This is a genomic window from Paenibacillus sp. J31R109 (genome assembly GCF_059692055.1).
Window position 1 is genome coordinate 115343 of sequence record NZ_JCAUAR010000009.1, and the last position, 115343, is coordinate 230685.

General features: G+C 48.1%; 102 protein-coding genes and 1 riboswitch (2 of these 103 running past the window's edge). Of the genes, 32 read left to right on the top strand and 70 right to left on the bottom strand.

Annotated features, from left to right (window positions below; all coding sequences use genetic code 11):
• The 8 genes from AC58QT_RS21895 to AC58QT_RS21930 form a co-directional block, all read right to left on the bottom strand.
• Positions 1–977: the 5' portion of a response regulator gene (locus tag AC58QT_RS21895; RefSeq protein ID WP_497410899.1), read on the bottom strand. 2095 nt of this gene lie to the left of the window's left edge; only the first 977 of its 3072 coding nucleotides appear in the window; its start codon is at positions 975–977; its stop codon lies beyond the left edge, outside the window.
• 132 nt (positions 978–1109) lie between these two features.
• On the bottom strand, positions 1110–3137 hold the full coding sequence (locus AC58QT_RS21900) for a methyl-accepting chemotaxis protein (RefSeq protein ID WP_497410900.1): 2028 nt from the start codon (positions 3135–3137) through the stop codon (positions 1110–1112).
• A gap of 287 nt (positions 3138–3424) precedes the next feature.
• On the bottom strand, positions 3425–4408 hold the full coding sequence (locus AC58QT_RS21905) for an ABC transporter permease (protein ID WP_497410901.1): 984 nt from the start codon (positions 4406–4408) through the stop codon (positions 3425–3427).
• A 1-nt stretch (position 4409) separates the two neighbouring features.
• Positions 4410–5489 carry an ABC transporter permease gene (locus AC58QT_RS21910; RefSeq protein ID WP_497287207.1) on the bottom strand — a complete coding sequence of 360 codons (1080 nt, stop codon included), beginning with the start codon at positions 5487–5489 and terminating at the stop codon, positions 4410–4412.
• Positions 5482–7023: an ABC transporter ATP-binding protein gene (locus tag AC58QT_RS21915; RefSeq protein WP_497410902.1), complete on the bottom strand. Its 1542-nt coding sequence runs from the start codon at positions 7021–7023 to the stop codon at positions 5482–5484. Before AC58QT_RS21915 ends, AC58QT_RS21910 begins: the two co-directional genes overlap by 8 nt.
• A gap of 132 nt (positions 7024–7155) precedes the next feature.
• Positions 7156–8205: a BMP family lipoprotein gene (locus tag AC58QT_RS21920; protein ID WP_497287209.1), complete on the bottom strand. Its 1050-nt coding sequence runs from the start codon at positions 8203–8205 to the stop codon at positions 7156–7158.
• Positions 8206–8505: 300 nt separating this feature from the next.
• Entirely contained in the window at positions 8506–9762 is a 1257-nt protein-coding gene (gene ilvA, locus AC58QT_RS21925; RefSeq protein ID WP_497410995.1) for a threonine ammonia-lyase IlvA, read from the bottom strand.
• A gap of 198 nt (positions 9763–9960) precedes the next feature.
• A complete protein-coding gene (locus AC58QT_RS21930; protein WP_497410903.1) occupies positions 9961–11463 on the bottom strand; it encodes an MDR family MFS transporter in 1503 nt (500 codons plus the stop codon).
• Between the two features lie 206 nt (positions 11464–11669).
• On the opposite strand from AC58QT_RS21930, the gene AC58QT_RS21935 reads away from it, so the two are divergent.
• A complete protein-coding gene (locus tag AC58QT_RS21935) occupies positions 11670–12281 on the top strand; it encodes a TetR/AcrR family transcriptional regulator (RefSeq protein ID WP_497410904.1) in 612 nt (203 codons plus the stop codon).
• An 85-nt stretch (positions 12282–12366) separates the two neighbouring features.
• On the opposite strand, the gene AC58QT_RS21940 is transcribed toward AC58QT_RS21935, so the two are convergent.
• Positions 12367–14736, bottom strand: a complete 2370-nt coding sequence (locus tag AC58QT_RS21940; RefSeq protein ID WP_497410905.1) for an S-layer homology domain-containing protein — start codon at positions 14734–14736, stop codon at positions 12367–12369.
• Between the two features lie 221 nt (positions 14737–14957).
• A complete protein-coding gene (gene rluF, locus AC58QT_RS21945) occupies positions 14958–15671 on the bottom strand; it encodes a 23S rRNA pseudouridine(2604) synthase RluF (RefSeq protein WP_497410906.1) in 714 nt (237 codons plus the stop codon).
• Positions 15672–15891: 220 nt separating this feature from the next.
• Between rluF and AC58QT_RS21950 the strand changes: the two genes are divergently transcribed.
• Together AC58QT_RS21950 and AC58QT_RS21955 are read left to right on the top strand one after the other, a co-directional pair.
• Positions 15892–16206 carry a hypothetical protein gene (locus AC58QT_RS21950; RefSeq protein ID WP_497410907.1) on the top strand — a complete coding sequence of 105 codons (315 nt, stop codon included), beginning with the start codon at positions 15892–15894 and terminating at the stop codon, positions 16204–16206.
• A gap of 118 nt (positions 16207–16324) precedes the next feature.
• Positions 16325–16945, top strand: coding sequence for an NAD(P)-dependent oxidoreductase (locus AC58QT_RS21955; RefSeq protein ID WP_497410908.1), 621 nt, complete (start codon positions 16325–16327; stop codon positions 16943–16945).
• A gap of 279 nt (positions 16946–17224) precedes the next feature.
• Here AC58QT_RS21955 and AC58QT_RS21960 read toward each other — a convergent pair whose 3' ends face one another.
• The 4 genes from AC58QT_RS21960 to AC58QT_RS21975 form a co-directional block, all read right to left on the bottom strand.
• Complete coding sequence (locus AC58QT_RS21960) at positions 17225–17533, bottom strand: hypothetical protein (RefSeq protein WP_310500095.1); 309 nt, start codon at positions 17531–17533, stop codon at positions 17225–17227.
• Between the two features lie 131 nt (positions 17534–17664).
• Positions 17665–19752, bottom strand: coding sequence for an ABC transporter ATP-binding protein (locus AC58QT_RS21965; protein WP_497410909.1), 2088 nt, complete (start codon positions 19750–19752; stop codon positions 17665–17667).
• Positions 19753–19798: 46 nt separating this feature from the next.
• Positions 19799–21544, bottom strand: coding sequence for an ABC transporter ATP-binding protein (locus AC58QT_RS21970; RefSeq protein ID WP_497410910.1), 1746 nt, complete (start codon positions 21542–21544; stop codon positions 19799–19801).
• Positions 21545–21697: 153 nt separating this feature from the next.
• Positions 21698–21823: a hypothetical protein gene (locus AC58QT_RS21975; RefSeq protein ID WP_497410911.1), complete on the bottom strand. Its 126-nt coding sequence runs from the start codon at positions 21821–21823 to the stop codon at positions 21698–21700.
• A 272-nt stretch (positions 21824–22095) separates the two neighbouring features.
• Between AC58QT_RS21975 and AC58QT_RS21980 the strand changes: the two genes are divergently transcribed.
• A complete protein-coding gene (locus tag AC58QT_RS21980) occupies positions 22096–22269 on the top strand; it encodes a hypothetical protein (RefSeq protein ID WP_310500091.1) in 174 nt (57 codons plus the stop codon).
• Positions 22270–22341: 72 nt separating this feature from the next.
• On the opposite strand, the gene AC58QT_RS21985 is transcribed toward AC58QT_RS21980, so the two are convergent.
• The 6 genes from AC58QT_RS21985 to AC58QT_RS22010 all read right to left on the bottom strand — a co-directional run bounded on the left by AC58QT_RS21985 (position 22342) and on the right by AC58QT_RS22010 (position 27773).
• Positions 22342–24537 carry a histidine kinase dimerization/phospho-acceptor domain-containing protein gene (locus AC58QT_RS21985; RefSeq protein WP_497410912.1) on the bottom strand — a complete coding sequence of 732 codons (2196 nt, stop codon included), beginning with the start codon at positions 24535–24537 and terminating at the stop codon, positions 22342–22344.
• A complete protein-coding gene (locus AC58QT_RS21990) occupies positions 24515–25219 on the bottom strand; it encodes a response regulator transcription factor (protein ID WP_497410913.1) in 705 nt (234 codons plus the stop codon). The genes AC58QT_RS21985 and AC58QT_RS21990 overlap by 23 nt, the downstream gene beginning before the upstream one ends.
• Before the next feature lie 280 nt (positions 25220–25499).
• On the bottom strand, positions 25500–25754 hold the full coding sequence (locus tag AC58QT_RS21995) for a DUF3813 family protein (protein ID WP_057311006.1): 255 nt from the start codon (positions 25752–25754) through the stop codon (positions 25500–25502).
• 105 nt (positions 25755–25859) lie between these two features.
• Entirely contained in the window at positions 25860–26399 is a 540-nt protein-coding gene (locus tag AC58QT_RS22000; protein WP_497410914.1) for a DUF2231 domain-containing protein, read from the bottom strand.
• Positions 26400–26513: 114 nt separating this feature from the next.
• Complete coding sequence (locus AC58QT_RS22005) at positions 26514–27353, bottom strand: M56 family metallopeptidase (RefSeq protein ID WP_497410915.1); 840 nt, start codon at positions 27351–27353, stop codon at positions 26514–26516.
• A 3-nt stretch (positions 27354–27356) separates the two neighbouring features.
• Positions 27357–27773: a BlaI/MecI/CopY family transcriptional regulator gene (locus AC58QT_RS22010; RefSeq protein WP_497410916.1), complete on the bottom strand. Its 417-nt coding sequence runs from the start codon at positions 27771–27773 to the stop codon at positions 27357–27359.
• A gap of 164 nt (positions 27774–27937) precedes the next feature.
• Here AC58QT_RS22010 and AC58QT_RS22015 point away from each other — a divergent pair, with 164 nt between their 5' ends.
• Together AC58QT_RS22015 and AC58QT_RS22020 are read left to right on the top strand one after the other, a co-directional pair.
• Positions 27938–28747: a pirin family protein gene (locus tag AC58QT_RS22015; RefSeq protein WP_497410917.1), complete on the top strand. Its 810-nt coding sequence runs from the start codon at positions 27938–27940 to the stop codon at positions 28745–28747.
• Positions 28748–29104: 357 nt separating this feature from the next.
• The gene (locus tag AC58QT_RS22020; protein ID WP_497410918.1) at positions 29105–29923 is read left to right on the top strand and encodes a (2Fe-2S)-binding protein; all 819 of its coding nucleotides are present in this window, start codon (positions 29105–29107) and stop codon (positions 29921–29923) included.
• Positions 29924–29982: 59 nt separating this feature from the next.
• On the opposite strand, the gene AC58QT_RS22025 is transcribed toward AC58QT_RS22020, so the two are convergent.
• The 5 genes from AC58QT_RS22025 to AC58QT_RS22045 form a co-directional block, all read right to left on the bottom strand.
• Entirely contained in the window at positions 29983–32508 is a 2526-nt protein-coding gene (locus AC58QT_RS22025) for a trypsin-like peptidase domain-containing protein (protein ID WP_497410919.1), read from the bottom strand.
• A 95-nt stretch (positions 32509–32603) separates the two neighbouring features.
• Positions 32604–33419, bottom strand: coding sequence for a formate dehydrogenase accessory sulfurtransferase FdhD (gene fdhD / locus AC58QT_RS22030; protein ID WP_497410920.1), 816 nt, complete (start codon positions 33417–33419; stop codon positions 32604–32606).
• Between the two features lie 4 nt (positions 33420–33423).
• On the bottom strand, positions 33424–35781 hold the full coding sequence (locus tag AC58QT_RS22035; RefSeq protein WP_497410921.1) for an FdhF/YdeP family oxidoreductase: 2358 nt from the start codon (positions 35779–35781) through the stop codon (positions 33424–33426).
• A gap of 568 nt (positions 35782–36349) precedes the next feature.
• Positions 36350–36718, bottom strand: coding sequence for a Na-translocating system protein MpsC family protein (locus tag AC58QT_RS22040; protein ID WP_310500079.1), 369 nt, complete (start codon positions 36716–36718; stop codon positions 36350–36352).
• 287 nt (positions 36719–37005) lie between these two features.
• The gene (locus tag AC58QT_RS22045; RefSeq protein WP_497410922.1) at positions 37006–37839 is read right to left on the bottom strand and encodes a DUF72 domain-containing protein; all 834 of its coding nucleotides are present in this window, start codon (positions 37837–37839) and stop codon (positions 37006–37008) included.
• A gap of 184 nt (positions 37840–38023) precedes the next feature.
• Between AC58QT_RS22045 and AC58QT_RS22050 the strand changes: the two genes are divergently transcribed.
• Positions 38024–39304, top strand: coding sequence for an ArsB/NhaD family transporter (locus tag AC58QT_RS22050; RefSeq protein WP_497410923.1), 1281 nt, complete (start codon positions 38024–38026; stop codon positions 39302–39304).
• 55 nt (positions 39305–39359) lie between these two features.
• Here the strand turns inward: AC58QT_RS22050 and AC58QT_RS22055 are convergent, their stop codons facing one another.
• The 4 genes from AC58QT_RS22055 to AC58QT_RS22070 form a co-directional block, all read right to left on the bottom strand.
• Positions 39360–40394: a potassium channel family protein gene (locus AC58QT_RS22055; protein WP_497410924.1), complete on the bottom strand. Its 1035-nt coding sequence runs from the start codon at positions 40392–40394 to the stop codon at positions 39360–39362.
• A 173-nt stretch (positions 40395–40567) separates the two neighbouring features.
• Entirely contained in the window at positions 40568–41236 is a 669-nt protein-coding gene (locus tag AC58QT_RS22060) for a hypothetical protein (protein ID WP_497410925.1), read from the bottom strand.
• 64 nt (positions 41237–41300) lie between these two features.
• Complete coding sequence (locus AC58QT_RS22065) at positions 41301–42719, bottom strand: sensor histidine kinase (protein WP_497410926.1); 1419 nt, start codon at positions 42717–42719, stop codon at positions 41301–41303.
• A complete protein-coding gene (locus tag AC58QT_RS22070; protein WP_497410927.1) occupies positions 42713–43417 on the bottom strand; it encodes a response regulator transcription factor in 705 nt (234 codons plus the stop codon). Before AC58QT_RS22070 ends, AC58QT_RS22065 begins: the two co-directional genes overlap by 7 nt.
• A 175-nt stretch (positions 43418–43592) precedes the next feature.
• On the opposite strand from AC58QT_RS22070, the gene AC58QT_RS22075 reads away from it, so the two are divergent.
• Positions 43593–43946 carry a hypothetical protein gene (locus AC58QT_RS22075; RefSeq protein ID WP_497410928.1) on the top strand — a complete coding sequence of 118 codons (354 nt, stop codon included), beginning with the start codon at positions 43593–43595 and terminating at the stop codon, positions 43944–43946.
• Between the two features lie 459 nt (positions 43947–44405).
• Here AC58QT_RS22075 and AC58QT_RS22080 read toward each other — a convergent pair whose 3' ends face one another.
• On the bottom strand, positions 44406–46079 hold the full coding sequence (locus tag AC58QT_RS22080; RefSeq protein WP_497410929.1) for a glutamine--tRNA ligase/YqeY domain fusion protein: 1674 nt from the start codon (positions 46077–46079) through the stop codon (positions 44406–44408).
• Positions 46080–46163: 84 nt separating this feature from the next.
• Here AC58QT_RS22080 and AC58QT_RS22085 point away from each other — a divergent pair, with 84 nt between their 5' ends.
• Positions 46164–47393 (top strand): aminopeptidase, encoded by a 1230-nt coding sequence (locus AC58QT_RS22085; protein ID WP_310500070.1) that lies wholly within the window; start codon positions 46164–46166, stop codon positions 47391–47393.
• Between the two features lie 87 nt (positions 47394–47480).
• Here the strand turns inward: AC58QT_RS22085 and AC58QT_RS22090 are convergent, their stop codons facing one another.
• Positions 47481–48335 carry a YybI family spore inner coat protein gene (locus tag AC58QT_RS22090; protein WP_497410930.1) on the bottom strand — a complete coding sequence of 285 codons (855 nt, stop codon included), beginning with the start codon at positions 48333–48335 and terminating at the stop codon, positions 47481–47483.
• Positions 48336–48409: 74 nt separating this feature from the next.
• Positions 48410–49855, bottom strand: a complete 1446-nt coding sequence (locus AC58QT_RS22095; RefSeq protein WP_497410931.1) for an amidase family protein — start codon at positions 49853–49855, stop codon at positions 48410–48412.
• A 143-nt stretch (positions 49856–49998) separates the two neighbouring features.
• Between AC58QT_RS22095 and AC58QT_RS22100 the strand changes: the two genes are divergently transcribed.
• Both AC58QT_RS22100 and AC58QT_RS22105 read left to right on the top strand, forming a co-directional pair.
• Positions 49999–50940, top strand: a complete 942-nt coding sequence (locus AC58QT_RS22100; protein WP_497410932.1) for a helix-turn-helix transcriptional regulator — start codon at positions 49999–50001, stop codon at positions 50938–50940.
• A 69-nt stretch (positions 50941–51009) separates the two neighbouring features.
• Entirely contained in the window at positions 51010–51510 is a 501-nt protein-coding gene (locus tag AC58QT_RS22105; RefSeq protein WP_497410933.1) for a DinB family protein, read from the top strand.
• An 81-nt stretch (positions 51511–51591) separates the two neighbouring features.
• Here the strand turns inward: AC58QT_RS22105 and rpiA are convergent, their stop codons facing one another.
• Positions 51592–52263 (bottom strand): ribose-5-phosphate isomerase RpiA, encoded by a 672-nt coding sequence (gene rpiA / locus AC58QT_RS22110; protein ID WP_497410934.1) that lies wholly within the window; start codon positions 52261–52263, stop codon positions 51592–51594.
• A 148-nt stretch (positions 52264–52411) separates the two neighbouring features.
• Here rpiA and AC58QT_RS22115 point away from each other — a divergent pair, with 148 nt between their 5' ends.
• Complete coding sequence (locus AC58QT_RS22115; protein WP_497410935.1) at positions 52412–53263, top strand: SDR family oxidoreductase; 852 nt, start codon at positions 52412–52414, stop codon at positions 53261–53263.
• A 68-nt stretch (positions 53264–53331) separates the two neighbouring features.
• Positions 53332–54066: a DUF421 domain-containing protein gene (locus AC58QT_RS22120; protein WP_497410936.1), complete on the top strand. Its 735-nt coding sequence runs from the start codon at positions 53332–53334 to the stop codon at positions 54064–54066.
• Between the two features lie 160 nt (positions 54067–54226).
• Here the strand turns inward: AC58QT_RS22120 and AC58QT_RS22125 are convergent, their stop codons facing one another.
• The 4 genes from AC58QT_RS22125 to AC58QT_RS22140 all read right to left on the bottom strand — a co-directional run bounded on the left by AC58QT_RS22125 (position 54227) and on the right by AC58QT_RS22140 (position 57280).
• The gene (locus AC58QT_RS22125; protein WP_310500063.1) at positions 54227–54814 is read right to left on the bottom strand and encodes a TVP38/TMEM64 family protein; all 588 of its coding nucleotides are present in this window, start codon (positions 54812–54814) and stop codon (positions 54227–54229) included.
• A 145-nt stretch (positions 54815–54959) separates the two neighbouring features.
• Positions 54960–55613, bottom strand: coding sequence for a glycosyltransferase (locus AC58QT_RS22130; RefSeq protein WP_497410937.1), 654 nt, complete (start codon positions 55611–55613; stop codon positions 54960–54962).
• Positions 55614–55715: 102 nt separating this feature from the next.
• Entirely contained in the window at positions 55716–56342 is a 627-nt protein-coding gene (locus tag AC58QT_RS22135) for a LysE family translocator (protein WP_497410938.1), read from the bottom strand.
• A 23-nt stretch (positions 56343–56365) separates the two neighbouring features.
• Entirely contained in the window at positions 56366–57280 is a 915-nt protein-coding gene (locus AC58QT_RS22140) for an ornithine carbamoyltransferase (protein ID WP_497410939.1), read from the bottom strand.
• Positions 57281–57512: 232 nt separating this feature from the next.
• Here AC58QT_RS22140 and dgoD point away from each other — a divergent pair, with 232 nt between their 5' ends.
• Positions 57513–58661 (top strand): galactonate dehydratase, encoded by a 1149-nt coding sequence (gene dgoD / locus AC58QT_RS22145; RefSeq protein ID WP_310500059.1) that lies wholly within the window; start codon positions 57513–57515, stop codon positions 58659–58661.
• Positions 58662–58891: 230 nt separating this feature from the next.
• Here dgoD and AC58QT_RS22150 read toward each other — a convergent pair whose 3' ends face one another.
• The 6 genes from AC58QT_RS22150 to AC58QT_RS22175 form a co-directional block, all read right to left on the bottom strand.
• Positions 58892–59293 (bottom strand): type II toxin-antitoxin system RelE family toxin, encoded by a 402-nt coding sequence (locus AC58QT_RS22150; RefSeq protein ID WP_497410940.1) that lies wholly within the window; start codon positions 59291–59293, stop codon positions 58892–58894.
• Positions 59286–59576 carry a type II toxin-antitoxin system Phd/YefM family antitoxin gene (locus tag AC58QT_RS22155; protein ID WP_497410941.1) on the bottom strand — a complete coding sequence of 97 codons (291 nt, stop codon included), beginning with the start codon at positions 59574–59576 and terminating at the stop codon, positions 59286–59288. Before AC58QT_RS22155 ends, AC58QT_RS22150 begins: the two co-directional genes overlap by 8 nt.
• A 123-nt stretch (positions 59577–59699) precedes the next feature.
• Positions 59700–61469: a glycerol-3-phosphate dehydrogenase/oxidase gene (locus AC58QT_RS22160; RefSeq protein ID WP_497410942.1), complete on the bottom strand. Its 1770-nt coding sequence runs from the start codon at positions 61467–61469 to the stop codon at positions 59700–59702.
• Positions 61470–61607: 138 nt separating this feature from the next.
• A complete protein-coding gene (gene glpK, locus AC58QT_RS22165) occupies positions 61608–63116 on the bottom strand; it encodes a glycerol kinase GlpK (protein WP_497410943.1) in 1509 nt (502 codons plus the stop codon).
• On the bottom strand, positions 63113–63694 hold the full coding sequence (locus AC58QT_RS22170) for a glycerol-3-phosphate responsive antiterminator (protein WP_497410944.1): 582 nt from the start codon (positions 63692–63694) through the stop codon (positions 63113–63115). The genes glpK and AC58QT_RS22170 overlap by 4 nt, the downstream gene beginning before the upstream one ends.
• Before the next feature lie 205 nt (positions 63695–63899).
• Positions 63900–65903 (bottom strand): GTP-binding protein, encoded by a 2004-nt coding sequence (locus AC58QT_RS22175; RefSeq protein WP_497410945.1) that lies wholly within the window; start codon positions 65901–65903, stop codon positions 63900–63902.
• Between the two features lie 154 nt (positions 65904–66057).
• Between AC58QT_RS22175 and AC58QT_RS22180 the strand changes: the two genes are divergently transcribed.
• Positions 66058–66744 carry a DNA-3-methyladenine glycosylase family protein gene (locus tag AC58QT_RS22180; RefSeq protein WP_497410946.1) on the top strand — a complete coding sequence of 229 codons (687 nt, stop codon included), beginning with the start codon at positions 66058–66060 and terminating at the stop codon, positions 66742–66744.
• Positions 66745–66919: 175 nt separating this feature from the next.
• Here the strand turns inward: AC58QT_RS22180 and AC58QT_RS22185 are convergent, their stop codons facing one another.
• Positions 66920–67489: a TetR/AcrR family transcriptional regulator gene (locus tag AC58QT_RS22185; RefSeq protein WP_497410947.1), complete on the bottom strand. Its 570-nt coding sequence runs from the start codon at positions 67487–67489 to the stop codon at positions 66920–66922.
• Positions 67490–67510: 21 nt separating this feature from the next.
• Positions 67511–68236: an MBL fold metallo-hydrolase gene (locus tag AC58QT_RS22190; protein ID WP_497410948.1), complete on the bottom strand. Its 726-nt coding sequence runs from the start codon at positions 68234–68236 to the stop codon at positions 67511–67513.
• A 185-nt stretch (positions 68237–68421) separates the two neighbouring features.
• Here AC58QT_RS22190 and AC58QT_RS22195 point away from each other — a divergent pair, with 185 nt between their 5' ends.
• From AC58QT_RS22195 to AC58QT_RS22210, 4 genes are all read left to right on the top strand, one after another.
• Positions 68422–69498 carry a M42 family metallopeptidase gene (locus tag AC58QT_RS22195; protein WP_497410949.1) on the top strand — a complete coding sequence of 359 codons (1077 nt, stop codon included), beginning with the start codon at positions 68422–68424 and terminating at the stop codon, positions 69496–69498.
• Positions 69499–69541: 43 nt separating this feature from the next.
• On the top strand, positions 69542–70213 hold the full coding sequence (locus AC58QT_RS22200; RefSeq protein ID WP_497410950.1) for a DUF1961 family protein: 672 nt from the start codon (positions 69542–69544) through the stop codon (positions 70211–70213).
• A 223-nt stretch (positions 70214–70436) separates the two neighbouring features.
• Positions 70437–70880 carry a GNAT family N-acetyltransferase gene (locus AC58QT_RS22205; RefSeq protein ID WP_497410951.1) on the top strand — a complete coding sequence of 148 codons (444 nt, stop codon included), beginning with the start codon at positions 70437–70439 and terminating at the stop codon, positions 70878–70880.
• A 45-nt stretch (positions 70881–70925) separates the two neighbouring features.
• The gene (locus tag AC58QT_RS22210) at positions 70926–71297 is read left to right on the top strand and encodes a DUF2500 domain-containing protein (protein WP_497410952.1); all 372 of its coding nucleotides are present in this window, start codon (positions 70926–70928) and stop codon (positions 71295–71297) included.
• A 551-nt stretch (positions 71298–71848) separates the two neighbouring features.
• Here AC58QT_RS22210 and AC58QT_RS22215 read toward each other — a convergent pair.
• Together AC58QT_RS22215 and AC58QT_RS22220 are read right to left on the bottom strand one after the other, a co-directional pair.
• Positions 71849–72991, bottom strand: coding sequence for a HAMP domain-containing sensor histidine kinase (locus AC58QT_RS22215; protein ID WP_497410953.1), 1143 nt, complete (start codon positions 72989–72991; stop codon positions 71849–71851).
• Positions 72988–73662 carry a response regulator transcription factor gene (locus AC58QT_RS22220; protein WP_310500046.1) on the bottom strand — a complete coding sequence of 225 codons (675 nt, stop codon included), beginning with the start codon at positions 73660–73662 and terminating at the stop codon, positions 72988–72990. Before AC58QT_RS22220 ends, AC58QT_RS22215 begins: the two co-directional genes overlap by 4 nt.
• A gap of 257 nt (positions 73663–73919) precedes the next feature.
• On the opposite strand from AC58QT_RS22220, the gene AC58QT_RS22225 reads away from it, so the two are divergent.
• Positions 73920–74405 (top strand): hypothetical protein, encoded by a 486-nt coding sequence (locus AC58QT_RS22225; RefSeq protein ID WP_497410954.1) that lies wholly within the window; start codon positions 73920–73922, stop codon positions 74403–74405.
• A 10-nt stretch (positions 74406–74415) separates the two neighbouring features.
• On the opposite strand, the gene AC58QT_RS22230 is transcribed toward AC58QT_RS22225, so the two are convergent.
• A complete protein-coding gene (locus tag AC58QT_RS22230) occupies positions 74416–74955 on the bottom strand; it encodes a PadR family transcriptional regulator (protein WP_497410955.1) in 540 nt (179 codons plus the stop codon).
• Between the two features lie 116 nt (positions 74956–75071).
• Between AC58QT_RS22230 and AC58QT_RS22235 the strand changes: the two genes are divergently transcribed.
• Positions 75072–76559, top strand: coding sequence for an MDR family MFS transporter (locus AC58QT_RS22235; protein WP_497410956.1), 1488 nt, complete (start codon positions 75072–75074; stop codon positions 76557–76559).
• Positions 76560–76616: 57 nt separating this feature from the next.
• On the opposite strand, the gene AC58QT_RS22240 is transcribed toward AC58QT_RS22235, so the two are convergent.
• Positions 76617–77600 (bottom strand): Gfo/Idh/MocA family protein, encoded by a 984-nt coding sequence (locus AC58QT_RS22240; protein ID WP_497410996.1) that lies wholly within the window; start codon positions 77598–77600, stop codon positions 76617–76619.
• Between the two features lie 156 nt (positions 77601–77756).
• Between AC58QT_RS22240 and AC58QT_RS22245 the strand changes: the two genes are divergently transcribed.
• A complete protein-coding gene (locus AC58QT_RS22245; RefSeq protein ID WP_497410957.1) occupies positions 77757–78368 on the top strand; it encodes an FMN-binding negative transcriptional regulator in 612 nt (203 codons plus the stop codon).
• Between the two features lie 258 nt (positions 78369–78626).
• On the opposite strand, the gene AC58QT_RS22250 is transcribed toward AC58QT_RS22245, so the two are convergent.
• Genes AC58QT_RS22250 through AC58QT_RS22275 form a run of 6 tightly spaced genes read right to left on the bottom strand, consistent with a single transcriptional unit; the run spans position 78627 to position 84668 of the window.
• Positions 78627–79265, bottom strand: a complete 639-nt coding sequence (locus AC58QT_RS22250; protein WP_497410958.1) for a ThuA domain-containing protein — start codon at positions 79263–79265, stop codon at positions 78627–78629.
• 22 nt (positions 79266–79287) lie between these two features.
• Positions 79288–80007, bottom strand: a complete 720-nt coding sequence (locus tag AC58QT_RS22255; protein WP_497410959.1) for an SDR family NAD(P)-dependent oxidoreductase — start codon at positions 80005–80007, stop codon at positions 79288–79290.
• Between the two features lie 22 nt (positions 80008–80029).
• A complete protein-coding gene (locus AC58QT_RS22260) occupies positions 80030–81229 on the bottom strand; it encodes an MFS transporter (RefSeq protein ID WP_497410960.1) in 1200 nt (399 codons plus the stop codon).
• Positions 81230–81250: 21 nt separating this feature from the next.
• Positions 81251–82114 carry a carbohydrate ABC transporter permease gene (locus AC58QT_RS22265; RefSeq protein WP_310500038.1) on the bottom strand — a complete coding sequence of 288 codons (864 nt, stop codon included), beginning with the start codon at positions 82112–82114 and terminating at the stop codon, positions 81251–81253.
• Between the two features lie 13 nt (positions 82115–82127).
• The gene (locus AC58QT_RS22270) at positions 82128–83093 is read right to left on the bottom strand and encodes an ABC transporter permease (RefSeq protein ID WP_497410961.1); all 966 of its coding nucleotides are present in this window, start codon (positions 83091–83093) and stop codon (positions 82128–82130) included.
• A 48-nt stretch (positions 83094–83141) separates the two neighbouring features.
• Entirely contained in the window at positions 83142–84668 is a 1527-nt protein-coding gene (locus AC58QT_RS22275; RefSeq protein ID WP_497410962.1) for an extracellular solute-binding protein, read from the bottom strand.
• 328 nt (positions 84669–84996) lie between these two features.
• On the opposite strand from AC58QT_RS22275, the gene AC58QT_RS22280 reads away from it, so the two are divergent.
• Entirely contained in the window at positions 84997–87279 is a 2283-nt protein-coding gene (locus AC58QT_RS22280) for a helix-turn-helix domain-containing protein (protein WP_497410963.1), read from the top strand.
• A 28-nt stretch (positions 87280–87307) separates the two neighbouring features.
• Here AC58QT_RS22280 and AC58QT_RS22285 read toward each other — a convergent pair whose 3' ends face one another.
• The gene (locus tag AC58QT_RS22285) at positions 87308–89095 is read right to left on the bottom strand and encodes an ABC transporter ATP-binding protein (protein ID WP_497410964.1); all 1788 of its coding nucleotides are present in this window, start codon (positions 89093–89095) and stop codon (positions 87308–87310) included.
• A gap of 184 nt (positions 89096–89279) precedes the next feature.
• On the bottom strand, positions 89280–90332 hold the full coding sequence (locus tag AC58QT_RS22290) for a GGDEF domain-containing protein (RefSeq protein ID WP_497410965.1): 1053 nt from the start codon (positions 90330–90332) through the stop codon (positions 89280–89282).
• Positions 90333–90525: 193 nt separating this feature from the next.
• Here AC58QT_RS22290 and AC58QT_RS22295 point away from each other — a divergent pair, with 193 nt between their 5' ends.
• From AC58QT_RS22295 to AC58QT_RS22320, 6 genes are all read left to right on the top strand, one after another.
• On the top strand, positions 90526–92784 hold the full coding sequence (locus AC58QT_RS22295) for a helix-turn-helix domain-containing protein (protein WP_497410966.1): 2259 nt from the start codon (positions 90526–90528) through the stop codon (positions 92782–92784).
• 239 nt (positions 92785–93023) lie between these two features.
• Positions 93024–93980, top strand: a complete 957-nt coding sequence (locus AC58QT_RS22300) for an ABC transporter permease (RefSeq protein WP_497410967.1) — start codon at positions 93024–93026, stop codon at positions 93978–93980.
• Positions 93981–93997: 17 nt separating this feature from the next.
• On the top strand, positions 93998–94876 hold the full coding sequence (locus AC58QT_RS22305) for a carbohydrate ABC transporter permease (RefSeq protein WP_497410968.1): 879 nt from the start codon (positions 93998–94000) through the stop codon (positions 94874–94876).
• A 71-nt stretch (positions 94877–94947) separates the two neighbouring features.
• Complete coding sequence (locus AC58QT_RS22310; RefSeq protein ID WP_497410969.1) at positions 94948–96480, top strand: extracellular solute-binding protein; 1533 nt, start codon at positions 94948–94950, stop codon at positions 96478–96480.
• A gap of 55 nt (positions 96481–96535) precedes the next feature.
• On the top strand, positions 96536–97261 hold the full coding sequence (locus AC58QT_RS22315; protein ID WP_497410970.1) for an SDR family NAD(P)-dependent oxidoreductase: 726 nt from the start codon (positions 96536–96538) through the stop codon (positions 97259–97261).
• Between the two features lie 190 nt (positions 97262–97451).
• On the top strand, positions 97452–98615 hold the full coding sequence (locus AC58QT_RS22320; RefSeq protein WP_497410971.1) for an iron-containing alcohol dehydrogenase: 1164 nt from the start codon (positions 97452–97454) through the stop codon (positions 98613–98615).
• 65 nt (positions 98616–98680) lie between these two features.
• Here AC58QT_RS22320 and AC58QT_RS22325 read toward each other — a convergent pair whose 3' ends face one another.
• The 4 genes from AC58QT_RS22325 to AC58QT_RS22340 form a co-directional block, all read right to left on the bottom strand.
• Positions 98681–101008 carry an ATP-dependent DNA helicase gene (locus tag AC58QT_RS22325; RefSeq protein ID WP_497410972.1) on the bottom strand — a complete coding sequence of 776 codons (2328 nt, stop codon included), beginning with the start codon at positions 101006–101008 and terminating at the stop codon, positions 98681–98683.
• Between the two features lie 78 nt (positions 101009–101086).
• Positions 101087–102496, bottom strand: coding sequence for a M23 family metallopeptidase (locus AC58QT_RS22330; RefSeq protein WP_497410973.1), 1410 nt, complete (start codon positions 102494–102496; stop codon positions 101087–101089).
• Between the two features lie 126 nt (positions 102497–102622).
• A complete protein-coding gene (locus tag AC58QT_RS22335; RefSeq protein ID WP_028555205.1) occupies positions 102623–102850 on the bottom strand; it encodes a cold-shock protein in 228 nt (75 codons plus the stop codon).
• A 90-nt stretch (positions 102851–102940) separates the two neighbouring features.
• Positions 102941–103141, bottom strand: coding sequence for a cold-shock protein (locus AC58QT_RS22340; RefSeq protein WP_056622333.1), 201 nt, complete (start codon positions 103139–103141; stop codon positions 102941–102943).
• Between the two features lie 307 nt (positions 103142–103448).
• Here AC58QT_RS22340 and AC58QT_RS22345 point away from each other — a divergent pair, with 307 nt between their 5' ends.
• The 3 genes from AC58QT_RS22345 to AC58QT_RS22355 all read left to right on the top strand — a co-directional run bounded on the left by AC58QT_RS22345 (position 103449) and on the right by AC58QT_RS22355 (position 108045).
• Positions 103449–105560 carry a multicopper oxidase family protein gene (locus AC58QT_RS22345; RefSeq protein WP_497410974.1) on the top strand — a complete coding sequence of 704 codons (2112 nt, stop codon included), beginning with the start codon at positions 103449–103451 and terminating at the stop codon, positions 105558–105560.
• 624 nt (positions 105561–106184) lie between these two features.
• Complete coding sequence (locus AC58QT_RS22350; protein WP_497410975.1) at positions 106185–106301, top strand: multicopper oxidase domain-containing protein; 117 nt, start codon at positions 106185–106187, stop codon at positions 106299–106301.
• 236 nt (positions 106302–106537) lie between these two features.
• Positions 106538–106637: riboswitch (purine riboswitch) on the top strand.
• Positions 106638–106710: 73 nt separating this feature from the next.
• Positions 106711–108045 (top strand): 5'-deoxyadenosine deaminase, encoded by a 1335-nt coding sequence (locus AC58QT_RS22355; RefSeq protein ID WP_497410976.1) that lies wholly within the window; start codon positions 106711–106713, stop codon positions 108043–108045.
• 311 nt (positions 108046–108356) lie between these two features.
• Here the strand turns inward: AC58QT_RS22355 and AC58QT_RS22360 are convergent, their stop codons facing one another.
• The 9 genes from AC58QT_RS22360 to AC58QT_RS22400 form a co-directional block, all read right to left on the bottom strand.
• Positions 108357–108557 carry a cold-shock protein gene (locus tag AC58QT_RS22360; protein WP_028555213.1) on the bottom strand — a complete coding sequence of 67 codons (201 nt, stop codon included), beginning with the start codon at positions 108555–108557 and terminating at the stop codon, positions 108357–108359.
• Positions 108558–108726: 169 nt separating this feature from the next.
• Positions 108727–108945, bottom strand: coding sequence for a helix-turn-helix domain-containing protein (locus AC58QT_RS22365; RefSeq protein ID WP_497364851.1), 219 nt, complete (start codon positions 108943–108945; stop codon positions 108727–108729).
• A gap of 12 nt (positions 108946–108957) precedes the next feature.
• Positions 108958–109356, bottom strand: a complete 399-nt coding sequence (locus tag AC58QT_RS22370; RefSeq protein WP_497410977.1) for a pyrophosphohydrolase domain-containing protein — start codon at positions 109354–109356, stop codon at positions 108958–108960.
• Between the two features lie 80 nt (positions 109357–109436).
• On the bottom strand, positions 109437–109979 hold the full coding sequence (locus AC58QT_RS22375) for a C40 family peptidase (protein ID WP_497410978.1): 543 nt from the start codon (positions 109977–109979) through the stop codon (positions 109437–109439).
• 157 nt (positions 109980–110136) lie between these two features.
• Positions 110137–111333: a response regulator gene (locus AC58QT_RS22380; protein WP_497410979.1), complete on the bottom strand. Its 1197-nt coding sequence runs from the start codon at positions 111331–111333 to the stop codon at positions 110137–110139.
• A 6-nt stretch (positions 111334–111339) separates the two neighbouring features.
• Positions 111340–113178, bottom strand: coding sequence for a sensor histidine kinase (locus AC58QT_RS22385; RefSeq protein WP_497410980.1), 1839 nt, complete (start codon positions 113176–113178; stop codon positions 111340–111342).
• Between the two features lie 81 nt (positions 113179–113259).
• Positions 113260–114141 (bottom strand): carbohydrate ABC transporter permease, encoded by an 882-nt coding sequence (locus tag AC58QT_RS22390; RefSeq protein WP_310500017.1) that lies wholly within the window; start codon positions 114139–114141, stop codon positions 113260–113262.
• Between the two features lie 17 nt (positions 114142–114158).
• The gene (locus AC58QT_RS22395; protein ID WP_310500016.1) at positions 114159–115049 is read right to left on the bottom strand and encodes a carbohydrate ABC transporter permease; all 891 of its coding nucleotides are present in this window, start codon (positions 115047–115049) and stop codon (positions 114159–114161) included.
• Between the two features lie 110 nt (positions 115050–115159).
• Positions 115160–115343 carry the 3' end of an extracellular solute-binding protein gene (locus AC58QT_RS22400; protein WP_397341012.1) on the bottom strand. The gene runs 1157 nt beyond the window's last position, so only the last 184 of its 1341 coding nucleotides appear in the window; its start codon lies off the right edge, out of view; it ends in the stop codon at positions 115160–115162.

Consider the following 115343-nt stretch of genomic DNA (forward strand, 5'->3'; position numbering starts at 1 on the left):
CCAATTTCACCAGTCTCTTTCCAAATCAAGTTATTATTCCATCCAAGAAGACGCTCTTCTCCTGAGCTAATGGTGATCGCTAACTCGTAGTAATCCCGCGCCGGTACACCGTCCATGATGCTTTGATAATATCGCTTCCGCTCTTCCCATTGATGCTTGGGTACACAAATCTCAAACCAATTCTTACCAATGATATCAGCTTCTTCATAGCCCAACATGGCGCAGCCTTTTCTATTCAACAGTTCAATCTTGCAGTCTCGGTCCAGCACCACAATCATGACATCGACGAGATCGAGATAGCTTTGGGCTTTCTCTTTCTCTTTCATCAGCCTCTGCTCGCCTTTCCTTCGCACCTCTCGTGTCTGCAACGAAAGAGCCATCCCGATCGCAATTGCTACCAGTGTAAAAATACTCGCCATCCAAAGAACCAATTCGCGCTGATTCGAGGTTCGATCTACATCCCGCTGTGTTCCCGTCAAATTATACGTGATCCACTGCTGCAAACTGGCATCTGCTTGCTCTCTATTCGGTGTAAGCTTGTCCAACAAGCTTTTTCCCCTGGCAAAATCACCAGATTGAACGGCATCGATGATAAGTTGACCTTTTTGCAAATAGTCTAAGGCCTTATCACCGACTTCCTTGTAAATTCGTCTCTCATCCTCAGAATTAATGAAAGAACTATAGTTAAGATATTTCTCATCAAACTGTCTCTTGGCTTCCATATAGGAGGTAATCACCGTGAGGAGTACATCTTTGTCGGTTTCAAGCAACAACTTATGCAAAAGAATTCTTTCCTGTGTGATGATGTCCTGCATCTCTACAATTCTCGCAATACTCGGCATCCAATTCGTCTTAACATGATCAATCGTCCCCTTCAGAGCAAACATCTGATAGAAGTTCGTTCCTATAACGGCTATTAGCACAGCAATGATGATGATAAAAGTCCATATCGACCTTATCCACGTAACCGCTTTCATCAATATTCACCCCTCATCACCGATTATAGCATAATGATCTCCTTTCTAGTTGAAAAAGGCCAATCAGAATTTCCTGATTGACCCTCTAATTACCTAACATTCATTACCTATTACTGTTCAAAAGGTATACGATTAGCGCGTTTTAAACCGCGAAAGTGATTCTTGCAATTCCTGCGCCATATGACTTAAATCTTCTGCAGAAGCAGATATTTCTTCCATAGCCGCCAGCTGTTTCTCGGAGCCTTGCGAGATGCCTTGACCATGCTCGTGGGAAGCTTTCGTCATCGAGACAATTTCACTCATGGATGCGGATACTTCTTCGGTTCCAGCCGACATTTCCTGCGAAGCTGCAGACACCTCTTGGATTTGGTCCGAGATTTCTTGGAACGCAACGGTCACACGATTAAAGACTTGACCCGCTTCATCAATCAACTCGGATCCTTTCTCTACATCCTTCACACCACTGTTCATCGCTTGTACCGCTCGCGTTGTCGATGATTGGACTTCGCGAATCAGCTCTGAAATATCTTTCGCCGACGAGGATGACTGCTCAGCGAGCTTCTTCACTTCATTTGCAACGACGGCAAAGCCGCGCCCCTGCTCTCCGGCACGAGCGGCCTCGATCGACGCATTCAGCGATAAGAGCTGCGTTTGATTGGCAATCTCGGTGATGACCGAGACGATTTCTCCAATTTTTTGCGAATAGGCTTCAAGCACTCTCATATCTTCTGCCGATTTGCCAACGGAGTCATTAATGAACTTCATTTGTTCAACAGCCTGATGAATGGCAACGCGCCCTTGCTGTACTTCCATCATGGATGTATGCGAAGCTTCTGTCACAACCGCCGAAGATTCCGCAATCCGCTGAACGCCTACTGCCATTTCGCCCATCGCGATCGACGTTTGCTCGGCCCCCATCAGTTGACCTTCACTCGCATTGAACACCTCTTGCATCGACTCTACGATACGATTGGAAATACCGACCGACTCTGCTGCTGCAGCGGTTAGCTCTTCCGAAGAGGCGCCTAGTTGCTCCGCGGTTAAACTGGCTTTGCCTACGATCTCCGAGAACGAGTCTAGCATCTGATTCATATTCGTGCCAAGTTGGCCTAGTTCATCACTGCGTTTGATTGTCAGACGTGGCGTCAGATCACCTTGTGCCATCTTCTTCACAGCTTCTGTAATCGCTAGAATCGGTTTCGTGGTCGCTGTAGAGACTAGCAAGGCAATGGCAGCTACAACAATCGTTGTGATCACACCCAGCCAAATGGATACTTCCTTCGCCGTTTTTACCGCACCATAGACTTCGGAATCTACCACATTGGTGACCAAGCGCCAACCTGTGGATGGGATCGTATCGAAGCTGATTCCTCGGGCAATGCCATCATCACCTTTGAAGCTAAAGGTTCCACTCTTTTCTTTCAACACCGTTTCTTGCAATTTCGCTACTTCCGACTTTGGAAGCACATCTGCAATGTTTTTTCCTGCATGCTCTTTACCCGGATAGGTTAAAAGTCCACCACTCGGCGACATTAAGTAGCCGTACCCTGTAGCTCCAATTTGTATCGTATTGGTGTACACATTCAGGTTCCCTGTAGTCAGAGGTGTGAACATCCCTCCAATGAAATTCTGCTTATCATCCAGCATCGGGACAAATAGAACTACGATGTTATTCCCTGTTGCCTTACTGACGATGAGATCCGTGCTCACCGGCTTTTTCGTTTCTTTAGCTTGTTTGATGTAATCACGATCGGATACAGGAATTTTCTGTCCGGCCGAGGTCAGCGCGATTTCATCTTTGTTCACATAAACGTATTGTTCGACATCTTTGTTAGCTTGTTCGAATTTGAGTAGAATTTTTACAATTTCCTTTTCATTCCCACTCTTAATCTCTTCATATTTCATCATTTCTTTCAGAATAGCGATTTGACGCTCAATTGAATAGTCGATAGCCGTCACATTTGCCTTCAGGATACTCTCTTCCTTGGAGTGAACTTCATCTTTCACCACACTCTTCAAATAGTAGGATGAAAAGACGGTACTAAATAACATCGGTACCAACGCGATAACTAGAAACAAAATCGTCATTCTTGTTCTGAACGAAGTAAAAGAGAGAGACTTTATCCACTCTTTTACATTCATTCCTTTTTGCATTTTCATTTTCTCTTACTCCTCCTACATGCTAGTTGCTTTTTTCTATTTGTTTACACCAAATACTGACTATTTAAGAAATTCAGACTCATTTCGACATTTTCCTTCAAAAAGCGACATTAGCAGATCTGCCAGCAGGGGTGGGGTTCGTGGGGCGGAGGTTGGCGGGGCAAGCATTCGGGTAGGCGGGGTGATGTTCAAGTGTTCAAGAGAGAACTGCTCATCAACCTGCTCTTATAGACAAAAAAACACCACCACAGGATCACTCCCATGATGGTGCTCTTTAATTCATCGATCTATCTCTTACCCGGATCGTACGGCTCACCAAGTGCTGACGGTGCTTTCGCACGGCCCACGGCCCCCGCCAATACAAGGATTGTTAGTACGTAAGGCAACATGTAAAGGAATTCCTGCGGAATGTCTTTGGAGAAATCGAACAATCGCATAAAATTGTTGAGCGCTTGCGCCATTCCGAAGAATACCGCGGCGCCCAGCGCGCCAAATGGATGCCATTTGCCGAAAATCATCGCCGCCATGGCAATAAAGCCTTGACCCGAGATCGTGTTATGCGAGAACGCGCTTGTAGTCGTTAAGGTAATCGTTGCTCCGCCAAGTCCCGCTAGAAGACCACTGATCAAAACAGCGAAATAACGGATGCGTTTCACTTTAATCCCAACAGTATCAGCGGCACTCGGATGCTCACCAACAGCTCGTAGGCGCAGACCGAATGGCGTTTTGAACAACACATACCAAGTTACGAAAACTAGAATTAACGCAATATACGTCGTTGGATACGCCGTAAAGAATGCATAGCCGACATATGGAATCTTGGATAGCAGCGGAATTTCCCATTTGGAGAATACATCATTCAAGGTTTCAGTTTGACCCGCACCATCGAACAATACTTTCACCAAGTACAACGTGACGCCAGCTGCCAAGAAGTTGATAACCACGCCGCTGATCACTTGATTCGCTTTGAACGAAATCGTCGCAACCGCATGGATTAAGGCGAAGATCAGTGCGAATAGGAATGCACACAAGAGTCCAATCCAGGGAGACCAGATACCCATGTTCGCCTCTTCCGCATAGTAAGTGCCTACCGCTGACGCGAATGCACCGGAAACCATCAGACCCTCGATACCGATATTAACGATACCCGATCGCTCTGAGTAAATACCGCCCAAAGCTCCGAAGATAAGCGCTGTGGAATACACCAGCGTTGTATTAATAAGTTCACTGAATTTCGTGAAGAACGCATTAAGCATACTGAGCAGGTCCATATTACGAAGCCCTCTCTTTCTTGCGTTTGCCGTAGAACGGGATCAGCACCCATTTGACTATACCTTGGGTAGCTACAAAGAATATCACCGATCCGATGACAATACGGATAATTTCTGGTGGTACATCCGCACCAAAGCTCATCCCCGCAGAACCGTATGATAAGCCACCGAACAGGATAGCACCAAGCACGACACCTATCGGATTATTGGCTCCGAGCAAGGATACCGCGATACCATCGAACCCATACCCTGTCGTACCTGCCGCAACCACTTGATAATGGAAGACACCGAGAACCTCGAACACACCAGCAAGTCCAGCAAATACCCCGGAGATAAACATCGCTTTGATGATGTTCTTATTCACGTTCATGCCCGCATACTTAGCAGCATCGATATTATGCCCTACAGCACGCAGCTCGTAACCTTGCTTCGTTTTCCACAGAATTAAGTAGAAGACAACCGCTGCCAGAATGGCAATCAGTGTTCCCCAGTGGAGCCTCGCGTGGTTCATCGCATCTGACAACCAACCGATGCTTAGAGACGCAGAGTCTTGAATCATATAGGAACGTTGTTGCTTCGGCTCAAGAAGGAAGGTGTTCACGATATAGTTGGATAGGAACAACGAGATCCAGTTCAACATGATCGTGGTGATGACTTCGTTTACGCCGCGTTTCGCTTTCAAATAACCGGCAATAGCGCCCCAAAGTCCGCCGATCAATGCCCCAACAATGACCGCTAGGGGAGCATGGATGATCCATGGCAGACCATGTAGCTTGACGCCAATAAAGGTAGCCCCCGTCATCCCCATCACGAACTGCCCTTCCGCACCAATATTGAACAATCCTGTACGGAAGGCGAAAGCGACGGATAAACCCGTAAGAATCAAGGGCGTAATTGCCCGTATCGACTCACCGATATCATATGGACTTCCTAAAATACGTGAGAACAATGCCCCATACGCAGCAATCGGATTATAACCACCAGCCAGCATGACAAGCGCTCCGAATAGCAGCCCCAGCACAATCGCCACAAGGGGGTTGACCGCTGACTCACTTGTAAATATGCGAACCACTTTATTCATGAGGGGCTCCTTTCTGAGCAGACTTGCTGCCTGCCATCAGCAGACCGATCTCCTGATCGTTCGTATCCTGCGGCATCACTTCGCCCACAATCTGTCCTTCGTAGATAACCGCAATACGGTCGGAAACATTCATGATTTCATCCAGCTCAAAAGAAATCAACAGAACGGCCTTACCTTTGTTCCGCTGCTCAATCAGCATCCGATGAACGAATTCAATCGCACCCACATCCAAACCACGCGTCGGCTGCGCCGCGATCAACAGGTTCGGATTCTTATGTATTTCCCTCGCAATAATCGCCTTTTGTTGATTACCGCCGGACAAGGAGCGCGCCTTGTTATAAATACTCGGTGTGCGCACGTCAAATTGCTTAATCAGCGCTTCCGCATGCTTATCAATGGCATCATAGCTCAGGAAACCGCCTTTGTTATACGCAGGATGGAAATACGTTTCAAGCACCATATTTTCACTCATTGTAAAATCAAGTACGAGCCCGTGTTTATGACGATCCTCCGGAATATGCGATAGCCCGGCTTCTGAAATCTCACGCGGTGTCTGATTTGTAATATCGCTGCCCATGAGCAGCACTTTGCCGCCATCTACAGCACGCAAGCCCGTCAATGCCTCGATCAGTTCACTCTGACCGTTGCCATCTACACCTGCGATACCCAGAATTTCGCCAGCTTTCACTTCAAAATTAAGCCCTTTGAGCGAAGCTAATCCTTGCTGATTGCGCACCATCAAATCTTGAACCTGGAGAACAGGCTCACCCAGTTTCGCAGCTTCCTTACTCACTTTAAAGGAGACGTCGCGCCCGACCATTTTCTCGGCTAGAATTTGTGGATTCGCTTGGGAGCGTGCCAAAGAATCAATCACTTTACCGCGACGAATAATCGTCACCGTATCGGCAATCTCCATAATTTCTTTCAACTTATGTGTAATGAGAATAATGGACTTGCCCTCTTTCACAAGGTTACGCATAATGACCATCAATTCACTAATTTCTTGCGGCGTTAGTACAGCTGTAGGCTCATCAAAAATTAAAATATCGGCGCCGCGATACAGCGTTTTCAATATCTCGACACGCTGCTGCATACCGACTGAAATGTCTTCAACTTTGGCTTTTGGATCCACACGTAAACCATATTGCTCAGATAGCTTGCGCACTTTATCTTGTGCTGTTCGTATATCCACATTCATACCACGTTTGGGTTCCATCCCCAAAATGATATTTTCAGTTACTGTAAACGGTTGTACCAATTTAAAATGTTGATGGACCATCCCGATGCCGAGCTCGATCGCTCGATTCGGACTGTCGATATAAACCTCATTACCTTGTACAAAAATACTACCTTCATCCGGCTGATATAGACCGAACACAATATTCATTAGTGTTGATTTTCCAGCACCATTTTCGCCAAGCAAGGCATGAATTTCGCCTTTTTTAAGCTTCAAGCTGATAGCATCATTAGCAACAATGCCTGGAAATCGTTTCGTTATGCCACGAAGTTCAACAACTGGGACTGCTTCACTCATCAGATCACCCTAAGGATCAATTTTTTATTATTCCATGCCCATTAAAACTAAAGAACAAGGCTAGTTAGTATAACTAGCCTTGTTTGTACAGAAGCAAACCTATCGTTCTTACCAATAACGTCAGTTTGACGCTTATGGTTTTTCAGGAACTTTGATTTCGCCGCTAATAATTTTGGCTTTGTACTCGTCAACTTTTTTCAAGATGTCAGCGGAAACGTTCTTCTTGGATGTTTCAGGAAGGCCAACACCATCATCTTTCAGACCCAAAGTAACAACTTTACCACCTTGGAATTTGCCTGCAACTACGTCTTTGGATACACGAAGTACCGCAGAGTCAACACGTTTCAACATGGATGTTAGTGTAACTTCATCACCAAACTCTAGGGATTGGTCTTTATCTACACCGATAACCCATACTTTTTTACCGTTTTTCGCGCGATCTTTCGCTTCGTTGAACACACCGTTACCAGTGGATCCAGCCGCGTGGAAAATGATATCAGCGCCGTCGTTGTAGATCGTTGCTGCAGCTGCTTTACCAAGATCAGGCTTGTCGAAAGCACCTGTGTAGTTGATTTGAATTTTAGCATCTGGTTTTACTGCTTTAACGCCAGCTACGAAACCAGCTTCAAAACGTTTGATAACCGGGATGTCGATACCGCCAACGAAACCGATTTTGTTTGTTTTAGTTGTAAGACCTGCTACCACACCAACAAGGTAAGAACCTTCTTGCTCGGAGAAAGTAACGGATTCAACGTTCGGAGCTTCTACTACGTTATCAATAATCGCAAGTTTCGCGTTCGGGTTTTGCGTTGCTACTGTTTTAACAGCGTCACCCATCAAGAAACCAATACCCCAAGTCAGGTTGTAACCATCTTTAACGAATTGATTCAAGTTAGGCGTATAGTCAGCGTCACTTTTACTTTCAAGGTTCTTCACGTTTGCGCTAGTTTGTTTCTTAAGTAGATTCAAGCCTTCCCAAGCGCTTTGGTTAAAGGATTTGTCGTTTACGCCACCGATATCTGTAACCATGCCGATTTTGAAGTCTTTACCTGTGTTGTCACTCGCTACTGCACTTGCTGCTGGTGATGCGGATGAACCTGTCTCTTCTTTTTTGGCACAACCGGAAATCACTAGTGCAGAAACCGTTACAGTCATCAGAACTGTTGAAAAAATCTTCTTCATCGATTTTACCCCCATCGTATCATCATTTAATTGAAACTATGAAGCCCACATTCTAGGGTGACCAGTTCCAGTTAAATTATGTAAGTTGACTTCAAATTAAGTGTATCATTTCGATTCCTAACAGAAAAGCGAATCTCGCAATGATTACATATAATTCGTCATGTCACACAAGTTAACATCTTCGTTTTGTTTTCCCCGACAATATAGGTTACAAGCCCCAATTATTGATTATACAACCAGTGGTTAATAAAATCTAGATTGCTCTATGTTAATTTTATGACACTCTCGTGTCATAAAATATTAGATCAGTAAGTTGAAGAGTTTTGGATCCTTATTGATCTCGATATAGCCATAATCCTTGCTGGAAAGACGCTCAATAAGTCCCTCGTAATCGTCTTTATTCTTCAGCTCGATCCCTACCAATGCAGGCGCATCGTCCCGATTATTCTTCTTCGTATACTCGAAACGTGTGATATCATCCGAAGGTCCTAGTACTTCCTCTAAAAATTCACGAAGTGCTCCTGCACGTTGTGGGAAATTCAAGATGAAGTAATGCTTTAATCCTTCGTATACGAGGGATCTCTCTTTAATTTGCTGCATCCGGTCAATATCATTGTTTCCGCCGCTGATAATACACACGACATTCTTACCGCGGATTTGTTCGCGATAAGCATCCAGCGCTGCCACTGGAAGCGCTCCGGCTGGCTCAATAACAATCGCGTTGCTATTGTAGAGCTCTAGAATGGTTGTACATTCTTTGCCAGAAGGAATGATGACGATGTCTTCTAACTTTTCTTTACAAATGTCAAAAGTCATCTCGCCTACCTGCGCGACGGCTGCACCATCAACAAACTTCTCAATGGATGATAGTTTTACGACGCTCCCCTGCTTCAGTGCTTCCGTCATGCTCGCTGCACCTTCAGGTTCTGCACCGATAATGCGCGTGCGAGGGGACACGCTCTTCACATACGTCGCAACTCCAGCAGCTAGTCCACCTCCACCGATCGTTGCAAAGATGAAATCCGGTGTTTCCGGCATTTGATTCATAATCTCTAGGCCAACCGTCCCTTGCCCAGCTATCGTACGTACATCATCAAACGGATGGATGAACACCTTATTCTCTTTCAGACAGTATGCTTTCGCCTGGGTCGAAGAATCATCGAAGGAGTCGCCAACAAGGATGACTTCCACAAACGAGCCGCCAAACAGCTTCACTTGGGAAATCTTCTGACGCGGTGTCGTCGTTGGCATGAAGATCTTGCCCTCGATGCCCAACTGCTTACAAGAATAAGCTACGCCTTGCGCATGATTGCCTGCACTCGCGCACACAACCCCCGCTGCACGTTCCTCTTCGGTTAAGCTCTGGATCACATTGTAAGCTCCGCGAATCTTGAACGAACGCACGATTTGCATATCTTCACGTTTAAGGTACACGTTACATTCATACTGGCTAGAGAGCAGCTCATTGCGTTGCAGCGGCGATGGTTCGATCACCTTGCTGAGCACATGATTGGCTCTAATAATATCTTCCAAACCTACTTTACCAGAAACAACCATCTTCTCGAACACCCTTTCTTTGTTGAAGCTTCCATTAAGTTTTAACATGTATTGTAACATATGTGATGCGTTCTGTACGTAAATATCGCAGAGAGTACGACCTGCTTTCACGTTCGTGATATGCCTCACGAATAAAAGCCGCCCCTCGCAGTCAAATGACCTTGAGGAACGGCTCTTTTATACGTCCAACCCTAGTGATTAATGACCGACCATCATTGGAATTTCAGCCGCATTACCGGACTCGCCTTCAATTTTCTTAGGCTTCTGCAGCATCAAACCAAGCAGACCGCCAACAATAGCGATACCTAGCAAAATGAGGAACGTATGTCCGAAAGCAGAAGCGTATAAGCCTACATCCGGTTGTTGTTTGCCTGACTCTACCATCAAATCTTTAAATTTCGTACTGAAGATTGTCATCAAGATCGCAATAGCGAAGGACATCATAACTTGCTGTGCCGCGTTCGTCAAAGACGTTACACGACCAACCAAGTTCTGCGGTGCCGATTGAATCAAGTGATTGTTCAGCGGCATCATGAAGAGTCCCATACCCGCTCCTAGAAGCGTAAGCGGCAGCATCACTGTGCCTACACCAGAATCACCCGAAATATTGGAAAGCAACAAGGCCGAAATCGTTGTAAGAACCATCCCCGCGATAACGAGCGGACGAGCACCGAAACGGTCGGACAGCTTACCGCCGATTGGCATGAACAACCCGGAAGCCAAGGCTTGCGGAAGCATGATCAATCCCGTTTTCAACGGGCTGTACCCATGTGCTTGCTGTAAGAAAAGGGGTACAAGGAACATCGTACCGAACATCGCAATTTGTGAAATCCACTGCACGACAATTCCTTTCGTAAAGTTGCCAGAACGGAATACGCGAAGCTCCAATAGCGGATTCTTCTGTTTCAATTCAACAATAATGAATAGGATTAGTGCAATGACACCAACGCCAGAACCGATCAGCGTATCTGCATCTGTCCAAGTGGATTTCCCCGTAATCGGATCAATACCACCGTTGGAAACACCATAGACAAGTGCCGCGAAAGCTAAAGGCCCTAACAACATACCCAATAAATCTAGAGAAGCAACGCTTTGACGCTGCATATTTGGCAATGTACGAATACCTAAAATAATACCAATAACACCAATCGGCAAATTAATCAGGAAAATCCACTGCCAGCTGTGATACTCAACTAACCAACCTGCAACGACAGGACCAAGTGCTGGACCCAGTAGGATCGGAATCCCCATCATCCCCATCACAGTCCCTACTTTACCTGGAGGAGATAGACGATAAATGAACGCCATCGCAATCGGCACTACGACACCGCCGCCTAGTCCTTGAATGATACGGTAAGTAATAAGCATTTCAACCGAGTTCGCCAGTGCACATAGACCAGAGCCTATTGTGAAAAGACCTACGGAAATTAGGAAGATTTTCTTAGCGCCAAAACGATCCGATAACCAACCTGCCAACGGGATAACCGCGGCTTGTGCCAGTGCGTAACCAATAACCGTCCACTGAACGAGTGATAAGTTGAGCAAATTGAATTCTTCTTGCAGCTTAGGAAGAGCAACGTTTACTGCTGTTCCGTCCAAGATAACCATAAAGATACCTACGACAATCGCTAACAGCGGCCCCAAAATGCTGCGCATTGAAAAAGGAGCTTCTGTTTCTTTCGATGTTGCTTGTGAAGACATGTAATCCCTCCATCCGATTAATTTCTCTCTCTTTGTCTGTCGTTGACCGTATATCAACTACACGTTACAATAGTGACAGTTATGAAATTCGTGGTGTCTTTTCTTGTAAACGGACAGATGTCCGTTTACAGTAATGATGCTACCCAACTTTGCTTTGTTTGTCAATACGAACAACTTAACATTTACTCCTACGAGGTGGTTACAGAATGTCCATTCGTCACGAACGCAAGGACGCCATGGAAAATCGCCAATTAATTCTACAAACGGCCAATCAACTCTTTCATGAGCACGGTGTTCAATCAGTTAGCATGCATCAAATCGCCAAAACAGCTGGCATCGGACAAGCAACGTTATACCGCAGGTATGCCCACAAAGGAGACCTCTGCTTTGATGTCCTCCAGCATTATGGCAGACAGTTCATTCAAGAGATTACAGCGTATTTGGACAAACACAAACAAGCCGCTCCTATAGATCGACTCTCTGGTATCTTAGGATTTTGGATTGATGCCATTGAAACGAATGCGGAACTCATTGTTGAAATGTCATCCAAAATGAATTTCAACTGTGATGATAATCAATCTAATTTCTTCTTATCTCCTATGTATCGTACCATTCGTGACCAATTATCCGAGCTTATCCAAGAAACAATTGAGGCCGATCCTGAGCAGCATCCAGAGCCTGATCTAGCCGCACATACCATCATCTGTTCGATCTCACCTATCGGCTACTTCCATATCAAAAATGAGAAGAACTATACGAAAGAACATATGAAGGAGCACTATCGCCGATTGTGTGTCTTATTTTTCAAAAAAGCCTAGCGTGCCTCTTTCTATAAAAAAGAACAAAGACCTCTCCAAGTTATTTGCGAGAGGTCTTTTTGTTAGCAATATTTCGGTTTAAAGATTAATAGTAATACCGCGGCTTCTCCTGCAGTTCGGATCTCTTTTGCAAGAAACGGTAGAACGCCGTGGCTGCCTGTGCTTTCGTCACTTCTGCCTGTGGTGCAAAGTTACCATCGTTAAGCGACATAATGTTCAGTCCAACAACGATAGCCGCATCGCCTAAGTTCGTCAGCTTATCAGCATCTGCGAATTGATTGTTAAAGACACCATCGAACTTCGTCAGACTGTGATACCCCAGCGCTTTGACGATCAATTGCGCCATTGCTTCACGATCCATCGTAGCTTCCGGATTGAACTCTTTACCTACGTCAAGCAGCCCGCGATCAACCGCATTTTCAACATAGGCAAAATATTTAGAGCCATTGCTCACATCAGCAAAGGAAGCCGCGCGTTCTGCGCCATAATAGATGCCGCCGTTGCCGCCATTCATGGCGATGACAAGCATTTTGACCAACTCACCGCGCTTGATCGTTTGATCTGGATTTACTTTACCGTCCTTCACATCCAAGGCTTGATAATCAAGCATGAGTTGAAGTTCATTTTGCGCCCAGTGCTTATCAATGTCACTTACAACAACCTTATCCAAGGAAATAACCTCGCCAGATTGCGCACTGCGCCATTGACCGGATGCCGCATCTAGAAGGAAACCGCCATCGCGATTCGGATTTTTAGAAATAAGAGAATAAACGAGCTTCGCTTTCGATTCTCCTTTGCCATTCGCAGCCGCAGACATAGGAATCTCCCCAGCAGCCATCATTACGCGGTATTTCTCAATCGGCATAGGGCCATAGAATCCGTTACCTTCCAATACATAGCCAAGCTTCACATCGAACTGTGACAACCATAGCTCCTTCGCTTTGTCGATCGAAATAACCTCAGGCTTTTGAGTAGGATACGCCACATCGCTTAGGTTGACATAGTAGCTCGAGATGCTTCCCGTTACACGGTCGATGCTTACGCGTACCTCTTCATTACCCACAGTAACGCCGTCAATGACACGTTTGTAGCTAACTTCCCAAGTACGCATCTGCTTCAACGTTTCTTCGGAGTACTCTTTTTGAACGCTCAGCACAAGCTGATCTGTAGAGGCTGGAAGCTGCGCTTTGACGAAATCTGTACTTTTCGCAATCGCATCATCCAAGGAAACTTTCCCCTCGATCGGTTTGTCGGTTTCACTGCTATAAGGCACATAGAAGTTAAAATTAATGATAGCCCCTGTTTTACTATTCACGGTTGCCCAAACATTATTTCCTGCAATCATTTTCCCACTAGCTGTCGCATCCGTCGTTGACTTGTTCCAGCTCATATTCCAGCTAGAGGTCGTCTCACCTGTTTCAGGATTCTTCGATTCATTATAATTGGCTTCTTGCAGCTTGAAGTCAGCGGATAGGTTAAACGTCGATACTACTTTCTTAACCGCTTCTTCTTTCGTCAAATTCAAATTAGCCGGCGGATTCGCTCCCAGTGGCTTATCGGTTAGAGGCTTATTGCCGCCGCTTAAGCTAGGAGTTGGATTCCATACTTCCCCTGTTGCCGCATCCAAAGCAAAGCCGTTCATCAAGTACGCAATAATCGGAATTCTTTTCCCTTGCGTGTTATATGGGATTTGATATTGCAAGGACAGTTCCGTCTTTGCACGGAATTGTTCAATTGCCTTCTCCTTCGTAATCGGTGTACTTGTTGTATCAAAAGTTACCTTATCATCCCAGTTGTACCCATAGCCCGTAATTTGACCGTCACCATTGACGTTGACATTGAGACCATTAGCTGAGAAAGGAACTCCACCTACAGATCGATCATAGCGGATATTATATTGATAATTACCGTCAAGTGGTGTGCGGAAGGCTTTTTCTACAGAGTCATCGTAGATAAGCTCCTTTTGCTTCGTAGGATTTACTTTCGCCACGAAGGCTGCTGCCAAATCTTTCGCACCTTGAAAATCCACCTTAGGCGGGTACGTCGGCTTATGATCAGGATCATTGTCATTCAGGGAATAGGAAGTTAACGTTCCGTCTAAAGCATTAATCGAAATATTGGCGGAGCCATAGAAGCGTTCTTTCACCTTTTTCGAATAGCTGACATTCCATGTAGGAATATTTTGGCCATTCATGCCATAATACGCATTTAAACTGATCGATTGGAAGGTATAGTCAGCAGGCAGTGTTATGTAAGCTTTCGCGTGTTCTAGTGCTTGTTCTTTGGTTATTTTGGCTTCGAGTACCGAGGTATCGATTTGGCCTGGGAAAGCTGGGGATGTCATGGCGTTCGTTACTGCAGCAGTGGCATTATCCGCCCACACCCCAGTCGGGGCAACTGTCAACAGCAGCGTCGATGCCAGTACCATCGTGCTTGCTTGTTTTAATAATTTCAATGTCATCTTCCTCCTTAAGTGTTCTCCATACAACATGTGGATTCACATACCGAGCAGCTGCTTGGACGTGTCCTATTGCTATATATAACTTGACGGTGAATTTTGGAAAAAGGTTGCGTAAGCGCTACATAATTTTTTAATAATATAAAAAACACATGCTCGAACATCCGATAGACGAATGATCCTGCATGTGTTTGTAAGTACGGCTTTTCGGCATCAAATTACCGTTCGGATTTCGCATTTTCATGACTCAGTGTCTGCATTAAATCCTTCAACTCGCCTTGTGTCAAATCTCGCCATTTGCCTACTTTCAAATTTTCCAAATGTATATGCATAATACGAACACGCTGGAGACGCACTACCCGGTATCCGAATGCTTCGCACATTCTACGAATTTGACGATTCAGACCTTGCGTAAGAATGATGCGAAAAACACGTTCATTCACTTGTACAATTTCACAAGGTTTCGTCATCGTTCCCAAAATACGCACACCGCTTGCCATTCCCCGCAGAAACATCTGCGTGATTGGGCGATTAACCGTGACAATATATTCTTTGTCATGATTGTTCTCTGCACGGAGGATCTGATTCACGATATCCCCGTTATTCGTCAACAGGATGAGCCCTTCCGAGTCCTTGTCCAATCTGCCGATAGGAAAAATGCGCTCCGAATGCCCCACGAAATCCACGATATTCCCTTGAATATGCGCTTCCGTTGTGCTGGTAATCCCTACAGGTTTGTTGAGGGCAATGTAGACATGCTCCTTCTTCTCTCCGATCGCTCGACCATCTACCTTCACTTCATCGCCTGGTCCCACTACACTACCCAATCCAGCGATTTCGCCATTGATCGTCACACGCCGTGCTTCGACCCACTTGTCAGCCTCACGTCTGGAACACACGCCGGTTTCACTAATAAACTTATTAATTCTCATGCCCGCGAAATTCCCTTCTATGCCGTCTTCATTTGAATTCAATACCTTCTATTATGCTGGATTCAATGCGTCGGTTCAAGTCGCTGCGGCAAACCGTCTGAGGCACGCACCTATTAGTCCGTAATCTCTTTACTACAAATTGATATGAATGAACTGGTAGATTCATCCACGCAGAATCTATTAATCTAGCATTTATTAGAAATAGAAGGAGGGATGACCAATGAGTTCAAAAAAAGCAAGAATCGTGAAAGCTTTCTCCACACCCAAACAAGCGAATCGTAAAACGGATTTAGGCGACGGCTTCCAACGTTTCTTTTTTAATCGTACTATTTCACCGAACACTTATTTTACATTCACATTCAGAGGCGGAGCTTACAAACCTGTAAGCGGTGGATTCTTCATTTCCAATCAAAACTCCTTGCCCGCTTATGCAACAAGTTTCTACAACCAAACCGACACCGTTTATGTTATCACGGTTTACAACCCTACTATTTTCACACGTGCGATCTCATTTACATTCGTAGCTAAGCTGTAATTGAAGTTAGAGAAGGCAAACAACCCCCTCGCACCTATAAAGGTTGCTGGGGGTTTCTACATCCTACACTTTGTTTGTTATACTGTGGGGAAAGATTACATACCGAAGGAGCACAAAGATGCACTTTTTACTATTAGGCGCAACGGGCCGCGTTGGGCGGCGCATACTCGACCAAGCTTTGCAGGATGGCCATAAAGTCACCGCCATCGTACGCAATACCGAGAAAGTCACGCTGCGCCCTGATCGACTCACCTTGCTGCAAGGTGATGCTTGTTCCGCAGCGGATCTAGAGCGTGCTATGCCCGGCGTGGACATCGTCGTGAGCTGCTTGGGCACCGACGGCAGCACGGTGCTGACCGAGGCGACGCCCCTGCTCATCGGGGCGATGAAGGCCGCCGGCGTAAGCCGCGTGGTTACCGTCGGCACAGCAGGCATCCTGCAGAGCCGGGAGCACCCGGGGCTGCTGCGGTTTGAAGCGCCGGATACACGGCGCTCCTCGACCCGCGCGGCCGAGGAGCACCGCCAGGCGTGGGCGCTGCTCGCAGCGTCGGGTCTACGTTGGACTGTCGTGTGTCCAACGTATTTGCCCGACGGCGAGGCGCAAGGTCAGTTCCGCGCGGAGCGCGACTTTTTGCCGGACGGCGGCACGTCCATCACCGTCGGCGACACCGCGGCGTTCACCTACCGCGTCGCGGTGGATGGCGCGTACGTCGGGTGCCGCGTGGGGTTGGCGTATTAGTCTGACGACGCTGGACGGCATGAGCATTAGCAAATAGCGTTATGCGATAACGCTATTCCGCTCTATTGAACGAGCGATTGCACAATAACATTATGACATAACGCTAACTTGCTTCAACGTCGAAGTTTCCGGTGTATTTCCTCACATTAGCGTTATCGCATCACTTTATTACCATTGAAAATGAGAAAAATCCCGAGATAAGATGATGCGATCACCTTAATCTCGGGATTTTTCTACCTCGGGGAACCACGCCATTCGGCGCCATCCAATTTTCCACTACTAATTGTTGCGTCTCTTAGCTAGCTCTCTCATATTAAGACCTGACACCACAATACCGCCAAATCGGAAAAGGTAACCGAGAACCGGGATCAGACTTAGGAACGCCAAAGCAATGTTGATGATCGTTTTCAACGTAGTTCCATTACCTGTAAGAATCGCAAATACGAGATTCACAAAAACCAACGGAATGACCCACGCACATGACCATGCATATACAAATGGGATTAAACCAAGTACATACCCCACGGCAATCGCTACTTCGGATAGCAGTTGCAATAGGTTTAACAAACGAATTGTATCTGAACGCATAAAATTTCCCCTCCACTTCACATAAGCATCCATTTGCACCTATTGTAGCATATTGGAAAGTCGGAGTCGTTAGCCTTTCGTCGAGATTCATCCTCGACTAGCGACCTAGTCTTTGCGCCCAGTTGTTCTGCCTACAGCTTGCTTGTCGAAGCAGCCGCCTCCGCTGCAGCCGCAATTTCCGGATGCCCCGCTTGCAGCTGGTACATCTGGTAGTACCGCCCGAGGAGCGCCATGAGCTCCTCATGCGTCCCACGCTCGACGATCTCGCCGTGATCGAGCACAAGAATCAAGTCGGCGCTGCGAATCGTCGACAGTCTATGGGCAATGATGAAGGTGGTCCGCCCCTTCTTCAATACATCGAGCGCGGCCTGAATGATGGCCTCGGTCTCGGTGTCGATCGAGGCCGTCGCCTCATCGAGGATCAAGATCGCCGGGTCGAACGCCAGCGCCCGGGCAAACGAGATCAGCTGCCGCTGCCCAGCAGACAGCGTGCTGCCCTTCTCGATGACCGGCTCATCGAGGCCATGCGGCAGCGCACCTAGCATTTCCGCGGCGCCGACTTCGCGCAGCGCCGCCTCCACCCGTTCCCGGGTGATGGACGGATCGTCCAAGGACACATTGGACGCAATCGTCCCTGTGAACAGGAACGGATCCTGCAGCACGATGCCCATGTGCTGACGAAGCTGCTGCTTCGATAGCTCGCGAATATCACGGCCATCCACCGTGATACGACCTTCGCTAACCTCATAGAAACGGAATAGCAGGTTCAAGATTGAGCTTTTGCCTGAACCAGTGTGCCCAACTAAGGCTACGGTCTGCCCTTGCTCCGCGGAGAAGGAGATGTCTTTCAACACATCCTCACCTTCTTTGTAAGCGAAGCGAACGTGTTCGAAGCTCACGTGGCCTTTGTAGCGATCTGCTTTTTCAGCCACAACATCGATGCCTTGTTCGTCTAGCAGCTCAAATACACGGTCAGCCGACACGAGCGCACGCTCCAAATTCGGCAGCTGATTCACGATACCTACCATCGGATGGAACATTCGGTTGAGGTAATCGACGAAAGCGTAGAGCACACCAACGGTAATCAGCGCATTCAGCGAACTGCCGCCAACGTACCAGATCAAACCGAAGAAGAACAAGTTCCGCACCACGTTCATCAAGTTATGAGAGGTCAAGGAGTTCAGACTGAGCAGTTTATTTTGATACCTCGTATACTCCTCATTCAGCACTTCAAATTCTGCGGTCGTTTCCTTTTGTCGGCGAAAAGCACGAATGATGGTCATCCCTTGAATCGCCTCGTTGATCATGCCGTTAATTGCGCTAATGCGCTCCCGAATTTCGTGATTAATGGAGGACGCGTATTTGCGATAGACGATAATCCATACTACCAGCAGTGGAATAATCGGCAATGTGAAGAGAGCCAAACGGTAGTCTAATATGAAAATAGCAGCGATAATACCGACGATGTAAATCGTACCTGTAAAAAAGTTCGCCAATACCTGCACATACAAATCCCGAACGGATTCGGTGTCATTGGTGATGCGTGAGACAATTTTGCCCGCTGGCTGATTATCAAAATAATTAATCGGCAACCGCTGAATTTGCGCGAACACGTCCCTGCGCATGCGCTGAATAATGCGGTTCGCCGCAGATTGCAGTAAAAACTTCTGTCCATACGTAAATCCGGCACCAATGAAAATTAGGATCACATAGAACCCAGCGAGCGTCATCAGATTGGCCCATTGCGGCTTGTAAAAGTTGTATAATTCCTGCGCACTCAGACGCTTGACCGTGTATTCGGCTTGCTTCCCGTCTTGCGTGACTTGCAGCTTCCCATCATCTGTGAGCTTACGCACACCATCCCAAGGAAGAGCCTGATCTAACCAGACGAACTTGCCTCCCACTTGTAAAATACGAACCTCTCTCCCCTTCGGCTCGCCTTCCGCGTAGTTGTCACCCCGCTTAAAGAATGTTTGATCATAAGCCACTGCCTTATCGCTCATCGCCTTCGACTGTGTCTCATACCACGGCTTCTCGATGCCCAGGATGTGCGTGTCGATCATATGCTTGGCAATAAACGGTCCCGCCAGCTCAGTTGCAACCGCTAAGGATAAAAAAACTAAGGCAATTAGCAAGGTTTGCTTAAATTGCGATGCATATTGAAATAACCGTTTGCCAGTTTGTTTCGTTGATTTCGTTTGTTGTTGCGTGTTCTTCATCAGGAGTCTCACCTTCTTTTCTTTATGTCTCAACTGACAACTGCCCTTATCCAACCGTCTGTTCTTCCAGCTGTTGCCGATCATACTGCTCTTTATACCAACCGCCAAGTGCAAGCAGCTGCTCATGCGTGCCTTCTTCGATGATGTAGCCCTCATCCAGCACAACAATCCAGTCAGCATGCTGTACAGCGGAGAGTCGATGCGTGGTGATTAGGGTTGTTTTGCCTGCGCGTTCGGAGCGAATGCCGCGAATGATCTCGGCTTCCGTCTTCGCATCCACCGCAGAGAGCGCGTCGTCGAGCAGGAGAATCTCCGGATCGACAAACAGCGCACGCGCAATAGATACGCGCTGTTTCTGACCGCCGGATAAAGCAACGCCTTTTTCCCCGACGAGTGTCTGCAGACCTTCCGGCAGGAACTCGACGTCCTTGCGGAAGGCAGCGAGATCAAGCGCACGCGTCAACTCGTCTTCCGTGCCTTGCGCCTTGCCGAACATGATGTTTTCGCGCACGGATTTGGAGAAGAGAATTGGCTCTTGCGGCACATATCCAATCCAGCCATGCAGCGTATCGATAGCAATCTGCTCAATTGGCGTATCTGTGATCGTAATGGCGCCTTGACCAATCGGATACTCGCGAAGCAGCTGCTTCAGCAGCGTAGTTTTGCCGCTGCCTGTACGGCCGACAATGCCGAGCGTCTGCCCGCGTTCTAAACGGAACGTCATATTGACCAAATTATCAATAGAAGAGGACGGGTAACGGAACGTTACCTTTTCAAAATGGATCGAATCCGGCTTCAGCTGCGTCGCAGCGTTCGGCACTTCTTTGACATCTGGCTTGTAACCAAGCGTTTCGTTGACACGATCTAGGGATGCGTTTCCGCGTTGCATAATGTTCATGAGCTCCCCAATCGCGAACATCGGCCAGATCAGCATACCCAGGAAGGTATTGAAGGACACTAGTTCTCCAAGCGTAAGCTCACTATGAAAAACAAGATAGCCTCCGTAACAGAGCCCAATGAGGTAAGAAATACCTACAAGAATTTTGACCGTCGGTTCAAAAAGAGCGTCAATAACCGCTACGGCGATATTTTTCCGATAGACGTCGTCCGTCATCGTCGCGAAATTGTGTTCACTTGCCTTCTCCTGCACAAAAGCCCGGATGACCCGGACACCTGCAATGGTTTCCAGCACACGGTCGTTCATTTGCCCAAAAGCATCCTGTGCAAGAATAAATCGTTCATGAATGCGACCGCCATAAATCGTAATCGCAACGGCCATAATCGGCAGCGGTAGAATCGAGGCGAGGGTCAGCTTCCAGCTAATGAAGAAGCCCATCATACTAAGGATGGTTAACATGAACAGCGTGGAATCCACGAAGGTTAAGATACCGAACCCCGCTGTCGTCGACACCGCTTGCAGATCGTTCGTGGCTCTCGCCATGAGGTCTCCCGTGCGGTTACGCTCATAAAACGTCGGTGTCATCTTCAGCAGCTGCCGCATGAATCGCGAGCGAAGCACGCGTTCCAACACGAAGGCACCGCCGAACAACTGGTACAGCCATACGTAAGACAGCCCGTAGCCAGCAATGATCAGCACGCCCCAAAAGGCGAGCAATTGAACCATTTTGGACCCCGTCAATGTCCCCATGTGTATCCCATCAATCGCATAACCGATCAGCTTCGGCGGCATGACATCAATAATTCCTACAATGATGAGCAACCCAATGGCGAGGCTATAGCGTTTCCAGTTCATTTTGAAAAACCAAGCTAATTTCTTTAAAACGGTAAACATGTATACATTCACTCCTCTCAAATGGTGCATAGACACCTAAAGACGCAAAAAGACATACCGCACGCAGCGATATGCCTTCTATGAAACACATGGGGCGCTCGTTACGAACTTGTCGTAACCCGCGCTTCACAACTTAACGTATGGGAAGGGGTGCTAGCAGCCGAAGATGCGCATACAATCGCAGTCGCTCGGGCTAACCAGCGGGTTACCATCTATGAAATTAGGTTGGACGAATGTCCGTTTATGATGTGTGTGTACGACAAAAACCATAAAATCCATAGTGAACCCCCCTTTTTCGTTGTATGAATTGGGCACATTAGATGCCTGTTAACTTTTCCAAATGCTGTCTATTCGATCCTTACACGGTGATCTTACCATCCCTCTTCCGAACGTGTCAATCGGATAAAAAGACTAAAATGCAACTCTCCCAGCCCGACATTTCCGATGTCCATACTCGTGATGAGAAGGCTTTCAAATGTCACACATGTTTCAAATTCGTCGTGCATATGGATAGATTAAGAGTTCATCGCGCCTCAAAGGAGTGAATGCACATGGTCGATCAAGTGTTTGCATTGATGGGATGGATTGTGGGATTCGGAGCGATCATAGGCGGTGTTATTGCGGCTACAGCTAGGTTTGTCTCGAAGGACTCAACCGCGTATGACATGGTTTTTTTGTGGGACAACCGGTATACGTTAGAAGAGTTGGAGCTAGAATTGAAATAAAAGAGAGAGGGTTTCCCTTAAGCCATATGGCGGGGGCCCTCTCTCTTTCCTCTCTAGGATTTAGATTTAGATTTACTCCTGCGGCGCTGCCAGCATCTCACGTTTCTCAAATTCGGCAATTACCTTGAATTGGTCGCCGTCAATGTCAATCGTGAGCGTGCCGCCTTGCAGCTCAACGATGCTCTTCGCAATGGCGAGGCCGAGGCCGGAGCCTTCCGTTCCGCGAGATTGATCACCGCGTTTGAAGCGTTCGAACAACTCCTCTACGTCATAATTAAGCTCATGGAGCGAGATATTCTGAATGACGAGGATGACGCGCTCTATATTTTCCGTCAACGTGACGTAAACCCTTGTTCCCGGCAGGGCGTACTTCAAGGCGTTGCCGATGAGGTTCTCGAAGACGCGCCATGTTTTTTTGCCATCCAGCAGCGCATACATATGCGGGCTCTGCACGTTTACGCGGAAAGTCAGTGTGGACGCCTCGATTTTGTCGCTGAACTCCGCTAGTGCCTGTGTCAGCAGGGCGGAGACGTCGACTTTTTCCCAGTAAAGCTCCGTAGCTCCGCTTGCCATCTTCGATGCCTCGAAGAGATCTTCGATGAGCACCTTGAGCCGCTGCGTTTTCCGATCGAGCACCTCTAAGTAATGGGTGGATTGCTCGGCGGACAAGCCTTCCTTTTTCAACAAATCAACATAACTAATAATTGAAGTTAGCGGTGTTTTCAAATCGTGTGACACATTCGTAATCAGCTCTGTTTTGAGACGATCACTGACACGTGTTTTTTCGAGCGAAAGCTGTAAACCGTACTTCAAATTGTTAATGTTCATCGCCATCCGGGACAGCTGGCCTTTCCCTTTGGCAGGGAGGGTCACATCAAAGTTGCCTTGCGACATTTGTTCCACGCCTCTAATAATGGCACGAAGCTGCTTGATCTTCCGCATCATGTAAGGCAGCACCACAAGCAGGAACAAGATGTACCAGACGAACGTAAAGACGATAACAACCTCTTCACCGCCAGAAGCAACTATGCACACGGGCAGGAAGCCCATGATCCCAAGGATTGCCATAAAGACAATCAGTTTGAAGATCAAGCCGCGTCCCTCCAACGTATCTTTCACCGTTTGCCAGAACGAAGCGGTTAAGGAGCTGCTCCACTGCTGGGCGAGATATTCCGGATGTCGAAGCAATGCGACTGCACCGCGAAAGCCGCTGCACACAATGACAAGTAACGCCGATGCAATAAGGACGATGGTTATTTGATACATGCTGATATAGGTCGACGACCAGTAATAGAGCTCACATTCCATCAGGATACCGAATAATGCTGCAGTCGCGATGAAGGTGGTCCAAGCCCGAACATCGAGCGGGAAATGTTTCCTTATCTCCGTTTGGATATTCATCAGAGATATCTCACCGGTCTGATATGTGCGCGCCGTATACGTTAGCCCGATGGTAAGTGCCGCAATCACGATGAACAAGTAGACCGTTGCTTGCGCTTGATTCTTCATGGATTCATAAGAGAGATAATCTGCTTGAATAATGCCTGAGCCTTGCGATGGATTTAAGATGTAATACGTAGCTTTAATCTGATCAACATTCATTTGGTACGAAAATCGATTCGGTTCATCTATTTTGGGCAAATCCAGGGTATAAATAAATGCCTGCTGATCCCGTAACTTTTGCAAAGCTTCAGGTGCAATGTTGCTGTAGGTTTCACCGGTTTTCAAATTCTTCACGACATAGTACAGAGATTTGAGACGATTATCCAGACTGGTCTTGGCTGCAGAGAATTGCTTTTGCTTAGCTGCGATTGCCGCCTTCAACTTGAGTTGTAAGGTCGCATCCAATTCCTTATTCAACTCCGCAAGCTTCGCATCTCTTTCAGCTTCAAGTCGATCGACGTCAGCATTAGTTTCATGATTGCGAGCCGTTTCGATACGCTGGCTGTACTTCTCCTGCAAATTGTTGATGCGATCTTGTACTGTTTTTTCCGCTTCACGCTTCACATTATAGTACTCATTGTTGCCGAGCTGCTCTTCTGGTGTTTTGTCATTAAAATGCGGAGCCTCCAGATAATACAACTGAATGTTCTCATAGATGGCATTTATTTCCCTGCTGAAAGCTCCACTTTTGAAATAAGCATCCTCACCGAAGTACACGCTATTCTTATAAACATTTGTTGCCGCGAATAGTGTCAACGTCCACATGACAAAAACACCTACAAGCAACGCTAGGGAGAGCGATTTACTTCTCCATTTTGTAGCCAACACCCCACACCACCTTCAAATATTTAGGATCTTTTGGATTGATTTCAATTTTCTCGCGAATTCTGCGCACATGCACAGCCACGGTATTCTCAGCATTAAAGGCAGGATCCTTCCACACCTTTTCGTAAATATCGTCAATGGAAAACACGCGTCCCTTATTCACCATCAACAGTTCCAAGATTTTGAACTCCGTTGGTGTCATACGCACTTCCTCACCATCAACAGTGACTTCCTTCGTGACTGGATTGAGCACAAGGCCGCGGACGCTTAATGCTTCGTTTGCCGTCTTTTCCATCGCATTCATGGGTCCGAGCGTTGTGTAGCGTCTTAACTGCGACTTCACCCTAGCGATCAGTTCCAGCGGATTGAACGGCTTCGTCAGATAATCGTCAGCACCCACATTCAAGCCCATAATTTTATCCATATCCTCTGTTTTGGCGGAAAGCATCAGGATCGGGACATTGCAGCTCTCTCTAATCTTGAATGTCGCCTGAATCCCGTCCATCTTCGGCATCATGATATCGAGGATGATTAGATGGAATTCCTTTACTTCCAGCAAAAGCAGGGCTTCCAGACCGTTGTTTGCTTTGCTGACTTCCATCCCTTCGCCTCTCAAATAAATCTCAATCGCTTCCTGAATGTCGCTATCATCATCGACGACCAGCACTTGGTATTTCGTCACGTCCACGCACCCTTTTTCTTCATCTCACTTCAACCCACCGTACTAGCCTAATAATAATAGACACTATTTACAAAATAGTTAGCATAATTCTTACGAAATTATGAAGACAAGACTGACAAGTTGCTCGTCTCTTTAGTGTAGCACGGAAGTGCCTATTTCATCATGAGGTCATCTGTAGTGGCAAAAAGCGTAGGAATACGTAAAAAAGCCGTCTCCGGCGTAGTTGTGATCTACGGGATACGGCTTTTTCAATCCCCACATGGGATCGTGTATTACTAGGTTATTCCAAACTCGTCAGCCTTGCCTTATCCTCTTCCAAGGATTCAATAGCCTGCTGTACTGCAGGACTATCTGATTGGTCAAATGCCTGATCTACTGAATTCTTCGCCTTGGCAATAGCATTCTGTGCCTCTTCCGTCGTTTGAGCAGTAGGGTGAGATAGTGCATGATTTACCGCTTGGTGAACGTTATCGACGGAATTTTGTGCAGATGAGATCGGATTTTGTGATTGTAAGCTTGAGTCAACCTTGGTCATAGCGTGGTCGATACCTCCTGAAAAGGATATGTAATACCTTTGCTAGGATGAGGTAAGTGCGGCTATTTTATTCGCAGGCTGATCAGCGCGGATATCCCTTCCGTATTATTTGGCTGGTGCAGGAGCATTCTGGCCCCCCTGCTGTTGTTGCCTTTGGCCTTGGCCACCTTGACCTCCCTGAGGGCCACCGTTGCCACCAGGCCCACCGCCGCCAGGTCCGCCCTGCATCATCATGCCAGGACCGCCTTGCATATCGCGATGCACCATTTTGCCTCCAAGATGACCTGTGTAACTCACCAGAATCACAACCACCAGCGAGGCAACGAGGAAGATCGGATTGCGTCCGAGCTCGAGCTTTTTCCAAATGAGCAAACCAATGCGCACAGCAGCCAGCACTATCGCCGCGAACATCGTTAGCTCCGCATAGAATTCATGCGAGCCAACCAGCGTATTCCGCGATTCGGGTCCCGTCAAAACACCGGCAATGGCGCCGAGTGCCCCTACAACCAGGCATAGCATACCAGCTGAGTGCCAGTCCTTCTTTTTAGTAATGAGAGCCGCCACATCAAAAACAAAGCTAAAAATTAAAAGCGCAATCGGAACGTGAGTAAATATAAAATGTAGATTCTTCATTATGTAGTCCATGCTATTCTCTCCTTCATATGGCGGAAAATAGTTACACTACAAATTGTAGTGTTGAATACGCAGATTGTCAATTCTTTTCAGATGAGCCTCCATTGGTATGCAAAAAGGGCTTATTTAGATAAGCCCCATAACGAGTACAAATATGAGTGCAGACATGGCCAAACGAACCAGCGGCCAGCGCAAGGTCACTTGCTTCTGTGGATCCAAAATATGCTGAATGCGCACATTCATCGACGTCTCTGCAAACGATGCATGCGATAGCGGGAAGCGCGGCTTCTTTGTTTGCTTGAGCAACTTCAGCAGCGCACTGCCTAAGTCAGTGGCTTGCTCCATCCGTTCAATCGCGTACTTGTCCGCACGCAATTCAATCATCATTGGATATTTATGAGCAATCCACCCGAAAATAGGGATATATCGCATCGACTTCGAGATCAGCGCTAGCAGAAAAATAGCCGCAGGGTCCCGGTGTTGTACATGGCACTTCTCATGCTCAATAACCGCGCGAAGCTCATTCGGCTCCAGCATGTCCATAAGTCCCGTTGAGACGAGAACACGTGGCTTCCATAACCCAATCGTCATCGCTAACGGGGCTTTATAGTTAACGATTTGGAGTTGCTGCGGTGCGAGTTCGAATTTGGCGGCATTTTCTGCAGAGAGCGCTGCGTCGTAATACTTCTTCACGAGCTTATTCGCCTTCACAACATCATAGCCATGCTTGACGGCAAGCCAAACCATCGTTCCCATCGTGTACAGGATGAGCCCATTCACTAAGGTCATTGGCACAGGACCAGGCACGTGCAGATAGTGAAAAAGAATCAGACACAAATCAAATAGATTGCGTGAAGGCCTCCAATGAAACATATGCCCAAGGAGGAAGGCAACCATCTGCCACACAATCGTGCCTCCAATGATCAGCGCAGCCGCGTACAGCCATTTGAACCGTGATTCCGTCATCGTTCATCGATCCTTTTTCAGAAGTAGAATGTGCTGTTCCAGCTGGTCTAGCAGCTCTGGGTCCACTTTATCGAGCGCATCAACCATATGGGTAACTGCTAATGAGCCGAATTGTTCAATGAGGTCATATGTCAGTTCTTTCGATTGCGTTTCCATGAACGCTTCAATCGTCACAACTGGCTTATAGTGAAACGAGCGTGCGACAGAATGCTTCTGTAAAATCTTCTTGTCTACGAGACGGTTCATCACCGTCATTACGGTATTAAAATTAATCGCCTTGTCCTCATCCAGCTTCTGTTGAACGTCTTTAATCGTCATTTCCGCAGGGCTGCTCCAGAGAATTTCCATGATTTTGGACTCTAGCGGCCCGAAGAAGCGGTTAAGTCCGCTTTCCTTTAATTTAAAGTTTTGCATTTTCACGTTAGGCCACACTCCTTACACTATGAATTGTAGTGTGATCATAGGGAGGAAGTCAAGAAGTACCGTGCGGCGTGAGGAAATCATTTTGACATTGGGGATAAAAGGCGATATAATACTTACATAAAGTAAGTTATTAATTATTATATAGCTAAGGAGTGATTCATATGAGTATGCATATCTATTCGGCTGGTGAGCAAGGCGTTGGGGCGTTTGATGGGGGCAAATTCGTTGAACAACGTGCGATCAGCTTCCCTGGTGAAAAGACGGCCGTAGATCGCGTAGGCCCTTTATTCTACTGGGCTTGGGGCAAAGCATCCGATGTATCGGAGATCGGGATGCACCCGCACAAAGCGTTTGAAATCCTCACCTATGTCATCGACGGACTCGTCGAGCATCGGGATTCCCTCGGCTCACTGGAAACTGTAACGAACGGTGGCGCTCAAGTGATTCAGGCAGGCTCCGGCGTCCACCACTCCGAGGCCTTCCGTAAAGCAGGCAGCGAGGCGATGCAGATTTGGTTCGAGCCTCATCTGAGCGAGACCGTGAAGAAGCCAGCTACTTATCATCAATATGAGCATGACCAGTTTCCGGTTCATCAGCAAGCAGGCGCTACGCTGAAAACCGTCATCGGCGCGGAAGCTCCTATCCAGCTCGATACCGATGTACGGATGTATGACTGGCAGCTGGAGCCTGGCGCAGCGTTCAGCTACACAATAGAGCTCGGGCGCAGGCTGGCGTTCCTCGTCATTCGTGGCGAAGGCGAGGGCGTGGTTGCCCCGGCGGAGCTCGCTGGGCAAACGCAAGTGCAAGAGCAAGTGCAAGGGCACAAGACCTTGTCCCACAAGGATTTTGCGGTGGCACAGGCTGAGGGTGAAGGCGAAGCGCTTCATCTGCAAGCAGGCAGTGCGCAAAGCCTGCGGATCATTGCCATCGACGTACCCGAGAATCCAGGTTACGCCTTATACCGGAAGTAAGACACCTTTGGTACCTATACCTCCCAGTCCAAATGGATTGGGAGGTATTATTTCGTCTTCTAACTCTGCCTCAACCCACCACCACTAAAGCCGCAGCCAAACCTTGCTCCGCCTCCACCACAACAAATTAAATGGATGTTATTTTTGGAGTTTCTCTCCATTTGGGAGCATTAGATGAATTTCCGAGACAATTTCTCAATTGGGGATTGTACAATTGTCACCCGTCTCTTGCTATTTCTAGGATCTGCCTTCCTTTTATGTAAGAAAGCAAATTGACACTTTCATCCCGCATCTTGTATGATCAAAATAACTATATTGATAACGATAATCATTATTATAAATTGGAGCGTGCTGACGATGCCCATCGAGTCAAACGTTGATTTTACACTAGTTGAACAGTATTTCCACATTTCACCCAAAGGCATGGAAGAACCTCTCCTGCATATTCCTGCACGGCAGCTTTTAGATGGACCGACGATGCTCGGAGTCCTCGAGAAAGGTCAAGCTTTGCTCCGCGGCAAAGGGTTGGACATTTCTGCATCGTACTTGGGGCTCTCCCTTTTTAACCTTGTGGCTACGAGCCAGCTATTTCTTTCCCAGTATAATCAGTGGTTAGTTTTCGACCTAGACAACATTTCATTCGAAGTCGAGAATCACGGCGACCATGCCCACATCGGCTATAAAATTATAAATCTGCAGTGGAAAGAAGCGCCTACGGAAGATCGTGATCTTTTCATTGAATTAGAGATGCGCCGGGTATTCGCAGAACTCATCTCGCCTGTAATTACGGTCATCGCTGAACAGGCCAAAGTCAATCAAGCTATGATTTGGAATCAATTTGCGGCGCGTATGACCTTCGTTAGGGACTATGTCTTGGAAAATGACCCGCGTCCAAACGTGCGCGAACAGTTCTCCGCAGATTACGAGGTGGTGACCAAGCAATTAACACCTGATGTGTTTGGCCGCAAGGTCAACCCATTCGTTCATGAGCCTAAGTACATAGACAGCCCTTACCAAGAAGGCAAAAAAGTGATCATGCGCTCTTCTTGCTGCATGTACTACCGCCGCGAAGAAGGCCAAAAGTGCTTCAGTTGCCCAATTCTCAAAGAGTCAGAACGCGAGGCAATGTTCCATAAAATTAGAAGCAAGCAGGAGAGCACCGCTACTGCTGGTTAAATACGAAAAGCCCCCGAGAACATGAACATTCCCAGGGGCTTTTGCGTTGTCAGGGGAACCTACTTCCCGCCCGTCCCGTTCACAAAGGTGAACGAATCAAAGGCTTTGTTCAGCCGTGCGACATTCGCAGCTGTGCTGACCGCAACATCCGTACGCAGCGTCACCGTGTAGGTAACTTGCTTGCGATTAAACAAGTAAATCGTTTCGGTATACGGTATGTGCGCTTTGGAGTAGCTCACTTTATACTTCTTCGCCTTCACATCTCCGAAAAGCGTGACATCCTCTGCCGAATAGGTATAGTCACTGTCACTCGTGTGACTTTTCTTAAGCTCTTCTTCGGCGTTCTTCACAACCTCCGTATAGACTGATTTGTTATCTGCCTCTACACGTAAATATCCACCTGTGAAAGAGAAGGACTTCGTCGCCTGATCATTGCCGTCATACGAACGGTTCGTTGTCCAGTTCTCAGGGATACGTAAGGTGTAATTGAACTTCTCATTCTTGTACAGCGCCGTACGATCTGGATCGGCAAGTTCATTAAGATCCTGAATGAATCCGAGTTCGCCATCCATGGTCTCTTTATCCACAGAGATAGACGCCACTACGTTATCCCAAATTTTCTCTAACTCATCATCTTGCTCATCTTGTGGATAGGTCATTCGAACTTCGTATTTGTACTTATCCTTGATGAAAAAGAGCGATCTCCCCGCAAACCACTCGTCCCCTAAAGAACTCGCAAAGTCTACTTGCCAAGCGGGTACTCCATCTACTGTTGCTTCGACGGGCTTATCCACACGGCGATAATCCGCTGTATACTGCGCTTCGAACGAATCGACCTCACGGTCTACCCAATCCTGCAGGGTGTCACCTGAAGAAGCTGAAGTTACATGAACCTCTAGCGATTGCGAATACTCATCATTGTAAAAAGAGGTGCTTCCATGATAATCCTGCTCCCATTCAGCAGGCAAATCGATGGATAATCCATACTCACTCGTGTAGGTCACATCATCGGAATTGAACACAGAAATATCCTTCAGAGAATTATCTCCCGTATTAAAAGCAAGCTTAAAGCTATCCAATAAATCATTATAGCTATTTTGTTTGGAACGATTCGTGTATTGTTCTTTGGTCACAAAGAGCTGTACCGTATACAAACGGCCGCCATGTAAATAACCACGCGTTTGGATGTATCCATCCTCGCCAGAGCGGCTCACGATTTTGGCATAAGGATACTCTGCCCGCTTCACATACTGACGCTCCAAAACCGTCGCGCTGTCGGCATAGCTCGAATAATCACTGCCATCTTCTCCGGCAATTGTGTTCAAAAGGGCAGCTGGTGACAGCTCATCGCTTTGATCACTCGCAATCCGAATGGAAAGTGCGAATTCACCTTTTGCATCAACAAAGCTGATGGAATCACCATCATCGGATTGTTGTCTTTTGACCAGACCCGCTGGGTACTTCATCGACCACCCGAAGTGGCTGTCGCCAATCTTCGTTTTGCCGCTATCCGCGTCTAATGAGCTCCCGTCAGCATCCTCTGTTAATGTCGCTTCAGTGTTGTGCAGCTCGCCTAATTTTACCGACTTGGTCAACGTTGAACTTCCCGATTGAAGCTTGATGTCTACCGTTTGTCCGGGCAAATACTTTTTAATCGCCTCGTTGTAATCGACCAGTGTTTGGACTGAGTCAGAGCCAACAGAAACGACCACTTCGTCTTGTTCAATTCCCGCCTCAGCCGCAGGTGAATCCGCATCTACGTAATCCACCCTTAACCCCGCCATGCTAGGTAAGCCAACAACAGCCTCCCAGCTTTCTTCCAATTCGAGCCCTGTGTAAGCACGCTTCACTTTACCATACAATTCAAAATGCTTAATTACATATTTCACCGTATCCACAGGAATCGCGAACCCGAGATTTTCGATACCAATATCAGCGTATTTCATCGTATTAATCCCGATAACTTCGCCCTTCATATTAATTAAGGCGCCTCCGCTATTCCCCGGGTTAATCGCTGCGTCCGTTTGAATCAGCTGGTACTGCGAGCTCACGGAACGATCTAGTCCGCTGACAATGCCCACTGTAACTGAATTACGCAAAGCAAATGAAATTGGCGTTCCAATCGCAGCGACCGTTTCCCCAACCTTAATATCTGACGAGGATGCGAAAGTGGCTGGCTGTAAACCGACAGCATCGATTTTGACCAGGGCAAGATCACTTTCCTCATCAATATTCGAGGCATGTCCACGATAGGTTGTCCCTTCGGAGGTCACGACGACGATATTTTTCATATCTTTTACAACATGAGCATTCGTAACAATCACACCGTTCGAAGCCACAATGACGCCAGTCCCGTGTGCGAGATTAAATCTATTCTTCTCTAGTGTTTTGTCCACCTCAGAGGATGGTTTTCCTATTATAGCAACCACGGATGGCGAAGCTTTCTCAATAACCTGTGGAATATCTGCATTGATTTCAGCTGCATATACATGCGAAGACTGAGGCCCTGCAAACGTCGTCATCAGCACGAAGGCCGCGACCAGCGTTATGCCCCCTTTTTTCAACCGAACTGTCCAATTCCCCATTCTGTCATTCCTCTCTTAACAAAAGTTGGCAATAGGTAGAATCTAGCACAATTCTGATAGAGAGACAACACAAATATTTCCACAAAAAGGTAACTTTATCGACATTCAGCAATGCGCTCGGGGTGCGTATACACGGTTAAATGATCCTTCCGAATGAAGCCAACCACCGTAATGCCAAGATCGTGAGCGAGTCGAAGTGCGAGATCAGTAGGGGCAGATTTCGACAAAAGAAGGCCGACGCCAATTTTGGACGCCTTTAATACCACCTCGGAAGAGACTCTTCCGCTGAAAGCAAGGACCTTATCTCGCACCGAAATCCGCCCTCGAAGGATATATCCGTAAATTTTATCAAGTGCGTTATGCCTGCCAATATCCGCTCGGGTTACCAGAAGGTCGTTCACCGTACACAAAGCTGCATTATGCAGCCCCCCCGTCAGCCGAAATTCAGCCGATTGCTCCTGAAGTTCGCTCATCAGGTGGAAGCATTGAGGAATAGTTAGCGTGAGCTTCGTCGTCACCGTTTTTGCTGTGCGCATATCATTGTGAAAATAAAATTGACGGCTTTTCCCGCAACAGGACCCGATGAATCGCTTCGATACCATCTGACGGCTCAGTTGATGAAGCTGCCGCAGCTTCACATGGACGAATCCGCGGTCTTCCTCAAATGTAAGAGATTCAATCTGGTCGACGAATCGAATCATACCTTCGGAGGCAAGGAAACCGGTAACCAGATCAACGGTGTCGCTCGGCGTGTAGACCAGTGTGGCGAATTCTTCGCCATCCAGCATGAGGGTCAAAGGCGCTTCAACAGCAATCGTATCCTCTGCAGGCAACACCTCTGAACCATTGTATCGATGAATCGACCACGTAGTGGTTGATGGTGATGGAGAGGGCGAAGAATCCATAGACATTTTCTCAACCCTCCATTTCCGTTTCTAGCTCTAAAATGCGCTTCTCTACATATCGAGTGTCTTTGTGGGCGTGATAGGTCTCCGCCTTTTCAACGATAACGGCTGTATTATATTCTGGTATACCGGCAAACGGTTCGTATACCCCCTTAGGTATCAAGCTATTGCCTTCTGGCCAGTGCACTTCGATGTTGCCCATTCGAATGTCTGATTGCTTAGCTCTCCCGTGCATTGCGCCGTAACCGTTGTAGACAACAATAGCCTCGCCTTCCTGTAAAGCAAGGCTGCGCATATCTGCTTGCCCCATCAGCACATCGTAGCGATCGGCTTCATTAAAGGGATCTACGTCGCTGTAGATCATCGAATTGAACTGCTTGCCGCGGCGCGTCGTCACCGCGAAATGCCCCTCCGGCTTCCGCAGCTCCGGAAGCTCAATTGGCAGCAGCCTGCCGCGGCCATCCGGCGTGGGACAGACGCCGTCCTCGCACAGCCACGCGCCGCCGTATTGAAACACATCCCCGCGCTCTCGCAGGTGCTGAATGCCGTCATAGCTCGGCGCGGCCAGCGCGATCTCGGCGCGGATCGCTTCCGCGGTCTCACAGCCTAGCTGCGCTGCAGCTTCGGGCTTCACGCGGCGGGCGAGATCGACGTAGATGTCCCACTCCGCGCGGGCTTCGCCGATGCGGGGACCGGCGATCTCGGGCGAGAAGTACACCATCCGCTCCGTGGAAGTGGATGTGCCGCCCCCAGGCTGCTCGTAGCGCGTCATCGCGGGCAGCACCACCACAGCCTCCCGCGCGTTGAGCAGCGTGGAGGTGTTGAGAATGATGTCCTGGTGGACACGGACATCCATTGACTCTAGTGCGTTGTGCACGAATGCCGGGTCCGGCATCGTCTCGAGGAAGTTGCCTCCGGATGTGTAAAACAACCGGAGTTTCCGCTCCTGCTCCTCGGGCAGGAGCGCGTTCTCTAGGGTGACACCAACGATGTCACCCTGCCAGCTCGGCAGCTCGAAGCCCCAGAGCTGCTCGATGCGGTTGCGGTCGGCGGCGCTGTTGATTTCGCCGCCCGGCAGGGAGAAGGGATCGGCGCCCATCTCGCCGGAGCCCTGCACGCCGCTGTGGCCGCGGATGGGCATCAGCCCGCAGTGTTCGCGGCCTAGAAAGCCCCGCAGGAGGGCGAGGTTCGCCACCTGCGAGATGTTATCCGTGCCGAAGCGGTGCTGTGTGAGCCCCATGCTCCACACGAATACCGCGCTAGAGGCACGGGCTAGGAGGAGAGCGAGCTCGCTGATGCGCTCGCGGGTGAGACCGGACGACTGCGTGAGCGTCGTCCAATCCTGCTGCGCCACGTGGGCGCGCAGCTCCTCTATGCCGTTCGTGTGCGCAGCAACGAACGCGTGGTCTATCGCGGAGCCGGGCTCACGCGCCTCCATCTCGAACCATACCTTCATGATGCCGTTCATGAAGGCAATATCTCCGCCGATGTTCACTTGGTATACATCGTCGGCCAGCTTCGTGCCGAATAACGCCGATTCGGCAATAGAAGGGATCCAGTACTGCTCCATCGATGGCTCGTAGTACGGGTTAATGACGATGATCTTCGTCCCTTTGCGTTTGGCCGCATACATGTACTTCGTTGAGACCGGTTGGTTATTCGCGGCCACACTGCCCCAGAATACAAGGACGTCCGTGCCGATCCAGTCCTTGTAATTGCAGGTCGAAGCGCCCACGCCTACGGAGCGCTTCAGTGCCGTCTTCGACGGCGAGTGGCAGATGCGCGAGGCATTGTCGATATTGTTCGTACCGAGCAATCTCGCGACCTTCGCTGCCACATAGTACGACTCGTTCGTAATCCCTCTCGCCGTTAAGTAAAAGGCCATCTGCTTAGGGTTCAGCCCTCGCATCTTCGTTGCAATCGTGTCCAGCGCCTCATCCCATGTGGCGCGGCGGAACCGTCGCTCCCCCTTCTTACGGATGAGCGGATACGGGATTCGCCCGAGCTGACGAAGCTCGGTGGAGCTCAAGCGGCTGAGCTCGTCGATGTCCGCATGGAGCAGCTCCTCGCGAATGGCTGGCATCGTATTCAGCCGCAACACGTTTAGCCGCGTCGTGCAGATATGCGGCCCCGCCAGCGTCTGATCGTAAAGCCCCGACACGCCAAGCGCACAACCGTCGCACACGCCTTGCGTCAGAATTCTAACAGCGTAAGGCAAATTATCGCGATTTTGCCAAGCAATTTTCGCTGTCTCTCGAATATGTTTCGGTTTCACCTTGCCTAGTCCGAATGGTATTTTGCTAACCCAGAACTTCGGGTCCGGTTTCGCGGGCAGCTTGATCGGCCCTGTGTGCTTTGTTTTTCCCAAGATGAACGCCTCCATTTGTATATGTATTGTCTTGTTTTGGTTGTAGATTATATGTTTTCGTTGTGTTTGTGTTGGTTTGTGCTGTGCTGCACTTTAGCTCCACCTGGCTCATCTCGCTCCCCAAACTGCTACTCGTCGATCATTACTACAAAAAACCTGCAAAAGTACATCCTTTCACTACCCAAACACACTATTTTCGAGGAATGCCTGCAAATATGCAGGTATTTCTGCCTTTGTCTCGTTCCATGCAGAGAATTCGCCAAAAAAACTGCATATTCGCAGGTATTCTCGCTGAACGCAGGAATTGGACTAACATTCCTGCATATTTGCAGGCTTTTCCTCCAGCTGGCCGGCAACTGGTCGGCACGTTTACGCCTCTTCCCAACATTCTATTCCACTCAGCACCAATGCTCCTCAGCTCCTTAGAAGCAAAAAACCACCGCAAAACAACCCCAAGCTCCTCTTACGAGAAGAGTCTCGGGTTGTCTCACAGTGGTTAGTCTCCGGCAGGTTCGCTACCAAGTGCCAAGCACCTTACTTATGTATATGTAGATGTACGAGCGGTTAGTTATCCGTTTCTTGTACCAAACTTCTTTTCCAGATCCTCATCAAAAACGAATACCGACATCCCTACATCTTGGGCAATATCGATATCGACAAACAGCTGAATAAACTTCGCGCCGAGCAGCGCTTCCATCTCTACAGGAGGATGATCTTTGTAGATTTCTTTGACCATTTCTGTGCGTGCCGTGCGGAGCATTTGCCTGCCATCGCCGGTCTTCGCCATAAATTTCTCCACAGGGGAGAGGTTCCCTGCCATTTCGCAGATCGCCCAACTTTTACAAAATGTCGTCGTCACTCGCTCCGGCCCTTTACCCATATGCCTCTTGCGATACGCCTTCACGAGGTTACTGAATTCGGCCTCCATACGGTTCATCGGCCAGCCACCTTTATGTTTACGTTTACAAGCTTGTCCTAGCTTCATCATAGCAAGAAAGCCTATACCTGACAACACCTGAAGACGTGTTTCTATGTGTCATTCCCCTACAACTCAGCACTTACTTCGGCTCTATTCATCATCTTCCCACTTCCGTGAGTATGCCTTCTTCGTTATCCAAATCGTTAGTCCAATCACGATAATAATCGCGATCACACTTCCAATAATAGCACCAACCACTTGTTTACACGCCCCTTTTACCTGTTCATACTTCCAACTATTTATAATTAGAATAAATCCAACTGCCTCGGCGCTAGCCCCTCGTAGTCTAAGTCTAGCATGCTCATTAGTGTTTTAGCATTCCCAGCTGCATGTCCACCGGAATTGTTGTTAAAAATGATACAAATCTCACGTGTCTGCTCCTGCAAGCGGAGCAACCTCACCTTCCACTCCAACAATTCCTGCGGATTGTAGTCGTATAGATACCTCACGTCGCGCCAATTAGCTTCATTCGTCTGTACCCATCCCCCGACATTCCGTCCGTGGAAGCGAACCATCGTCATGTCAGGATGCGTCGCCTCCAGGACGATCGGAACCGATCCAATCCCCGCCTGCGGCTCGTCACAGATGCTGTGCATCCACCCCTCGCGCTTCATGAAAGCCAGCGTCTTATCGCACATGTCTTCCGTGAACCAGCTCTGGTGGCGAAACTCAAGCGCGAGCGGCACATCACCCATTCTCGCCTTCGCCTCGCGAATGACATCCACACTTGCCTTGTTGCACGCAAACCATGGTGGATATTGAAATAGCACAGCCTTCAGCTTCCCCGCTTCCTGAACGGGTCGAATAGACTGCAGGAATGCCTCGAACATTTGTTCAGCACCTCCTGCAAACGGATTTTCTCCCCGCAGGTGGCCGGTCATCCCTTGGTAAGCTTTTATAATAAACCCAAAATTCTCAGGTGTCTCTTGTACCCATTTTGCATAGTTGCGTTCTGGTTGTATCGCGTAAAATGAGGTATCGACCTCCACCAATGGGAAATGGGCGCCATAACTCATCAGCTTCCCTTTACTCCCGCCTAAGTCATGGTCACCCCAACCTGCCAAACCGATATTGATCATTGTCGTCCCCCTGAGCCAAAAACGTTAATTCTATTGTACCAAATGCCTTTATCTTTACAACTTCCACGGGAACAGGTATAGTTACGCTATATAGGATTGACCCGGAGGAGCCTGCCAACAGCGGGCTCTTTTTGTCTTTTTTCGGAGACTGCGGGTCGTCAATTAGTCACTGGAGGCGAGTCTAATGGAATTACAAGCTTATTGGGCTATCGGCATTTTCTTGCTGATTTATGCGATTATTATTTCTGAGAAAATTCACCGCACCATCATCGCCATGATTGGTGCCGTGCTCATGGTTGTTTGTGGTATTGTCAGTCAAGAAACAGCCCTGCACCACATCGATTTCAACACACTGGGACTGCTCATCGGCATGATGATTATGGTGGGTATCACGGCAGAAACAGGGCTGTTCACATATATCGCTGTGAAGGCAGCGAAGCTTGCCAAAGGGCAGCCGCGAAGGATCCTGATAGCCCTCGTGATCATTACAGCCGTATGCTCAGCTTTTCTGGATAATGTGACGACGGTGCTTCTCATGGTGCCTGTCACCTTGAGTATCACCAGACAGCTTCGCGTGAATCCGTTCCCATTCCTTTTTACGCAAATTCTGGCCTCTAATGTTGGGGGTACAGCGACGCTGATTGGTGATCCGCCCAATATTATGATTGGCAGCGCAGTGAGTGAGCTCACGTTCATGGCCTTCATTAACAATCTGGCACCTATTGCAATCATCATCATGCTAGCCTATATCCCTTTGTTTCTGCTTATTTTCGGGAAGCAAGTCAAGTCTACACCCGAGCTCCAAAAGAGCATTATGGAAATAGATGAGAACGCCATGTTGACGGACCGCAAGCTTCTCTGGAAATGCCTCACCGTACTAGCACTTACTATTCTAGGCTTCTTCCTGCACCAAAGCTTGCATTTGGAATCGGCTACGATTGCGCTTAGTGGCGCGTTTCTTCTACTCCTCCTGACAGGAGAGCGCATGCTAGAGTCTGCCTTTGCAAGTATCGAGTGGCCTACGATCTTTTTCTTTGTCGGGCTGTTCGTACTCGTATCGGGCCTTGTAGAAACAGGCGTAATTACGCAATTAGCTGTACATGCCATCGAGTTAACAGGCGGCAATCCGATCGCAACTTCCATGCTTATTCTTTGGCTGAGCGCGATTGCATCCGCTTTTCTCGACAATATCCCCTTCGTTGCCACAATGATTCCATTGATTCAGGAAATGGGTGTCTTAGGCGTCAGCAATCTAGAACCACTATGGTGGAGTTTGGCACTTGGCGCTTGTTTAGGCGGTAATGGTACATTGATTGGAGCGAGCGCGAACTTGATTGTGGCAGGACTGGCCAGCAAAGAGGGGCATCCTATCACGTTCATGAAATATCTAAAATATGGCTTCCCGTTCATGCTGCTATCGATCATACTTTCCAGCGTATACATTTACTTGCGTTATTTGATTTAAAAGTGGCATGCAAAAAGAGCCAAGAGGTTGATCGACCGGCCTCCTGGCTCTTTCTCTATTTAACAGTCAATCGTCCGTACGTTTCCTTATCACAAATGACGAACAGCCTAGCTCCCTCCGGAATCTGCTCATGAAGCCTTTTGTTAATATTCAGATGTTCACCATCTGAGATGAGTGTGGCACCCTTTTGCAGCAAATCCTGAAACGCATCATGGAATGTCACCCACTTGGCCTGTGTTGGAATCTCATAGAGATCCTCCCCCTCTGGCGTACGCGTCAACAGTTGTGTAAGAATCTTGGAGCTGCCAGGGTTGAATGCTGAACGTACCGCGAGCTGGGATATCGTCTCACTCCCGAAGATGAATTCATCGATGCGAATATGCTGAAAATTGGGTAGATTTTGCTTATCGCGAATTTCCACAATCGTGTACACATGGTTATAGTTGCGTTCGACCGTCGTGGCGACCAAGAGTGTTTTGCCATCGACGAAGGCCGGATCTCGAATCGTGTTCTGGAGTTGTGTCACCTCATCCGCAAAGATGAAGACCGCTCTTGCCTTAGAGGTATTCGCCATTTCGAGTGTTGCCACGAGCTGAGGGTTACCTAGCACATAATGCACGCGATCATGCTGAATTGGCGATTTTTCCAGTGTATCTATAAGTACAATCTCCACAAGGGGGTCTGAGTTCAGAATTTCGTTTATGGCATTCTCTGCATGCTGACTCCAATCAATAATGACAAAATGGTTCGCCCCTGCAAACTTCAATTTCCCTTCCTCCTTCATCCGCTGATACACAAATAAGGCATCCACGACTTTACTAATCGTTATGGAAATAAGCCCAATACCGAAGATGTACACGACGATACCTAAGCATTTGCCTGCGACCGTATGGGGATAAAAGTCACCATAGCCGACAGTGGTAACCGTCGTCATGACCCACCACAAGCCGTTAAACCGGGTCTTGAAGGTGCTCGGTTCTAGTTCATAAGCTAGCAAGGAGCTGCCTGCAATGAACACAACTGCTACTCCAAAAATAAAGAGATTATTCCATCGAATCAGACGTAATAGGAATTTTGAGAAGAAGAGCATGGCGACCTCCTTACAGGTATCCACCTAACATTTGCCAATGTCATCATTGTAGCATATCAAGCATGACGCTTATATATGAGAGAATTCCAAAATGACTTAGATAAGCAAAAACCCCAGCGCCAAAGTGGCACTAGGGGTTCCTCCATGTACAAGCTCTATGTTTCTTAAGTCGCCTACTTCGCCGCTTTCTTGGCCCACTTCGCTTGAAGCGAACTTTCAAGCTCCGCGTAAACTTGCTCCGTCGTTTTGCCATCCGTGGAAATACCTAGCTTGGCCGCCCTCTTGTTCAAAGCCTCCGATATTTTCGCATCTTTCGCTGCTTTCTTAGCCTCTTTCGCTGCTTTCAAAGCTGCGTGGATTTCTTTCGCTGTCTTGCCATCCGTGGCGATGCCCGCTTCAGTTGCTTTCGCTTGCAGCTTCGTCAATGCGGAAGCTTTCAGGGCTGTTTTCAGCTCTTTATTCGTTTTGCCATCTGCGCTCACGCCGAGCTTTGTTGCTTTCGCCTGAAGCTTCACGCTGACAGCCGCTTTAATATCTGTTTTAAGTTGTTCCGCCGACTTCCCATCTGTGCTGATCCCTAATTTGGCTGCGGCTGCATTCAACTTCTCCGTGTGATTCGCTGTGGCTGCTGTTTTCAGCTCCGTCTTCATATCCTTGTTCGTTTTGCCATCCGTCGATATGCCAAAAGCTTTCGCTTTGTCTTGTAAAAGTTGCTGAATCGGATGAAATTTACTTGCCGAAGACGCTGCTGCATCTCCTTGTCCTTGCTCGGCGAAAGCCGCTACTGGAATGGAACATACAATCGCGCCTACCATAACTATTCCTGCTAGCTTCTTCAACATGTGGAATCACTCCTTAATTGTTGGGTTATTTACCTTACGAAACTAATCTTATCCGATAGTTATGTCATAAGTTTGTCATGCGAGGAGCTTTATCCGCTAGGTTAGGCAAAAAGATTTTGAAAACCGTCCCAGCTCCCAACTGTGACTCCACGCGAATCGAACCGCCGTGCGCCGCGATAATATGTTTACAAATCGTCAAGCCTAACCCCGCGCCAGAGCGATTGCGGCTCTCGTCCGCTTTGTAGAATCGATCAAATAAATACGGAAGCTTCTCTGGGGCAATGCCTTGCCCTTGATCCCAGACCTCTATCCAGCGCTCATGTCTAATAGCTTTCACCCGAATACCCGCTTGCGAGCCCTCTGGAATATGGTTGATCGCATTGTCTAATAAATTGATGAACACCTGCCTTAGCCGGTCAGCATCAGCTTGTACGGTATACGGCCCCTCCACATCTGTGCTGAGCTCAATCCCTTTGCCCTTCGCCTTCATCTTCAACTGCATCACGACAAGACTAATCAGCTCAGGAAGATCCACGGCTTGCAGATTCAATTTCACCTGCTTCTCCTCAAAAGAAGAAAGTTCCAGCAGATCATCTACCAGATGACTCAGTCGAAGTGTCTCCTGGAGGGAGATATCGATGAACTCCTTCGCGTCCTCTGGCTCCACCACGCCATCTGTGATGCCCTGCAGCGAAGCTCGAATCGTCGTCAGCGGTGTCCGCAATTCATGAGAAATCTCGGATAGAAACCGTTTGCGGCTTTCTTCAACCTTTTGCAGCTTACCAGCCATACGGTTTAAGGAACCTGATAGCGAGGCAATTTCATCTTTTCCACGCACGGGCACCCGGCCATTGAAATCACCTAGAGCCAACGCCTCCGCGGTTTTGCTCATCTGCTGAATCGGCTTCACAAAGTGCCGTGAAACAAAATACAGAACAGCAATCGCCAATAGGGCAACTACAAGTGCAGAAGCATATATAGCCCGATTAATCTCGTTGATCGTCCCTTGAATATTCACGATAGGGGTATACAGGAAAATGGCCCCAACCACACGATTGTCCTGCAGGACAGGACGTCCGACAATGAGCATTTTCACCTTACTATTCGAAGTAAATGTACTTTTCACCGTCACTGGATTACCCGAGAGTACCTTCTCCACCCACCCCAGTCGTGCTGGCACTTCACCCACAGCTTGGATTTTATCCAAGGTGGCCTTCGGATGCTTAATCACGGAGACACGCACATTGGATGTTTTCTCGATCGCGCTAATTTGCTTACGAAAATCCTTCTGGGCCGTCGCATTGTCAAACAAATCCTTCGCCAGCTCCTCCACTTGCTCCACTTTCTCCAGAAGAAGCTTCTCACTCCGTTCATACGTCTTCTGTTTCATCGTGTAACCAATCGTGCCTGAGATCGCCAGAATTGACACCACTGTGATGGAGATATAGATGAATAATAGCTTGCTATAAAAGGAATTCAGCATGCGCCTGGGCCCTCGAACTTGTAGCCAACTCCCCATACGGTTCGAATGCTCCAGTCCTCTTTCCGCTCCGTCAGTGCTGAGAGCTTCTGTCTCAACCGTTTAATGTATAGATCAACGACACGATCTTCCCCCTCGAAATCCCATCCCCAGATCTTAGCGATCAGATCCTCGCGAGTGAACACCTGATTCGGATTCCTCATGAAAAAAAGCAGCAGCTCGTACTCTTTCTTCGGTAGCGAGACTAACTGTCCCTCAACCGTCACCTCATGCCCCAAGCTGTCCACGCGTAGACTGCCGATCTCATAGATATGCGCGGCTGGCATCACTTGCGTGCGCAGCACGGTGCGGCGCAGAATCGAGTTTACCCGTGCGACCAGCTCGTTAGGGTCAAAGGGCTTCACCAAATAGTCGTCAGCTCCCATTTGTAAGCCCTCGACGCGCTCATCCACGTGGCCTCTTGCGGTCAGCATAAGAATCGGCACATCACTCTGAGCGCGGATCGTTTGACAGACGGACCACCCGTCGCGCTTCGGCAGCATAATATCCAGCACGATGAAATCCGGCTGCAACTCCTTGAACCTCACGAGCGCCTGCACACCGTCGTTCGCGGTTACCACCTCGTAGCCGTTCTTCTCCAGATACAGCTTCGTTATTTTACATATATTCAAGTCATCATCCACGACTAATACCGTTGTCACAGGTGCGCACACTCCTTTTGTACTGCTCATCCCCTTTATTTTACGGCATAATTGTGAACAAATTATTTATTTTTTATAGCACTTCACACATTTTTTACGAATGTAGGGAGATTTCCTAACGGGCAACTCTCTTTTTGCATCTACTAGAATCAGACAGTATGAGGAGGTGATATCAATGAAAACTAACAAACTTCTTCTCCCTAGCAGCGTAGATAGAGGCCAAGGTAAAGCCGTTCATCGTATTCCTGCCAATATCAAACCAACACAAAGATTGACTAGATTTACCGTCCTTTGGGTTAACAACGCAGGCGTCCCTTTCAATACGACAGGCTTTACCTGCCAAGCACGCACATTGGGCGGAGCTTTTATCGGTACAGCTAGATTCGACAGCTTTGGAACAGCTGTTTTCAATAACATCTTCACGCCAACGAACAGAACGATCGTTATCCGCACTTTTGACCGATTTGGTGTTCTCTTCCGTACACGCACAGTTCCAGCTCGCGTATCTGCCTATGCGATTATTGGCTAACTGTTAGCGAAAAAGGGCTATCCCAGAAGCATGAAAATGCTGTGGGATGCCCTTTTTTTTGCATTCTCGCGTTCCCCTTGCTCATTTGCACGCCACTTCCATTCACTAGACTAGGCTGACTGACGAACATTCTGACGAAAAACCTGCAAATCTACATCCTTTTCCTCCTGTATCCCCTACTTAACCGCACATGCCTGCAAAAATACATCTTTTTCCCGCAAATACGACGATCCAGCTGCGTTTCTCTCCAAATGCCTGCATATTTGCAGGTATTTGCTATTTCTGCGCCAAATCACCCGAAAAGCCTGCACATTTGCAGGCTTTCAGCTCCTCAGCTCATCCGCACGCCATCTTACCATCCTACTAGCGCGCCACCTCACCACAAATTAACCAACCCTATCAAAGCCAGCACAACAGAAAGACCCCAGCATCCGCTAGGGTCTTATCTATATCCGTTCGTTACACCACGAACGAGCTTTTCAACGATACGATCAAGTTAAACACCAGATGATCCGGTGTTGTGTACTTCGGATCCACGTTAAAGTAACCGTGGCGGAAGAACTGGAACTTGTCATGTGGGTTCGCAGCCTTCATGTTGTCTTCCACGAAGCCATGCACGATTTGCATGGAGTTCGGATTGACCTTATCCAAGAAAGAAGCCTCTTCCTCGCCTTCCTCATCGTCCAAAATCAACGGCTCATACAAGCGGAACTCCGCTGGTACAGCGCTTTTCGCGTCCACCCAGTGGATGGTGCCTTTGACTTTACGGCCAGTGAAGCCGCTGCCGCTTTTGGTCTCGACATCATAGGTGCAATGCAACTCAACCACGTTGCCATCGGCATCCTTGATGAAGTCGTTGCACTTGATGAAGTAGGCGTTTTTCAAACGCACTTCGTTGCCGGGAAATAACCGGAAATACTTAGCCGGCGGATTTTCCATGAAATCGTCTTGCTCGATGTAGATCTCGCGCGAGAACGGAATCATACGATTCCCCATTTCTGGGTTCTCGGAGTTGTTCTCCGCTTCGAGCATCTCCACGCCATCCTCCGGATAGTTGGTGATGATGACTTTCAGCGGGTTCAGCACACCCATCGTGCGAAGTGCCTTCAGCTTCAAGTCCTCGCGGACGAAGTGATCGAGCATTGCTGTGTCCACAACGCTGCCTCCGCCACCTTTTGATACCCCTAGCTCACGAACAAAATTGCGAATCGATTCTGCCGTTAAGCCTCTGCGGCGCAGTCCAGAAATCGTAGGCATACGAGGATCGTCCCAACCGTCTACGACTTGCTCGTCCACGAGTTGTTTCAATTTTCTTTTGCTCGTAACGGTATTCTTTAGACTAATACGGGCGAATTCATATTGTCTGGATATATTCGGCATCTCGCACTCACGAATAACCCAGTCATAGAAAGGACGTTGATCTTCAAACTCGCTAGAACAAAGAGAGTGTGTGACACCTTCAATAGAATCTTCAAGCGGGTGTGCGTACGTATACATCGGATAGATGCACCACTTATCTCCTGTATTATGGTGATGTGCATGGAGAATACGGTAGATGACAGGGTCTCTCAGATTAATATTGGGCGATGACATATCAATTTTGGCGCGCAGCACACGCTCACCGTCTTTGAATTCACCCCCACGCATACGTTCAAATAGGGACATATTTTCCTCGATCGTACGTTCACGATAAGGACTGTTCGTTCCTCCTTGCGTCAGTGTTCCACGCGTTTCACGAATTTCATCCGCAGATTGGTCATCTACATAAGCTAATCCTTTGCGAATCAAGACTAACGCTCGGCTATACATCTCTTCAAAATAATCCGAAGCAAAAAAAAGCCCATCCCATTTAAAGCCAAGCCATTCTACGTCTTGTTTAATGGACTCCACATATTCAACATCTTCTTTGACCGGATTCGTGTCATCAAATCGAAGGTTCGTCAACCCATTGAAATCATCCGCGATTTCAAAGTTCGTGCATATCGCCTTTGCATGTCCTATATGAAGGTATCCGTTCGGCTCCGGGGGAAATCGGGTCACGACCTGACTAACTTTGCCTGATTTTAAATCTTCGTTTACAATGTTCTTAATGAAATTGGATATTGCGCTTACTTCAGCGTTTTTCGTTTCCATATGTGCCCAGCCTTTCTCCCACGGGTTAAAGTTTTATTTTCTATCATACACTAAATGGTACTCAAATATAAAGGAGACAAGAAGATGGAATCATTCGAGCATTACTTAGATCAATATGCAGAGCTTGCTATTCGTGTCGGATTAAATGTACAAAAGGATCAAACGGTCGTGATCTCAACGCCGATAGCCTGTGCGGATTTCGTTCGCAAGCTTGCAAAGAAAGCCTATGAAGCCGGAGCCAAAGATGTAGTCGTCGATTGGGATGACGATGAAGTGAAGGCTTTACGCTTAAAGAATGCACCAGACGATACCCTGCGTACATATCCAATGTGGCGCGCGAAAGGCCTGGAAGAGATGGCAAAGGATGGCGCCGCTTTCTTGTCGATTTACGCACCTAACTCTGATTTGTTAAAAGATATTCCACCTGAGCGTGTAGCCATGTCCAGCAAGGCTGCCGCTACAGCGCGTGAAGGCTATCTTTCCTATACGCGCAGCAACAAAGTCAACTGGTTATTGGTTTCCTACCCGACTGCGGAATGGTCTGCCAAAGTATTCCCGAATCTAGGCGAATCCGAGCGTGTGACGAAGCTGTGGGAGCAGATTTTTACACTGACACGTGTCGATAAGGCCGATCCTGTTGCTGCTTGGAAAGAACATATCGGAACGTTGACGGCGAAGATGAACCTGCTCAACATCAAGAAGTTTAAGCAGCTGCATTTCCAAGCACCAGGAACAGACCTTTACATAGAGCTAGCTGCGAAGCATCAATGGGTTGCCGCAGGCAGCGAATCCGAGAGAGGCATTTTCTTCGTGCCGAACATCCCAACGGAAGAAGTCTTCACGATGCCAGCACGCGGCGGAACGAACGGTACCGTTCGCAGCACGCTGCCGCTAAGCTACCAAGGCTCGTTGATCGATGGCTTCAGTCTCACCTTTAAGGATGGCCGTGTCGTCGAAGCGACAGCCGAAGTCGGTCAAGAAGTGCTCAACAACATGTTGAACATGGATGAAGGTGCCCGTTATTTGGGCGAGGTCGCCCTCGTGCCTTATGATTCACCGATTTCACAATCGGGCCTCATCTACTACAACACGCTGTTTGACGAAAATGCTTCGTGTCACGTCGCGCTCGGCAATTCTTACCCATTCACCATTGAGGGTGGGACAGCCATGAGCCCCGAGGAACTCGAACAAAATGGCTATAACAAGAGTTTAATCCATGTCGACTTCATGATTGGATCCAAGGATATGGCGATTGACGGTGTTCATGCAGATGGTACCCGTGAGCCACTATTCCGCAATGGAAACTGGGCATAGGCCGCACGACAACCACTGCACCATGTATAAAGACCGCTCGTACTTGGAGATCCCTCCGAGTATAAGCGGTCTTTTTATGCACATCGATTATTCTTCGTCTACCGGATTCGGCATGCGCATCATGCTCGTACTTAAGGTTTGAACCACGGCTGCTTCTTTCAGCTTCCACTGGCCCTTGTGCCATCTCCATATCGAAGTGACATAACCGAGTGTATCGGCATTGGCGATACCGGTGATGCGTTGAACGCCTTTCAACTCACAGATGCCATCCCGATCCGTATCGATAGGCTTCAGCAAGCTGTACGCATCCACATTCACAATAAGCGGCTTCACCAGTTTCCCTTGGTTGTAAATGCCAAATTGCTCATAAGCTTCCTTCCGGTCTGCAATATCGAGGGTGAAGGATTTGCCGGTCTCCTCAATCTTCATCTTCACCTTATAGTTATTCTTAAAGGTCGCTTTGACACGGAGAGGTTCCGGCATCGGAATCGCAGTGGGTACGTTATTTTTGAGCGAATAAATGTAATTGGAAGTGAAACCACCGCTGCCGCCTGTATCAGAAGTAACATAGATCTGAGGCAGCTTGTCGTGGATAAAATCACAAAAATCCATCCTCGGGTTATACCCGCCTTCTAGCGGAATCACAACCTGCGCCTGACCCTGTCCGACGACGGAGATAAATAGCTTGTCATAGTAGGGACTGTTCAAGTCCGATTTCAGACCGACAAGGGAAACGACATCGAATTGGCCATCGCCCGTGACATCGATCTCTCGCGTTTGGATCAGATGGCCCTGGCCACTCTGAGGAGGCGTAAGCTGTGTTGATGGCGGTGGTACTACTGCAGCTTCCGCTGACTGGCTGAGGCTCAAAGCACTGCACAAGACCATACTCATTGCTGCTGTGCGCAGCGGAATCATAAAACATTTTCTAAACCGAGACATTGTTCGCACTTCCCATCATGGAATTGAATTCGGTTTATTATTTCAAATTTTTCCATGAGGTATGCGGGAAATCATTATAATAGAGGCGGTTTGCGGCACTGCGTGGCCTGCTCGAACGCATACGCAAGCTTAATCAGCATGGGTTCACTGAAAGCTCCGGCGACAAACATGACACCCATAGGTCCTTTACTTGTGTACCCAGCGGGTACAATCAGAAGTGGATAGCCTGCTCTGGCGGCAAGATCCTCGCCTTCATCTTTAGGAAAGAACAACGCATCGAGTTGATACGTTTGGAGGGCATGGTCAATACCTTGCTGCCGTGTGAGCTCTCTATATGTCTGAAGACTCGTCAGATAAGCCTCTTCAGTTAACGTTCCCTTGGTGTCCTCTGACGAAATGAGTGTATCCTGCCCATAGACCAACGCCTTATCTACGTGCGCTTTATTGTACGCAATGACCTCCTGCAACGAGTGAACTGGCGTCTTAGAGGGGTCTAGCTTCCCGAGATAGGCGTTTAAATCTCTTTTGAATTCATAGAGCAGCACATCATAGTTCCAGACGGCATCTTGGCACGGAAGTGTCACGTCATCGATTACAATCGCGCCCTCATCGCGCAGCACCTGAATAGCTCGCTCCGCGATTTGACGTTCTTCCTCATCTAACTGCCCATAGTACCAACGTGGAATCCCTATTCTGGCTTGATGCAGACCTCGGCGTTCAAGAAATGGTGTATAATCCCGATGACCTTGGCCATCACTAGCAAGACTATGTGCATCCGAACCATCCACACCAGTCATCGCACCTAACAAAATAGCCGCATCACTCACCGTTCGTGTCATCGGACCCGGCGTATCTTGACTGCTAGAAAGCGGTATAATGCCTGTACGGCTTAATAAGCCCACCGTTGGCTTCAATCCAACAAGACTGTTATGTCCTGCTGGATTGACGATAGATCCTGACGTCTCTGTGCCAATCGCTGCGACTGCAAAGCCCGCCGCCACTGCCGCACCTGACCCCGAGCTAGAGCCGCCAACCTCAAATCTGCCCGGTCCATAAGGATTCACCACTTGCCCGCCTCGTGAGCTATAGCCCGAAGGCATGGCAACCGCCATGAAATTCGCCCATTCTGTCATATTCGCTTTGCCAAGCAGCACAGCACCAGCTTCACGCAGCTGTGCAGAGATATAAGCATCTTCTGTTGCCACATGTTCAGCCAAACAAATTGAACCTGCGCTGGTGTGCATGCGATCTGCCGTTTGAATATTGTCTTTGAGCAGGATCGGAATACCATGAAGAGGACCTCGGCTCCCACCTTCCACACGTTCTCTATCTAAGGTTTCTGCAATCTCTACTGCATCTGGATTCAGCTCCAACACCGCATTAATCTTGCCGTTATAGGCCTCAATTCGACTACGATAGTAATGAACTAGGTCAACGGAGCTGATCTCCCGTCGTTCCAATGCAAGTTGAAGCGTTTGAATATCCGCATTTGCCATAAATTCTTCCGATATCAGCGTCACGATCCACCGCCACCCTCCTACGATTCATGCTACACTAATTCCCTAGGCATTCAGTTTTACCTTCTCCCATTGGATACAAAGGATTTCCACCGTCACAATCGAATAGTTAGAAGAATACGACCAGAGTCAATGAGGTGCTCCTTTTGAAAATAGATCGTTTACTCGCCATCACCATGCTGCTGCTCAATCGTCGACGCATAAGTGCCAAGGAACTCTCCGAACGTTTCGAAGTGTCCCTGCGCACCATTTATCGGGATGTGGAAGCCATTAACCAAGCTGGTATTCCCGTTGTTTCCTATGCAGGACTTAGTGGTGGTTATGAAATTATGGACCAATATCGACTCGACCGTCAGTTCCTGTCCTTGGAAGAGCTGCAATCGATCATCATCGGCCTCAAAGGGATACGCGCTTCGGTAGGCGACCAGGAAATCAGCAATTTGCTAGATAAGGTTGGTGCGTTAGTTGCCAAATCCGAACAACCCGCCGCAGCGCAACTAGGCAACCAGCTCATCCTCGACATGAATCCCTGGCAAAGCAGCCATCAAGATATGGAGCATATGACTGTTCTGCGCACAGCAATTAAGGAGACAAGGCTCGTCACCTTTTCCTACCTCTCTTCGCAAAGCGAATTGTCCGAGCGAACCATTGAGCCGATGGGGATCGTCGTGAAAGGTTTCGGCTGGTATTTGTACGGCTATTGTTTGCTCCGTGAGGATTTCCGTGTATTCCGATTATCCCGTATACGAACCATTGAACTGCTGTCCCAAACCTTCGTTCGCAAACAAAAAACCTTAGAAACACTTAATTATCGTTGGAGCAATAGAGACCCCGCCACCCTTATTACGCTCGTATTGCATGCACAGCCGAATGTGAGGGCAAAGATCGAAGACTACTTCCAGCCTGAGCAGGTGACCCTCCAAACCGACGGTACACTGCTGGTCAAAGCGATGCAGCCCGATGAACCTTGGCTTTATACCATGTTGCTCGGTTATGGACCCAGCTTGCGTATTCTCGAACCTTTGCATATCGCAGCAGCTGTCAAAGAGATGGCAGAAAAAATTGTTGCCCTCTATTCGAATCACTGACATGCTGTTGTCAGCAAAGTTTGTCTATACTGAGAATAAGAAGTAAACACATTGAGGAGGACAACCCCCATGATCAAAATGATTGAAGATTTCGCCATCGAATACAGCCGAGAAGCACAAGGAACACAACGTGTTTTTGACGTCCTGACAGATGCTTCACTTGCTCAGAAAATCACGCCTGAACTTCGTTCGCTTGGACAAATTGCTTGGCATATCGCGACGACCATCCACGAAATGCTAACTCGCACAGGGCTGACATTCGACGCTCCAGAAGGGGAAGAGATTGCCCCTGCATCAGCGAAAACCATCGCTGACACCTACCGCGCCTCATCGGCCGCTGCCATCGCAGCTATTCGTTCGCAATGGACCGACGAGAAGCTGACTGAAACTAGCGACATGTACGGTGATCAATGGCCTAACGGGCTGACGTTACGCGTCCTCATCTCGCACGAGATTCACCATCGCGGTGAAATGATTGTGCTTATGCGTCAAGCTGGACTGATCGTACCGGACATTTATGGACCTACACGGGAAAGCTGGATTGGCATGGGTATGGAGCCGTTGGTATAACACTCGTCGTTTAAACAGAAAGAGTTGCCTCACTAAGTCCTCTTACGGACTGATGGGACAACTCTTTTTTCATGCGGACTGTTATTCACCAACCAACCTCTTCACGGAACCATCCCGATACCCGACAATTACCTGACTTGCCATCCCGACAAATAGCCCATTCTCCACAACACCTGGAATGCTGTTCATGGCCTGATGAAGCTCCGCAGGATTAGGAATACTGCCAAAATAGCAATCGATGATGTAGTTCCCATTGTCTGTTACATAGGGCTTATTGTCAGCCACCCTGACTTGGGGCTCGCAGCCTAGTGCTTGAAGATTTCGAACCGTCAGTTCATAACCAAATTGGACAATTTCTACAGGAAGAGGAAAGGTGCCCAGTCGCTCAACGACTTTACTTTCATCAACGACCACGATCAGCTTCTTACTTGAAAAAGCAACAATCTTCTCCCGCAGCAGTGCGCCTCCCCCGCCTTTGATTAAGTGCCAATCAGCGTCAACTTCGTCTGCCCCATCAATGGTGATATCAATTTCTGTGATATCTGCAAAAGGAATAAGCGGGATGCCGAGCTCCTTGGCCAAATTCTCAGAGGCTACGGAGGTAGCAACCGCCTGAATGTTCAAGCCGTTTTGCACGCGAAGTCCAAGACCTTGAATAGCCCAATAAGCTGTTGAGCCCGTCCCCAAACCAACAATCATCCCATCGTGGACATCCATGATGGCTAGCTCTGCTGCTGCTTTTTTCGCTTCCATTTCTTCATGCACCTCACTTCTATGGATACGTTCTTTATCTCACTAGTTTAACACAATTCAGGAATTTAGCTTCTCGGCTTGGCTAGAAGGAATCCATGCGGGGATTCCCCTCATGGGCTATACTGGAATTAAAAGGAGGCGATCTCTGATGCAAAATAAAACGGTACTCATCACCGGAGCCAACTCGGGTATGGGCCTGGCCACGACAGTGGCCTTGGCCAAGCTTGGCGCTAACGTTATTATGCTCTGCCGCAGCCAGCAAAGAGGCGAGCAGGCGCTCGCAGAAGCACGCAGCCAAAGCGGATCCGCGCACATCGAGCTGATGCTGTGCGACCTCGCTTCGCTGGCGAGCATTCGCGCCTTCGCGGCAGCGTTTCTGGCAAAGCACGACGTGCTCGACGTGCTTGTGAATAACGCAGGCGTCGTCACCGTGAAACGGCAGACCACAGCAGATGGCTTCGAGGCTATGATGGGTGTCAACCATCTCGGTCACTTTCTGCTGACCCAGCTTCTGCTGGAAGCCATTATCCGCGCTCCGCAGGGGCGGATCGTCAATGTCTCTTCCGGCGCCCACAAAATCGGGCGCATCGATTGGGCGAACCCTCACCTGCAGCGAGGGTTCCGGGTCTGGAACGGATACGCCCAGTCGAAGCTGGCGAATATCCTGTTCACCCGCGAGCTCGCGAAGCGGCTCGCGTCTACTACCGCCACGGCCAACTCGCTCCATCCGGGAGCCGTGGGCACGAACATCGGTGTCGATCGCGACACCGGGTTTGGGAAGGCCGTGCATGCGATGCTGCGGCCGTTTTTCTTGACGCCGGCGCAGGGCGCGGATACGGCGGTATACTTAGCCACGAGCCCGGACGTACGGGCAGTCAGCGGCGAGTACTACTACAGGCGGAAGATTGCGCCTGTGTCTGTCAGAGCGAAGGACGATGCGTTAGCTCGTCAGCTCTGGTCTTGGAGCGAGGAGCAGGTCGGACTCGCTGGCGGCGCATAGCGGATAGCTGATCCCAGATAAGGGTACGTTATAGGGAGCATTTACCTTATGTTCGGAGTGTGACGACCTTGGACTTTTTTCGCAGTCAAGAATCACTAACCACCCTGCAATGGATATTACGAGCCATTGTAGGCTACTTTTTCCTGCTTATCACAGCCAAAGCCTTAGGCCAACGCTCCATCTCCCAGCTGCGGTTTCTCGACTTCGTCATCGCTCTCATCTTAGGTAATATCATGGCACATCCGCTCTCTGATGAGCACTTAGGATTATATGGCTCCATGATCACGACCGTTGCGATCGTGGTGCTCTATCTCCTAACCTCATGGCTGAGCCTAAAATGGAACTTCCTCAAGCATCTCTTTGAGCCATCACCATTGACGCTTATTGAGCACGGACAATTACGTTTAGATGGCCTGCGCAAAGCCAAAATCTCCGTCGACCACCTCTTCTCAGAGCTCCGCAAACAACAAGTTGAGGATATTGAGAAGGTTGCGCTGGCTCTGTGGGAGCCTGGCGGCATGGTCTCTGTCTTCCTTGAACCCCAGCATCAAACGGTGACGGCCAAAGATATGGCAATCTCGAGTGATCCTTTTTCCCTCGTGAAGCCACTGATTATCCAGGGTGCCTATGATACCAAGCTGCTCGCGCAGCACGGCAAAGATCTGGCTTGGTTGGAAGCACAGATGATGGCTGCACATGCTCAACTTGAGCATGTCATGCTCGCAACGATTGATGATCAAGACCACGTCCGTGTGTACACGGAACTGGATAAGTCGGATAAAGACGAATTGATGCTGCATTAGCGTTGATTCGTCTTTTTGTTGTGCCTTTTGAGTTATATGTGCATCTGGCTATACTTCCCTATTTTGTCCTAAAATAAATAGAAATGACCCCGCCTTAAGCATCGGCATCATCCCCAGATAGAGGACTGTCCTTTGCTGCCAGCGGGGTCATCATCTACCCTCACATAAACCGCTTTTCTACCCTTTTGCTAATGACCAAGGAAATCGCAATGAATAAGGCCACATAAATAAGCTCATACGGATTGTTCACGAACCTCTTCAAATCATAGCCAATAAAGCTTACGGACATGACCATCACCGCTTTGCCCGCAGCAACTGCCACGAGGAATGATCGAAACCGCATCCGTACCAGCCCTGCCGCCATATTAATGACCACGAAGGGGCCCAGTGGAAATAAACTAAGGATAAAAACATAGTTGAACGCTTGACGCCGCGCCCAATTGAGGCTTTTTTGAACTTTGGGCTTCTGCGACCAACGCACGAGATAGGGATGGCCTGCCACCTTTTTCACAATCGCAAATGTCACCAAGCAACCGCACACAATTCCGATCCATGAGTAGAGAAAGCCAAGCCACAGTCCATACACTGTCGCATTCACGCTAATAATGACCAGCGTTGGAAGTGGCGGAATGAAGGATTTCATAAAGGGAAGTAATAGTCCCGGCAGTGGACCTAATGATCGGTACTTGTCCAAAATCAGCATGAGATTCTCTTCGGTTAAATAAGATAAGAGCTCTTTGATATCCATATAGCGTGAAAAGCCGACAACCTTCGACCTTCCCTCTCCTCTCGTTCATATGGCACGATTATAGCACGACGGCCCCATCCGCGCACGATGAAGCACAAAACAAGCTGACACCGGATGCACCCAGTATCAGCTTACGTTTTCGAACTTATTTGAACTTATCGGGGAACTGCTTGATAATCCCATCGGACAACATATCGGCATACATGATCATATGATCTTCACCTTTGTCATAGGCCAGGATGTCGGCGTTCCAGTCCTTTTTGAGTCTTGCTGTTACTTGCTCAGTAATTAGTTTTAAATGACCATAGAGCATGTCCTGCTGTTCCTTCTGTGACCAGTTTGGGTTAGCCCCACTCAGAAACTTTGCGAGATCATCCGCATTCCGGTACCATTCCTTGTTGAATTTAGCTAGATCCGCTTGATTTCCAGATTTTGCTGCGTCTACGACACCGCCTGCTAATTGGATGTGCTCCCGCAATAGGTCAGCCAGCTTATTACCCGCTGCGTCTCCATAGTACGGCTTAATGGCATCACCAATATCCTGCTGATTCTTTAGCAACCTAGCCAACACGTCCTTCTGATCCTCAACCCCAGCAAGCGCACTAACGATATAGCTTCTTGTCCAACCCACATGATCGATCCATAGTCTCCTTAGATCTTCCTTGAGCTTCACTTTGGAAGGGTTCATGCAAAGCACAGAACCAGGCTCTTTCACAGCTGCCTGTGCGCCATTTGGTGTCAATGTGAAAGAGAGAACCATCGCTACGAGCAGCGTTACTAATAGGAACCTTCGTTTCATAAAAACCTTCTCCTCTGTAAACAATTCTGGAACATGGCTTATTTTGAGGAGATGCCACCGTTTTTATACCCAATCACTGCTGCTATAAACATAAAGCCCCTATTATCTTCGCTCGAAAGCGAGGCGCACCGCCAGCCCCGTTAACACGCTCCCCATCAACCACCGCTGGAACTTCAACCATTGCGGCCTCGTACCGAACCAACTCGCGATGTGACTTGCTGTTAGCACGATGAAGAGGTTGACGATAAAGCTCACCGAGATTTGCGTGAGTCCCAGCGCAGCGCTCTGCAGCAGTAACGACCCCCTAGCTGGATCCTCGAATTGAGGTAGGAGCGACACATACAGGACCGCAGCTTTCGGGTTGAGCAGATTCGTCATGAAGCCCATCAGAAATAACTTCTTCGGTGGGTCCACAGGTAGAACCCGAGCTGTCAGCACCGACCTAGCGCCTGGCTTAACAGCCTGCCATGCCAGCCACAGCAAGTAGGCTGCTCCGGCAAGCTTCACGGCATCAAACACAAAGGGAGCGGCCAAAAACAATGCCGAGAGCCCTAACATTGTAAGCACAATGTAGACTAAGAAGGCGAGTACAATACCTAATAAAGAGATAATCCCCGCCAGCCGCCCCTGCGTGACCGAACGTGAAATTAAGTAAATCATATTAGGTCCAGGCGTGCACACCATGCCTAGTGAGACTAGGGCGAAGGTTAGTAGCGTTGTAACTGTCATATCGCGGAAATCCTCCTTCTCCGTTAAACGTTTAGCAAGTGTAAAAGCAGACTTTTCTGCACATGCATCCGGTTCTCCGCTTGCTGATAAATGATCGAATGCTCCGACTCAATCACGTCTTCGGCAATTTCAAAGCCTGGATGAATCGGCATATCATGCATGATATAGGGGGCATACTTCCCAAGGCTCCGCTTATTAATTTGAAAAGGCATCATAATATCAATCCGTCTATGTTTCTCTTCTTGGTAATCGTCATCCCCGAAAAACTCCATATCAACCCACGTATCTGTGTAGATAAAATCAGCCTTTTTCATCGCTGCAGACAGAACTTCAATTTCCTCCACATACCCACTTTGATAAGCCCGCTGCATCAGTTCTACATCCCACGAAGCCTCATTGACGATTGGTGTGACCAGCAGCAGTTTAATCCCTAAAGTCATACAACCTGCAACTAAGGAATTTGCCACATTATTATGAATACCAACATAGGCCAACGTTACACCTTCAAAAGATCCTTTCACTTCGTACATCGTCATGAGGTCAGCTAGCGCTTGGCAGGGGTGGTATTTCTCACAACAGCCATTAATCACTGGCACTTGCGAATAGGCGGCTAGTTCCAGTAAATCTTCATGTTTCTTGAGCCTAGCCATGATGACATCGCAGTTCCTTGACACATAACGGGCTTCGTATTGTATGGGAGAAATTCGAAAATTACTAGAATCCCAATCCATATTTACTGCATAACCGCCCATCTGATGAACTCCTGATTGAAAGGAAAGAGCCGTTCGCGTTGATGATTTTTGAAAAAGCATAAGCAACCCCTTGCGCTCGCAGTGGTTGTAGTACGCCTTAGGGTTGTTTTTAATCTCAATGCCTTTGAATATGATGGCGTACAAGCTCTCTTTATCGAGTTCTTGCAGCGTTAAAAGATGTTGCAACTTCGTCACCGCCTATGTATATTTATACATTTTTACGTATTTTAATACATTTTATGTGGAGGGGAGTGATATGTCAATAGTTATATATAGCAGGAATTAGGGCATCGTTTCACGAAATTCTACAGGGTAAGTTTTTATTGCGATTGCCAACTACACCAGACAGCTCAGATTGCGCCTGTTCCTGCAATGAACTGTCGCACATTCTAGGGTAACAAGGAGAGGACGTATTTCCGTGAAAATTACGAAATTAGAATTGTTTAAAGTGCCGCCAAGATGGTTGTTTTTGAAAATCGAGACGGATGAAGGAATCACTGGATGGGGAGAACCTGTCGTAGAGGGGAAAGCCGATACAGTCGCAGCAGCCGTGATGGAAATGAGCGACCATATCATCGGGAAGGATCCGATGCGAATCGAAGATATGTTTCAGGTGCTGTACCGCGGAGGGTTTTATCGGGGAGGCCCGATCCTTTCCAGCGCAATTTCTGGGATTGAACAAGCCCTCTGGGACATTAAGGGCAAATTCTACAACGCCCCTGTTTATGATTTATTAGGTGGAGCTTGCCGCGACCGCACGCGTGTCTACTCCTGGATTGGCGGCGACCGCCCAAGTGACGTAGGCGAAGCGGCTAGGACGCAGGTTAAAGCTGGCTTCACAGCGGTCAAAATGAACGCTACCGAAGAAATGCATTACATCGATTCGATTAGCAAAGTAGATGAGGCTATCGCCCGCATTGCGGCTGTCCGTGAAGCTGTTGGCAAAGACATTGGTATCGGCATCGACTTCCATGGTCGTGTACATAAATCAATGGCTAAGATCATCGTAAAAGAGTTAGAGCCTTATCGCCCGATGTTCATAGAAGAACCCGTTCTGCCTGAAAACAATGAGGCACTGAAGGAAATCGCTCGTTATACCTCATGTCCCATCGCCACAGGAGAGCGTATGTACACGCGTTGGGGCTTTAAAGAACTACTCGCTCAAGGTATCGTCGATATCATTCAACCGGATCTTTCACATGCTGGCGGGATTTTGGAAACTCGCAAAATTGCCGCAATGGCCGAAGCTTATGATATTGCCATTGCACCGCACTGTCCGCTTGGTCCTATCGCATTAGCGTCCTGTCTGCAACTGGATATTTGCTCGCCAAATGCGTTCATCCAAGAGCAAAGCCTCGGCATTCACTATAATCAAGGCAGCGATCTGCTGGATTATTTGAAAGATCCGTCTGTCTTCCAGTATGAAGCAGGCTTCGTGAAGAATCTGACCGCACCCGGCCTCGGGATCGAAATTAATGAAGAGAAAGTCCGCGAGATGGCAGCCATCGGGCACAATTGGAAAAATCCAATCTGGCGCCAAGAGGATGGCACTGTGGCGGAGTGGTAGGAGAGGAAACTCACCTCTAGAAGCACAAATAAGTCGTCCTACAATTCCTAGAGGAATTGTGGGACGACTTATTTTATTGCGTGGTTAGGCTAAATTAGCTGCAGGAAATCCAGTTATGTCATTTGATGACCTGAGAATGACATGGAACATGTTCTTCTCGGGGAGTGAATGGTGCTGTGACGAAGTGTTAAAGTGGAATGAATAGGATCGCCTTCTGGGGAGGTGCGGTCTTATTTCCGTTCTCTTTTTGTTTCCCATTTCAGTTTGGACTGAATAAATTTATGTAATTGAACCTCAGGAATCTTTTTAAACGTTTTTAACCGTTGATCAGCGATCTTGAAAACAAGATCCTCACTACGACGCTCAATTGTTAAGATGTACACCACACGAAGAACTTCAACCGTTTCATTCGTAATACGGAAAACAATACGGATACCAGCATCCCTTAACTTAATCTCTTTACAACCTACCAATTTAGAATTCGCTTTATTACTGAGGGATTTACCTACCTCATCCGCGCGATAGAGCAGTTCATCAATAGCCTTATTAACAATACTAAGCACAGAATTATCTAGTTTGCGATATTCTTTCTCTGCCTCAACATCAAAACGAATATCGAAGCGTTCATTCATGAGTTTCCCTACGAATATCTTTCCATGACTTTGCTGATTCCGGATTTCGGCTCAAACGGTCCATACGCTCACTTAAAATACGCTCTTCCTCTTGTTCTTCAAGCTGGGTCAGTCGTTCAAAAAGTTGCTCATAATACTCATATCCAACTAGTACAGTATCCACTGCACCATTTTCTGTAATAAATTGTGGCCGTTGTTTCGCCTTTTTACGTAATTCACCAAACTTTTTGGATGCAACGGAGGAACTGACCAGTTGATCCGCTGTGAACGTTGGTTTAGCCATCGTAACCATCTCTTTTCTCTCCTCTTTACCCTATAGTATGATCCATGTAGTAACAAGTATACTCCATTTATAACACAAAGTCTTACGTAATTTATTACGTAAGACTTTGCACTCTTATTTAAGTTAAGCCTCCAGCGGATGAACCGCCTCATGGAGCAGCTGCTCCAGCTCGGCGGTGTAAGCCGCTGTCTGCGCTTCGCTCCAGCCGAAGCGCTCCGCCAGGAAGGCCGTCGCCGCAGCCTTCCACTGCCTTGCCCACGCGATGTCGAAGAAGAGGGCGCCCGTGCGGCGGATAAAGAAATCCGCCGGCTTCACGACCATCTCGCGCTCGATCGCGTACACGAGCGCAGCGAGCACCGCAGCGGGCATGCCGCGCCGCGCCGCCTCACCCCGGTGCTGCTCCAGCAGCGCGAATACGGTGTCCACGTTGGACCCGTACCGCTGCGCGAGCAGCATCGTCTCTGACTCGGTCAGCCCTAGCCGCAGGCCCTGGCTGACCTTGCTGCGCAAGAATGGCGCCAGCTTCGCGGAGCCGCCCACATCGCCGCCGGAGATCGGCAGCGTCTTCGTGCGGCTCGGCGGGAGCGCCGCCGAGACCTTGCCCTCCGCCACCAGCATGGCGGCGATTTGATTCACGACCGACTCCGCCATTTTGCGGTAGCCGGTCAGCTTGCCCCCGGCCATCGAAATGAGGCCGGATGCCGACACGAAGATTTCGTCGCGGCGCGAAATCTCGGAAGGGTCTTTGCCCTCTTGATGGATCAGCGGGCGCAGTCCGGTCCAGCTCGATTCGACGTCAGCCTCCGTCAACTCAAGGGACGGAAACATCTCATTCGCGGCTCTCAGCACGTAGGCGCGATCGGCTAAAGTAATACGGGGATTCGCAATATCCCCTTTGTAGTTCGTATCGGTCGTGCCGACATAGGTTTTGCCATCACGCGGGATCGCAAACACCATGCGCCCGTCCGGCGTATCGAAATAGATCGCCTGCCCCAACGGGAACCGGCTCTGATCAAAAACCAAATGAACCCCTTTGGTCAGATGCAAGGTTTTGCCCTGCTTCGAACGATCCATCTCCCGAAGGGTATCCACCCACGGCCCCGCCGCATTCACGATTTTACTCGCAGACAGTACATAAGACGCAGTTTGATCTTTTACATCTTTTACATCTTTCGCATCTTTCGCATCTTTCGCATCTTTCGCATCTTTTACATCAGCTTCCGCCAGTTGATCCACTACACGCACGCCAACCAACGTGCCATCCTTCACGATCAATTCCTCGACCTTGGCGTAATTTACCGCCATCGCGCCAAGTTGCACCGCTTTTTTCATAACCTCAATCGTTAATCGTGCATCATCCGTACGATATTCCACATAATAGCCGCCGCCTCTAAGATCCTTCTTTTTCAACAAAGGCTCGTGCTCCAAGGTGACCGCTGGATTAAACATCTTGCGTCGTTCCGAACGCTTAACCCCTGCTAAGAAGTCGTAGACCCGCAAACCAAGCGAGGTAGACAGTTTGCCGAACGTCCCGCCTTTATAAAAAGGCAGCAGCATCCACTCTGGCGTCGTCACATGCGGCCCATTCTCATAAACAATTGCCCGCTCTTTGCCGACCTCCGCTACAACCTTCACGTCCAGCTGCTTCAAATACCGCAGTCCACCATGCACCAATTTCGTAGAACGACTCGACGTCCCTGAAGCAAAGTCCTGCATCTCAATCAACGCCGTGCGAAGCCCGCGACTCTGCGCATCCAGCGCAATACCTGCACCCGTTATCCCGCCGCCAATCACAATTACATCGAATTGCTGCTGTGCCATCGCCTCGAGCGTCTCTTTTCTTTTTAACCCGCTAAATTGTGTATGTTGTCCTGTTCTCATTTGATCCGTCATCCCAATCTCTCCTCCATGTATGAAAAAAAGAAAAAACCACAACAAGCCTGTCACGTTTGCACGTAAAGGTCCGCTGTGGTTTCTCCTGGTCTCCAACCGAATATGAACTTGTTAGTTATAGTATAACACTGTATGCCATTATTTAAAAGCGATCGCGGCATTTACCGCCTTTTTCCATCCGCTATACAACTTTTCTTGTAAATCCGCTGCCATTTCCTGCTCAAAGGCCCGATCTACCTGCCACTGCGCCGCAATTTCCGCCTGATCCTGCCAGAAACCAACCGCGAGACCCGCTAAGTAAGCCGCTCCAAGCGCTGTCGTTTCATTAATAACTGGACGCTCCACCGTGACGCCCAGCATGTCGCTCTGGAATTGCATGAGGAAATCGTTTTTTACGACACCGCCATCCACCCGCAGCTTCGTTAGCTCGATACCTGAGTCGTCCTCCATTGCCTGCAGCACGTCTTTCGTCTGATAAGCAAGGGATTCCAAGGTTGCCCGGATAAAATGTTCCTTCGACGTCCCCCGCGTCAGCCCAAAAACCGCTCCCCGCACATCGCTGTCCCAATAAGGCGTCCCAAGCCCGACAAAAGCTGGAACCACGTACACGCCCTCTGTGGAGACGACTCTTTTCGCATAATCCTCGGAATCCTTCGCCGATTTGATCATCCGGAGCCCATCCCGCAACCACTGAATCGCCGATCCTGCGACGAAAATACTGCCCTCCAGCGCATACTCAACCTTCCCGTTCAAGCCCCATGCAATAGTTGTCAAAAGGCCGCTGCGCGACGGAATCGCATGATTTCCTGTGTTCATCAGCATGAAGCAGCCGGTGCCGTAGGTGTTTTTGGCCATGCCTTTTTCAAAACACGCCTGACCAAACAAAGCCGCCTGCTGATCGCCTGCCGCACCCGCAATGGGAATCGCCGCTCCAAAGAAGAGGCTCTCCTGCGTATGCCCATATACCTCAGATGACGAACGAACCTCTGGCAGCATTGCTGCTGGAATGTCCAAATGCCCCATCAGTTCCTCGTCCCACTTCAGCTCGTGAATGTTATAAATGAGCGTCCGCGAGGCATTCGAGTAATCCGTGACATGTGCCTTGCCACCCGTCAATTTCCAAATAATCCACGTATCCATTGTACCGAAAAGCAAGTCACCGCGCTCCGCCCTAGCTCTGGTACCTTCGACATGATCTAAGATCCATTTGATTTTGGTCGCCGAAAAATACGCATCAATCAGCAGCCCCGTCCTCTCTCGGAACAGGTCGCTAAGGCCAGCATCCTTCAACTCCTCGCAAATATCCGCCGTCTGCCGCGACTGCCAGACAATCGCATGATACACCGGCATGCCCGTATGCCGATCCCAAACAACCGCCGTCTCCCGTTGGTTCGTGATGCCAATTCCCGCTATTTCCGTGGGCTGCACCCCGGACTCTGACAGCAAGGTCGCGATCACACTTTGAATCGACAGCCAAATTTCATTCGCATCATGCTCCACCCAGCCTGGCTTCGGAAAATACTGCTTAAACTCCTGCTGCGCGGTGTGGATGATGCTACCTTTTTTATCAAACAAAATGGCTCTAGAACTCGTCGTCCCCTGATCGAGGGAAAGCATATAAGAAGGCTTAGATCCCGTTGTTGTCATCGTTTGGAAGCGCCACCTTTCGTATGTTCATAATGCTGCCATAGCTCATGGTTTGAAGTTGTCACAGCCGTGGCACCCGCCGCAAGCGCCTGTTCCACATCATCGACAGAACGAATCAAGCCGCCTGCAAAAATCGGAATACCGGAACGGTCCTTCACCTCTTTGATAATGTGCGGAATGACACCAGGCATGACCTCGATGTAATCCGGCTGTGAGCGTTCAAGCAGCGTGTAGCTTTTATCCAGTGCCGAGCTATCTAGTAAAAAAAGTCGTTGAATCGCGATCAAGCCATTCTGCCTTGTCTTCGTAATCACATTGCCACGCGTGGAAATGATTCCCGCAGGGCGAATGCTTTGGCACAAAAACTCAGCGGCAAACTCGTCGTTTTTCAATCCCTCGATGAGATCCGCATGAAGCAGCAGCTTTTTTCCGTGCGCTCGGCCCAGGTCGACAATGCTTTTGAGCTGCCCAATATGACTGTCCAGCAGCACGATATGCGTGTATGACGACTTCATGAGCTTCTCTAAATCCTTCATTTTACGAATGGCTGGCAAAATACATTGATCCTGTAATGACATGCGCTTCACCTCCATTTCCTGAACCTATCTGAACGTATCTAAACAGGACGAACACGGCAAAAAAACTCACCAAGATTTGCCTTCTCTATTCAAAGGGCAATCCAAGTGAGTCTCCTGTTCTCCGTCACGTGTTATTAACTTATCTGTATTTTACTGAAAGAGGGGATGCCATGTCAATGGCAGCTCTCGGCACCATCCAACGCGCTTACATCGATAACGCTTTGCGCACGGCCAAAATATACTTCGACTGATCCAGCGGATTGACGCCGCGTCGCTTACGTTCGGCATGAACATCGGGAGGGCTTGGCTGGTAGCCGGCAAAAGAGGACGTAATTACGCCACGCCCGCCTGACATGGCGCTTAGCTTCACGGGATATTCGAGCGACGTTGCCACTGGGAGCCGCCCTTCTAGGACGAATCGTCCCCCCGCTATGCTAGGTGCATCGAAGGTCGCCCGCATCTGCACTAGATCGCTGAGCACCTTACCGCCGAACTCTTCGGGTACGGTGATCCGCACTTGCAGCATTGGCTCCAGCAGCGTCGTGCCCGTCTGGCCGAGTCCTTGCATGATGCCCATGGGCGTTGCGACGGCAAAATCGAGTGGATGGGTGTGCCACACGTGATGCTCACCCTCTAGAAGCGTCACCTTCACATCGGTGACTTCCCAACCGAACAGCCCCTGCTGCAGCGCCTCCGGCACGCGGCGCGCCACCTCATTCTGGTACTGCACGAGCAGCTGCTCACCGCGAACCTGAGACCCGTACACGAGCCCACTGCCCGGCGCACCTGGCTCGATATGAAACCGTAAGATTGCCCAGCATGGCTTGGGCATCGTATAAGCAATGAAGCCTTCACCTGCTTGCGAAGGCGTTTCTTTGTAGATGACGGAAGGTTGGTCGAACCTTACTTGGAGACCGAAGCGCGAGCTCAAGAGACTCGTCAGAATCTCGAGCTGGATCGCGCCCATGACCTTGACGTGCAGCTCCCGCTCGTCCTGCAGCCATTGCAGATCGAGCAGTGGATCTTCGTCCGTGAGCTCTTGCAGCGCGGCGACGAGTGCCGGATACTGCGCGTCGCTCTCGGCGTGCACCTGCACGGTCAGCAGCGGCACCGCCATGCGCGGCGCAGGCGGCACGCTGTCCGGTCGGCCGAGCACATCGCCGATCCGCACTTGCGTCAAGCCGCAGACGGCGGCGATGTCGCCGGCCGCGACAACGCCAAGATCCTCGGCTTTGCGCCCATCGATGCGGCGAATCTGGGTCACCTTCTCCTCCACGCCTTGCGTGGCATTGACGACGGTGTCCCGGTTACGGATCGTCCCCTCGTAGAGGCGGACGTACGCCATACGCCCCATCGTCTTGTCGCGCTCGACCTTAAAGACCACTGCCGACAGCGGCTGCTCGGCATCGCCGCGCGGCTCAGGCAAGTAATCGAGGATCGCTGCAAGCAGCTCCTCTATGCCGATGGCTTTGCTGGATGCCCCGACCAGCAAAGGAAAAGCTTCGCCCTGCCGCGCGTATCGCTGCAGGGTGCTCTTGACCTCGTGCGCCGTGATAGGCGCACCTTCGATGTAGCTCGTGAGCAGGGGCTCATCGAGCTCGGAGAGCTTTTCGACCGCGGCTGCGAGGTCGAATCCCGTTGTTCCAGCGCCGGCTGCGGGCGGCGCATCTTCTAATACGTTCCGCGCGCCGCGGAACGTGTCTTCAAGGCCGAGCGGTGCATAGATCGGCACCGCCATCCCCGTAAGCTGCTTATGAATCTCTTGTAGGACCCGTTCGGGGTCAGCCCCGACGCGGTCTAATTTATTCATATATAGCAGCGTTGGGATTTTAAGCGATTGCAGCGCATGCCAGATCATTTCCGTCTGCGACTGCACGCCCTCCACGGCGGAGATAATCAGAATCGCTCCGTCCATTACACGTAAGGAGCGTTCCACTTCCGACAAGAAATCGACATGACCTGGCGTATCCACCAGATTAATCCACGTATTTTGCCACACTAAACTTGTCGTTGCGCTGCGAACCGAAATCCCCCGTTCACGCTCCACGTCCATAGAATCCGTCTGTGCCGTCCCGCTATCTACACTGCCTAGCGCGCGAATGCGCCCGCTTAGATATAGCAAATGCTCCGTAGTTGTCGTCTTTCCCGCATCAACGTGCGCAAAAATTCCCACGTTCCTTCTCGACACTATGCGTTTCTCATCTGTCATTCCCGCTCCGGCCCCTTTGGCTTTCATTCTTTCTTCTATTATACTCAAAGAGAGTGAATTTGGATAAGCCAACCAATTCAGCTCTTCCCGCTTGAAGTTTTAAAGAAATGGTGTCGCCGTTAGGAAATGATTTTTCTGAGGAGGAATTATTATTATGCTTCAGCCCACTGTGCCTACGACAACCATTCAACTTCATAACCAGCACCCTGCCATCCTCGCTTTATCTCAAGCTGACCCAAAACTGGCTAGATTGATCGAACTCATCGGTGAACTCACACTTACACCGAGCTTTCGTCCCTATGAATCTCTCGTCATGTCGATTATTTCCCAGCAACTCTCAGCCAAAGCTGCCTTAACGATCAAAACCAGAGTTAAAGCGATCATTCCCGCCATTACGCCAGAGGATGTTCTAGCTACAGATGAAGAAGCCATCCGCCAATGCGGGGTCTCTTATCCCAAAATCCGCTACATTCGCGACCTAAGCACCAAGGTTCTAAGCGGTGAAGTCATGCTGGATCAGCTACAAGATGTAGATAACGCAGAACTTCTGAAACAGCTAACAAGTGTCAAAGGAATTGGCGTCTGGACCGCTGAAATGTTCCTTCTCTTCACTTTAGGCCGGCCCGACATTTTATCCCTCGGCGATGCTGGTCTTCAGCGTGCAGCCCGCTGGCTGCATGCACTCCCTGAGCGCCCGGATAAAAATTACTTAGGCCTCGCCGCCGAAGGATGGGCGCCTTACCGCAGCTTCGCATCCCTCTATTTATGGCGCGCGATTGACACGGGACTTGTTGATTCCGGTCTGCCGGTGGAGGCGTGTGAGAAACCGATGCAAGCGTAGAAAAGCCCGGCATCTGCTAATTGTGGGGAGTTACGCTTCTATTGCTCGCCTCCCCTCTTCCACCAAAGCCCTTACACGCAAAAAAACGCAAGCAGTCATCCATCAGGACCCACTCACGCTTAGACATCTAAACTCACGAGTACGAATTTACTTGCTGAACCGCCTGAGACGCTCCTCAACAAATGTCAGCCCGCAGCCCTCGTAAATACGTCTGCAACAATCGACGCAAGCTCTCATCCCGATCCAGCCCCATGCGGAAGCCATTCCGATGCTCGAGGGAGGCGAATCCGTGCACCATACTCCGAAAACCGCGCACCACATGCAGCGCATCTTCCTCACTGAGTCCGTACGGCGCAAGGATGCGCAACAGGAAGCTCACAACCCCAGCTCCGACCTCTTTCAGCTCGGGATCTTCATAATCAGGCAGCACTGAGATCGCATCGTACAGACCTGGCTGCTTCCGAGCGAAATCCACATACGCTACACCCGCAGCCAGTAAGGCTTCATCCTCTGCTTTACCAATTACGGCTTCGATCATCACTTCTTTCACGAGGAGAAGCCCTCGCTTAGATAGCTGCTTGCGTAGATCAGGCAAGCCCTTGATATGATTGTAAAGGGAAGGTGTTTTGATAGTCAGTTTGGTCGCCAGTGCAGCCAGCGAAAGCTGCTCAATTCCTTGCTGATCTGCCAGTTCGATTGCCGCTTGCAAAACCATTTCTGCATCTAATCCTTGTCGAATCGCCATCTTATCCTGTGCCCCTCTATGCTAAATAGTCGCTGATGCGCCTTGGAATTTCGCTGATGCTTCTTCTAGTGCTGCATCCATCACTGCTGCTGGTTGTTCAATCATGCGTCCATGTCCTACTGCCAGTACGCTAGGTTCTAGCTGTCTTAATCGGCGCGTACTCGCCAAGGAAGCTTCTTTACTCCACGTCGCCAGGGCTGGGAAGGGAAATTTCCATTTCACCACACCGGATACCGCTACACCGCCTCGTACTTGGAAAGCATCTCCCGCGATCAACGCCCGACTCCGCACATCAAGGAATGCCATCGACCCCGGCGTATGTCCAGGTGCAGCGTATGCTTGCAACGAACCTATCCGATCCCCATCGGCCAATAGCACATCAGGTTTCGTCTGAATCCCTTTTGGAATGCCGCCTTTTATCGGCGTTTGAGGCTCATCTGCTTCCAACTCCACGTTGCCTGCCAGCAGCTTCGCATCCCTTCTGGAGATGTAAACTTGTGCATGAGGCAATTCCTTCTTCAAACCGTCTAATGCACCAATATGATCCCCATGCGCATGTGTCAGAACGATACGTGTAATCGGCTTCCCGATTTGCTCTGCCGCCTGCAGAATACCTTTCACACTGAATGGTAAAGCTGCATCAATCAAAGTTAATTCGGCTTCTTCCTCAACCAAGTAACAATTTACTGGGAAAAACCTCGGCATAAAAGCCAATTGGTACAAATGTCCGTTTTGCGTTATTTTCATATTCAACGCCTCCTCTTAACTACTTATATTAGTATAATAACTAATGTCATTAGTTTTGTAAAGAAACATTTTTCATCTATTTGAAATCTGTACATTTTTCGGGTATCGAAAACTTTATCTTCCTTATGTGGTAAAATAGTTCTCATATTTGTCCTAAAGTCCATATATGTGAGTGAGGTTACCTAATGAACACTGAAACTTTAGCACTTTTTAAAACGTTAACCGAAATGCAAGCCGCACCTGGCTTTGAGCGAGAGATTCGTGCATTTGTACGCGGCGAGTTAGCCAAATATACCGATGAGTTCGTGCAGGACGCGCTCGGCAGCCTCTTCGGGGTTGTACGCGGCGACGAGACAGGACCGCGCATCATGGTGGCGGGCCACTTCGACGAGGTCGGCTTCCTCGTGACCGGCATCACCGAGCACGGCACCGTCAAGTTCCAGCCGCTCGGCGGCTGGTTTAGTCAAGTACTGCCCGCGCAGCGCGTGCAGATCATGACGGCGAACGGACCGATCATCGGTGTGATCGGCTCCGTGCCCGTGCACTTGCTGGACGAAGCTGCGCGCAGCAAGCCCGCAGACATCAAGACGATGTACATTGACATCGGCGCGGAAAATCGGGCCGATGCCATCGCCATCGGCATCAAGCTCGGGCAGCAGATCGTGCCGATCTGCCCGTTCACGCCCCTGGCCAATCCGAAGCGGATTATGGCCAAAGCTTGGGATAATCGCTACGGCGTCGGCCTCGCGATTGAGCTCTTGAAGGAGCTTCACGGCGGGCCGAAGCTCCCGAACATCCTGTACGCGGGTGCCACCGTACAGGAAGAGGTCGGCGTGCGCGGCGGAAGAACGGCTGCGAATATGATTCAGCCGGATCTGTTCTACGCGCTCGATGCAAGTGCCGCCGGGGATATGACCGGCGACCGCCAGGCTTTCGGGCAGCTAGGGCGCGGAGCGCTGCTGCGGATTTTCGATCCCACGATGATTACCCACCGTGGGATGGTTGAGTTCATTCTGGATATGGCGGAGACGCATAAGATCCCGTATCAGTACTTTATCTCGCAAGGCGGAACAGACGCGGGGCAAGTACACGTGCAAGGCAGCGGGATTCCATCCGCTGTGATCGGGGTATGTGCACGCTATATTCATACATCCGCGTCAATTCTTCACGTGGATGATTACGCTGCGGCGAAGGAGCTGCTGATCAAGTTAGTGCAAGCCAGCGATCGCACAACGTTAAACACCATTCTTGCCCAGGCTTAAGGGCACTAGGCAAGTTGCTCTTGCCGGAAACTTGGAGGCTGACATGATTCCAACAGGATGGAAATGCATTTATCAGAATCCGCTCTCCTCACCGCAGGAGGTGGAAAGCTTTCGAATGGAAGGAGATGGAGCAGTCTCCTTCCCTATGGGTAGAATGCGATTGGAAGGCACACGCGGCCTGGAGGACGATTATAAAGCGAACATCGTCTATTGGTGTCCAGAAATATTTCCTGCCGATGTAGCTATCACATGGGAGTTTTGGCCGATTCGAGAGCCGGGACTTGCCATCTTATTTTTTGCCGCTGAGGGAATGGAAGGTTACGACCTATTTGATCCTAGTCTCCCAACCCGTACTGGTGAATATGATCAATACCATCACGGGAAAATGAATGCGCTCCATGTCTCTTACTTCCGCAGACGTTATGCGTCAGAGCGGGCGTTCCACACTTGCAATTTAAGAAAAAGCTACGGCTTCCATCTTGTCATGCAGGGGGCCGACCCTATCCCTGATGTAGCCGATGCCGTTGGTCCGTATCGAATCACCGTCCTTAAGCAAGGCGCACGCGTGACATTTACAATCAACGACCTGCCCGTTTTCGTTTGGGAAGATCCAGGTACAACCTATGGGCCAATTTTAGGAGAGGGTCGCATTGGCTTCCGCCAGATGACACCTCTGATAGCTGAATACGCCAATCTTGCCGTCTACGCGCCTTAATTAGATTGATGACAGCCCTACGTAGGAGATACTTCCTATCCGGTATCGCAAATATGACGAATTAGACCTCTGGAGCAGATAGCTCCAGAGGTCTTTTTGATCAACGAAAACATATTCTAGCCAATAGGGTAAAGTTCTGACATTTTTTTCACAAATAAAGAATTAATGTTCCAAAATATGGTACAATTAACAGCATAACTTGTTTTTAGAAAGAAGGATACCCATGACCTCAATCATTCGTGAAGCAACACCTCAGGATACATCAGCGATCAGCTCACTCGTTTCTCATCTCACTGGTAAGGTAATTTCTCCTTTACATATTGAAAATAGGCTGCATAATTTACGAGATAATCCAGATGAACTGCTCTATGTCTATGAAGAGGAGAACCGGATTCTCGGCACATTAAGCTTCCGAATCCGCAGAGATCAGGATGCAGAGCATCTTACCTTTAGTGAAATCTCAGTTATTTCCTTTAAGCAGGATCCCGATAGTAACCAAGCACCGATGGAGCAATTAAAGACATACGCTCATCAGCTTACAACGGATCATAATTGCTCGGGGATGATGTGGTTGACAGACGTAGAGTCTACCGACAAACCTCGTTCCGCCCAACCTCCTATCGGTTTTCATGAAACCGGCTACCGTTTTGTCAAACGTTTTCTCTAAACTAGGCGAACTTCTATATCACATTCTACAAAGGAGTGCTTACATGTGTTGATTGGATTTAATGAAGGAGCTTTAAGCACTCTTGTTCTTATTGCCTTCATCATCATCCTTCTTTTCGTTGTTGGCATCTTTCTATCTATTATTATGAAATCGTTATCGACCTGGACATCCAATAACAACGCGCCCATTCAAGATCGAGCCTGCAGAGTTGTCGCCAAACGTATACAATTCTCTGGAAGCAACGGACATATAGGCTCGAACACCTCCTACTACGTTACTTTTGAGTTCGATGACTTGAGTAGAATGGAACTATGGATAGGACGTCAGCAATTTGGCTATATGGTCGAAGGTGACACGGGAAATTTAACATTTCAAGGTACTCGATTCAAAGAATTTGAACGCAAACAAGCCGTTTAAGCAATTCCACGCATACGTAAGCATTTACAAGAAAACCATAAAAAATAGACATATTAACGCCAATATTTGAATAATCTGAATATTTACAATATTTTAATAATGGGCTATGATGAATCCAAGGCAGACAGGGAGGACAACCCGCACCAGTAGGTGCCATATCAACGAAGAGCCTGACAAATCAACTACGAGAGGGGATAGTCCATTGGACCATGTTAGCGAAGCATGCTACTCACTTCCGCTCTAAACGACAGGAGCCACGTGAAGGAAGAACGTCCCACTCGTTCAATCAGCATGCGGGAAATCAGATCAGGCAGGTCATCATTTGAAGAAAGGAACTATAGTGAGGGACTTGTCGTGAGTAGCGTAACTGGGAAGATATACACTGTAGAAAGGACACTTTAACTTTGATGCGAACGTATGGAATACAGCAACTGATCTGCGACTTTTCGGGGAATGGAGTGTGTGGAAGAACAATTGAATAGTCAAAATGACTCATAGAGACCTCCGGTTATCATCGATAAGCGGGGGCCTCTATTTGCGTTCAGATGAAGTTATTTACTCGTTAACTGCTCCTTCTGCACAATGGGTAATCGAACGATGAAGGATGTCATTGCCTCCTCCCCGCTTTCCACTGCAATCGTTCCGTGATGCATCTCTACAATTTTCTTCGCAATCGACAAGCCAAGCCCATTGCCGCCAGCCATTCGATTCCTAGACTTATCTGCTTTGTAAAACCGTTCAAAAATATGCGTCTGATCCTCTTCAGGAATCCACGGCCCATTATTCGAAATTCGCGTTACCGCCTCTTCCCCATTGCTAACCACTCGGACACGAATCGTTCCGCCAACAGGCACAAATTTAACCGCATTGTGGATGAGATTGATCCAAACCTGACTAAGCAAATCCTCATCGGCCTCAAGGGTTACAGGATCCAGCTCGATATCCATTTCAATATCTTTATCTACCCACTGCGGCTCACAAGCGAGAATATGATTCCGCAACTGTTTATCCAAACGATAGCTCCTCGGTTCAAAAGGGTGATGCTGTGACTCCAGGGAGGTCAGCTTCAACAGGTTTTCGCTGAGCTTGGATAAGCGTACACTTTCGGTTTCAATGATCGTCAAATAATGTTTACGCTCCTCAGGCGATAGCTGATCATTCTGCAATGCGCGGGAGAATCCGCTAATGGATGTTAAAGGCGACTGGATCTCGTGGGAGACGTTCGAAATAAACTCCTGCCTCATTTTCTCTATTTGCCCGAGATCGCTCGCCATTTGATTGATGGACTCCGCTAACTCCACGAAGGGACCATTCCGCGGGTTATCATCTACGGACACATTGAAATCCCCTCTCGACATGCTGCGTATCGCTTGATTCAAACTTTGAAAGAAAATCAACTGATGCTTTCGTAAAAATTGACCTAAAATGGCCATGGTCACTCCCCAGAGGAACATGCCCCCAATGCAGTTGATCAACTGCACAATGACTTCCGCAGGGCGTTTCTCTAAATGTGTGTAGAGATGCTCCATGCCATAAAAAGTAGCTAACCAATATACGATAATGAGAATAAAGATCCCTAAGCCAAAAAAGAAGCCTCCAATTCGCTGGAGAATAGACTGATTCTTATGGTTCATCCGTCGTCGCTTCTGTCTTTCTCTCCGCTCTCTTCTCTCTGCCCTGTGCTGATGATTCACTTCAGCACCTCCAAGCGATAGCCTAGGCCTCGAATCGTAGCGATGCGAAACGCGTGCCGCTCCTCAGGGAATCGCTCACGCAGCCGATTAATATGCACATCGACCGTACGCTCGTTTCCTTCGTAGTCAAATCCCCAAATCTGCTCGATCAATTGGTCGCGTGAGAAGGTTTTGCCTGGATAGCTCGCAAGCTTATAGAGCAGTTCGAATTCCTTGAGCGGCAGCGTGATGCTCTCTGCACCAACGGTAGCTTCATAGGTTTTGCGGTTCATGCTTAAATCGCCAGCCTGAATCGTTTGCGAAGAAGCGATTCTATATCGCTTGAGTAGTGCCCTCACCCGCATCGCAAGCTCAAGCGGTTCGAAGGGTTTGGTGAGGTAATCGTCTGCACCCAACTCGAAGCCTTTGACCTTCTGGGCAGTTTCACCTTTGGCCGTCAGCATGAGTATTGGCAAATCATAATGCTCACGAAGCTCCTTGCATACCTCCCAACCGTCCATATGCGGCATCATCACGTCGAGAATCACCATATCGACCTGGACGGTTTGCAGCTTCTTAAGTGCTTCGACGCCATCCGCGGCCTCAACGACATCGAAGCCTTCGTTCAGCATGAAAACACGGACAAGCTCACGAATATACGGGTCATCATCTACGATCATAATGGGTGCCATGATTCATTCATCCTCACTTCTTAATCTCTAATTTTTCATCTATATACGTGTCTACGCTTGACTCACTTTAGGTTCTTTTGCTCATTGCTCATATGCCATTCGCTCTTTTACTGCATGCCTTAATAGAAGTAAGCATAAGCGCATAATATAAACTGAATTTAAACCATTTTGAATTTTTTATAAATGAAAGGGCTTTATTTGAAAAATAATTTATGATAAATTTGGGGTAAGGAACAGTCTAGGGGGTTGTGGCCTGTATGACAAATAACACATTGGCGGATTTCAACAAGCTGACTACCGCGGAAGCGGAAGTCCTGTTTCAACGCGAGGTGCTCTCTGAAGGGTTTGCAGGCTTTAGGCGGTTACTCGACACGCTCACGGAAGCGGTCAAATCCGCGGGAGACATCGAAATGGAAGTGGTTGAGCAGTCGGTCGCGAAAGCAAAACGTCTTTTTCCGGAACCTGTTGATTTCAGTCCCTCCTGGGAGAAGGTTTGGCCAGAACTTGAATGTACCATAGCTGCCAAGAAACATATTTTCGCAAATATTCCCCTCGCAGACAGATCCGGTGAATGGCAAGTCATCATGGACAATCCACTTGTCGTGCAAGAGGTTGTCTGTTACCCTGCGTTGACTTTTGAGGATGCTGCCTACCTTTATGCCTATTTCCGACCTCAACTGGAGAAATCCGAATACATTCGTCTTCAGAAAATCCAAACAGTGATTCAAGAAATCGGCGGTTAGCCAATCTCTTCTATTTAAGTTTCTCCTTCATCCACTCACACCACAATAAATCTGTCTCTACCTTCATCGTGGCTTTATGCACCAGTACATACCTGCCAAAACTATCATCTTCAATTTCTAATTGCTCGAGCGGTTTCGTACTTTCTTGTTGGATCTTATCCATTAGAAGGTTGAATCGCTCTTTTTTCTTCTTATAATACACTTCACGCACCGCGAGCATCTTACTCGCCTGCTCTTTATCCACGAGACCGATGCAATACACCTTCAGAGCAAGCTCATCCCTCGTCACAGGCTCATCCGTAGGCATAGCAATCCACTCCCGCAAAGCATCCTTTCCTTGCTCCGTAATGGAGTACACCTTCTTATCAGGCTTATCAGATTGAGGAACATGTACGAAAGCGACGTGCCCCTTCTGCTCTAGTTGTGCCAAAAGAGGATAGATCTGGCTATGTTTAGCTGACCAAAAAGGTTGTATATGTTGCATAAGCTCATACCCTGAGCGGGAGTTTTTGGTTAAAAGGCTTAGTAATCCGTATGAAAGGGTATTCATTGGCGTTCCTCCTCTATGTCATTATTGACATATAAACAGTTCGGTAGTATGATGATTTTCATTCAAATTATAGAGAATACTATCGGTAAGATCAATGATAGAGTGGAGGCATTATTTTGAGTAAGGATGAGTTACAGCAAGTGCGCTTCTGGCCAATCATGATTGCTATCTTCTTCGGATCGTTCGTGTCGATTCTAAGTATGAGCACAATTAATATCGCTATACCGATTCTTAGTGAGCATTTCCATACAGATTTGAGCAAAATCCAATGGACGATTACCGGATTTATGCTCGCAAGCGGTACGATTGCTCCGATTACAGGTTATTTCGGGGAAAAATTCAGCTACAAACGTTTATACGCCATCGCGCTGATAGGTTTTACTGTATTTTCACTTTTATGTGCGCTGGCCTGGGATGCTTCATCACTGATTGCATTCCGTATTATTCAAGGGGCTTTCAGTGGTCTGATTATGCCGGCTACGATGACCATTGTTTATCAGGTTATCCCGCGCGATAAGCAGCCAATTGCGATTTCCCTTTGGTCCCTATCCGCCATGATGGCGCCTGCTATTGGGCCAACATTGAGCGGCTGGTTGCTGCAAAATTGGAGCTGGCACTGGTTGTTCCTTATGAACGTACCTGTCGGCGTTGTCGCTATTTTTCTCGTTTTCAAATTGATCCCTTATTATCGACTTTCAGTTCCAAAAAGATTCGATCTCATCGGATTACTCACTGTCGTTGTCAGCAGTCTTTCCTTGTTAGTTGGTTTCTCACAAGGGCATGCTTGGGGATGGACATCCGGTCGTGTCATTGGGCTATTTGTAACAGGCTTCCTAGTCCTTCTACTGTTCATATGGCGAGAACTTAAAGTGGATTCACCTCTATTGAACATACGTGTTTTGAAGAACTCGCGTTACACCTTATCGCTCATTATTTCTAGTATCGTCACAATAAGCTTGTACTCAGGTACTTTCCTGACGCCAATTTTCTTGCAAAATATTCAACACGTTACTCCATTGGATACAGGATTAATTTTATTGCCTGCTTCCTTAGTAATGGCGCTCTGCATGCCTCTCGTAGGTAAGTTATATAGCAGTGTCGGGCCACGCATTCTTATTTTTATCGGAATCTCCTTAATTGCTGTTGGTACACTCACATTAAGTTGGTTGAGTACAGACGTCTCGCGCGGCTACATCGTGTTCTGGATGATCGTTCGGAACGTCGGGATTGCCTTCGCTACGATGCCTGCAAGTAATGCGGGCATGGAGCAAATTCCGCGGACTCTTTCGGGTCATGCCACTTCCATTAATAACTGGGTTCGTAACGTATTCGGATCCTTTGCAATTGCCTTATTCACATCGGTGTTATCCTCTCAAACCGCAACACACAGCAAGGAATTAGCGGCTGGCGGGTTGACGGATAAGGTTCAAATTGGTACGCATGCCTTTACAATGAGTGTCAATGATGTCTACTTGCTTGCGACATTCATTGTCCTAGTCGCTCTGCCGCTAAGCTTGTTCATTCGCAAGCGGTCCATAGCACCAGACAATCCTTCAGCGTCTGCACCGGCTCCTATCGTGGCAACGCCGAACCCGAAAGCCTAATAAAAAACCCCAGTCCGATGTGTGCTTATCACATCGGACTGGGGTTTTCGTTATTTCTTAGCTGAGGTAGAAATCACGCAGCAACTCGTCCATCACACGATTCGTACGTGCTCCTGTACGACCTGTACTAGGACTTTGCCCGATGCCTCTAAGATCATCAACGATCATCTGAATAAGTGGCTGTTGAACATGTGGCGGATTGGGTATCGTCAGTTCTTGGACCGCACCGTCTGCGGTTTCAATGCGCAGATCGCCACTGAACGTAGAGAATGACAATTTCCCAAGGCTGCCGACAATCTCATTCAAATCTAAATGTTTGTAGCTATTGAAGCTCCATACCCCAGTCCCCATCACACCGGATTCGAAGGCATAGCTTGTTGTCACGATATCTTCGACCTTATGTTTGCCCGTTTGATTACTTGCGAAGCCCTTCACCTCTCCGATGGGACCCAACACATAATCAAGAATATCCAGCGCATGGCTCGCCAAATCCACGAAGAGACCGCCGCCTGATAACTCAGGCTGAATGCGCCATGGTTCTAGTCCCTCTTGATAATCTCTCGTTGGTTGCAAGTACGTCGATTGGACAAAACGGACATCACCAATCACGCCACTATCGATTAAACGCTTGATTTCTACGAATTTCGGGAGTCCTCTGCGATAATAGGCTACAAATAACGGCACGCCGGCTGCTTCACAGGCGGCAATCATCTCCTGACACTCTGCGTGATTCCTGGCCATAGGCTTTTCCACGTAGACAGGTTTCCCTGCTTTTGCCGCGAGCAGCGTGTACTCATGATGGAATCCTGGCGGCGTTGCGACATAGACCGCATTCACATCGGGATCATTCACTAACGCCGCGGCGTCATCGTACCATTTTGCAACACCATGACGCTTGGCATAGTCTTCAGCCAGTGCCCCATTGCGGCGCATAACCGCGACTAGCTCAGAGCCTTCTGCCTTCTGCAAGGCGGGACCGCTTTTGACCTCTGTCACATCCCCACACCCGATAATTCCCCAACGTACCTTTTCCACTGTTATAGCCTCCTCTTACATGTTTAGTCATTAGTTAGATATTCGACGGGAAGTCTCGAGCTCCTGTACATGATGAATGGTCTACTCAAAAACATCGAAATTGGCACTTTGTATAGCCCCTGTAACTTGCTATTCTATACCTAAAACAAAGCAGGTGAAGCCATGTACACGCCCTCGCATTTTAAAATAGAAGACCGCTCGCAGATGTACGACTTCATAGAAGAACATAGCTTCGCTACCCTCATTTCACAGCATCAGGGGCTTCCTTTCGCGACGCATATTCCCTTATTGCTTGATGTCACGGATCATTGCTTATATGGGCATTTCGCCCGTTCTAATCCGCAATGGATGGATATCAAGGGGCAAGACGTGTTAGTCCTCTTCCAAGGTCCCCATTGCTACATTTCACCATCCTGGTATGGAACGCCCACTGCTGTACCTACATGGAATTATATGGCCGTTCATGTCTATGGTGGGATCGAGCTCGTCCACGACGACCAGGAAGTCTTTCGCGTCTTGCAGCAGCTGACCCGCAAATATGAGGAACCTGATAGCTCGTATAACTTAGAGAGTATCGACCCTCATTTTATAGCTGGAATGCGCCAAGGTATTCAAGCTTTTAAGCTGCCTATTTCGAGCATCGAAGGCAAAGCCAAGCTAAGCCAGAATCAGCCCAAAGAGCGCCAAGAACGCATTATTCGCGAACTGGAGCATAAGGGAGATGCGGAGCAGCAGATAGCTGCGCTGATGAAGAAAAATTTGTGCAATGGATGAGTTACTAGTTCAAAAAGGGGCTGTCCCAAAAGACCTTACATGACGCAACTACTTTAAATAACGTTACGGGAAAACGCTAATGGACGATGGGCTGAACAATAACGTTATGCGATAACGCTAAAAGCTCCAAAATCAAAGTTTCCTGCGTATTTCAACGCTTTAGCGTTATACCATCACTTTATTTCCAGTAAAAATGAGAAAACACGCAAGATAAGATGATGTCATCACCTTATCTTGCGTGGTCTAATGCATTGATTCCTACCTTGCACCAACCAACCAGCGGCAGCTGTTTCGGATGATGTCTCGATACACAGGGTGCCTGAAAGATTCGGCCTGATGCCCCGGCATCAAATACACGACTCGCCCCTGACCAAAACGATGGGCCCAAGCTGCCGGAACAACTTGATCCTCTTGGTCGTATTCGAGTAACACGGTTTTATCCGAATGCGGAATGAACATAAACTGATACGGCTCATCAGCGATTGTAAAGGACTCGATGCCCTTTATGATCTCATGCTGCGATGCACTTGAGGAAGGACGGATAGTGATTTCGCGAAACGGCGGGTGCCCTGTAAAATAGCCACCAATTAACTGGCAGAGATCAAACCGATGCTGCAAGGAAATACCGTTGTGCAAGGCAAGAAGCCCGCCACCGCCCGTAACAAAAGCAAGCAGCCCTGCCGCCTGTTTATCCGTGATGGCGGTCCGCCAGCAATCCGTATAAGAGATGACGACGTCAAAAGCCGCGATGCGCTCTGGCAGGAGAACATCGTAATCCTCTGTGCACACGATATACCCCTCGTCACCGAGAATATCTTTCAATTCGTTATCGACACCATTCAGTGGATGGTGTTTTGGTTTCGTATAATGGCCAAGAACAAGTATGTTGGATTGCATATGGACTAACATTCCTTTCTTTCTACCACAGCTGCCGCTCACCCAAATAATCGATATACGCAGGGTGCTGATCCATGTACGAGGCATGATCCAGAATCAGCTTGATCATGTTGACTGCTGAATCGTCGGGTGTTAAAGGTGACTTGGCATTCAGGGTACCACTTAACCGCCCTTGGACAGCTCCCGGGTGAAGAATGAGTACTTGACCGCCTTCGCCTTTGATCTGGTTATGAATTAAGGCAGACTGCATGTTGAGCGCAGACTTGGACATCGCATAGGCGAACCAGCCCGTCCTATGGCACTGACCGATACTTCCCGCTTCCGAGGAAATGTTAACAATTAGCTTATGTCTACTGTTCATTAGCGGTTCAATCAATTGATTCGACATGCGTAGAGCACCCAGCGCATTAACGTTGTATACCTGCTGAATCCCCTCGAAATCAATGACATCCGTAATGGTGGCCGTTTTGTTACCAATAATGGCTGCATTATTGATCAAAATATCCAGCGAGTCGGTTATACCCGCTACGAAGTTGCTGGCATTTCGCACACTTTCTTCGCTGGAAACGTCCAGGTCGATTTGATATAAGTGATCGGGAAACGTTTGTTTCAGCAACGCAAGCTCTTCATATTCCTTTAAGAAGGTACCGGCAATGACCGTAAAGCCATGAAGCAGCAACTGCTTCACTAGTGCCGCGCCGATTCCCCTTTCGGCACCGGTAACAAAAGCATATTCAGGCATCTATGAGACCCTCCTTTAATCATTAAGCTTCTTTAGCGATTTTACGATCTGATGGCAGAGCTAGCGTAAGCAAGCCTAGCAAAGGTAAAAAGGACGTTAGTTTAATAACAAACGATAGACTGGTAGCATCAATTAATCCGCCTAATGCAACGGATCCGAGGCCGCCCATACCGAAAGCAAGCCCAGTAATCAGTCCGGACATGGTCCCGACACGCCCTGGAATTAGCTCCAGCACGTACACAACAGCGACGGAAAAACTCGACATTTGAATAAAGCCAATCACAGCAAGCAGTGGATACGACCACATCGGGCCAGCATACGGAAGAATAAGCGTAAAAGGCAAAGAAATCAGAAGCGCGTACAGGACCGTTTTGCGTCCAAAACGATCCGCTACCGGCCCACCTAGGAAAGTCCCTACTGCCCCAGCGCCTAAGTAGACGAAGATATACACTTGAGCTGCGCTTGCACTAAGATGGTAAGTCTCTGATAGGTAGAAGATAAAATAATTTGTAATCCCCGCCCCATACCAAGAGCGCCCGAAGATTAGTAGCACAACTAACGTAACTGCCATAACGATCTTCCGGCGTTGTCCTGACGGATTTGACGTTTTTGCAGTGGTCGCCTTCTTACGACCCGTCGCCAGCTGCCCTTTGTACTTGGCCGTAATATACAAAAGTACAGCGCAGCCAGCAGCTGCGGCTAAGGTAAACCAAAGCGAGCCTCGCTGTCCAAAGGGGTAGATCGTAATCAGCGCCAATATGGGCGCGAGAGCCTGGCCGCCGTTGCCACCGACCTGATAGATCGACTGGGCTAAGCCACGGCGCGGGCCTGCCGCCATGTGAGCTACCCGTGATGCCCCCGGGTGAAAAACCGCCGAACCAAGACCGACCAATACAACCGAAAGCAGTATCCACGAGTAGGAAGGCGCAAAAGCAAGTGCGATCATTCCCGCAAGAGATGCGACCATCGAGAGGGGCAACAGATAGGGCTTCGGATATTTATCTGTGTACATACCGACGAACGGCTGCAAGACGGATGAAGTCAGATTTAACATAAAGGTAATGAAGCCCAACTGGGCAAAAGAAAGCTGCAAGCTTTCCTTTAAAATCGGAAAGCTTGCTGGAATGACGGCCTGTAGAGCGTCATTAAATAAGTGAACGAGACTAATGGCGAAAAGCACACCAAACATGGCGGATTTAGTGGCATTTTGTTGCGCTGGCATGGTGAAGATCGGCTCCTTTCGTTAGCCTTTAATAGAACCGATCATGGCACCTTTGGCAAAGTACTTTTGCAAAAACGGATAGATGATGAGAATCGGCACGGTCGCAATAATGATCATGGCCATTTTAATAGAAGCACCGATATTGGGAATGTTACTTGCGGCGTCTACAGCTTCACTAGTTGTTTGCAGCAGCATCTGACGGAGCAGCACTTGCAGTGTCATCTGCTCGGGATTGCCATTGAACATGACCGCCTGAAAAAAAATATTCCATTTCGAAACAGCATAGAACAAGGTCAATGTGGCGATAACAGGAAGCGAAATAGGGATGATAATCCTAGCCAAAATACCAATATCGTTAGAGCCGTCAATTTTGGCAGATTCCTCTAATTCCGCTGGCAGCGACCTGAAAAAACTGACCATAATCATCAGATTGAACACGCTAAGCGCACTTGGCACGATCAAGGACCACAGCGTGTTAAGCATGCCAAGCTCCTTCACTAGCATATAGGTCGGAATAATTCCCCCGCTGAACAGCATCGTGAAGAATGCAAGAAAGAGCATGGTTGAGCTGCCGATGATTGCTTTTTTGGATAGCGGATAAGCCAATGAGATCGTCAACAGCATACTCAGCGCAGTGCCCGCCACCGTTACAATGATGGAGTTCTGTAGGGCACGAAGGAATAACGCGTTGGAAAAAACAGCGGAATAAGCCACAGTCGTCAAGCCCTTAGGCCACAGTAGAAACAAGCCTTCATAGACAGCTTCTGGCTTAGAGAAGGACATGGCGAGCACACTCCAGAACGGAAAGGCCATCAGCAAAGCCAGCAACCCGAGCAGGAGCCAATTAAGCCCTTCGAACCAGTTGAAGCCTTTACGTAATTTCAAGGGACATTCCCTCCTAGAACAAATAGTTATCGCTGGTTTTTTTGGCTAAGAAGTTCGATCCTAAGATCAGAACAAGACCTACCAGTGATTTAAATAACCCAACCGCGGCCGCAAAGCTGAAATTGCCCTGCAGAACCCCGACTTTAAACACATAGGTGTCGAACACTTCAGCTACATTGTTGACCATGGGGTTACCCATAATGAACAATTGGTCAAAAGATAAGTTCATAATACTGCCCATCCGAAGCAGCAGGAGTACGACGATCGTACCCATCAGCGCTGGAAGCGTAATGGCTTTCATCTGCTGCCAGCGATTGGCACCATCAACACGTGCGGCTTCGTATAGCTCCGGATTAATACCGGCAAGTGCAGCCAAGAAAATGATGGTTCCCCAGCCTGCATCTTTCCAGATGCTTTGCAGCGTAATAACGCCCCAAAATAAGCGCTCATCCAAGAGAAGCTGAACGTTCGCGATTCCGATTGCATGCAGAAACTTCGTCACAATGCCTTGCGAATTCATTAGCGTGACCGTCAATGAGCAAACAACAACCCAAGAAACGAAATGAGGTAAATAAATAACGGTTTGAATAAGCTTTTTATACAGCGCCCCACGTACTTCGTTTAGCAGAAGCGCAATCACAACAGGTGCCGGAAAATACAGCACTAGATTGAGCAGGCTGATCACCAGCGTATTGCGCAGCACCATCCAGAAGTCAGGATGATGAAATAATCGTTCAAAATGCTCGAAGCCCACCCATTCACTATGTGAAATACCGCTAAACGGATTATAATCCTGAAAAGCCATCAGAATCCCGTACATAGGTACGTAATCAAACAATAGAATAAACAGTATACCGGGCAGGGCCAGCAGGTACATATAGCGGTCAGACCATAGCTTTCTCCTTAATCTGCTCCCTCGCGATCTGACCGGGTCAGACTGCACATCAGAAACGATGCGCTCTCCCACCTGTGATAACACAACAACCCCTCCTTATCGTCCCACGGGCAGTACGGGGGAAAGGACGGCTTATTTGCCGCCTGTACCCGCATTAATTTCATCCTGCCATTTGCTTCCTTCGAAGCGGTCATACCACTGTTTCACAATTCCGTCCCAATCTTTCACATCAACCGTGCCCATGATAACTTTTACAATATTCGTATTAATAAACGTATTCGCTTCTGCACCGTATTTCGAGCCTGTTGGGGAGTATACCGTCGCAGAGGCATTCGGCATTTTCAAGTACTTTTCAAGCTTCTTGTTCCCATCAACAATGATCTGCTGCGTAGCCTCTGTACGCTCTCTGCGTAAGTAAGTCTCTTCGGTCGGTTGAATTTGCTTCGCGTATAAGAAAGCTGCAGGCACATCACGGTTGAACATGCCGTTAATTGGAGCCGGCTTGTTATCCTTCATCGTATAATGAACACCTTCCACCCCATAGGTATAGAAGTTCATCCCTTCTGGACCTGCTCCCCAATCGAGCCACTCCATCAACTTATCCAGCTTGGCCTTATCCTCTGCTGTTTTCTTCGGAATGTACAGACCGCCGTAATTGACACGCGCACCGATTCCTTGATCGCCATGAGGGCCTTTCACTGGTTCGAAGGGAACCAAAGCTGATTTCGGATTTGCTTGTGCATACGCTTCGAACTCATTAATACGGTCCATATCGCTGACATAAATACCGGCTTGGTTTTTATTCGTCACTTTCGCGTTAGCCGTTTTCCCGTCAGTCACCGCGAAGTCAGGATCAATTAGCCCTTCCTTGAATGCTTTAGCGAGCCATGTTAAATACTCTTTGTAGACCGGTGTTGCAAAGTTAGGGACATACTTCCCATCTTGTTTAATCCACGAATCTTGAATCCCGTATGCCTGTTGAAAGCCCCACAGGTTGCCGAAATCGTTGTTTGCATAGCTGATCTGGATGCCATAGGTATCTTTTTTGCCGTCTTTGTCGGGATCATTGTACGTGAAAGCTTTCGCAACTTCGTAGAGCTCGTCAATCGTTGTCGGCGCTTTAAGTCCGAGATTGTCCAGCCAGTCCTGGCGAATCAGCGGTACCGCTGTCGTCATTGGGTTACGCACGTTGGTGAACGCCCACGTCTTGCCCTCGTATTTGGCAAATTCGTAATCTTTATGCTTCTTCAAATTAGGATATTTGTCGAGCAGTTCATCCACAGGTACGAGTTGCCCTGACTTGATCATCCCCACGATGAAACCGTCCATGCTGTTCCATGAGAAAATGTCTGGAATGTCTCCGGAGGCGATCTGAACACGCAGCTTTTCTTTATATGTGTCGCTTGTATAGATGTTGTATTCGAGCTGGACACCTAACTTATCTTGCAAATATTTGACGGCAGCGTTGCTGTCGGCAGAAGTACTTGGTACGCTAAAGCCTGTTTCGTACATCATATTTAATTTGATAGGTGCCTTACTCGCTTCTTTCTTAGTTGTAGCTTCTGTCCCTTCTCCACAAGCAGTAGCAACCACACTTAGTGCCACGATAAGCGACAAGCTCGTCGCTGTTTTCCAATAAACCTTATTCTTTGTCGTCAATGGGGTCAGACTCCCTTCATTTCTATAGGCGTATAATGGATGTTCATGATATCGCAGATCTGGTTAAGCTGTGCACTCCCACAGTATAGGCCTGCTGCTTCACACGCAGCAATAATCAGTTGCGGAGTCCGACTTTTCAAGAAAAGACCATTGCCATATCGGGTAAAATGCGCCCCCAAAGCACGTTTAAGAAAGGTGTCATTTTGCAAAAACGAAGATTTCGAGAAATGATTACTTCCCTTCCGGCCAGCCTTCTATATAATGATTTTATTAAGATTGCTTATCCGCCTCAAAGATATGTTCAATAGTAGAAGGGAGTCATTCCACCATGCGGCTGCAACGCTCTAAGAAAGCCCAGACCCTCATCATGATGCTGCTTGTGGCTTCCATCTGTATGACGGTCATGGGATTTGTCGTGTACCGCGTGTCGACGAGCACCTTGACGGAAGAAGCGCAGGACGCTTACAAAGTGTCCTTGCTGCGTACACAGGATCGGGTTGAAAGCTATTTTAAACAAATGGATCAAGCTGTTCTGCAGTTTGAAAAGCTGCCTGCCTTAGACACTTTCTCTAAACTAAACGGGCAGGATCAGAAACTTGACCTGGTGACACTACGAGATACAATCGTACGGATGTATTCCTCCATTGATGATGTCGACAACGTTGCCTTATATAGTGTTGGGGATAAAAAGCTCATCGGAACCAGCCAGCAAGTCACAGCCGCGCAGGACGAGTATACCGAGGTCATCGCGAAATTCGAAAGTCTCCGTACGGAGAAGGCTTTTTTTACAATTCCAGTCAATCAATCGCCGACCAGCATCTATATCCGAAAGCTGCCCATCTTTCAGGAGGAGAAGACGGCTTATCTTCTGTTCCATATCAACCAGCGTTTTTTTGACCATATTCTAGGGACCTATGACAATGTGAAGGGGAATTATTTCATCCTCGATCAAGATGGTTCGCTCATGCAGAACCGCGGCAAACTTACGATGGAACAGCTCTTAGAAGGCTTGTCATCGTATCTCCAAGACGAGAGCTCTCTAACTTCTTCCGATCTGTTTATCACGCAATTGAAAGCCTCATATAACGGATGGGTATTTGGCTTCGCGATTCCGAAGGACGATTTCTTTACGAAAATGAATCGAATTCGCAATCTCGCCTTTCTCCTTGCTGGCCTATTGCTGGCCGCTGCGGCTGTCGGAGCTTTTCTGACAACCAATCGCTTATGGAAAGGCTGGAGCGAAATCGTGAAACTGGTCAATGACACCTCTAGTACCACGGAGCTCAAGGACGCTGAACGGCATCCAGGGGAACGTGATGAATTTAGTGCGATTTACGCGAAAATGCATCAGATTAAAGAATCACGCGACGAGTTGAAAGAACAGCTTAATGAATGGAGACCAGAGGTTCGAGACTTGTTTATCCGCAATATGCTCCGCAAAGGTTTGCGATCGCAAGAGGATTGGAGTCGACTGGAACAATATCATATCCAAGTAAGACTAGGTGCTTATAGTTGTTTTTGTATTGAAATCGACCAGTACAAGAGCATGAAAGATTTGTACACCGACGTTGATTTATATTATTTCCGATACGGCATTTCTAAGGTCATTAAAGAAGTCATAGAGGAACACGGCGCTGGTGTCGTCACCGAGCATGGAGAGGGCCGATTTCTAGCCTTATTCTCCTTGGAGGAACCCCGTATTGTGGAGGCACAGCGACAGTTCCACCACAACGCCGAGATCATGAGGGATTTCATTAAGCAATATTTCCCGTTTACTGTGTCGATTGGGATGAGCTTAGTGAGAAAAGACTATGCTTATTTAGGCATCGCTTCCGAAGAAGCGGAAGAGGCACTCAAGCATAAGCTAGTCGCGGGGGCTAATGAAGTCATTCCTTTCGAAGCTTACCGAAGAGAACCCGAAGCAGGAAATCTCGATGCTGAACCGCTCCCGGTATCGTTTCGCGAGCTAGAGAACGATATTATCTATGCGATTCAGGCTTGGGATGTCGAATTAGCTTATGCCTATGCGGATCGACTGAACATGCTGCAAGGGATTAAGACACTGAACTATCACTGGCTGCATAATAAACTTTCAGAGATGATCCTCTCTATTTACTGGACGATTAACAAAACCAAGCGTCACGCCTCCACAGAGCTGTTTATGAACAAATTAGCTCAGCTAGCAACACTAGAGGACTGGATTGCTTGTTTGAAGTCCGATGTCATCGCCCCGTTAATTGAGAGCCTTCAGCTCACGCATACTGAGCATATGCAGAGGGTCGCGCAGCAGACTTTGGCGTATATTGAAGCCCATAACGAGGAAGATCCGAGGCTTGAAGATTTATGTAAAATAGCGAATGTGCCTGCTTCCATCATCAGACAAGCTTTAAAAGAAGTACATGAAGCGACATACTCCGATCTTGTGCTGATTAGTCGGATTGATAAGGCGCAAAACTGGCTGAAACAGACCGAAATGAACATTGAAGAAATCGCATCGCGGCTGCAATATAGTAATGCTCAGAACTTCTCTCGCATCTTTAAAAAGGTGGTCGGCATACCACCTGGTCAGTATCGCAAGGAAATGAAAAACGAGCAGAACGACTACGAATAGTCGCTCTGCTCGTTTCTTTCTCTTTCCCCTACGCCATAGGAGAATGTTCCGCAATCAGCTGCTCTTGTATTTGCAACTGCTGTGTGGCAAATTCGCGATACATCTCATGCGACTCGATGAGTTCTTGGTGCGTGCCGCGGCCTGTGACGACGCCTTTATCGAGGAACACGATCTGATCGGCGTCTACGACCGTGGATAAGCGATGCGCAATGACAAGTGTTGTCCGTCCTTGCATCAGATTCTGAAGTGCCTGTTGCACGACGACCTCCGACTTGCTGTCCAAACTTGATGTCGCTTCGTCCAGCATGAGAATCTTCGGATCGCGCAGCAGCGCCCTAGCGATCGCAATCCGCTGACGTTGTCCGCCTGACAGCTTAATCCCGCGCTCGCCGACTTCCGTATCGTACTTATTCGGAAGCTCTTCAATGAAACCATCCGCATAGGCCATCTCGGAAGCCCGCTTCAGCGCCTCATCTGTCACATCATACTGCAAGCCATAGCAGATATTGTCTCGAATCGTCCCTGCAATAAGCGGGCTTTCTTGAGACACATAGCCAATCTGACTGCGCCATGAGACTAACGAGTACTGACCGATACTTTCGTTGCCTAACGAAATGTTGCCTTCCTTCTGCGAGTAAAACCGCTCGAGCAACGAGAACATCGTTGTCTTTCCGCTTCCGCTCGGACCTACAATTGCGGTAACTTTCCCCGCTTCCATCGTAAAGCTTACGTCCTTGAGTACCGATTCGCCCTCTTTATAACCAAACGATACGTTCTCGAAATTCAGCGATTGGGAAGCATCCTTGACTGGTAAGCCTGCGTGCGGATCTTCCTCTTCATGATCCAGTACCTTAAGAATGGTGTCCGTTGCACCCATCGCTTTCTGCGTTTGCGTAAAGAATTGTGTAATCTGCGTAATCGGCATCACAATTTGAAATAAATACAACATAAAGGCCACCAACTGCCCCGCAGATATCGCACCTGACGCTACACGTGTGCCGCCATAGCCGAATAGGACAACGAACATCATCAGCATCACAAACATAATTAGCGGTGACATCAAGGCTTGTATTTTGCCTTCTTTAAGTCCAAATTTGAACAACGTCTGGATCCCGGTGCTGCCTTCTTTGTACTCCACTGGCTCTGCATTAGCCGCTTTTACCAAGCGAATTTCAGATAAAACCCGGTTCAACACAGACGTGAAGTTGGCTGTTTCGGCTTGCATGCCTTTGGAGATTTTGTACATTTGCATACCTAATGGAAAAAGGATAAGAAACGCGATTGGGAATATGCTAAACATGATCAGCGTCATCTTCCAATCCATATACAAAAGCACAACAATGGACCCGATAATCGAGATGCTCCCTGTTATAAATCCAGCCATATGCTCAGCGATAAGTCCTTTGATAATTGCAGTATCATTGGTCATGCGGGAGATGGTATCGCCTGTTTGATGATTATCATAGTAGCGAACCGGCAGCACCAGCAGCTTCTTCCATAAGCGATCCCGTATTCCTGCTACTACCCGTTGACCTGAATAGTTGAGCAGGTACGTAGCCACGCCGGAAGCCACGGCTGACAAGATGAAAGCAAGTGCCATCCCGCTAATTTGCCACCAATTTAGGGATGAGATCGAAAAGTTATCCACCACATTTTTCGTGAATAGCGGAATCACCAGCGACACCAGCGTGGCAATCACGCTTAATCCTAGTGCTATACTCAACAACAGCTTCGGCGGATTCGCTCCCTTTAGTAAGCGGAGGAAACCCCGCCAATCGTTTTTTTGTTTCGGTTGTTCTCGTTTTGTCATTGCCATCTATTTCTACTCCTTTACCCGATCGGATGTCATACCATTTTTCTAAAAAATCTTCTCTAACACTGATATGATCATACTCCCCTATTTTAAACAGAATATAAACAGGATTGAATCAGCCTTAGGCGACAGGAAAAAGCCCCCTGACGAAAGGCCACACGGCTTCTCGCAAGGGAGCTCTGTTCTACTATTGCTTCATCCCTTCTTCACGAACCCATAGCAGCTGATCTTTGCCATGTGTCTTTGCTTCATATAGCAATGCATCGGCAGCGGCGACCAATTCCGATTTACCTTGCCCCTGATCACGAAGTGCCGCCCCGAAGCTCATCGTAACTTGAAAGGCAGCTTTACCATGCTCAAATACTTTGGCTTTCAGCTTATCCATAAATACTTGAAATAACTCTGTCGCCTGCTGCTGATTATTCGTATATAAAATGATCGCAAATTCTTCTCCGCCATAGCGGAAGGCGCGGCCTTGAGTACTGGGAATCGACTCGCTCAATAAGCTCCCGATCTCCCTCAGAACCATATCCCCCGCTTGGTGTCCATAGCGATCATTGATCTGTTTAAAACAGTCAATATCCCCCATCATTAGCGTAATCGCATGTTTACCCGCAACCGCTTCTCTCATCTGTTCTTGAAAGCTTCGATGATTATAAAGTCCTGTTAAGTAATCCTGCTTAGCTAAATTTTCAAAAATCCCCTTCTCCACAAAATGCTTTCGCTCCCTGGCTACAATGATACCGCCAATTACTCCAAACATAAGCAGAAAGGCAAAATTTAATAAGTGCCGGGGCAATTCAATGGGATCAAACCCGCCATCTACCAGCACTACCACAAAACAATAACCAATAATAATTATACCTGTTGCAACCATGGCTCCCCGAAAGCTCCAATATAACGAAGCGTGAAGAATAATCAAGTAAGCAATGGGGAGAAGTGGACTATGTGTCCCGTCTGTGAAAGCAATAATGGCGATGAAAGAGAAATAATCCATAACAACGCCGATTCTCGTCATAAAGCGATAAAACCCAGATGCAATAGGGGTACGATGCAAAGCAATCTCTGTCGTTGTCATGTAGAGAATAGCAACCCCTGCTAAGCTGAGAAACAGAGTTAAGTTCTGTGAGGAGCTATAGTAATTGTTGAAATACAAATAGAAAGAAGCAATGAGAAGGAACCAACGTACGCAGCTATATGCCATTTCTAAGATATGGTCCGACTTTCTAATCTTCACCATGCTGCAATCACATCCCTACCAGATGACATTCTCCCTACTGATTCTATAAAGTGACTGAAATGTCCTTCTTGTGGGCTTTTTCGCTATTTCTCGACATCGGGATTGAGAGGAAATTTTATCCTAAATAGCATTTCCTGAATAGTCCCTTGGTATGTTACAATTGGAGGCATTATATCAATGTACGGAGGAAGCTATGCTCCCGCGATACTCTTTTTTCATAAAATTGATGATATTCACGACATTGGTTAGTACGATCCCCTTACTATCACTGGGTATCTACTCTTTCTTCCAATCGACCTCGAAGGTCCAAACGAAAGTCAATGAAGCAAACGTTTTCATTTTGCAGCAGTCCCAGAACCGCGTCGAACAGATTCTTAAAGTCATTGATCAAGTATCCGGGCGCTACGCGGAAACGCCGTTAGTCGTTAATTCGGTGGCGAAGCGACTGGAAATTGAAGATTTTCAGGAGATTGATTTGCTCGTCAAAGGACTGTTGGGTGTACAAACGTATGAGCTAGGCGTTAAAGCTGTTGAATTGCATAGTCTTCAGAATAATTGGTATATCAAAGACGGCGGCTTTTATTTTGGGTCGGATAAGACCAAGGAAACTAGCAATGTGAACGTCGCTTATAATTCACGTTGGGTACCGGATGTGGGTCCATCCTTCTCAGGTATTAAGCTAGTCAAGAGCATTCCATCTACTGGATCTGAACAGAAAGGCTATTTGTCCGTTCATGTGTCCAATTCGGAGCTGGCTAAGCTGTTGACCGGCGGTTTTTCGACGCGCGAGACCATGATTCTAGATGACCAAATGAATGTCATCATTGACAGTAATCCGAATAAGGCGGGTCAAAGTGTTCGATCCGAGTCTTGGTCACAGGAATTGCTGAATACGGGCAGCATGCAGGGCTATTTCAACAGTACGATGCAAGGCAAAGACTATAGCGTGATCTATAATCAATCCAGATATAACAACTGGACCTATGTATCGATTATTCCTTTGGAAGAAGCAAAAAGGGAATCTGCCTCGATCGGCTGGGCTACACTAACAGCTTGTCTGCTACTGCTTCTTTTTACAGCGCTGCTCGCCTATTGGGGGTCCAGACGGATGTCCGTTCCCATACGCAGCTTAGTGGAATTTACAATGCGTCACAGCAAGCCAGCTAATGGTGGAACGGTTGTTAAAGATGAATTACAGTGGGTTGGGACTCAATTCGCCTCCCTGCATCAGTCCAAAGAGCAGCTGGAAGGTCAAATGAAGAGCCAATTCGGCCAGCTGGTTGATTATTTCATGTTAAAACTGTTCCAAGGTGAGATGCATCGCGGAGAGCTGCAGGAAAAAGCAAGTCAGTTTCATATTCCTGTTTGGCGGCGCTATGCCGTCATGGTTTTGCAGATTGACACCTTGGAGCACACGCGCTATAAGCCCGGCGAGCAGGACTTACTCTTGTTTGCGATCAACAATATCGCCTCAGAGCTCATCCCGCATCCGCACCGCATCCACGCCATGCCGATTGGTAACTATCAGGTGACACTGGTGGGCAGCGAAATGGATAATCATCGGGATTTGCTTAGCCAGTTGAGTGAGTTTGCCGAGTCCGTGCAGAAGGCGGCCGCTGATTTTCTGGAGCTTAAAGTCAGCGTCGGGATCAGTCGTCCGTATGAAGCCATTAATGAAACACCCCAAGCCTTCCTTGAAGCCAAAGAAGCGCTGCAATATCGGATTCGTCTCGGGGAGAAAGCCATTCTGCATCTAGATGACTTGAAGCCGCAGCAAGCGTCCCGTCACTATTACCCGCATCATCTCGTTTCCGAGCTAACGCAGGCGATTGCCTTTTTGGAAAAGGACAAGGCCGACGAGCTACTCCAGCAGTTTATTCAAGAAGTGCTCCGCGTGGAAACCGATCCTAACCTGTATCGTATCTCCTTCGCGATGCTGTTGACTGATCTAGCTCGTATTGTATATGACATGGGGGATACAGGGGAGCTCTTCTCTCATGATGGACGCAATGAATATGAGCAGCTGTTCAGCCTCAAAACACCGCAAGAAATCGAAGGCTGGTTCAAATCACACATCATTCATCCGATGATTGAGTTAGTCCGTAAGCGGCATGAATCGTCTGGCAAAAGCATTTCCCGCTCGGTCATGGATTTGGTCCATGCGTATTACGACAGTGACCTGACACTGGATCAGTGTGCTTTGCGAATGAATTACAGCACACACTATATTCGCCGCATGTTCCGGAAAGAAACCGGGATGAACTTCAGTGATTATCTAGCCAGCTACCGTCATGACATGGCGATTAGCTGGCTCAGTGGAACGGAAATGAAAATCACAGAAATTGCTGAACGCCTGCAATACACGAATGCGCAAAACTTTATCCGCAACTTCCGTAAGCTCGAAGGCATGACACCTGGGCAGTACAGAGAGCTCAAAAAGACTTCGGAATAATTACTCCTTCCTATACGTTACAAGTAGACAAGAACCTGGCCACTCGCCAGGTTTTTTTGTGTTGCGGTGCAGGATAAAGTCCATTTCAAATGATTATGGCCGAGGTCGCTAATGATTATTAATGGCGTAATTACGCTTGTTTTCGGACCGTCTTGCATGTGGAGCGCTGCTGATTATTGAAGGCAATTCTGGGCTTCGATATGCTAACGCTGTCAAACAATCAAGGAGGACGATGACTCGTGGAACTGACTTCCAAACCGTTACGATCAGATGCGGTTGCTAAGAGCAAGGCACGCCTCAGATTAAACCGTCTGTTGAAAAACAAATGGCTGTATCTAATGGCGTTACCCGGTATGCTCTACTTCATTATTTTTCGCTACTTTCCAATGTGGGGGCTGTTAATTGCTTTCCAAGATTATCAACCAGCATTAGGGATGCTTCATAGCAAATGGGTGGGTCTAAAGCATTTTGAGCGCTTCTTTTTCGATGCCTCCTTCGCCCTGTTATTTAAGAATACGATTATTATGGCTGTCTATAATTTGGTATTCTTCTTCCCGCTTCCCATTATCTTGGCCCTGTTATTAAATGAAATTCGCCGAGAAGTCTTTAAACGAACGATCCAAACAATTGTGTATATTCCTCACTTTGTATCATGGGTCGTAGTCGTGGGTATTTCCTACATCTTCTTTACAACAGAAGGCGGCATTGTGAATGATGTGCTAGCCTCCATCGGACTTCCCAAAATCGAATTCCTCATTTCCAGTGAATGGTTCCGAACGATGATCATTTCGCAGGTCATTTGGAAGGAAACCGGTTGGGGAACCATCATCTTTCTCGCTGCATTAGCAGGTGTTGACCCTCAATTATATGAGGCAGCGAAAATCGATGGGGCCGGACGTTTCCGGCAGCTGTGGCACATCACGCTTCCAGCCATACGAAGTGTCATCGTGATTCTGTTTATTTTGCGACTAGGTTCATTCCTGGATACAGGCTTTGAACAAATCTTCCTCATGCTGAACGCCATGAACCGCGACGTAGGCGAGGTATTTGATACGTATGTCTACAATGTCGGTATTCAGCAAGGTCAATTCAGCTACAGCACAGCCGTCGGCTTATTCAAATCCATTATCGGACTGGCGTTGGTCGTTGGTGCTAACCGGATGGCCAAAAAAATGGGCGAAAGCGGTCTGTATTAAGGGGGGAATTCTGCAAAATGGAAAATAAGAGCTTAGGCAGCCGCATCTTTGACGGCTTCAATTATACTTTTTTAACCGTATTCGCCTTAATTACCTTACTTCCGTTCATCTACATTGTGTCCGTCTCGTTCGCAGAGCCGGCCGAGGTGCTCAAACGTGGCTTCATTCTATTCCCAACCTCGTTCTCCTTGGAAGGGTATCGCTATATTTTCTCCACACACATTATCGTCAACAGCTTATTCGTGACCATCGGGATTACGGTTGTCGGGACGTTCATCAATCTGTTGTTCACTACGCTTCTTGCCTATCCACTATCTAGACAGGATTTCGCTGGCAGAAAACTCTTCATGATGATGATTGTATTCACGATGTTGTTCCACGGCGGTATTCTACCTACATTTCTAGTTGTTAAATCGCTTGGGATGCTCAACAGCTACTGGTCCCTGCTCATCCCGAATGCAATTAGCGCATTCAATTTGATCGTCGTCGTTAGCTTTTTTAGACAACTGCCCGAAGGACTAGAGGAAGCGGCGAAGATTGACGGCTGCAGTGACGTCGGACTGCTCTTCCGCATCGTTTTACCCTTATCAGCACCGGTACTGGCTACCTTTGCCTTATTCTATTCCGTTGGACACTGGAACACTTTTTTCAACGCCATTATGTACATCAACGATTCTAAAATGTGGCCCATCCAGGTCTGGCTAAGACAAATCGTCATCCTTTCACAAGGCGGAATTGGTGACTCGACACAGTTTGATCAAAACTACATCGCACCTCCGTCCCAAATCATTAAAATGGCGGTCATTGTCATTTCCACGGTGCCTATTTTAATTGTGTATCCATTTTTGCAAAAGCATTTTGCCAAAGGTGTCATGCTCGGTTCTGTGAAAGGTTGAAAAGGCTCCCAAAAGCTATTGTGATTGGGATGCATTCATATACAATAAGAATATGGGGAGGCAATACCACGATGAGAACACATGCAGGAATGAGAAAAGCCGGAATTGCAACGATGGGGATGATGGTAGGCGCTGCTGCACTGCTTACGGGTTGTGGAAACGATGCAAGTCCTGCAACAGGAGGCACCAGTACAAGCGCAGCAAGTTCACCTGCCACCAAAGAGCCGCTGAAACTGAGTGTCATGACCCTCATGTATGCCGAGCCGCCGAAAGCGGACAGTGAAGTTCAGAAGCAGATCGAAGCCTACACGAATACTAAGCTAGACATCTCCTGGGTCCCCAACTCCTCCTACAAGGAAAAGGTGAATGTTACGATTGCTTCCGGTGAGCTGCCAAAGGCACTGCTTGTACAGAACAATAAGGATTCCAATATTTTGAGTGCTGTACGTGCAGGTGTATTCTGGGAAGTCGGTCCTTATTTGAAGGACTATCCGAATCTAGCGAAAATGAACCCCTCTGTCTTCGACAACATTAAAGTGGACGGCAAAATATACGGCTTGTATCGGGCACGCGATTTGGCGACGTACGGCGTTATTTTCCGCAGCGACTGGTTAAAAAATGTTGGGCTTAGTGCACCAAAAACCATAGATGATTTGTACAATGTATTTAAAGCGTTCACATTAAACGATCCCGATAAAAATGGCAAAGCAGATACCGTTGGCTTGACCGAAGAGAAAACGATGGACGGATTTGGTGTCATAGCTTCGATCATGGGCGCACCGAACAGCTGGGAAGTGAAAGACGGCAAATTAAGCCCTGATTTCTTAGCGCCGGAGTATTTTGAAGCGATGAAATTTTATAAAAAGTTGTACGATGAAAAGTTGATTAAACAAGACTTCCCTGTGCTGAACAACCAACAGAAGAAGGATGATATCAACCAAGGCAAGGCTGGAGCCGTTATCTCCAATTTAATTGACGGCGCCGCTTATCAGGCAACGCTCGCTAAATCCTTCCCAGGCTCCGATGTCGACGTTGTAAGCCGAATTCAAGGTCCTAAGGGCGAAAGACTGCCTGGCGGCGTAGGCTATAACAGCGTGTTCATGTTCCCGAAATCAAGTGTGAAAACAGAGGCTGAATTGAAACAAATTCTTGGGTTCTATGACAAGCTTTCCGATCAGAAAATGCTGGATTTGCTAGGCTGGGGAATTGAGGGCAAACATTATAAAACCGAAGACAGCAAACCGGTATTTATTGATCAAAAGCTGCAAGACACCGAAGTAGGATCCAGCTACTTGCAATTACAGATTGCCAAATATACAGCCAAAACAACAGGTAAAGAAACACCTCTGATGGAGAAGTACGGCAAAATGATCAAAGAAAACGAAACGATTGCAGTTAACAATCCAACAAACCCGCTCGTGTCCGAAACGCAAACAACGAAAGGCACGGAATTGAAGCCGATCATTGACGATGCTCGCACGAAATTTATCCTAGGCAAGCTGGATGAAGCCGGTTGGAAGCAAGCGATTGACCAATGGAGAAAAGCAGGCGGCGACAAAGTCATCGAAGAATTCAGTGCGCAATACGCTAAGAACGGTAAATAAGTTTAGAACAGGAGGGGCATATTTGCCTCTCTTTTCTGTAGAGGAGAGAGCCCAGATGACAGTTCAGCGATCCGTATGTATTTCCGGCACAGATAGAGGCATCGGTTTGGCACTCGTTAAGGATTACCTCTTGGACGGGTATACCGTTTTTGCCGGTGGTATTACCACAGAGAATGAAGCATTAGCTCAGCTTAGCACCCAATTTCCAAATCACCTACATACTTCCTTTCTGGATGTGGGCAGTGACGAGAGTGTAAAGGCGTTCGCTGCGTTCATCGCAAGCAAGACCGACAAACTTGAACTGCTCATTAATAATGCAGCCATTCTGGGGGATATGAAGCAAACGATTACGGATGTTATTGATTTTGATGAGATTCAGCGAGTCTATAATATCACGGCCATCGGTGCTATTCGCTTAACGAACTCCTTAATTGAACCGATCCTGCAAGGTGGCCAGCTCATCGTGAACATATCATCCGAAGCAGGTAGTATTCGGCAAAGCCATCGCGAGTCCTGGTTCGGTTACAGCATGGCGAAAACGGCATTAAATATGGGATCAACCATTATACATACTACGATTCGCAAACAAGGTGGGCGCGTTCTGTTGATACATCCTGGTTGGGTAAAAAGTGCGATGAACGGGACATGGAGTGATGCAGGAACATTTACTCCTGAAGTCGCAGCAGCCAATATCAGACATACGATTAGGCTTTATCGTGATCAAATTCGTGAACAACCACTTTATTTAGCTGCCGATACAGGGGAAGAATTGCCTTGGTAGGCGTATTTTAGGCTACTTAAGGGCAGTTTATAGGAAGGGTTTACGGGATCACGGAGGCGTGAGGCTTGGTTACAACAACGTTACACCTCCGTGAGATCGCACCGTTCGCTAGTTTTGTATTTGTCCCATGGTTACTATACAATAGTAAGAGGGGAATCCATTCCCTAGTTATGTTCGAGGAGGTATGATCATGAATAATTTCACATTCCATAATCCAACTACCCTACATTTCGGTCAAGGACAGTTAGACAAACTAACGACCGAAGTACCGAAGTATGGGAAAAATATTTTGCTTGTCTATGGTGGAGGCAGCATCAAAGCCAATGGTCTCTATGACAAAGTTGTTACCCTCTTGCAAGATCTCGATGCAACCATCGTAGAACTTAGCGGCGTTGAGCCGAACCCGCGTTTAACGACTGTTCACCGCGGCGTAGCCCTGTGCCGTAGTAACAACATCGACCTCATCCTTGCAGTAGGCGGCGGCAGCGTGATTGACTGTGCCAAAGCGATCGCAGTTGGCGCCAAGTTCGATGGCGACTTCTGGGATATCGCAACCCGCAAAGCAGCAGCCACAGGCGCGCTTCCGTTAGCAACCGTGCTGACCATTGCGGCGACTGGCTCTGAAATGAACTCTGGTTCTGTTATTACCAATTGGGAAACTCAAGATAAACTTGGCTGGGGAAGTCCATTTTCATTCCCGAAATTCTCAATCCTTGACCCTGCTCATACGACATCCTTGCCTGAAAACCAAACCGTTTACGGCATGGTCGATATTATGTCTCACGTCTTTGAGCAATACTTCCATCATGGCACGAACTCCCCTATACAAGATGGGTTCAGCGAAACGATTCTGCGCACAGTTATCGATGCAGCCCCACTCTTGTTGCAGGATCTGCACAATCTAGAACACCGTGCAACCATTCTGTACAGCGGTACGATGGCGTTGAACGGAACTCTAAGCATGGGGATTCGCGGGGATTGGGCGACACACAATCTGGAGCATGCGGTTTCCGCTGTCCATGATATTCCGCACGGCGGCGGTCTGGCCATCCTGTTCCCGAACTGGATGACCCACACCCTCGAGTCCAACGTGGGACGCTACAAACAGTTCGCGCAGCGCGTCTTCGGCATTGATGCCGCTGGCAAATCCGACAAGCAAGTTGCCGAGGAAGGCATCGCGGCATTGCGTGCGTTCTTCACCAGCATCGGCGCACCTAGCCGACTGGCTGACTACAACATCGATGACTCCACGATTGAGCTTATGGCCGATAAAGCCATGATTTACGGCGATTTCGGTAACTTCCAGAAGCTGACTCGCGCCGATGTCGTGAAGATTTATCAAATGTCGCTATAAGCATAGCGAGCATGAAGAAGCCGCACTCCAAGGTCAACCTTGGGGGTGCGGCTTTCTTTGATTCCCTATCGCTGCACAGGCAGCACTTTGTGGTCACGCCACTCTTCTGGCAGCAGACGCTGATAACGCGGCTGCAGGTAGCGATCGTCGATCAGCAGCAGCACACCGTGATCCTTTTCGGATCGGATTAACCGTCCACCAGCCTGCTGCACTTTGTTCATGCCGGGGTAGACATAGGCGTAGTCGTAGCCGTTTTTGCCTGTACCCTCCATATACTCCTTGATCAGGTTGCGTTCTGGTCCTAACTGCGGCAAACCAACGCCCACAACGACGACGCCCGTTAAGCGATCGCCAACGAGGTCAATGCCCTCGGAGAAGATGCCGCCCATCACTGCAAAACCCACTAACGTCATCTCCGCTCCCGCCTGAAACGCCGCTAGAAAGTGCTCCCGCTCCTCCTCTGTCATTTTGGCCTGCTGAACGATTACGTTGAGCTCAGACTCCTCCGCCTCTTCGCCTACAAGATCCGTGAAAGCCTCGTACACACTGCTCATATACGCATACGATGGGAAAAACACGAAATAATTACCCGCTCGTCCCGTGACCAGCTCATAGATGGAACGCGCAATCTGCGTACGACTATGTTCCCGGTCCTGGTAACGGGTCGAAAGCGGCTGCACGAAAACCTCCAGCTGCTCCTTAGCAAAAGGGGACGGCACCGTCACCGAGTAGTCGTCTTCTCCCGCCCCTAACGTGTCCATGAAATAGGACAAAGGGGATAGCGTAGCCGAGAAAAACACGTGCGCCCGATACCCCTTCCCCATCTGCCGTAGTAGATGGGAGGGATCTAGACAAACGAGCTTCACGCTGACCTCGTTCCGATCATTGACAGCTAGCGTGACATATCGCTCGTCGTATAGCTTGGAAATGCGCACGAAATTTTGTGCACCGAAATACGCATCCAAGAGTACCGCATTCACAGTGTTACCACCAGCTGATCTTGCTAACTCCTTTTCAGCCTCCGATATAAATGCCTCCACATGCACCAATAATGATTCCGGCATCGCCGACTCCACCATCATCTCGCGATCCCCCATCTGCTTGCGGAGCGCAATAAAATATGTGTTAATCGCCTTCGCCGCGTCATGAACCTCTTTACGAACACCCTTGAACTCCCGTTGCAACGTAAGGAAAACGGATTTATGAAGCTCACTTGCATACATTTCCCGTGCTCGATCCACTAGATTATGCGCCTCATCAATCAGCAAGGCTGTTTTGCGCTTTTGCTCCTCAAACAGCCTTTTCAAATTCACACGTGGGTCGAAAATATAGTTATAATCACAAATCACCGCATCCGCCGCATAGGCCACGTCCAACGAAAACTCAAACGGGCACACCCGATGCTTCTGCGCATAAGCCTCAATGACAGTACGTGTCATCACAGTTTCTTGCTTGAGCAGATCCAGCACCGCCCCATTCACCCGATCATAATAGCCATCCGCGAACTCACAATGCGCTGGCGTGCACCGGACCTCGTCCTTCAAACACACTTTTTCCTTCGCCGTTAGCGTAACCACATGCAGGTGCAACCCTTTGTCCTGTAAAAGGTAAAAAGCCTCCTCAGCTGCCGTACGCGTTATCGTCTTCGCCGTCAAATAGAAAAAACGCTGAAGCAGCCCTTCCCCCATCGCTTTCACTGACGGAAACAGCGTCGACATCGTCTTTCCAATCCCTGTTGGTGCCTTAGCAAACAACTTATGCTCATCCTGGATGGTTTTGTACACGGCCCCAACCAGTTTACGCTGCCCTTCTCGGTACTGCGGAAAAGGGAAGGACAGCTCCTTGATGCTCTGATTTCTACGCTGCTCATGGTCAAACTTCACTTGCGCATACGGATAGTAAGCTTGTATAACCTCATTCACAAACTGCTCCAGCTCTTCGTAAGTAGCCTCCCTCACAAAATGCCGAGTCTCCTCCGTATCGACTTGCGTATAAGTAAGCCGCACACCCATATGGTTCAGCCCACGATCATGGGCCACCATGTACGCATAGCACATCGCCTGTGCCCAGTGCACAGGATAGGAATTCTCCTCGATAAGAGCAATATCCGAAGACGTTGATTTAATCTCATCTACGGTTAGCCGATGGCTATCTGGCTGGACAAGCAGCCCATCGCAGCGTCCATCTATTTTAAATAAAAGCCCCTCATACGCGATCTCCGCAGAAACATATACTTCATGTTCATCTGATTCTCCGTATTGCTTTTGCAGCCTCTGATGCGCCTTCGTGCCATCTCTCAGTGCCTTACTCGACCGAAATTCCGTATCAATACTACCACTGCTAAACACATATTCCACAAGCGAACGAACCGATATCTGAACAAGAGGTAGCATGCCACGTCTCCATTATTAGAACATTTGTTCCTAATTATACCATGTGTATCGGTGAAATACTACTTATCGCTTCCCTGATCATTTCACCCACTGAAACGGAGTCGTATTAAAAAATAAGTCCGGATTAGCCTGAATATTATGCGCCCAAAATGTAAAATGCAGATGCGGCCCTGTAGAGAACCCCGTCGTGCCGACAAGCCCAATAATGTCACCCTGCTTGACGCGGTCGCCCGTTTTCACACGCAGCTCAGAGAGATGCGCGTACTGCGAGAACAGCCCCATCCCATGGTCGAGATAGATGGAATTACCGGTCAAATACAGGGGTTCGGCTAGCGCGACGACCCCATCGTTCGTTGCCTTGATCGGTGTGCCTTCTTTGGCGGCCAGATCAAGGGCCATATGCGCGCTGTCGTATTTCCCGTTCACATAACGGGTGTACCCATACGGCGTGGTCAAAATCCCCTCGATCGGTTTCACGAATGGTCCGCGGAACAAAAAGGTAGGCTCCGACTTGCTGCGCGCCAGATCAATCTTTTTCTGATCGGCATTGATGCGCGCCGTATCTTGTTTCATGCTTTCCATTTGCTCCGTAACCTTCAAATACTGTGTCTCGAACTTCTTCGCCTTGATGGTCAGCGTCTGATCACCAATCGGATATGTGCCTACTTTGACACTCATCGGGATTGGCAGATAAGTGAAGTACCCCGCCTCATAAGGCTGAAGCGTATACGTCTTTCCCTGCCAACTAATGCTGCCTGGCTCCTTATGACGCACAAGCACGATATCACCCGGCGAAGCTTGCTCCGGGATGAGCTTCCAGCTAGAACCAATAGCCGCTTTAGCACTTGCCTCATCTATATATAAAGAAGCCTCCGCTTTGAGCTTGGCCAGATGCGTTTTCTCACCCAACATAATCGCCTTCGCGTCTTCCGTCATGCCGTCTATCCACGTCTGTCCGCCATCCACGGTGAGCACGAGCGGGCTTTTACTATTCGTTGTGCTGGGCAAAAGAGCCCACCCAACCTTCGGCGTCACGAACTGTGACTGCTTCACATCAAAAACTGTCCCGTTCAGCGTAATGATATCTACACGCTTTGGAACGGTTGCTGCTCCCGGCACGGCAGGTGTCCCTTCAGCTTCCAAACTTAACAGTTTGGCAATGGCGTCAATTCCCATCGCATCTGCCCCGCCATCCACGGATGGTGCTTCCGTCGCCAGTGCTTCCTGCCAATGCGCGCCGCCATCCGACGTTTGAGCCATCCCGTCCGCATACTTCACCCAGCCGCGTTCGAGATCAAGCATCCGGAACTCCAAAGCTTCACGCGGTGTTGGCGTTGGCACGGGGGTTGCTGCTATCGTGTCAGGTACCTTCGTTTTCAGTGTAACCGATGAGCCAAAAGGATTTTTCCCGATAAGAATTACCGCACATGCCGCAAGGATGCAAGCGCCGACCAGCAGTGGCCACTGACGCCTTTTTCTCGGTCTCACAGATGTTTCTACCTCCTTGAGTGACGATGGGTTGTCCAGCTGCGCAACGCCTGCGTCTTCTGATTTCACTCTTCTCATGGTAACACAAAAAACCCGAAGACAGCTATGCCTCCGGGTTTTACGACGCTATATTTGTACGCCCTTTTTGAGCGTTTTCTGATCACTATTCGTGTTATTAACTAATGGAAGTAACTTGACACTTCGAATCATTGTGGACTGACACAAATGGCATGTCGGCACGTGATCGAATGCAAAATTATCTCGCATCCAGCCTTTACAGCCTTCATTTTCACAAGACCATACCGTCACATTTTCTAGAGGCATCTCTTCAAGCGACTTTTTTCTGGAATACATGGATAAACCTCCTTAGAGTACTAAGCATCAGCTAGCTTTAAATTGAAAAAGACTGCCATTACTTAAGTAAAGGCAGTCTTTTTAATTATATTACAGTTTTACAACGTTTTCTGCTTGTGGTCCGCGGTTACCTTGAACTACGCTGAATTCAACGGATTGACCTTCGTCCAAAGTTTTGAAACCTTCACCTTGGATTGCGGAGAAGTGAACGAATACATCGTTGCCGCCTTCAACTTCGATGAAACCGAAACCTTTTTCTGCGTTAAACCATTTTACTGTACCAGTAGCCATTGTGAAATACCTCCAAAAATTATTAACATGTTTTTTATTCTTCAAAGAGAAAAAATTCACACATTGTATAAGGTTCACTAACAAAAATGAAAACCCTTTACAATATGTGAATTCAGGTTCTATTTGTCGATTGAATTTATCATAACACACCACTTATGAAAACGCAAACTATTTCCAAACTTTACAAGTATAAAATCTAAAATGTGCTCCCCAACTTTAGTCTAGGATACCTCTTGGTCTCCAGACGGTTTGAGGCAGGAAGGAGGCGAACTATACTTGTTGTATAGAGTTTAGGAGGGTTTTGAGCATGTATAACGCAAGTATTCAAACGATATTAGCAGCAAGTGTTTTATTCGTCATTTTCACGTGGATCGGAGCCGTCAAAGCATCCCGATTATTGTACAGCGGCAGCTTAGAGAGGCTGCAACGCAAAACACGCAAACTGCTATTCTGGGCATGGTTTCCCATCCTTCCCGCAGGAGCAATCTCAGCTGCCATCGGCTGGTTGCAGATGAATATGGACCCGATTTTTTGGAAAGACCGCATCTTCTTGCAGGCTCCATTAGTCGTTGTTCCTCTCCTGAGCATATGGTTCGTGGCCGTTCCTAAGCTGTTGAAGCTTCGTTCACTTACCAAGCAAAGCTTGGCAGAGAGTGGAACCGCAATCGAACCTGCGATGTTTCATAGAGCTGCTAGTCTTGGCATCATTTTTCCTTATCAATTAACCGCGCTTAGCGCTGTAACTTCTCTGTATTTCTCTTTGGTACCGTCGGTTCCATTCCATTGGGTAGGGACCGCCATTCCTCTCGCTATCCTTGTTATCCTTGCAGCTGGACTGTGGTTGCGGCATGACCTTCGGTCCAAGCAAGTACGTAAAGCTGACAACTATCAAGCACCGCGCGTTTGGAGACGCATAGGCACCATGACGGGCGTGCTCATCGTGATCGCAGGAATTGGCTTTTATTTGTTTACTTTTGCTATGAATAAAAGTGTACTCCCAGCCGAGATTGACATGGCCAGCGGAACGCATGATTACGGCGGTGGAGCAGCTGGAGAGCACGCCCATCATGATATGACTGCAATGGCAGGCATGGTGTCTGTTACCGACCTGACAGGTCCTAAAGAGGGGACGCCAGATCGCCGTTTTACACTCACAGCACAAAAAACGACAACAACTCTCAGCTCCGGCAAAACCGTCGATGCTTGGACTTACAACGGGCAAATCCCAGGGCCTGAGCTTCGTATGAAGGAAGGCGAGCTCATCGAGGTCACATTAACGAACAAGGATATTGACGTTGGCGTTACGGCTCATTGGCATGGACTAGATGTACCCAACGCAGAAGATGGTGTTGCTGGTGCTACGCAAAATGCGGTAATGCCTGGTGAGACTTACACTTATCGCTTCCGCGCTGAGCAAGTAGGCAGTTTCTGGTACCATTCCCATCAAGATTCCCAAGAGGCGGTCAGCAAAGGACTTTTCGGAGCGTTAATCGTGGAACCGAAGGAAGCAGCACAAGTGAGCTCCACAACAGTTACTTCTACACAGCCGCTAAAAGATATTACCGTGCTGACTCATCGTTGGAAAGGCGCGATCGCGATCGGTGCCAACGATCAACTTGACCGTCAGTCCGTATCACCAGGGACACCTGTGCGCATGCGTCTCATTAACACGGATGACTGGGTAGATCAGGTCTATACATTAGTTGGAACGCCTTTTCAGGTGGCTGCGATTGATGGAACGGACTTAAATAAGCCAGATCTTTTAACGAATACGAATGTCATGGTCCCTACGGGTGGTCGCTATGATCTTACCTTCATCATGCCGGATCATCCGGTTTATTTAGATGTGCAAGGAAGTAAAAACGGCGGCATTCTGCTTTCTCCCGATGGCCAAGGGGAACTTCCTGTCCTCCCGCAAACGGTGAGATTTGATCCACTAATCTATGGTTCGCCTAAGGAAACGCCTTTTAACGCTGATAGTCAATTTGCGAGAGATTTTACACTCATTTTAGATAATAAACTCGGCTTCTTTAATGGTACTTTTAATTTCCTCTATACGTTGAACGGAAAAGTGTTCCCCGATGCCCCGATGTTCATGGTGAAAGAAGGGGATTTGGTCAAAACAACGATCATCAATCGCGGAAATGTTGAGCATCCGATGCATTTGCATGGCCATCATGTTCTTGTACTTTCTCGCAATGGTAAACCTTCCACAGGCAGTCCGTGGTGGTCAGATACACTTGATTTACAGCCAGGCGAGACGTATGAAATCGCGTTTATCGCAAATAATCCCGGTTTATGGATGGATCATTGCCACAATCTTACGCATGCTGCTGATGGGATGTCGATGCATTTGATGTATGAAGGGATTACGACGCCATTTTCCGTCGGAAGCGGCACTCAGAATCATCCAGAATAACCTGAGCATGGGGGAACTACACACATGAGATAAGATCTATTCGGGGCCACGGGATTTAGTTCCTTTGGCCCTCTTTTTTTAGTGTCTATCCCCACATATTGGAGCAGTCGATTGGATCCATAGCTTAGGATATAAACAGCTGCGTCACAGGCCTTTAGGTCTACTTATCCTCATCCTGCTAGATGAGGTTCTTGCCTTAATCAAAGCAGTCATCAGAATGGCAAGCGATGCAGATGAAACTGGCGCTGGAGCTAGTCTTGTTCGGCGTCCCCGCAGTGCCGACGCTGGCGTGCCTCGTTCGAAGTCACGCTGATGAATCCGGATGTTACAGATGTCGTAACGCTGCATCGGCCTAGATGGCACGAGCATTCATGGACCTGCAGACCTAGTAAGTAAAGATCTTCTCCTCGCAGCAGGAGGGCGTTATGATGTGATTTTCACAATACCTGAAGGAACTGTGCTTTTAGGACTAAAGACCGAGAAGACGAACGACAACTAAGCCGCCTTGCTAATGAGCCCAGATGGCAGAGAGGGTGAGGTAACTTCAGCGATACGTTCCGCGAGGGTGAGAGGTTTCAAATCTGCACGGACACCCTATGTTGGCGCTTAGTTACAACGGCCAGCTTGCAACCGGAAGTCCCGGGTGGGTGGGATACATTGAACGTTGCCGCAGGTGAGATTTACAAGGTTGCTTTTATCGCGGATAATCCTGGCCGCTGGTTGAACCATTGGGACAATTAGCAGCATGCCACAGCGGGGATGACCATCCATTAGATGTATGAGGGGATTACACAACACCATATTGGATAGGTAGCTACACGTGGAATCACCCGGAGTAGATTAATTTTCTTATCTAGCCACACAATTCGCACAATTGAAAGCTGTTTTTTCAAAAAAGAGGGAGGGCATGTCATATTAACTTACACACAGTTGACAAATACCGCTTTGCCATTTACTCTAAAAGAAGCAGGCACGACCTAATTGCATATGACTCCTTTCGTATAACCTTAATAATTGGATTAAGGGTCTCTACTTAGAAACCGTAAATTTCTAGCTACGAAAAATGTGCACTGTGAGCCAGGCATATTTTTCATGGCTAGTTTTTTTGTGCCTATATATTCATATATTAGGGAGTAGGAGGTTTCATACGATGACAACTATTTTAATTAAAGATGCACAAATTGTGACCATGAACCGCAACGGGGATATTATAACCGGTGATCTGTTGATCGAAAATGACCGCATTACCGCAATTGGACCAGACTTGAACCCACCACACGCAGACAAAATCATTAACGCTAAGAATCGCACGGTTATTCCGGGCTTTATTCAAACACATATTCATCTCTGCCAGACATTGTTTCGTGGAAAAGGGGACGATCTTGAGCTGATGGATTGGCTGAAAAGGCGGATTTGGCCCCTGGAAGCCTCGCATGACGAGGAGTCGATTTACTATTCGGCGATGCTCGGTATCGGTGAATTGATTCAAAGCGGGACAACAACGATCGTAGATATGGAGACTGTGCATCACACCGATTACGCTTTCCAAGCGATTGCAGAGAGCGGGATTCGCGCATTGTCTGGCAAGGTGATGATGGACAAAGGGGATGAAGTTCCTTTCGCCTTGCAGGAAAATACCACAGATTCCATTCAACAGAGTGTTGATTTGCTGGAAAAATGGCATGGTCACGACGACGGTCGCATCCAGTACGCGTTCTCGCCGCGTTTTGTCATTTCGTGTACGGAAGAGCTCCTGCGCGAGGTGCGCAGCTTGTCAGAACAGTACCAGGTGAAGGTGCATACGCACGCTTCTGAAAATCTGGGTGAAATCGAGATTGTGCAAGCCGAAACGGGCATGCGCAACGTTGTCTACCTCGATCATCTCGGTTTAGCGAATGAACGATTGATCTTAGCGCATTGCATCTGGCTAGACGAGCAAGAAAAGCGCATCATTCACGAGCGTGGCGTGCATGTCAGCCATTGTCCCGGCTCCAACCTGAAGCTGGCTTCAGGGATCGCCGAGACGCCTGAGATGCTCAAGCTGGACATCTCTGTCAGCTTAGGAGCTGATGGAGCGCCGTGCAACAACAATCTCGATATGTTCAACGAGATGCGGCTCGCTGCGCTCATCCAGAAGCCCGTGCACGGCCCGACGGCAATGAATGCGCAAACGGTGTTCCGCATGGCGACCATCGGCGGCGCTCGCGCCGTGGGCATGGCTGATGAGATCGGTTCGCTCGAAGTCGGCAAGAAAGCCGACTTGGCGATCCTCGATCTCAACAACTTCCACACGTATCCGTCCTACGACGTGGATCCGATCTCGCGCATCGTCTATTCGGCGACGCGTGCTGATGTCGAAACGACCATAATTAATGGTCGCATCGTCATGGAAAACCGCATCATGCGGACGGTTGATAAAGACATCGTCCTACCCGAGGCCAACCGCTCGATTCAGCGGTTGTTGAAGAGGGCGAACCTGCGCTAGCCGCAACCCGTGCCGCAAAGTCAGAATTAAAAAAAGATGCGATTACGCATCTTTTTTTACTATATACATCGCCATCTACTAGGAAAGATGCAAATATGCATCTTTCTCCACCTTACTCATCCTTTTTATGGAATATCGAGAAGAAAAGATGTATTTTCGCAGCAATTCTTCGATAAACGACCTATTCCACCTAAAAAAGATGTATTTTTGCAGTCCTCTACTCATAGCGCGATGCTTAAAAATAGGCAAAGAAAGACCCTTAACTAAAGTTAAGGGTCTTTCTAGAGAATGCTATATTTGCAAGCTGAAGCTTACAGTTTTACAACGTTCTCAGCTTGTGGTCCGCGGTTGCCTTGAACTACGTTGAACTCAACGCGTTGGCCTTCGTCCAAAGATTTGAAACCTTCGCCAGTGATTGCGGAGAAATGTACGAATACATCGTTTCCACCTTCAACTTCGATAAATCCAAATCCTTTTTCTGCGTTAAACCATTTAACTGTTCCTACTGCCATGGGTAATACCTCCAAAGTTTTATTAACATGTCTTTTTTCTTGTTTCGAACAAAAAAATTACACATTGGAAAAGGTTTCATTTACTTAAATGATAACCCTTTGCAATACGCAATTCAGGTTTTCCCTTTAAGACTATTAATACTGTACCACACAATATTAGCTATTGCAATTATACCTGAGAGGGATTTATTGCTAAAGCTACAAAGGCTTCTCTATCTTCAATTTTAAGCGCCACAGCTAGTGCTAATGCGACATCTTTCGACGGTACGATTCGACCATTTTCGATTGAATTCAGAATAGAATAGCTGATTCCTGCTTTCTCTCCAAGCTTGCGTAAAGTGAGATTTTGCTGTTGCCGCAACTCTTTGAGCCGAATATGGAAGGCCACGATCGCCTCACCTCAACTTTCTTTATTTTTTTGTCTATGAATTTCAGTTCTAATTTTGTCGAATGGGTCTTCCCATGCTGGCGGCTTGATGGTTTTGCCCATTTCATTCTTGTGAACTTTGCCATCGGGCCATACCTTGGACATGTTCGCATGCTGGACGATATCAAAGATCGGTCCGGGCTCAACACCCATTTCCACCAATGTGCCTAAAACGAAATACAATTCGTCGATCATCGCATCGACTTCGTCTTCTAATGTAGCTGCTTCTTCAAATTCATTCAGTTCTTCCTGCATCCACGCCAAACGCGCGGCTTTACGCTGAGCGGACAGGCGCTGCGGTGATGCGCCCACCGGATGCTCAAACGTCTCATGAAACTTCTTAACAGCCTCGAAGGCTAGCTTTAATGTCATAGTATAGCAGCTCCCTTAACCTAATAATAGTTTTCTACTATATACCATTAGGAGGGAGTTGTGGTCAATATGTCTGAGATTTATTTAAAATGACGCCCCATAATAAAACGATCTTTCCAGTAACCAGAAGTCATGGAACGAATAACGACACCTGAGCTTGTTGTATTAGAGATAAATTGCCCATTACCGATGTAGATACCTACATGATTAATCTTCCCTGGCGTCGATACACTGAACATCACAAGGTCGCCTTTGCTTAAGCTTGTCTTCTTCGAGACCTTGGTTCCCAGCTTCGCTTGCGCCACAGAGCCCCATGGAAGCTTGATGCCATGCTTGCTAAAAACAAGTTGCGTATACGCAGAACAGTCTAAGATTAGACGGCTAGTATTTCTAGTACCATATCGGTAAGTCACATCTCCGATGTACGACTTCGCTGTACGTACAATGCTATCTGCACGGGACGTGCTCGTTGCCGTTGCTGTCGCAGTAGCTACTACCCCATTCGTGGTCGACGTGGCTGCAGAAGCCGCCTGAGGGCTTAACAACGCAGTTCCTGCGACTAGCAAAGAAAGACTTAGACCTAAGACAGATTGTTGAAGGCGGTTCTTTTTCACAAAAATCATGATTGATTTCCTCCTTTGGTAATAAATACGAGTTTGTTGGACCTGCTACTACCATAGCACATACCAAACACCCTAATATTTAACAGAAAAGGAGGAAAGTCACGTCACGCCTCATTGTAGGTACTATTCTGAGAATTCCATGAGAATTTACTAAGACTCAATCTCTTGACACCAATGAATCCGCTTTATCACCAGTATGTTCCTGCCGAAACTCCGACGGGGTCACGCCATATCTCTTCTTAAACACCTGGGAGAAATGCCTCATATCTTGGTAACCCACACGCTCAGCGACGTCAGCCAACTTCAACTTCGGATTCATCAACAGCTGCTTCGCTTGCTCCAAACGCAGGTTAATCACGAATTCTTTAAATCCCTGGCCCGTTTTTTGCTTAAACAGCTGACTAAAGTATACTGGGTTCAAATACACAATGGATGCCACTTTCTCTAGGGAAAGGTCCTCTTGATAGTGCGTGCGCATGTATTGAATAGCCACTTCAACGGAACGATCACTGCCGCTTGCATGATGCTCATAGACCTGTGTCGTGGATGCCTGACGCATCTGTTGGACCTCCGCAGGTACCGCTTGGAAATGCTCAATTCGTTCCGTGCTCATGATCTGGAAGGGTACTTTTAAATATTTAATGAGATGACTGCGCAGCTCCTCAATAAGCTGTGCCGTACTCGTTCCTTCAGGCGGAGTGACGAGCCCTAGTAGGCTTTTACTATCATGAACCGTTACGAAACCTTTACCGTAGCGTTCAATCAGCTCCAATAGGACGTTTTCGATAATGAAATTCTCTAAAAAAACGGCCTTATCGGTTTCCATTTTGACCATAATAAGATAAAAATAAGGATGCTGCTCCACAAAGGGTCCCATGTCGATACGCCCCGTATCTAAACCTTGCACCCAACGCTGAAAAACAGCTTCCTGCAAAAACTTGCGATTCGTCTTAAGCAGCTCCGCTTCCTCGATCAGTTCAGTTTCATGGGCGATTTCCTCGCTCAGCTTCCTTATCATTTCAATCAGTACTTCTTTGCCGATCGGTTTCAGCAAATAATCTTTCGCACCTAGTCGTACAGCTTCTTGGGCATAGGAAAACTCCGAATAGGCGGAAATCACCACCCACTTCACATGTGGATGGCGACTGCGGGACATATTCATTAACTCTAGACCTGTCATCCCTGGCATCAAAATGTCCGTAAGTACGATATGAATGGTATGACTGCGAAGAATATTGATCGCTTGCTCCGCATTCGATGCCAGATGAACGCTGTGCTCTGGGAAACGATTCTGTATGGTGCGTTGAATGCCCTGCAGAATAATGGTTTCGTCATCCACGATTAGAATATCCATGGTCTGTTATACCCCCTTACGAGGCAGAGGCATCGCAATGATAACCGTTGTCCCTACCTCTAGTTTACTTTGTATCCGGAGTCCATAGGCTTCTCCGAAGAGTAGCACAATACGTCGATGCACATTGGTCAGACCAATACCTCTTCGCGTCATCTTGCTCCCCAAATCAAGCTTCGTTTCACCAACTCTTTCCTCCGCTCGATACGCATACGAATCCCCAATAATTCGTGAATCTTCTTCTAGCCGCTCCTGCATTTGGTGAAGGAGATCCGCTTCGATCCCCACGCCATTATCAGAGATAATAATATGCAATTCTTGCTCATGCACCTTCGCGTATACCCGAAGCACACCGAGCTCTCGCAATGGTTCAAGCCCATACTTGACCGCATTCTCGATGATAGGCTGCAGCGTCATCTTAGGCAGCACGACATCCAGCCATTCAGAGTCAATGTCAATCTCCGTACTCACCCTGCCCTCCAAGCGGTTCTCAATGATCGTCATATAATGACGCATTTGATCCAGCTCTTGCTGCAGCGTTGTTTTGGACGCTTCCTGCCAATCACTGCTGTACCGGAACATATGAGACAATGCCAGAATGACTCTGCCTAAGCGATCATTCTCGCGCTCGTCGAGCATCCAATAGATCATATCCAAGGTGTTGTAGAGGAAATGAGGGTTTACTTGGGACTGCAATGCCTGTAGTTCAGCATTTTTTTCACTCATGGAAGCAAGTGTAATCCGTTCAATGAGTTCATCCATCCGATTTACCATGCGATTGAAGGATGATACCAGGGAATTAATTTCTTCAAACGATTTGACCGTCACAGAACCCTTAAAATTCCCCATCTCCACTTGCTTCATCTCACGGATCAACAGCTTTAGTGGGGACGCGATATTCTGCGAAATCAGGCTCGCTAAGGCCGTAGAAAGGATGATAAGGACAACGATGACGACGTATAAGTATTCCCTCGTTTTGACGACTTCTGCATTGATGTCTTCTTTTGGCGTTAACCCAAATACGGTCCAATCTGACATTTTGGCTTTCGCCGCTACAATTAGCTGATCTGTGCGATCATCGATAATAATGTCGTTTTGCTGCGGGCGTGGCAGCCCACTAAACGATGGATACAGCGCTTTATCCTCGGCTGTCGTAGCGATCATACGATTCTCTTGATCTACGATGTAGACGCGAGAATTAGGACTTATTGTCACGTTGGAGAGCGCGGCAAGGATTGGCTGCGGATTGGTCTCGATCAACATAACGCCAATAACCCGATGATCAGTGAGGTCGTAGAGCTTCCTGCCAAATACGAAGAGCGGATCACGTTGAAATTTGTTGATCACTGAGCCCTGAACAAGCCCTAACCAGACCATCTCCCCTGTCGATTCTTGCAACTTCTGGTACCAGTCCGTGCTCGAATAATTCATATCGATGACGGTATTAAAGCCCCGTTCGTAGTTATAGTTTTTACCTGCATTCGTAATAACATGAATGCCGATGATATCGTCACGCGAATAGTAAATCGCTCCCAAAATATTGGTGATGGTACGCTCATTCAGGATGCTAGCTGTCACATCAGGATTGATATCACGATCTTGGATTAAGCGAAGCATTTCATAGTTGCTATTCAATGATTTTGTAATGCTATCATAGCCCTGTAAGAGCAAATCAAATAAACCTACTGTTTGTGAAATATTTTTCTGCGCCAAATCATTGATCTTGCTATGTATAATTTGCGTTGTCTTCTGATAGTACAGCACACTAACAAGCAGCACGAGCACGAGCATGGAAGAAATAAATAGCAAGAATAACCGATTATGAATGGAATTATGGCCCCGTTTCACGCTTGCGTGGTCCCCTTTCGACAGGCGGTATTTGCTATTTTAGCATAGTCTCGGCACAAATAGAAAAAGAGAGGGGTGAAGTTAACCCTTCACCGCTCCCGCTACCATACCTTTTGTAATTTTGTCCGCTAATAAGAAGTACACGATAATAACCGGCAACGCACCTAATACGAGGAATGCGCCAATGGCACCATAGTTAACGGAATACTGACTCACAAAGCTGTTAACCCCGAAAGGAAGTGTCTTAAGGCGCTCGGACGAGATAAACGTTGCTGCGAGGATGTATTCGTTCCAGATGTTGATAAAGGTTAGAATACACACCGTCATCATTGGGGGAACCGAAATCGGAAGAATGACCCCCGTGAATATTTTGAAAATCCCTGCGCCATCCACAACAGCTGACTCTTCAATCTCTGCCGGGATAGATCTCATAAAGCCGCTGAGGATAAAGACCGCAACTGGCGTTTGGAAAGCAATGTACGGCAATATGATGGACAGATGTGTGTTCAGGATGCTTAGATTTTTGAAAATGAGCATCAGCGGCAGCAATGTCGCTTGCATCGGAACCATCATCCCGATAAGGAAAATGACCATGACGAGTGGACCATATTTCCATTTAAATCGTGTAATAGCAAAAGCCGTTAAGGAACTCAAGAACAAAACACTGACCATTGTAATTAAAGTAACGAAAAGGCTGTTCTTCAAGTACTGGAAGTAATGCCCCGCTTTAACTGCATTCGAGAAGTTACTCCATTGCAGCACATGCGGCAGTGCGAAAAACCGACCAGATAAGATTTCCTCATTCGTCTTGAGTGAATAGATGAACAGCCAAAGCAATGGATATACTTGTGTCACCACAAGTAAGGATAGGAATATGATAACAATCACTTTCAGGATAGAGAAGCTTTTGCGTCTCCGAATAATGGCAGGTTTAGCCGCAGCTGCATCCCTGGCGTTTAGCATGGTGACACTTCCCTTCCTCAGGTATATTTTTTCTCTAGTTTATTAAAGATGGAGTTAATAATAACTGTTGCAACAAGACATAAAACAACCAAGAAAGCTGCAATTGCACTTCCGTAACCATATTTCAAGGATAAGAAGGAATTATTGTACATCAAGGTAGAAATGACATCTGTTGCATGAGCTGGGCCGCCGCCTGTCATGACCATAATCATGTCAAACGCTTGTAGGGACCCGATAAAAGCAAGGACAATCGATATTTTGAAAATCGGAATATTCATAGGGAAAGTGATATACCAGTCGGCTTTAAGGCCTTCTGCTCCATCGAGACGCGCAGCCTCATAAATATCAGCCGGAATGTTCTGAATACCGGTAAATTGAATTAATGTGTGATAACCCAAGTACTGCCATAGGGCAACAAAATAGAGAGAGTACATAGCGATTTTCGGATCTGTTAACCACGATCTAGACCAGCTATGTAGGTTAAGTAAATCTAGAACTTGATTGAGCATACCGCCCATAGACGCCGGATTGTAAATAGTTTTCCATAATTGTCCAACAATAACAACTGACAAAATAACAGGTAAAAAGTAAGCAGAAACAAGGAAATTCGGTTTTTTGATAAAACGATTTAGCAGAATAGCTACACCCAATGCAATTGGGATTTCACACATGGAAAATACAGCAAACATCAATGTGCGTTTGACAGATGGCCAAAATAAAGGATCATGGAACAACATCGTACGGAAATTCTCTAAACCGATGAATTTCGATGCGCCAATCCCATTCCACTCCAGTAATCCACTGTACATAGACACAAGGATAGGTACAAACACAAGACCTACATAAATCAACAAACAGGGCAGTACAAACATGGCAATCGTCCACTTGGAGACTCTTAACACATTCACTTGGCTCGCCTCCTTCATGGGGATATACCCATGGGGAATTTACCTTGAGCACCTTGGAGGCACTCGAGATAAATTCCCTTTTGGGCTATTACTTTAGTATTGGATCGAACTTATTTTTTGTTTGTGTCGTAAGCTGTTTGGTGCTCTTTCGCTACCGCTGCAGCATCTACTTTTTGTACGAAAAGGTTTTGAATGCTGGATAAGTGACCTTGAGCTGTACCTGGGTTCATTGTGTTATCGAACGCTAGGTCGCCGCCTTTAACTTTTTTGAACAGTCCAAGAACGTCCATTGCC

Coding starts and splice junctions, on each gene's coding strand:
- AC58QT_RS22135 (WP_497410938.1), bottom strand. CDS start 56,342: ATGACAGTTACAACGCTACTAACCTTCGCCCTAGTCTCACTAGGCATG.
- AC58QT_RS22040 (WP_310500079.1), bottom strand. CDS start 36,718: ATGAACCGTATGGAGGCCGAATTCAGTAACCTCGTGAAGGCGTATCGC.
- AC58QT_RS22200 (WP_497410950.1), top strand. CDS start 69,542: ATGATTCCAACAGGATGGAAATGCATTTATCAGAATCCGCTCTCCTCA.
- AC58QT_RS22255 (WP_497410959.1), bottom strand. CDS start 80,007: ATGCCTGAATATGCTTTTGTTACCGGTGCCGAAAGGGGAATCGGCGCG.
- AC58QT_RS22125 (WP_310500063.1), bottom strand. CDS start 54,814: ATGGATATCAAAGAGCTCTTATCTTATTTAACCGAAGAGAATCTCATG.
- AC58QT_RS22180 (WP_497410946.1), top strand. CDS start 66,058: ATGCTTCAGCCCACTGTGCCTACGACAACCATTCAACTTCATAACCAG.
- AC58QT_RS22230 (WP_497410955.1), bottom strand. CDS start 74,955: ATGAATACCCTTTCATACGGATTACTAAGCCTTTTAACCAAAAACTCC.
- AC58QT_RS21915 (WP_497410902.1), bottom strand. CDS start 7,023: ATGAGTGAAGCAGTCCCAGTTGTTGAACTTCGTGGCATAACGAAACGA.
- AC58QT_RS22105 (WP_497410933.1), top strand. CDS start 51,010: ATGATCAAAATGATTGAAGATTTCGCCATCGAATACAGCCGAGAAGCA.
- AC58QT_RS22090 (WP_497410930.1), bottom strand. CDS start 48,335: ATGTCTCGGTTTAGAAAATGTTTTATGATTCCGCTGCGCACAGCAGCA.
- AC58QT_RS21955 (WP_497410908.1), top strand. CDS start 16,325: ATGCACTTTTTACTATTAGGCGCAACGGGCCGCGTTGGGCGGCGCATA.
- AC58QT_RS22390 (WP_310500017.1), bottom strand. CDS start 114,141: ATGCTAAACGCCAGGGATGCAGCTGCGGCTAAACCTGCCATTATTCGG.
- AC58QT_RS22155 (WP_497410941.1), bottom strand. CDS start 59,576: ATGGCTAAACCAACGTTCACAGCGGATCAACTGGTCAGTTCCTCCGTT.
- AC58QT_RS22020 (WP_497410918.1), top strand. CDS start 29,105: ATGCCCATCGAGTCAAACGTTGATTTTACACTAGTTGAACAGTATTTC.
- AC58QT_RS21920 (WP_497287209.1), bottom strand. CDS start 8,205: ATGAAGAAGATTTTTTCAACAGTTCTGATGACTGTAACGGTTTCTGCA.
- AC58QT_RS21905 (WP_497410901.1), bottom strand. CDS start 4,408: ATGGACCTGCTCAGTATGCTTAATGCGTTCTTCACGAAATTCAGTGAA.
- AC58QT_RS21935 (WP_497410904.1), top strand. CDS start 11,670: ATGTCCATTCGTCACGAACGCAAGGACGCCATGGAAAATCGCCAATTA.
- glpK (WP_497410943.1), bottom strand. CDS start 63,116: ATGACAACAACGGGATCTAAGCCTTCTTATATGCTTTCCCTCGATCAG.
- AC58QT_RS22160 (WP_497410942.1), bottom strand. CDS start 61,469: ATGACGGATCAAATGAGAACAGGACAACATACACAATTTAGCGGGTTA.
- AC58QT_RS22290 (WP_497410965.1), bottom strand. CDS start 90,332: ATGGTGAAGATTAGAAAGTCGGACCATATCTTAGAAATGGCATATAGC.
- AC58QT_RS21970 (WP_497410910.1), bottom strand. CDS start 21,544: ATGTTTACCGTTTTAAAGAAATTAGCTTGGTTTTTCAAAATGAACTGG.
- AC58QT_RS22250 (WP_497410958.1), bottom strand. CDS start 79,265: ATGCAATCCAACATACTTGTTCTTGGCCATTATACGAAACCAAAACAC.
- AC58QT_RS22295 (WP_497410966.1), top strand. CDS start 90,526: ATGCTCCCGCGATACTCTTTTTTCATAAAATTGATGATATTCACGACA.
- AC58QT_RS22285 (WP_497410964.1), bottom strand. CDS start 89,095: ATGGCAATGACAAAACGAGAACAACCGAAACAAAAAAACGATTGGCGG.
- AC58QT_RS22075 (WP_497410928.1), top strand. CDS start 43,593: ATGAAAACTAACAAACTTCTTCTCCCTAGCAGCGTAGATAGAGGCCAA.
- AC58QT_RS22245 (WP_497410957.1), top strand. CDS start 77,757: ATGTACACGCCCTCGCATTTTAAAATAGAAGACCGCTCGCAGATGTAC.
- AC58QT_RS22225 (WP_497410954.1), top strand. CDS start 73,920: ATGACAAATAACACATTGGCGGATTTCAACAAGCTGACTACCGCGGAA.
- AC58QT_RS22000 (WP_497410914.1), bottom strand. CDS start 26,399: ATGGACTACATAATGAAGAATCTACATTTTATATTTACTCACGTTCCG.
- AC58QT_RS22375 (WP_497410978.1), bottom strand. CDS start 109,979: ATGATTTTTGTGAAAAAGAACCGCCTTCAACAATCTGTCTTAGGTCTA.
- AC58QT_RS21910 (WP_497287207.1), bottom strand. CDS start 5,489: ATGAATAAAGTGGTTCGCATATTTACAAGTGAGTCAGCGGTCAACCCC.
- AC58QT_RS21980 (WP_310500091.1), top strand. CDS start 22,096: ATGGTCGATCAAGTGTTTGCATTGATGGGATGGATTGTGGGATTCGGA.
- AC58QT_RS22005 (WP_497410915.1), bottom strand. CDS start 27,353: ATGACGGAATCACGGTTCAAATGGCTGTACGCGGCTGCGCTGATCATT.
- AC58QT_RS21995 (WP_057311006.1), bottom strand. CDS start 25,754: ATGACCAAGGTTGACTCAAGCTTACAATCACAAAATCCGATCTCATCT.
- rluF (WP_497410906.1), bottom strand. CDS start 15,671: ATGAGAATTAATAAGTTTATTAGTGAAACCGGCGTGTGTTCCAGACGT.
- AC58QT_RS22115 (WP_497410935.1), top strand. CDS start 52,412: ATGCAAAATAAAACGGTACTCATCACCGGAGCCAACTCGGGTATGGGC.
- AC58QT_RS22345 (WP_497410974.1), top strand. CDS start 103,449: ATGTATAACGCAAGTATTCAAACGATATTAGCAGCAAGTGTTTTATTC.
- AC58QT_RS22360 (WP_028555213.1), bottom strand. CDS start 108,557: ATGGCAGTAGGAACAGTTAAATGGTTTAACGCAGAAAAAGGATTTGGA.
- AC58QT_RS22175 (WP_497410945.1), bottom strand. CDS start 65,903: ATGACAGATGAGAAACGCATAGTGTCGAGAAGGAACGTGGGAATTTTT.
- AC58QT_RS22050 (WP_497410923.1), top strand. CDS start 38,024: ATGGAATTACAAGCTTATTGGGCTATCGGCATTTTCTTGCTGATTTAT.
- AC58QT_RS22305 (WP_497410968.1), top strand. CDS start 93,998: ATGGAAAATAAGAGCTTAGGCAGCCGCATCTTTGACGGCTTCAATTAT.
- AC58QT_RS22205 (WP_497410951.1), top strand. CDS start 70,437: ATGACCTCAATCATTCGTGAAGCAACACCTCAGGATACATCAGCGATC.
- AC58QT_RS22310 (WP_497410969.1), top strand. CDS start 94,948: ATGAGAACACATGCAGGAATGAGAAAAGCCGGAATTGCAACGATGGGG.
- AC58QT_RS22260 (WP_497410960.1), bottom strand. CDS start 81,229: ATGCCAGCGCAACAAAATGCCACTAAATCCGCCATGTTTGGTGTGCTT.
- ilvA (WP_497410995.1), bottom strand. CDS start 9,762: ATGGTTGTTTCTGGTAAAGTAGGTTTGGAAGATATTATTAGAGCCAAT.
- AC58QT_RS21900 (WP_497410900.1), bottom strand. CDS start 3,137: ATGAAAATGCAAAAAGGAATGAATGTAAAAGAGTGGATAAAGTCTCTC.
- fdhD (WP_497410920.1), bottom strand. CDS start 33,419: ATGTCTATGGATTCTTCGCCCTCTCCATCACCATCAACCACTACGTGG.
- AC58QT_RS22085 (WP_310500070.1), top strand. CDS start 46,164: ATGGAATCATTCGAGCATTACTTAGATCAATATGCAGAGCTTGCTATT.
- AC58QT_RS22220 (WP_310500046.1), bottom strand. CDS start 73,662: ATGGCACCCATTATGATCGTAGATGATGACCCGTATATTCGTGAGCTT.
- AC58QT_RS22185 (WP_497410947.1), bottom strand. CDS start 67,489: ATGGCGATTCGACAAGGATTAGATGCAGAAATGGTTTTGCAAGCGGCA.
- AC58QT_RS22130 (WP_497410937.1), bottom strand. CDS start 55,613: ATGAAACGAAGGTTCCTATTAGTAACGCTGCTCGTAGCGATGGTTCTC.
- AC58QT_RS22195 (WP_497410949.1), top strand. CDS start 68,422: ATGAACACTGAAACTTTAGCACTTTTTAAAACGTTAACCGAAATGCAA.
- AC58QT_RS22340 (WP_056622333.1), bottom strand. CDS start 103,141: ATGGCTACTGGTACAGTAAAATGGTTTAACGCAGAAAAAGGTTTCGGT.
- AC58QT_RS22170 (WP_497410944.1), bottom strand. CDS start 63,694: ATGTCATTACAGGATCAATGTATTTTGCCAGCCATTCGTAAAATGAAG.
- AC58QT_RS22380 (WP_497410979.1), bottom strand. CDS start 111,333: ATGGATATTCTAATCGTGGATGACGAAACCATTATTCTGCAGGGCATT.
- AC58QT_RS22065 (WP_497410926.1), bottom strand. CDS start 42,719: ATGCTGAATTCCTTTTATAGCAAGCTATTATTCATCTATATCTCCATC.
- AC58QT_RS21930 (WP_497410903.1), bottom strand. CDS start 11,463: ATGTCTTCACAAGCAACATCGAAAGAAACAGAAGCTCCTTTTTCAATG.
- AC58QT_RS21960 (WP_310500095.1), bottom strand. CDS start 17,533: ATGCGTTCAGATACAATTCGTTTGTTAAACCTATTGCAACTGCTATCC.
- AC58QT_RS22280 (WP_497410963.1), top strand. CDS start 84,997: ATGCGGCTGCAACGCTCTAAGAAAGCCCAGACCCTCATCATGATGCTG.
- AC58QT_RS21965 (WP_497410909.1), bottom strand. CDS start 19,752: ATGAAGAACACGCAACAACAAACGAAATCAACGAAACAAACTGGCAAA.
- AC58QT_RS22080 (WP_497410929.1), bottom strand. CDS start 46,079: ATGGAAACGAAAAACGCTGAAGTAAGCGCAATATCCAATTTCATTAAG.
- AC58QT_RS22190 (WP_497410948.1), bottom strand. CDS start 68,236: ATGAAAATAACGCAAAACGGACATTTGTACCAATTGGCTTTTATGCCG.
- AC58QT_RS21950 (WP_497410907.1), top strand. CDS start 15,892: ATGAGTTCAAAAAAAGCAAGAATCGTGAAAGCTTTCTCCACACCCAAA.
- AC58QT_RS22315 (WP_497410970.1), top strand. CDS start 96,536: ATGACAGTTCAGCGATCCGTATGTATTTCCGGCACAGATAGAGGCATC.
- AC58QT_RS22320 (WP_497410971.1), top strand. CDS start 97,452: ATGAATAATTTCACATTCCATAATCCAACTACCCTACATTTCGGTCAA.
- AC58QT_RS22335 (WP_028555205.1), bottom strand. CDS start 102,850: ATGTATTCCAGAAAAAAGTCGCTTGAAGAGATGCCTCTAGAAAATGTG.
- AC58QT_RS22325 (WP_497410972.1), bottom strand. CDS start 101,008: ATGCTACCTCTTGTTCAGATATCGGTTCGTTCGCTTGTGGAATATGTG.
- rpiA (WP_497410934.1), bottom strand. CDS start 52,263: ATGGAAGCGAAAAAAGCAGCAGCAGAGCTAGCCATCATGGATGTCCAC.
- AC58QT_RS22015 (WP_497410917.1), top strand. CDS start 27,938: ATGAGTATGCATATCTATTCGGCTGGTGAGCAAGGCGTTGGGGCGTTT.
- AC58QT_RS22025 (WP_497410919.1), bottom strand. CDS start 32,508: ATGGGGAATTGGACAGTTCGGTTGAAAAAAGGGGGCATAACGCTGGTC.
- AC58QT_RS22060 (WP_497410925.1), bottom strand. CDS start 41,236: ATGTTGAAGAAGCTAGCAGGAATAGTTATGGTAGGCGCGATTGTATGT.
- AC58QT_RS22045 (WP_497410922.1), bottom strand. CDS start 37,839: ATGATCAATATCGGTTTGGCAGGTTGGGGTGACCATGACTTAGGCGGG.
- AC58QT_RS22370 (WP_497410977.1), bottom strand. CDS start 109,356: ATGACATTAAAGCTAGCCTTCGAGGCTGTTAAGAAGTTTCATGAGACG.
- AC58QT_RS21975 (WP_497410911.1), bottom strand. CDS start 21,823: ATGGATTTTATGGTTTTTGTCGTACACACACATCATAAACGGACATTC.
- AC58QT_RS22355 (WP_497410976.1), top strand. CDS start 106,711: ATGACAACTATTTTAATTAAAGATGCACAAATTGTGACCATGAACCGC.
- AC58QT_RS22055 (WP_497410924.1), bottom strand. CDS start 40,394: ATGCTCTTCTTCTCAAAATTCCTATTACGTCTGATTCGATGGAATAAT.
- AC58QT_RS22150 (WP_497410940.1), bottom strand. CDS start 59,293: ATGAATGAACGCTTCGATATTCGTTTTGATGTTGAGGCAGAGAAAGAA.